The sequence below is a fragment of the Caedibacter taeniospiralis genome (genome assembly GCF_002803295.2).
Classification (GTDB): Bacteria; Pseudomonadota; Gammaproteobacteria; order Francisellales; family Francisellaceae; genus Caedibacter; species Caedibacter taeniospiralis.
In genome coordinates this window covers 1-89,413 of record NZ_PGGB02000007.1, presented here as the reverse complement: position 1 = coordinate 89,413, position 89,413 = coordinate 1, and the positions used below count along the sequence as shown (strand labels likewise).

Genomic DNA, 89,413 nt, shown 5'->3' with positions numbered 1-89,413 from the left:
ATTCGATTTTGTGTATGGATATACAAAATCTATCATGAGGCCCGAGGCACCCTATCAAAAATCAAAAATCAAAAATCAAAAATCTCAAATAACTATCATATCGCAGGATGTGAAAGAGCTTTTTTGTTCACTTCTGTGGTCTGTTCAATCCATGAAAAAGGAGTCCCAAAAATGAATCAAATTTATCACATGAAACAAACTCAAGTTTTAAACGATGAAGAAAAGGATATGGTAAAAATTCCGAAGTCATATTTTTTGTTAGAAGGTGTGTCTTTGATACAGGTTGGTCTATTTGTCTAAAATCAAAATGCTATCGAGTAATGACGAAGGGCTTAATATCTAGGTTATGATGGCGGTGAACATACCATCATTGGAGATAGTGTTGAGCTATCTTTCCCAAATGGGAAAGAGCAAGCATCAAAGCTCCCTTTAAATTTGCCATCTTTTTATGGTTATAATGGGCTTAGGCTTACTTATGGTGAATTTGTCGCAATGCCTGATTTTTTTGGTATTGTGGACGTCCCTATCTCTGATGGCAAAACAGAAAGTGAAAGGAAGCAACGTTTTATAAATGCTTTTAATACTTTGGCTCAGGAAAAGCGTGCACTAATCGAGGTGCCAAAGCTGTTGAGTATTATTGAACAAGAAAAAAACTTGATTAATGATGCTCTAAATCGTGGTGAAGAACCATCCAAAGCATATAAAGAAATCAACAGCACGCTTAATAAAGAGTACAATATTGCAACAGGCGGTGGCTCTGTAATCAGCGCATATATTCCAAAGGGAAGAATGCTGCAGCTAAGTGAAACTAACTGGGATCATTTTGCTTATGGAGGCTACGCTTTTAAAGCTTATGCAGCTGGGCATGCAGTTGCAATTGACACAGCCATTGCGGCGCATAACGAAACTAACAATACAAAGCAAAGAATGTTGCTAGAGTTAGCTTACGCTCAAGATGGTTTTGCTAATCATTTTTTAACAGATACATTTGCTGCAGGTCATTTGAGAGCACCCAGAAAAGAGCTTGCTTTGGAAATATTTTCTACGACAGTTGGCGGGTTACTGGCTGGAACAATGCACAATGAAGAAAATTTATATGGATTAGAGGTTACCAATAACATAAAAAAAGATGGTAAAAGCCAAACTTGGCTGGCATATGGCGATGCTAGAGCATATGATAAAGAAAATAAACAAAATCTGGAGATGATGATAGAGGCTGTTCAAGTGTCGGTTGACGAAGTTTATAAAGCTTTCCAAACTGGTGTCTTGCCTAAGGAATATCGTGTAATAGATTACCTTCCCCGACCTGTGGAAACGTCAAACTATACTCCAATGTTTGAGTATAAGAATGGCGTTTTATATCATAGAAAACATTTATTTAAGCGCGTGCAAAATGACAAATTAGTTAAACTGAATCACCCATTAATGACACTACTTATTTTACAAGCTAAGCCAGACACTCGTTTTTGGCTCGATAATGGCGCATTAACAATTAAAGATGTGTTGCAACAGGATCAGCTTACTATTGCCCCGTAATTTTACAAATTTCGGCATTGACAATATCCTTGCCCATAATGACGCATTGTGTGGGGGCGTATTGCATACGTCCTTGCATTTATTCAAATAAAAGTTTTATCCAAAGTCGAGATTTAAGCCCGATAAATAATCGTGTGTAGAGATTAATTTTAATTTTTTAGGCTGCATTTGGATATGCTGTGGTATTATGCCGAGGGATAGAAAAAATCGGGAAAAGTAATATATTATGTCGAGTAAAAAAGTGGCAACAATTGATCTAGGTTCTAATAGCTTCCATATGCTTATTTCAGAAGTAACCACTGAAGGTGATATTAAAGAGCTTTATCGTGGCAAAAGTAAAGTACAGCTTAGGGCTGGACTTACCGAGAATATGGCGTTGACAGATGACGCAAAAGCGCGTGCTTTGGAATGTTTACAGAATTTTGCCTTATCAATTCAACACTATCAAGTTGATGAAGTTAAAGTTGTTGGCACCTATACATTAAGAAAAGCGAAAGAAAATATCCAAGACTTCTTAAGCCAGGCTGAGGTCATTTTAAATACTAAAATTGAAGTTATCTCAGGTGAAGAAGAAGCCCGTCTTGTCTATGTTGGGGCATCATCAGTCACGCAAGCCAGGAAAAAACAAGCACTTATTATCGATATTGGTGGTGGCTCAACCGAGCTTGTTATTGGTAAAGGTCAAGATTTAAAAGCACTAGTAAGTCTTGAGATGGGTTGTGTCAGCATACAAAGTCAGTTTTTTAATGATGGCTTGTTAAGTTTGTCAAATATTGCCCAGGCCATTACTTATGCGCACGGCTTAATTGACCCTGTTGCTGCAGAATACGTTCAAAAAGGCTGGGAAGTTGTGCTTGGTTCATCGGGGACCATTCGCTCTATTTCGGATTTGGCTCTGGCTAATAACTGGTCGGATGGTAGCATTATGCGTGAAGTATTAGAGAATCTGGCAGCAGAATTATTGCAAAAGAAGGTGGTGGCTAATATTCACTTTAATGGTCTACGCGCTGATCGTGAGAACATCTTAGCAGGCGGCTTTTGTGTGTTATATGCGCTTTTTAATCGTCTAGGGATTAAGAAAATGCTAAAGTCAGATGGGGCATTACGTGAAGGCATGCTGTACGAGATTGTAAACAATTACCAACAAAATAAGGATGCCAATGAATAAACTTCACGTCCCGCTGGCGTATCGAATGCGACCCAAAAGCATCAAAGACTATGTTGGGCAAAAGCATTTATTGGCTGAGCAAAAAGTTCTTGCAAGGATGCTTGATAAATCGCACATTGTCTCAATGATTTTATACGGTGATCCAGGGGTTGGGAAAACGACATTAGCCAAAGTATTAGCACATGAGCTTTCATGTCAATTCATTGAATTATCAGCTGTCAGCGCAGGAGTGAAAGACATCAAGCTTGCCGTTGAATCGGCAAAAGCGCATTTTATAGAACATCAGCAATCCACGATTTTATTTTTAGATGAGATTCACCGCTTTAACAAAGCACAACAAGATGCCTTGTTGCCACACGTAGAAAGTGGAGATTTAATATTGATTGGGGCAACGACAGAAAATCCATTTTTCTCTGTCAATAATGCTTTGCTATCACGTCTGACTGTGCTGCGTCTAAAGCCGTTGTCACTTGAGGATATAAGGGAGCTATTACAATATGTGCTGATCCATGATGAAGTTCTCTCACAATATGACTTAAGCTTGCCTACAGCAGTGATTGAGAAGATTTACCACTACGCGAAAGGTGACTGTCGGCAGGCATTAAATGTGCTTGAAATGTTATTTTTAATGGCGGACTTGACGCAGCCCACACAGCCAGTTGAGCTTGGTGAGGAGCTCCTTACGATTGCGTTGACTGAAAATGCGCATAAGCTTGATAAAGAGGGCGATTATTTTTATGATCAGCTGTCTGCTTTTCATAAGTCAGTTCGAGGATCAGATCCTGATGCGGCTATTTTTTGGTTAGCTAATATGATCGAAAGTGGGGCAGATCCTTTGGTTATTGCAAGGCGCATGTTATGTATTGCTTCAGAGGATATTGGTAATGCGGATCCTAGAGCCTTGACATTAGCGCTGGATGCCTGGCAGTGTTATGAGCGTCTGGGATTACCAGAAGGTCGATTGCCTTTGATTCAGGCGGCTATTTATCTGGCTTGTGCTCCCAAAAGTAATGCTTCTTATATGGCATATAAAAACGTATTTAGCGATTTAAAACGCTATGTAGATGTTAGCGTTCCATTGCATCTAAGAAATATAAAACCCGCGGGTGAATTAACAGGACAAAGTTATCAATATCCGCATGATTTCGCTGAAGGCTATGTTAAGCAGCGTTACTTGCCAGTGGGGGTTGATCAGCAATATTACTACCCAACGGATAGGGGGCTTGAGGCAAAAATTGGACAAAAAATATCGTATCTCAAATCTATGAATGATACCCCGAGCCAAAAGCCTTTCAAATATTGAAAAATGGCAACTACCTTAATGATTTATCTGTGTCAAGACTACCCCGTCAGCCTCACGCGCAGAGCTTGTGGCGTTCAAAGCTAAAGAAGCAAAACTGTTTGCTTCTTTCGGGCGCTTTTCACCCCCTTCGCTAACGAAGGGGAATTAAGCTACGATGGCTTCCAAAATTCCCCTTCACTAGTGAAGGGGTGCCGAGCCTGCCTGACCACTTTAAAGTGGTCAGGCCTGCGAGGCGGGGTAGTTAAGCTTTTAAGGTAGTTGCCATTGATTTAAGATATTAATGGCATTACTTTAATGACTAAACTTTCTGCACATAAGAGAGGAAAATGAAAAAATGGAAAAAACCATTCTAATCACAGGGAGCACCAAAGGAATTGGGCTGGCGACAGCTATCCACCTTCATCGTATTGGTTATAACGTTGTAGGGGTTGCCAGAAACAAATTTCATGGTGTCTTTCCTGGAGAACTTTATTTAGCAGATTTAGGCAATGCTGAAGAGACAGACCTAATTTTTAACAAAATTCTCCACAACCACTGTATCAACGGGGTTATTAATAACGTTGGATTTGCAAAACCACAACTGCTGGAGGAACTTGAGCTTACTGATTTCTATTCTGTACTTGATATTAATTTACGACCTGTTATACAAGCAGCAAAGATATTCACCCCAGGAATGAAAGAAAGGCGCTGGGGACGCGTTCTCAATATCGCTAGCCGAGCGGCATTGGGGAAAGTTGGCTGTTCTAGTTATACTACAGCAAAAGCGGGTGTAATAGGATTGACTCGTACTTTAGCTCTAGAATTGGCCAAAGACGGGATTACCGTTAATGCAATTGCGCCTGGTCCTATCAATACTGATCAATTTTTCACAAACCATCCTAAGGGAGGTGAACGAGAAAAGCATGTGATGTCTGGGATTCCGCTTGGTCGTGTTGGGGAACCAGATGAAATTGCCTATGCCATTGAGTTTTTCCTTAATGAAAAATCTGGATTTATTACGGGTCAGACTTTATTCATTGATGGTGGTGGAAGCATCTGAAGCGTGTAGAGTATGCTGTGCGGTCACACTTTTGTCGAGGACTTTGCTGAAACCAAGCATTATAGAGATTGATATGCTATGAAAATTACTTTTACTCCCTTAGCTGAATCACATTTTCCACTACTTCTAAAGTGGCTAGAGACGCCTCACGTCAAAAAATGGTGGGATCAGGATGTGAGGTATACGATAGATTTGGTGAAAGAAAAATTTGGGAAACACATCCACAGTAAACCTCTTTTAAAAAGTTCAGATCACAAAACATACGCTTATATCATGTGCTCAGGCGAAGAAATGATAGGTTACATACAGTCTTATAATGCCCGTGATTTCGCTCAAGAAAATAACGTAGACTTAAGCGCTATTTCTGGATCTATATGCGGCATAGATTTATTCATTGGAGAGTCACCATTCCTACACAAAGGATGGGGAGCGAAAATTTTAAATGAATTTGGGAGACAGGTATTAACCTCCCATTTTGATTGGTGTCTTATTGATCCAGCGACAGATAACCTAAGCGCAATTAAAGCCTTTACAAAGGCGGGGTTTGAAGTATTTGAGCAATTTAAAACACAATCTACCACTTGGATGATTAAGCAATTACTTCCTCTTTATTTTACATACGATCCAAACCAAATTTTTGATGAAAAATCATCTAAAGCTTTGATAAACACATGCAAAGATTTAACCAGTATCGAAGAAGATTTTAAAAAACATAATATTTACACCAAACAAGATGACAAAATCGTCGCAGGTGCTATCGCTTATATTCATGGAAAAATATTATGGCTCGATTCTATTTATGTTGAAGAAAGATTGCAAAACAAAGGGCTGGGTAGAGAGCTCATAATCAAATTATTAGAGCTCGGTAAAGCGCATAATCTTCGTGAAATTCAGCTAAACACTTATTTCCCCAAAGCCTGTCAGTTTTTCAAAAAATGTGGGTTTGAAGAAGTGGCTGTTATTCCAAATTGGAAATACGATCTGACCTGCTATTTGATGAGGAAGGCGATATGAAAGGTGTTGTCATCAGGTCTTTTGAAGAAAAAGACGCCATCTCTGTTGAGAACCTTCTGAAAATCATCGGCTGGGCTGATCAGTATGTGCAGGGGCAATTAATAGGGATGCAAAAGCTTTTTCGCAGTCAAACAGGAGAAGTGTTTGTCGCCATTCACGAACAAGTTGTCGTTGGCTTTATTCAGGCTGAACATCATACTTGGAATACGTTGACACAATTACAGGGTCTTGTTGTGCGTCCTGATTCCAGAAGACTAGGGATTGCTAAAAACCTTGTTGAGCAAGTGAAGCTTTCTTCTAAAAACAGGCAACAACGGGGCATTTACGTTGACACCCCTGTTGATAATGTTGAGGGCAGAAAATTTTACACCTCAGTCGGTTTTACTGAAGCCTACATTATGCCTCAGTTTTATGAGTCTGATCTTAATGGAGTAACGTTTCAAAAGTTTTTTGATGAAGAGTTTACTTCTCATCATGGGGCGGTATTGGAAGAACTCAAATCAAGAGAACCGATTTTTCATCATCCTGAAAAACTTGGGAAGACAAAACAAGATATTGAAGCTCAAATGTGTGATGAATTTTGGGAGGTTGGTGCATCAGGTAATGTCTACACCAAAAAAGATGTCATAGATACTCTGCTTAAGCGTTATAGTGAACGAGAGTATCAAGATATTTGGGAAGCAAAAGACTTTACCCTCACCCAAATTGCCGCAGATAATTATTTGCTCACCTACGTTCTTATTCAAAACAAAACAAGAATGACCAGAAGATCAACGATTTGGCGAAGAGTAAATGGTGCTTGGAAAATTCTCTATCACCAAGGCACTGTAATCGATGGAGACAAGGAGTGACTAAAAACATTACCACCCAAGAATACAATACGTTTCTTGCCGATCTAAAAAATCGTGTTGCAGCGTCAAGATATAAAGCGGCGCTTAGCGTCAATAAAGAGCTTATTCTGCTTTATCATCACATAGGCACGCAAATACTTGAAGCCCAAGGCAGGCAAGGCTGGGGAACCAAGGTCATTGAGCAATTATCAAGAGATTTACGCTCTGAGTTTCCTGATATGAAAGGCTTTAGCCCCCAAAATCTGAAATATATGCGCAAATTCGCCGAGGAATATAAGGCAGAGGAAATTGGTCAACAGGCTGTTGACCAAATACCTTGGGGTCATATTGTAACCTTGATATACGCTATATCAGGCAAAACCGAGCGACATTTTTATATTAAAGGCACTCTGCAAAATGGGTGGTCTCGCAATGTGCTATCAATGCAAATTGAAACAAACTTATTTAAACGCCAAGGCAATGCGGTGACAAATTTTCAAGATAAATTGCCTATGCGGCAGTCTGATTTAGCACAAGCCACCTTAAAAAATCCATATCTCTTTGATTTCTTGAGCCTTGGAAAAAATGCCCACGAACGTGAGGTAGAAAAAGGATTAGTAGCCCATATTGAGAAATTCCTCCTTGAGCTTGGTGAAGGTTTTGCGTTTTTAGGCAGGCAATACCACCTTCAAATTGAAGATCAAGATTTTTACATTGACCTCCTGTTTTACCACATCAAGCTACGCTGTTTTGTGGTGATCGAGCTAAAATCTGGGAAGTTCAAGCCAGAATATGCAGGCAAAATGAATTTCTATCTTTCCGCTGTTGATGATCTTGTAAAGCACGAAACAGATCAACCCTCTATAGGGCTGATTCTGTGTAAAAGTAAAAATAATGTTCTTGCAGAATATGCCTTGCGTGACATGACAAAACCAATAGGTCTTGCTGAATATAGGCTTGAAGATGCACTACCAGAAAATCTCAAAACCGCATTACCAACAATCGAAGAACTTGAAGCTGAGCTTGCAAAAGACTTGGGTGGTGAGGATGAGTAAACTGCCTGAAATCCATTTTGAAAAAGCCAGCGTAAGTCACGTTGACATTATATTTGACTGGCTTTCTGAACCTTTTATTCAGGAATTTTGGGATAATACACAAGGTCATAAAGACGATATTTTAAGTTTTGTTAATGGTCGAAGAGAACCTTCAAATTATTGTGATGGCAAATATGTTTACTGGATAGCAAGCTGTAATGCTCATCCGTTTGCCATGCTAATGACGATCCAAGAAACAGCAGAAGATCATGAGGGTGGCATCAAATTAAACCACCTTTCAAAAACTGGTAATACGCATGGTATCGATTACATGATCGGGGATAAACACTATTTTGGCAGAGGCTATGGTGCCAAAACGTTATCAGAGTTTCTTGATTTCTTCAGAAGAGAATTCGACGTATCCGCAGATACATTCATCATAGACCCAGCAGCCGATAACCCAAGAGCAAGGCACGTTTACATGAAAGCAGGTTTTGAGTATATTGCTGACTTTGTGATGGATGGAGATTGTAGCGGGAGTGGCAAATTACATCACTTACTCATCAAAAAAATTGAACCAATCATCCTTGCGATAGGTGATCTCAATGGAGTACAGCTAACAGGAGAAAAATTGTTGCTAGAAACCCTGAGCATGGAATATGCCGAAGATATCTGTAAAAATTTTACAGCCAAAATCACAAGGTGGATGTGGTCAAGCGCTCCTAAAACGCAGGCGCAAATTAATCAACATATTTTAGAGCAGCAACAAGCGATGTCTAAGGGAGAGGAATTAGCATTGCTTGTTTTGAAAAAAGAGTCGCAAGAGTTTGTAGGCTACATTGCAATCCATGCGTTAAATACAGCCACTCCAGAAATGGGGATTTGGCTTAAAGAAGAAGCTCACGGTCAAGGTTATGGATTTGAAGCATTGTCATTATTAAAAGATTGGGCAGAGGAAAATCTATCATTTAATTACTTAAAATACCCCGTTGAAAAAAATAATTTTGCCAGCAGAGCGCTTGCAGAAAAATTGGGAGGGAAAGTAGAGGCTGAATATATTAAGAAAAGCGAATCTGGTCAGATCTTGGACGAAGTTGAATATCGGTTTTATAAAACAGGCACAGTCAAAATGGATAAATTAAAAGCTAATTCTATATAGGGTGATGAGGTTGGTTTATGAACTAGTTTAGACAGGACAATTCATGTGTTCTTACTTAGGGCAGTTTATTTACTCTCTACAATTATTTGATTCTGTATTGACAAAGTATTCCTAATATAATACAACCTCCTTATTCCTTTTTTATCTTCTCAAATGATCATAGGAGGTTTTATGAGAAAAAAAGTTTCGCTCGATGAATTTGAGCAAGAGATTGAAAATAATCTTGAATCTATGCAGCCAATTCCAGATATGGAAGCTGAGATAACGTTGTTGAAAAAAGCTGCCAAACGTTATATGAAAACTAAAAAATTGGTGACCATTAGAATTCATGAAGCCGATTTGGAAGCAATGCAAATTAAAGCTTCTAAGCTAGGTATACCGTATCAAACTTATATCAACATGGTGCTTCATAAAGACGCGATCACGGGATGGTAATCTGATGAAATTTAAGTATAGCGAGGAAAAAAATTCGTGGTTGCTTGAACAAAGAGGGATTGGATTTGCCGAGATGATTACTGAAATTGAAAAAGGTAACATCATTGATATTGTTATGCACACTAATCAAACACGATATCCACATCAGCGCGTTATGCGTATTTTGTGTTTGGGTACCGTTTATTGTGTTCCGTATGTTAAAGACACAGAGGATGTGTTTTTTCTAAAAACGCTTTACCCCAGTCGTAAAGCGACAAAAGAATATTTAAGGCAGTTGAAAGAGGAATAATGGAACGGATCACTATGATTACAAGAGTCCCCACCTGAAGCCATAAAAACTATCGAAGGTAAATTATGATCAAAATTGACATGATTAAAAAGCATACAGACGCTATCCCAGCACTCACTCATATTTGGCATGAAGTATTGGGTAAAATCTGGGTTCCTGAGGTACCCGTTGAACGTGTTATCACAAGGTTTGCAGATCACTTGAATGATCAAGCTTTACCAATCACTTTTATTGCATTAGGTGGCGATTTACCGGTTGGCATGTGCTCTTTGCGTGAAAATGATGGCATTCGTTCAGATCTTACTCCTTGGCTCGGTTCACTTGTCCTCGATCCAAAACATCAAAAGCAAGGCATTGGCAGGATGCTGATTGATGTGGCTGTGCAGAAAGCAAAAGAGCTTGGCTTTGAAAAACTGTACTTGTTTGCTTTTGATCTCACGATACCAGAGTACTACGAACGTCTTGGATGGAGGAAAATCGGTATGGATGAATTTAAATCTCATCCTGTGACGGTGATGGAGGTAGAGTTATGAACGACAAATCGATTATGCCAACTCTTGATCTTGCGCGCAAACTCATAAATTCAGCGACTTGCCTATCGTTGATGTTGAGAAACAAAGGCGTGCCTCGCTTTATCGTCATTCCCGCGCATGCGGGAATCCAGAACAATATGGAAAAGGTAGTAAATGAAACGCTGTTGGGTATATATTCTGGCTTCTAAAAGAAATGGTACTCTTTATATTTGGTGTGACAAGCAATTTATCTCGTCGTGTTTATGAGCATAAGGAAAAATTGATTGAATGACAAAAAATCTGAGCCTGGTCAGCATAACTGGTGGCGCGGTGATCATGTCAGCGTTTACGATAAAGGAGCGCGAGAACAGATCGCAGAGCTAGCTGAGATTATAGATGCAGGCAAAGCATTAGCTTTATGGGATCAGGCGTATGCGACGAGATGGAATAAGGCGCCCATATGGATTCATGGGGATTTTGCGATTGGCAATATACTGATGGATGGTGGAAAACTATCAGCAGTCATTGACTTTGGCGGCGCTGCCGTTGGCGATCCTGCCTGTGACTTAGTAATTGCCTGGACGTATTTGAGCGGTAAAGCACGTAAGATTTTTATTTCTGAAATGGATATGGATACTGATACATGGCTTCGTGCACGTGCCTGGGCACTTTGGAAAGCAACATTTGAGCTTTGTCAGATAACATATAAGAATAGCCCTGAAGCTGGCTTACAAAAACGAATTATTGATGAGGTTATGAATGGATAAAACTTTAGATACCTATCTTCAGTCTTTGCATGGAGGTTTACGATTTAAGCAATCCTAATCCATCCGAAGATGCTTATGCTTTTTTTCGCAAGTTACTTAACGTGAGTTCGACATAAAAATCTTGCCAAAGCATCGTCTTTTCAAGAGTTGCTGAGTTAGTGGGCACTTAAAAATGCTCGAATTAGCGCATCTTACGTGCAGAAACTTAGTAGGGTGGATAAGCCGCAGGCGCATCCACCAATACTTAACCTGTTTGCTTTTCCGCGTGGATGCGCCTGCGGCTTATCCACCCTACTACTATTGTTGGGCAAAAAAGATTGAGTGTTTTATGAACCGTAACTCCGAACTGAGGTTACTTACATTTTTACATATGGCAGTATAACTGAATGAAGATTAGCAATGGTGGTCAAGCATAAAAAACATAAACGTCGTATTTTTATCCATGTAGACGGTTACAACTGAAGTACAGGATATTATGAGTTACAAAGAACGAGTCGACAGAGTGATTGATTTCATAGGCAAGCATCTTGATGAAGAGCTTGAGCTGGATGAGCTTTGCCGTATCGCTTGCTTCTCAAAATATCACTTTCATCGGTTGTTTACAGTTTATACAGGGTTACCTCTCATGGGCTATATCAAGTGGCTAAGGCTTAAACGCGCGGCCCACCAATTGATTGTGCATAAAGAGGCAACAATTATTAACATTGCTGTAGATGCTGGATTTGAGTCCCATGAAGCATTTAGTCGTGCTTTTAAACAAGTTTGCGGGCAAAGCCCAAGCGAGTTTAGGTGTAAGGCTAATTGGGAAAGATTTGAAAATCCGCCACAGCCATTACATATCAAAGGTGAAAAAATTATGACAATAACGATTAAAAAACTACCAGCTAAAAGAGTTGCTGTGATGGAGCATCATGGAGATCCCGTGAGATTATCCGACACGCTTGATAAGCTCATGACGTGGGTAAAGGCACAGTCAATTAACCTAAAACCAAAACCAGGAGAAGCTTTTGGTTTTGGCTATCATGACCCAAAAGAAGTAAAACCAGAAGAGTTTCGTTTTGATTTGGCGCTTAGCGTCCCCCAAGAGTTTAAATTGAATAATCAGGTTATCGAAAAAACGCTACCTGCTGGGAGGTATGCTGTCACTACGCATAAAGGTTCTCGTGATAATATTGGAGATACGATTTATGGTCTCTATCGCGATTGGTTGCCGCAGTCAGGCGAAGAGTTAGGTGATCTACCTTGCATATTCTGTTATTACAATTTTGATCATGAGGTAGCTGAAACAGAACTTTTGACAGAAATTCGAGTGCTTCTTAAATAGGGTTTTATGCAACAAGTGATGCCTAAAGCAAAATAGTCACACTTGACTGAGTTATCTCCTCGTTCCCACGAATTATTTTTCGGTGGGGCATATTTTGTCCGAGGATGTTCTTAACCTCCCCAAAATATATCAATCCTTAAAATCCCCCACAGGATATAGTGATGGATATTATGATTCTTGGAAGGGATCATTTAGCTTCATGTTTGAGTTAGAGGTGCAAAAAGAGGCAAAATCCAGCGCTTATTTGTTGCACATGTTTCATATGCGGTCTTATATAGAGTTCGATATAAGACAAATAGTCGACACCTCTGAATCAGGATCTAGTGAGGCTTATCACGCTCCAAATGACGAGCTCTTTTCTAAAGAAGATATTCATTATTTTTGTAATTTTTTCACCGGTTTTTTATTGGGATATGCAGAGGCGATTACACAAGCAATACGTAAAGTATTTATGGAATAAGCTATATATGATGATAGTGGCAATAGCTATTTGGTCGAGTAAGAAAAAACGGAAAAGAACTTGCTGATTGGTCGCTTATCTTTACTAGGTTGCAGGGCTGTTTTGCTTTACTACACTCATTCTAACCCTTATGGCTACTGAATTCCATACCAACAAGAAACGCAGAAGAGCCCAGTCATTTTGATGACTTTAATTCAATGGTCTTGATCTTCAAACATATCTTATTTACACTGAATTCGCTAACATGACATCACAAACAAATAAGGAATAAAATAATGCCCCAAAAAAAACTGATAACATTTAATAACCGTGGAAAAGCATTTTTAGGTGCTCCTGTAGGTGGGAGGTGCTTTGGAGCTGTCGTTAACTTTTCACACAACCAGCTCGTAAAAAAAACAAAAGATGCTTATGTAAGTTCAACTATTGCTGATCTGATACAAACTAAAGTTAGTCTAATAAAAGAAGATGAAGATAAAATTTATGCTGAACAGTTTTTAGAAAGTAAAACTTTATTCAAATCAAATACCATGGAGACCTTAGCAAATTTAATTATCAATTCTCCTCCAGGGCTTTATAATATAGAGATGCGACACGATAAAAAAGAAACAGGTCATATAATAGCAGTTAATGTAATTAACAGCGAAAAATCGTTATACTTTGAACCTAATAAAGGAGTATATGAAATATCAACACATGAACTTTCAAAGTATTTCAAAACACATGATGAAAAGGGGAGGTATAACCATTTTACTTTAAACCAAATTAATGAAATTTCGTCTAAAAAGGCGTACGAAATAATGAATATGAAATCGAAAGACAAAAATTGGTCAAATAATATTGTAGAGGGATATTTTACGGAAACAAAAGAGCCTTTCAACACACCCTTCAAGACTATGTTTGAATCAAAACAAGACTTTGAAAACCGAATTAACCAAAATTACTCAATAAACAGGTAAGTTCTGTCGCAGAGTACCGTTCCAGCAAAATGATGCCTGATTACCCAAAGCTACTTTGCGCTTTCTTTAAACTTGCTAGACAGGCTGAGAAAACCTGGTCGAGATTAAGAGGCCATCAGCGACTGGCTGAGGTGATTAATATGGTTAAATTTATTGATGGGATCTCTGAGCATGAAGTAGACAAAATAAAACAGGATAAACAAAATGCCGCTTAAGCCATACACTAAATTTGACAATAACTCGTTAAATTGGAATAGATTGCATACTCGTCTGTATATACCTTGCTACCAGGCTGTATGCACGCTTCAATATGCGGTTTAATCGTCTTTTGTTTGACATCAGGAGGCATCTGAATAACCACTTCTCCTCCACGTTGAATCATCCCAAATATAGGAGGCTTTTCTTTCTCCAAAGTGCCTCGACCTCTTGCTCCTTTCAATCGGTTTCTCCTGCCTTTGCGACCTTTTTTAACCTGAGCTGGCTGACCTTTTGTGTCCGGCAACAACGTACACTTCATCGCATACATTATCACCTTTAAGTAAAACCAACTCGCTGATTTCAGCAATTCCTTCTCAGAGTTCAATCGTTTTGTGATAGATATATCAATTTGCAAGTTTTATGTTCGTTGAATATTATTACTTCTTCAATCGCTGCGAGCCATGGATAGCGGAACGCGAGGGCGAGTAGACCCGGGTAGCCTTGCGCTGTTGATCAGCAAGCGACGTGCCGAAGGCGCCAGAGCGAAGTCTGTGAAAAAGCTTTTACCCAAGGCGTAGAGTAGAATCGGAAACGTGTTGTCTGTTCGGAATGAGCGTAGCGAATTTGTGAGGACAAGCACCGTTGAGGCGGGCGGCCCGGGCAAAATTTATACCGCCGAGGATAGCCGATTCGATTTTGTGTATGGATATACAAAATCTATCATGAGGCCCGAGGCACCCTATTTATTTTCATTTGTTATACTTTAATACTTGTTGTATTATTAATTACTTTGAGACTAGCTACTAATGTGGAACCGACAGTTTTATAGTCTTTAACTAATTGCTTATTTCTGTTTAAAACGTAATTCTCACGCATTTAAATTTTTCTTCTCTTTACAATTTCTTCTGATGACGCCATACAATGTGGACAGCTCACTCCATCTGCCCAACGTAATGCGCGCACCTTTTCATAACATTACTGTTCATCTAGCAAATCTTGAATCTTAATCACTTCGTTATCCCTTTACCTGAGCTGTGCCAGGTTTGAATTAATTGTCATAAAACTACGATATTTATGGGAATTAAACAACACCGTCATCACTTTTTTTATACCTCCCTGAAACACCAAAAGAGCCAAGTCAAAATAACTTGAAGTGTAATAGGCATTATTTGCTCAGTGATCATATCTAATATCGACAATTTAGTTTAAAAAATGGTCTCGATAAAACTTCATTTCTTCGATTGATTCTTTTATATCATCCAATGCCAGGTGAGTATTTTTTTTGGTAAATTGTTCTAGAAGTTCGGGTTTCCATAATGATGCTGCGATTTTAAATGAGCTGACATCAAACAAACGATAGTGAAAGTAACCTTCAAGTGTCGGCATATATTTGGCTAAAAACTTGCGATCCTGCCAGATAGAATTGCCGCACAAGGGCGATTGACCTTTATTGACATGGGGTTTAATGAAATCAAGTATTTGCTTTTCAGCTTCGCTCGTACCCACCTTACTTTGACGCACGCGCGCAGTTAATCCAGATTCACCATGAGCCTTTATGCACCACGAGTTCATATTGGCTAAAACATCATCACTTTGGTGAATTGCAATGGCAGGCGATTCTGCCAGTACATTCAGGTTTGGATCGGTGATGATGGCAGCAATCTCAATAATATGACAACGCTCAATCTCAAGACCTGTCATCTCAAGATCAAGCCAAATGAGATTGCTTTTGGGCTCAGTCGTTTCACTCACGGGCTTACTCCCTTGCGCGAGAAACGTATTCACCTGTGCGCGTATCAACCTTGATCACTTCATTGATTTGGACAAATAACGGAACTTTCACTACAGCCCCTGTTTCTAGAGTTGCAGGTTTGCCACCAGAGCCTGCGGTGTCACCTTTTAGACCTGGATCAGTTTCAACAATTTTTAATTGGACAAAATTAGGCGGGGTGACGCTGATCGGCTCACCATTAAATAGTGTGATTGAGCAGGGATCCTGTTCTTTAATCCATTTTTTACTTTCGCCCAAAGCCGTCTCGTTAATATTATATTGTTCAAAGGTTTCATCCTGCATAAACACGTAATACTCACCATCAAAGTACGAGTAACTTGCGGCAACTTCAAGTACATCAGCACCGTCAACAGATTCCCCTGATTTGAATGTTTTCTCAATGACACGACCATTTTTTAAGTTACGCAATTTAACACGATTAAACGCCTGACCTTTACCTGGTTTGACAAATTCATTCTCAACAATTGCCATTGGGTTGCCATCGATTAATAATTTCAAGCCATTTTTAAATTCATTTGTACTAAAACTTGCCATCTCTATCCTCTCTAGTATATTAGCGCTACTTCATTTCAAAACGCCGAACATGATACACGAAAAACCAGAGGGGCAACAGGATAAAGCCAGCGCAGATTGGAAAATTGCCTTAAATCAAGGCTTTAAAGATTGGCAAACCTTAGCACGGTTTTTAGAATTAAACCCAAATAGCTACAGGGTCCCTGTCATCGAAAACTTTCCAATGCGTATACCGTATAGTTTTGCCTTGAGAATGAAAAAAGGGGATATTAATGATCCCTTATTAAAACAAGTGCTAGCGGATAAATTTGAGCTTGATCGAGCAGATAACTATGTGAGTGACCCACTCTCTGAACGTGAGTTTAATCCTGTGAAAGGGGCTTTGCGCAAATACCATAATCGGATTTTACTGATGTTGCATCCTGCCTGTGCGGTGCATTGTCGATATTGTTTTCGTCGGGAATATGATTACCAGGCTCAAACTCAATCCAAAGAAAGCTGGTCGCACGTATTTAACTATATTAGAGAACATGCAGAGCTTGATGAGGTGATTTTTTCGGGGGGAGATCCTTTGTTACACAATGATGAACGCTTAAGCTGGTTTGTAGCACAAACAGAATCAATTCCTCACATTAAGCGGTTGCGAATTCATACGAGAATCCCAATCGTATTACCCAAGAGGGTTACGAAAGAATTCTTAGCAGTATTTAACAAGACGCACTTACAAAAAATTATGGTAGTGCATGCCAATCATGGCAATGAAATTGCCGCGGATGTGATTGGCGCATTTAAGCAGTTAAAAGAAGCAGGATTTAGCATTTTAAATCAAGCAACGTTACTTAAAGGCGTTAATGATAATGCTGAAGTGTTGAAAGCGTTGTCAGAGCGTCTATTTGAAGCAGGTGTATTGCCTTATTACTTGCATGTACTAGACAAAGTAAAGGGGGTGCAGCATTTTGATGTTGATGAAGAAAAAGCCAAAGCAATTCATCATGAGTTAAAAGCGATTACCTCAGGCTATTTAGTGCCAAAACTGGTGCGTGAGATTGCCCATCAAAAATCAAAAACCTGGTTAAAATAAGGTAATCACTCAGGGTGTTTCCAACTTAATCACTAGAGTTATTGAGGATAGTTAAGATTCTCAGCTTGCAGCTTGTTCAAAACTTCGCCGATAAACTTTTTGGCTTCATATTGTGCCATGTCAAGGTTGTGATCCCTCCAGTTGCCACACTCAGCAGCAGAGCAACCAGGGACTTTACCGCGAAAATCAGCACAAAAATGAAATAATTTTTTTATCAGCGGAATAATGTCAGTGCTGGTAAGAGAGCCTGAAAACAGGGCATAAAACCCTGTGCGGCATCCCATAGGACCAAAGTAGCTGGTTTTCTCTTTCCATTGCGTATGGTTTCTTAGAAAAGAGGCCCCCAGATGCTCTAACGTGTGAAGGGCAGGAATATCAATCACAGGTTCGTTATTCGGTTCTTTCATGCGGATATCAAATGTTGTAATAACTGCCACATCAAAGCGATCAATGCGTGAAACGTATATCCCACGCTTTAATCTTAAGTGATCTATGTTAAAACTTGCAATATTTTCCATGGTCATCTCTCCACATTAAAATTTGATATACTGCCTGGTACAGCATAGCTTTGCAGTATACACAAAATTAAAAGCGGGGTTCTAAAATTCTGCTGGCTTTGCACCAGGAATGTAGATATATTTGGGAAAAAGGTGGCAAAAGGCGGGGATTACGAATGTGGGAAAAGTCACCTCACGCTGTTATTTGAATAAGCACAAGGGCGTATGCAATACGCCCTTACGCAACACGCGATTATGGGAGGAGGTATTGTTTCGTCAGAAAATATCTATACCCATCGTAAATCATTTTGCGGGATTTATGGGAAAGCAGTTTGTGAGGATTTTGAATGACTGGATTGCAGGTAATAGCAAGCTCTATTATCAAAATTCAGTCACTCAAAATCAGCCAAAATGCAATGTCAGAAAGTCTGTAAAATGGTTTGCGATGGGTATATTAAAGAGGGTTTGTTTCATGGCAGTAATATTGAGCAGCACAGCGCAAGCCACTGAGTGTGATAATACTAAATTAACCATGGCATTTGATCTGATTGCACAAAGGGCACAAGTGATGCAGTTGGTTGCTGCGGATAAGTTTATCAAAAAAAGTGGTATTTATGCTCCAGATCGTGAACTTCAAGTGTTGCAAAACGTTAAAATTATTGCAGATAAAGAAATGCTGCCAGCCTACCCAACGCTGGTTTTTACGCAGATACAGATGGATATGTCAAAGTTTATTGAGCAATATTGGTTGGCTAAGTGGTCGGCTGATGCAAAAAGCTTTAATCAGAAGGACGTCGATTTAACAAAATTAAGGGCAGTGATCTCACAGATCGACGATAAGCTATATCCTGCCATTAAAATGGCATTACCTTCATTGCAACGCTGTTCACTGACAATAAGCTCAAAATCCTTCCAGGAAGCTATGGCGCAAGTTGAAGGGGTGCCTAGTAATCCTGACTATGCGAGTATGATACTGGCAAGTTTGGTGGCAATTTCTCAAGCTCAGCAATAACCAGTTTAGGGGTGAGCTTATTCAGGCAATCCATGTGCCCTAAGGGGCATTCGCGCTTAAAGCAAGGGCGGCACGGAAGATTGTGAAGATAGATGCTTTTTGCTTTATTACTAAGTGGTGGGGTGAATTTATCTGAAGTTGAACCGTAAATGACAAGTGTTGGAATGTTAAGCGCACAGGCAATGTGCATGAGTCCTGAATCGTTACTGACGACTTTCTCACAGCTTGCTAACAAATAGACGACTTCTGAGAGTGATGTTTTTCCCGCAAGATTAAATAAATGGGCGTGATGGTTACAGCTTTTGCTAATGTCGGATGTGGTCTGTTGATCTTTGGCGCCTCCCAATAAGATCACTTGATAATTTCTATCTAGTAAATATTGAGCGAGCTCTGTGTAATGAGCAGTTGACCATTTTTTCGCAGGACCAAACTCAGCACCTGGGCAAAGAGCAACAATCTTATTGTTATTTATGAGACGATATTTAGCTAAAGTTATATCAATTTTTGAAGCCTCTAATTCAAATTTAGGAAAAGGGAGCTCATGGGATAAGTCTTCTGTTTTGGCAATTGCCAATGCGCAAAAGCGCTCAATCATTAAAGGATATTTGCTTTTATTTAAGCGTCTGCGATCATTTAACAAAAAAAATCGTGCCTCACCCTGCCAGCCTGTACGTTTTTTAATTTTGGCAAAAAAAGGAATAAGTGCAGATTTCCATGAATTGGGCAAGACAATAGCCGTGGTATATCCTTGATGACGAAAATCACACGCCTTTTGTTTACGAACATGAAATCCAAATTCGCCGTGCTTAAACTCAAGTGGGAAGGTCTGGTTAATCTCAGGCATAAATTGCGTAAGCTCACAGCAGTGCTTTGGTGCGGCAATATCGATAACACACTCAGGATCAAGCTGTTTAAGGTAGCGATAAAGAGACTGTGACATCACCATATCACCTACCCAGCTTGGTGCAATAATCAAGTATTTATTCATGTGATCCTGGGAAATTTTTTCTGCTAACAAAGCGTGTGCTGCAGTAAGGGCATACCCCTTCATCGTTGTCGTTTAGGTCTATATACACACGTGGATGCTGATTCCACGAGGCTTGTTCTGGAATAGGGCAGCAGATGCGCTGACCATGTGGTACTTGGATGATTTGGATGTTTTTTTGTATAGACATAAGGATCTCTTTAATGCAATTTTTTGCGTCCAAGTTTAGCATAGGAAAAGCCTGCTGTGGCAATAAAAATACGCACACAATTATCCCTGCGTCTTTAGCCGAGTCGCCTCCCCCGAGTCGATGTTAATCAGGACATTATTTTTTATGCTCAATATGCTTAGAGAGAAAAACACCTTGGGCAATTACAAACACCAGGGTGAGTCCAAGCATGCCAAAGAGTTTGAAGTCTACCCAGATATCCGTTGAGAAGGTGTAAGCCACAAAAAGATTGATCGCTCCTAAGATCAGAAAAAACACGCCCCAGATATTATTTAAACGTTTCCAGATTTTTTGGGGAAGCTCGATATTTTCTTCCATTAAGCGTTGAATAATCGGTTTTTGCATAAGATACGTAGAGAAGAGAAAAATCACCCCAAATAGCCAATTTACAATGGTAACCTTCCATTTAATTAGTGCTTCATCATGGAAATACACTGTTGCACCACCTAAGATAAGCACAAGTACAAACGTAATGACGTGCATCATTGAAACTTTTTTGTAGCGGATTACCTCGTAGGTCAACTGAATCGCTGTGGCGATAATCAAAGCAACCGTCGCCATATAGATGTCATACATTTTATAGATCACAAAAAAGATGATAATTGGGAAAAAGTCAAAAAGCAGTTTCTTCATGTTCTCTCCAGGGAGGGTTGGTGGTACACTTGGCACAAATTTTCGCAACAGTATAAAGTAAGAATGCGCCATGAGCCAATATATTGAAATAAATCCATACTCATCAAATAAGGCGCTATTAACTGAAATCGTCCAGGCATTAAAAGAGGGTAAGGTCATTGCCTATCCGACAGACTCAGGTTATGCCTTGGGATGCAAAATGGGTTTAAAAAAACCCTTGCAGCAAATCAAGAAAATTCGTGATCTGGACGATAAGCATAACTTTACCCTGATCTGTCGTGACTTATCAGAGATTGCCCATTATGCCAGGGTGGATAACACGGCATATCGCTTGTTAAAGCGAGCCACCCCAGGGGGCTATACCTTTATTTTATCTGCAACCAGCAAAGTGCCAGGACTCATGCTTAACAAAAGCAAAAAAACCATCGGCATCCGTGTGCCAGAGCATCCTGTGCCTCTCATGATTAGTGAGGCGCTGGGCGAACCATTGTTAAGTACCACCTTTATTTTGCCAGGTGAGGTCACGGCGCTGGTATATAGTGAGGACTTTGCCAATGAGCCTTGTGCTCAGATGATTGACTATATTTTGGAATCTGACTATTGCGGCTATGAACCAACAACCGTTGTCGATATGACAGAAACTCCCGCAACCGTGCTTCGCGTTGGCAGTGGGGATGTGAGTATTTTTGAATAACCTAGAGAATAAGATGCAAGATCAATATTACCGTATTATTAGTGAACATTTGTTACAGCCATTTAATCTGAGTCTGGAAAAATTAAAAGCGCAGCTAAATACATTTACACAAAAGCACATTGATTTTGGTGATTTGTATTTGCAAAAAATCATGGCAGAGAGTTGGGCTTTGGAGGACAACGTTGTCAAGCATGGCAGTTTTGGAATTGAGCAAGGCATTGGGGTCAGAGCGGTATTTGATGGCGAAACTGGTGTTGCCTATGCCGATGACTTGCAGATAGAGACGATTGAGAAATTGATTAAAACTTCTTTGTTTTTACTTAAAAACAGTAACAACTCGCATAAGATTGAAAGGCTGATAACGCCCAATACCATCAGACACTACCTGTCAAACTCCCCGCTAAGCAGTATGCCTGCAGAAGATAAAATTGCACTGTTGCATCAAGTCAACCATTACGCAAAATCGTTGGACTCAAAGATAGAGCAAGTCAGCGTGGCGCTTGCCTCAAATATTGAGATGATTTTGATCTTAAATACCGATGGGCTTTGTGTGATGGATGTGCGCCCATTAGTGAGAATGAATGTGAGTCTTATCATGTGTGAAGAGGGTAAGCGTGAGAGCTTTTCCGCGGGTGGTGGAGGACGTTATGATTATCACTATTTTACCGAGCAGGATTTATGGCGAAGTTATGTCGATGAAGCCTATCAAGGGGCAAAAACAAATTTAATCGCGAAGCCCGCGCCTAGCGGAAAAATGCCAGTGGTACTTGGTTCTGGCTGGCCCGCAGTTTTACTGCATGAAGCGGTAGGACACGGCTTGGAAGGAGATTTTAACCGCAAACAAAGTTCACATTTTTCGGGAAAAATTGGGCAAAAAGTGGCTTCAGAAAAGTGTACAGTGATGGATGAAGGCTGTATTGCCAATCGTCGTGGTTCACTTAATTTTGATGATGAAGGCACGCCAACACAAAAAACAGTGTTGATCGAAAAGGGCATTTTAAAAGGCTATATTCATGATCGAATTTCAGCTAAAGCATTTGGAGTTACTCCCACAGGCAATGGCAGAAGACAATCCTATGCGCACCTGCCTCTGCCAAGAATGACAAACACGTATATGTTAGGAGGTGAGGATGCGCTTGAAGACATGATCAGGAGCATTGATCATGGCATTTATGCAACCCACTTCAATGGGGGGCAGGTTGATATCACCTCAGGGCAATTTGTATTTGTCATGGATCAGGCTTATTTAATTAAAAACGGTAAAATTGTGCATCCCGTTAAGGGTGCCTCTTTGATTGGTCATGGTCCTGAGATCATGCAAAAAATTTCAATGATCGGCAGCGACTTTGCCTTGGATAAAGGCGTTGGCGTGTGTGGCAAGGAGGGACAATCTGTCCCTGTAGGTGTGGGGCAAGCCAGTTTAAAAATCGATGAAATTACGGTAGGAGGATGTGAGTAAAATGGGCTTGTGCAAATAATTTGCCCAAGTGTGTCGGTGTGAGTAATCAGTGTCCGTCACACTGACAACTCACACTTAGGTAATGTGCGGAAATATAGTCACTGCCGTAAAATGAAACTGTAAAAAAATTATTTTTTTGTTATATTTACCATCCTCAAAAGAACAAAGCTGACTATTTGGATCTGCCTATGACCCCCGAATCTTATCAAACGAAACTCGCGCAAATGTCCTTGGCAAAATCCTGGGCAGTGGTGATTTTAATTTCCTTCTTCTTTTTCTTTGAATTTGGTTTAGGCAATGCCTTTAATACGTTAACACCAGCAATTTTAGTAGCATATCCTGATTTGACACACGTTGGTGTGAGCTTTATTGCAAGCCTATATTTTTACACGAATATTGCCTGTTTAACTCCTGCTGCTTATATTTTAGATCGTTTCTCACCGCGGCTAGCCATCTCTATTGCATTACTGGTGTGTGCGCTAAGTATTTTCGTCATGACCTTAACAGCAAATATTTATGTGATGGGCGCGTCGCGCTTATTAATGGGCGTTGGTGCCAGCTTTAGCTTGATTGGTTGTGTGCGCATTGCCACAAACTGGTTTCCCTCTTATCGCTTGGGTTTCGTGATTGGCATTATTATTGCGATCGGAATGTTGGGGGGGTATGTGGCTCAGGCGCCCGTTGGCTACTTGCTTGATCTTTTAGGCTTAAAGTATGCTTTGGACGTAATTGCCTTGTTTGGTGCTTGCCTTGCGGTGCTTATTTTTCTTTTGGTACAGGATACCCCAAAAGAGTTAATAGCGTTTCGTCAAGTGCAAACAGAGGCATTAAAAGCTGAATCGGTTATACAGACATTAAAACTGGTATTAACCAAACCGCAAAACTGGTGTGCGGGGATTTACGTTGGCTTAATCAATATTGGTACATGGATGTTAGGAGGAATGTGGTCAAATGCGTATTTAATAAAAACGCATGGCGTAAGTATACTTGAAGCTCGCTCTATCACAGGGTACATTTTCTTAGGGATGATTTTTGCTTATCCATTTTGGGGCTGGTTCACAGAACGAATGTGTCGGCGTAAACAACCGTTGATTTTGGGTGGGATTGGCTCGGTGGTCATTATCTCTGCGATTATGTTTTGCACGGTGAGTGTTACTCAATTATCAGTCCTCTTCTTCCTGCTTGGTTTTGTTACAAGCGCGCAAGCCATAGCTTACCCATTTGTCGGCGAGACTAATCCGATGAAAAACAATGCCGTTGCAACGAGCATTGTATCGATGAACTCACTGTTGTGGGGTGGTGTTATTGCTATGCCTCTGTTTGGTATGCTTACCAGCTGGTTTAATCAGTCAAAAGGTTTGGAGGACATGGCTGCACCTGGGCTTGATTTTGGTATGGGCATTTTGCTAATTGGCTTTATCATTAGTATTATGTTTGCATTCTTGATTAAAGAAACGTATTGTAAGCGTCAAATTGACTAGGATAGGAAAGTATATGCAATTTCTTGAATTTGAAAAACCCATTGCTGAGTTAGAAGCAAAGATAGAAGCACTGGCTAAGTCAAATGCACATAGTGAAGAAGTCCAGCATGAAATCCAAAAGTTGCAGCTAAAGACTGCTGATTTAATGAAGAAAATCTATAGTTCATTAACTGATTGGCAGATTATTCAGCTGGCTCGCCATCCTGAGCGACCCTATTTTTTGGATTTGTTAAAAAAGATATTTACCGACTTTCAAGCTTTGCATGGGGACCGTGCCTTTGCTGATGATAAAGCGGTGATCGGTGGTTTGGCTAAGCTTGGTGAGCAGCCTGTTATGGTTATTGGGCAGGAGAAGGGGCGAAAAACCAAAGATAAGTTGAGGCATAACTTTGGCATGATGCACCCTGAAGGGTATCGTAAGGCACTTCGACTCATGAAGCTGGCGGAGAAGTTTAATGTGCCAGTGATCACATTTATTGATACCCCAGGAGCGTATCCTGGGATTAAGGCTGAAGAGCGTGGGCAAAGTGAAGCAATCGCCAGGAATTTGCTGGAAATGTCCAAATTAAATGTGCCGATTATCTGTGTGGTCATCGGTGAAGGCTGCTCTGGAGGGGCTCTGGGTATTGGGGTTGGCGATAAGCTAGTGATGCTGGAGTACAGCTATTTTGCGACTATTTCACCTGAAGGCTGTGCGTCTATTTTGTGGAAAACAGCCGAAAAAGCGGCTGATGCCGCTGAAATTATGGGGATTACTGCCAAAAGACTCAAGGAACACAATATTATTGACGAAGTAATAAAAGAGCCATTAGGTGGCGCGCATCGCAATATCAATGAAGCCGCCAAGGAAATCAAGTTAGCTTTGCAGCGCTTATTAGCTGAGCTAAGTGCCTTGTCAAATGAAGAGCGTTTAGCCAGGCGTTACGAGAAACTTATGTCTTTTGGTGCATTCGAAGGTTAGATGTGTAAGCCAGTAAGGAATTCCTTGCTCTCTCCTAAAGGAGGTTTGAGATTACAAAATTTAAAGTTCTCTCTGAGTTTGTACGTTCTTATATACCTTGTTGCGCAGGTTTTATTTGTCCATCACACGTGCTGTCATTGATACGACAAACCTGAATAATAGCAGATGCAACACCGTCAAGCTTGATCGGGCATGTCACAGGCATAGCAGCGTTTAAGTTTAACCAGTCAGCATTGCACTTTAGATACAGCTTATAATCAAGTGTGTCCTCACTTAAAGTAAAGCCCATATCTTTTCCTCCATTAACAATCGTCCCGTCAACGCTTAAGTGCATCTTATCTTTAACAATACTAGCTTTAAGGGGAAACTGATCTGCTCCTACAGTAACGCTAGATGAATGTCGAGCACCTACTGCCATAGGTGGAGATGACCTGGAATAACCTTTAACCGTAAAAGAATATAGTACATCTCCAGGTACACTGATTCCTACTTGCATTCTTGGGATCGTTTGGTTCTCTATAGCAAACGCGGCGGTGCTTAAGCTCATAGCAATGAGCATCATTAGTGATCTAGTTTTCATTATTTAAATCCTTCTATATGGTTACGATGAACGTCCAAAACACAACAACCTTCAATGTATAATTGCCAGCTTCAAGCGTAAACATAACGCAAAGCTGAGTTTCGGACAACTGACGAGGTCATATACTTTAACCTCTGGCGTTGAGTGTAGTGACTAGGTATTAAGGATGTCAAGCGCAGCAGCACATACCATAATTTTTAATTGAATGGTTTTCCAGATTTTTGTCTAAGCACTATCTTAATCCTTATGATGGTAATTATTACCACTGTAGATCAAAATATATACTTTTTTAACGGTTTATCTGTACGTATTATGTGCTTGTGACAAAAAACGATCAATAAAAGAGTGTAATTTAAATTGTCACCCCAGATAAACCAAAAAGGAGAAAACCATGAAAAAACGTAAACTTATTTCCCTATTAACTAGTGCAAGTCTCTTGGGATTACTCGCAGGTTGTGGAGGTAGCTCCAGCAGCTCCTCAGACTCAAGCAGTTCCGAGCCAATCAACCTAAGTACTTTCAGCAGCCTGCCTGAAACAATGGTTACTAATCAAGCAGGTGTTTTTGAGGCTGTCGTGAATACAGGCAGTCAAGCCGCCGCATTGGCACTTGGCGCGGGAGAAACAGGCAGCACAATCAGTGCCATTGATTTTCCAGCCGCAAGCGGCGTTTTGTGGACACAAATTGAGAACACCACAGGCTTACCAGACTGTAAAGCAGGACTGGCTTTATCATCAGCACAACCAAGTTGCGCGATTAAGGCTTTGGTTGAAAGTAACAGCGATGGTGCGAAGGTGGATGGTAATATTCAAGTTAAAACCAACTCACAAACCATCAGTCTACCAGTTAAAATCCAATTTGTTGGTGCTGGAAACACTGCCTTACCATTGGCTGAAGTCACAAACGTCACTGCAATTGCTCCTGACAGCACGACGACGATCACCCTGTTAAACCCAGCGGAAAACACTGTTGCTTTAAATAACGTGAGCATCAGAGTGCCTGATTGGCTGGCCGATAGTATGCAAAATCTAAAAAGTGCCGTGCTTACACACAATTTAGATGGCTCAAGAAGCATTCTTTACAGTAAAGACGGTCGTGCTGAAAACTTATCTCCTGGACAATCAGCGGTCATAAGCTTTGATCTTCCAGGAGGCAGTAATATCAGTGATGCCATCTTAGCGCATTATGCTGAGCTGACCAATAACCCGATTTCTAAGACAGTAAGCGTCACTGCTGCGAACTTAAGAAATAAAATTTCTCCAGCGATTGAGATTTCAGCCGTACCAGGAAAACTAGATAGCAGTGCCACTTTAACTGATCCTGCTGGTTTTGAAACGCTTACCTTCACGAATCTTGCCAATACTGTACTGACTATTGAAACCCCAGGCATTCAGCTTGATTTGCCTAGTGACGTTCATCAGCTAGGTGGCACATGTGTCGATGGTCATCAATTGGCTGCAAGTGGTGAGACCAACGATAGCTGCACGATTATATTACACGTCGATGCCACCGCCCAACCTCAAAGCAATAAGTCGCTTAGCATTCATTACAGCGACAGTGCTGGCAATAGCTTTATCAGTCAGGCGAGTGTAAATGTAGCTCCTGCCGAAATAAGCATTGGCACTGTTGGTACGAGTGATGCCTTACGTGTTCCTGAATCAGGTCAAGAGGTGATCCATGTGAGCATTAGTAATACCGGTAAATTCAACTGGGTACCTTCCAACCTCCCTGAAAATTATCTCATAAGCCCAGAGGACCAAACGCTAGCGGCAGAAAATATCGAAGTGCTTGGCGCAAGCTTAGGCAGTAGCTGTTTATCTGGTACTCCTGTCGTCCCTGGGGCAAGCTGTGATTTAGCGATCGAAACCAATATCAATACAGCACCTGGTGACTACACACTAACGCTTACCCCTGCGCAAAATCTTACGACTCAGCAGACTAAAAGCTTTTCTGTCAAAGGTGCTGTCGGGAAATTTCAGTTTAGTGATGGGAGTACCCAAATTGCAAGCACCAGCCTCCAAATTGGTGGCAGTCAAGCCATCACGCTTAACAATATTGGGCAGACGCCTATTAGTGGCGTGGCTGTTAATATCCCATCGCCACTGACAAAAACAGACGACAGCTGTACGGGTAGCACCTTAGTCCCAGATGCCAGTTGCAGCTTTAGCGTGAATGCGCCTGATGGCATGGGTGCTGGCAATTTCATCATCAGTGCTGATGGAACCTCGGGTGCACAAGCCGTCTCTCATACCATCCCCGTCATTGTGACAGGTGTCAATCTTTCAATTGCGCCAGTAGCTGCCATTTCCGTGCCTATGAGTGGGAATAGTATTACCGAAGTATTGATTACCAATAACTCAGGCTTCGACTGGCACCCATCTACCAATGTCGAGGATTATCAACTGACAGGTACTGATACCACAGGAATCTCCATGGTTGGTACGGGATTGTCACAAGCTTATTGCTTAGCAGGTGGGGTTGTTTCCGCGGGTGGTACATGCGCCTTAGGATTACAGGTAGAATCTTCTGCTAATGTCGGCAGTTACGCTTTAAATATCCGCCAGGCAACCAACCTCGCTTCTGCCCAATCTGTCATTTTTGATGTAATCGATAATATGGGCTTTGTGAGCTTTGCGCCGCAAATCGCCAATATTGGTAAGGGCTCGAATCCTATAGTACAAACGGTCACGGTAAATAACTCAGGAAACACCGATATTACTAACTTCTATCTTACTGAACCTGCTGAACTAACTACAGCTAACAACAATTGTGGTAGTCAAAGCTCACCAACAACGCTTGCCTCAGGGAGCAGTTGCAGCTTTGAGGTTTCTGCTGATAATTCAGTTACCGATGGCGCTTATCATTATGCGGCATTTGGGGATGCTGAAAACTGTGCCAACTGTGATGGCAACACACAAATGCAGGTTAATGTCGCGGGGGTGACAGTGACGCCTGGCGCTATCGGTGATGCTGGTAGCATCAGACGTCCTGCGACAGGCAATCAGGTTACCGATGTGAGTATTACCAACACCAACACCCAAACCGCATGGGAGCCTTCAACTACCTCCTCTGATTATGTGATCAGCTGTGTGGCAAATGGACTGGATACCTGCGATACGGCAAACGTGACCATTGTTGCACCGAGCTCAGGCGTAAGTTGTCTCACAGGGACTTCGGTAGCCGCTAATGCAAGCTGTACTATTGGGATTCAAACTAATGAAACAAGCATGCGAGCAAGCTATGCGCTAACTTTAAGAGCACACAAGAACCTTTCTGCCGATAGTTTACCTGTAGACTTTAGTGTCGACTCTTCTTTAGGCTATCTTGCCTATTCAGCTGCAAGCACAGGCTCTGGTTTGAATACAACAAGTAGCCCCTTGAATTTACCCAAGCGTACCACCGCTTTAAACCCCGATGCGGTTGTCAACAGCATTACCTTGGAGAATAAAGGGGATACTGACGTCACGGGACTGACGCTTAATACTTCAGGACAAAGTAGTGATTTGACCGTCAGTAATGACACCTGCGGCACCACAATCGCGGCACACTCAAGCTGTAGCTTTGACCTGGATGTTGCTAACGTCGATGGAAACTATACCTTTACGAGCTCTGCAGACGTGTCAAGTTTAAGCAATAATAACGCGAGCTTCAAAGCTGCTGTCGGTTGCGCGTATAGTTGAGTGTGTCGTGTGTTTACGTCTTATAGCGTTGTCAGTGGGGATAACAATGCCTGGATGTTAAACAAAGGCGCAACTGCGGCTACGGGGACGACTCCTGTGGCAAAAGCCAATAGTATTTGTGCCAACGATCAAAATAATCCAAACGACGGTGGCATATTTAAAGCCTGGTTAAGTGATTCTGGAATGAATGCCAGGGATAATATCGGTTACAATAATCTACTATCCTACACCGCAAACTGGAATTACAACTTGCCGATTGCTCCCACTGGAACTTTGTTAAGTGGCAATCTCGTGAATGCAATCAATGATCCACGCTCAGGTTCTCCTGGTGCGGGGGTTAAAGCGGCTACAAATGTAGATGGTACCTTTACCGGTCTTGATAACTTTGCCTCTTGTAACAACTGGACATCACTTTCTAACACCACACCAAGTAGTGGTGCGGGAGCAAAGGCAAACTGGGGACGACAAGCCTTCACTAATGGCAACTGGACTGCTTACATTTACGGTGACGGTGGCAGCTTCAACTCCTCTTGTGGCGCTACCTACGCAAGACCTGTCTACTGCTTTGAATCACAAAGCTAATAATCAATGCCCAGGGATGGGGTAGTTTATTACAACCTGCTTAATCGATCCATCAACCAGGGGAAAAATTTCCTTCAAAGGTCAAATATTCCTCTTAATTAGATTATCTTTTAAACCATATAATGAGATGGTCAAAAAAACAGCACCAGTGGAGACAACAAAATGAATATTAAAAACAACTTACTTTCAATCTTGCTGGCATTGACCTTAAGTGGCAGCGTCTTTGCAGAATGTATCTTAGATATACAAAGTACAGATTGGAAGGAAGCAACTAAGGTTGCTCATATTCGTACATGCAATATCAGCCGGGGTACGCATCAATTTTTTATGTTCAACCCTTACACTGAAAAGCCAGCAACATTTAGAAAACGCAACGACAATGATTCTTATCACGCTAAAATGATGAAGCTTAGCAAAATTGCCCAACAAAGAGGACTTGTTTTGGGCAATGATCAAACCATTTGCGAAGAATTTTGATTGATGGGGTGGTCTAAGCTCGACCTGAAGCATTCAATGTTGAGCGTTTTGGGCTAGAGTAAAAACTCAGTCTTGGTTTAATTGGCTCACCGCTTCAACCGACAAACCAGTCATGGCAGAAATCTCCGCATTACCCATACCCGCTGCTTTAAGTTGTTTGGCAATGTCAATTTGTACTTGTGCCTTTCCTTCTTTTACCCCTTCTTTACGCTCTTTTCTTGCTTTCTCCTCCGCTTTTCTTGCTTTCTCCTCCGCTTTTCTTGCTTTTTTTTCTGCTTCTATTGCTTTAGCCTCTGCTTTTCTCGCTTTTTCCTCTGCCTGACTTGCCTTTTTTTCAGCCTTTTCCCTCTCCTCGGCAATTTCCTTTTGCACGATAATAAACTCTTTTTTCTTGTACTGAACTTCAAGTTCTTCCTCAGTCATAGCTGCGGTATTGCTGATATCAAATGCCGAGATAACCTCGGTGCTCAGGTTGTGCGGAATATGCGCAAGACTCCCTGCATTTTTAATAAAATAGAGCCATTGATCCTGGATGTTTTTTAGCTCTTCCAATGTTTTAGTAAATTTTGGCAATTCAATAAAAATAAGCTCAAGATCATCGTTGTAGGTGATAAACTCTTCCTTTTCCAGAAGCTTAAAGTTTGAAATGAGTCTGGTATTGTCTTCGAACATCATAAAATCAACGATGGTCAGCGCAATAATGGGATTTAACAAATGATACTTTTCCCCTTCCAAAAGCTGTGTCGAGTAATTCTTTGCTGCGTTATAGAGAATCCTTTTTTCCAGCCCCGCATGTGACAAAACCTGCATTTCAATGATTACTTTGCAGCCATTATCAAGTACGGCTTTGACATCTACAAAGCTGTCCTTCATTCCCTTTAGCAGTGGGATGTTATAAGGATCAACGATCGTTAAATCGGTTATCTTAGCATCACCCTCAAATTGAATCACCGAATTTAAAAATGAAATAAGACGCGGTTTACTGCCTTCGCTGCCGAACACTTTTTTGAACGCAAAATCGGTGCGAATATCTAAAAATCTCATCTTTTCACCTCGCATGACTGAATCTATTGGCATTTTATCATTAAGCTGCAATAAGCAACAGTTCAACTTTTAAGGTTGTTGAGAATAAATAACTGGAGTTCGGACAGAAAGCTAAATTTTCCGATGATCACAGTAGCATATTTTAATTTTATGGCTTATATCTGTTAGCACGTCAGGAGACGAAACTAAATAGCATTGATCGTGTAAGGAGCCCTACTATGAAAAAGACAATTAGATCACTCTTTTGCTTATCTTTATTGAGCTTAAGCATGCAAATAACCCATGCCCAGGATTGTAATGTCTGGGATGAAGCAGGAGATTCCAAAGACAGTTTTGCCTGTTTGGCAGGAAAGGGGCTCGCGGATCGATTTGTAAAAAATGAAGCCTCAACTATCCTCGATGCGTTTGACCCCCTTGCCGCCTTGGCTAATTTTGGCGCAGGTAAACTCTGGAGTCTGATCTGGCCACAGCCTGACCCGCAAATGGAAATGTTAGAGCAGATTCTTCAAGGTATTAATGATATTGAAACCATGCAGCAAACGACAATGCAGGTGATGACTGAGGATTTCGCTGCCACTGATGCCTTGATTGAAGATATTATTAAAAGTATTGCAGGAACCCTTGGGTTTAAATTAGATGAAGCAGCTAATACGCTTTATACCGAGATTAATTCCACCACAAATGGTATTTTGGCTTTTGCCGACAATCCACAAAGTCAGTTTTTTACCGAGACTATTTCAAGCTGGATCTTCCCGCCCATAGCCCCATACCTTATTATTTTTCCTAGTATTGAAGAAGACGAAACACCAGGGAGTAATCCACAGGATGGCGCATATCTGGTGATTAACAATGGTGAAGCTATGCCTGCTTCAGGCTGGAATGTTGGAGGCAGTAAACCATTTAGTTTTGTGATCTACGATGGAGATGCGATCATCAAACAAGGCAATACCACAGTGTGGTCTTTTAGTAGCGTCTACTTTCAGCTTTATCCTTTGGATGAAGCACAAATTGCAAATGGGGCAATTAGCGTCACGGGGGTGAAGTTTGAAAATGGTCAGCTTTTATTTAGCCTAAGTGGTGGCACTCGCGCTCAAGTGGTGCTTGGTATGGATAACAATCAATATCCCGATGACACAAGAAATAAGTTTACTTCGGCTATTTTTCAATCTGATGGCAGTTTTTCCGCCTTTGTTCCCTACACATATAAGGACCTTAACGGAAATACACGCCAGGGAATTCCGTGGACGAATCAGCAAATGTCTTTATTCACTCAGGAAGTTTTCAATGTGCTTTCCATAACTACAGAGGGAAAGCAGACCGCAGATGCACTGACTAAAACACTAGACTACCTTGGTGTTCTAAGCACTGGGGATAAGACGAATATTAACATTCAGGATTTAGGCGATTTGATCAATCAGTGGCTTAGTAAATACGCCCAACAGGTGCAGGCCATTATCAATAGCACAGGAGGCTTATACTTAAATAAATCGCAACCTGGGTATGCACTGTTAAATCTGGGTGAAACAACACAGATGATTGATCTTGGCAATACGTCATTGCAATTTTATCAGCTCTACGCGCAAGCTGTGACCATTTTATCCAGTGCATCACAGGCGATTGTATATGCCTACTACTTTAAACCCGATTTGCTTAAGGCGTATGGCATTGATATTTCCAGTCTTTCAGAGGATTTTACGAATGCACTGCAAACACTAAATAATACTTTTACTCAGGGATTAACTAGTTTTCAGGTCAATAGTTATGTTGGTGGCATCCCCGCGACCTCTGCCTCAGTGGGAAAAATTTCATTTAATACTATTCCTGGAACAACGCAGCGGATTCAAGCCTTCACCAATAGCGATACTGTACCGATGATTTATGTTCCTTTCACAATGAAACATCAGCTCAGCCAAACAGATATTGAAAATTATATTAAACTCGTAAAAAGTCGTAATTTAGCCGCTTTAACACAAAATGCCGATCCTGCTTTTGTTTGTGCACTTACAGGGAATTTTTACGAAGCTAATGGACAGCTCTTTGACTGTAAAAGCCAATTTCCCAGTAGCGACTATCCTTATCAAACCGTAGGAGTCATGGCGCAATACAGCGTCGTCTCCAGTGCTTTTTCGCTTTTACCCCCAAGTTCAGCCGATGGAGAATTTGGCAGTAATTTTGCCAATATCGCCCCTCAATTTACCCGCCAGGATGGAAGTGGCAACACCCAATATGTCTACGCTATTGTCAGTCGTTTTGAGGCAAACACAGCAGTGCCCTCTGAAAATAATAAAACCTACTGGGATGCAATTGTTACCGATAATTTTGTCGTTAATGACAATTTATTTAATGGTTATCTTCAAGATGTCAGTCCCATTAATACGGATTTACCACGCGGTAATTGGTCACAGTTTTGCAAAATACCCGAGGTTTTTAACCCTCAAACAGGAAGTGGCTGCACAAAACAACCCGATAATTCCTACGTGTGCAATGCCTCAGCATACTCCAGCGTTACCTCTCCACTAGAGTTGCAATGTTCAGTCAATCCAAGCGCAAGCCTACCTGCTTTTCAGAAATATACGATTTATCCTGCTTCTTGTGTATCCACCAATTTTAGCAATGTCTCCTTGCATGATATTTTCATCAATTTTAACCCTACAACAGCGATGCTCGCCTGTAGTGTCAATAGCTTTGACTACCAAAGCATCCTTGATAATGGCTTAAAGTTTTCACCTGCCTCTTCTATTGATCCCAAAACGGTTGTCATCAGTAATGATGGTCAATTCATCGGTGCCACAGCAATGAAGGGCAACGATGATATTGTCCAAACCTGGCCCTTATATCGATTAGATGTTATTCATAACTATGGCATTGATTTTAATGGCATGTATCGCAATGCCTCAGAAGTTACCGTAAACAATGGCAATAGTGGAAACACGCTAAGCTCAAGTGCTTTTAGCATCAATAAAGCTGGCTACTTATGGTCGCCCTCGCCAAGTGACTTATGGCCTGATTCGATGAAAGATAATTTACCTAAGGGTAACTGGAGAGATTATTGCTCCCAACCAATTGTGTACAAAGATCGCCTTGTTACGCGCTGCAACAATGTTACTTATTACCTTGATTATTTAAAACCTGACGGCAGCTTGTTTTGTAGCCAATACAACCTCAGTAACGGAAAATCATACAAAGACGTTTTGCCCAAAGGTTTCCTGTATTGTGCAGATAAAGATGGCAAACCCTTAGCGTCAGCTTTGGCGGATTACTTGCTGCAACGTGGGCAAATCACGCCAGATATCCAATCTCATTGTGCGCTTTCCAGTCTTGGGATCGCCAAAGACAGTGATCACCTTGAGTTCTATTGCCATCCAAGCTCAGGTTCTGCCACTGAAAACACTCAATGGATAAAAACCGTTCTTTCTGCCGCATCTCCTATCGAGCATAATCATCAAGTCTACGTTTATAACAGCGATGGTAAAGTCAGTATTCCTCAATGGTCAGGGGTATGTGGTGCCTATATCTATGAAACAACGACTACTCCAGATATGCAAAGTGTGCACTGCGCCTTCTGGGATAAAAAGACCAGCTCGTTAAAATCAAACACTTCCCCAGATGCCAGATCATGGGAAAAATCACATTATCTTGATTCAAGCGTTGAAGCTTTGTGTGACCTATCCTATTTAGGCAATTTACATAAGGCACTGGGGACCTCTCAGGATAATGCCAATAATGCCCCGTTCCCAGAACCCGTGTTTTATTGTCAAAGTTTAAGTAGTGGTCAACCATCGGGTTCATGGGTAAGTACAGATCTCTCAGTGAATCCCATTTGGCCAAAACCGTCGAATGATCAGACTTTTGTGGTGGATAAAACAGGTGTAGTCAGTACAGGACACACCCCTGCGCCTGGCACCTATACGCAACAGTGTATAATTTACAATGCTGCCTTTGGCAACTTGGGTAATGCTTATCCTCAAACGATTTCAGCGACTTGTGGTGATGCAAAAACCTTTAATGACAGCTGGAGTTATGCAACGATATGTACGCCAGGCTCCAGCGTGTTTGCCGATGATACAGGCAAGTTGCAATGCCAGATTGAAGCAGGCGCTCCAAATATCACCGGGGCATGCACCCTGGTCAGCTATCAAGGTGGTAAAGCCTATATCGTGTGCCCGACATATAATCCTTCCTCATCAGCAGCCTATGCTTTAGATGAGATAGTCATGACTCTGGAGCAATATGAAAAATTTCAAGGGGATTGTGATCCCAACTATGGAATTCGTTTCAATGAAGATGGCTCCCAAACGTGTATCGTAAACAAAGGCGCTCCCGAACCTCCAGCTGTGCCAGATGGTTGTATGATAACCGATTATAATGTTGGTCAAAACCAGATCTCGGTCATTTGTCATGGAAAAGCGTCTACTTTGGATTACAGTACCTGCCCTAGAGGACAAGAGTTGCGCATTGTTGATGATATACTTTCGTGTGGTGGGCGATTTATTCCATACCCCATCGATCCCGAAAATTGTATGTTAGATACTGAAACTAATTTACTATGGGCAAGATCAGGGAGTCTAGCCAAACAATTGATGACCGAGGCACAACAAGACCCTGCTAAAGCCAACACCAATAAAGTCTGTGGGCTTAGCAACTGGCGGTTACCCAGTATGGAGGAGCTTGGTTGCCAAGACCTCTGGAATGGAAGCTCCTGCTATTCAAACATTTTATCAACAGGTCTTTTTTACAATTGGAATCAGACAAATATTTGTGGGGCTCAAAAGAATCAACCTTGCGGAACGATTGCAAACTATCTCAATGCCGTTGGTTTTTTGAACCTACAGCAAGACAGTTATTGGACCAGTACGGAACTAGAGGCAGGGGACTGGTGGATCCTTAATTTTAATAGTGCTGGAATTAGCCTGGGCTTTGATGACTACTATCAACATGACGCATTTTTTGTTCTACCCGTTAGTGCAAGCCAATCAAGTACACCACTAAAAACAAAAAATCAACTTACACCTAAGGAAAATGAAAAATGAAAGCATTTATTTCGACTACCAGCATTAACCTAAGCTGGATGTTACTGCTTGGAGTAAACCTAACTTTTGCCAAAGATGACACCAAGTATTACAACACCTCTTCTTTTACCGACAGCCATGATGTCCGAGCAGGGCACCTTCAGTTTATCAATCAAAGCCCCTTTCAGGTGGAGATTACCAGTATTACCGATGCCTTGGGAAATTATCCTCCTAAATGCAATGCCTTTTCAGGAGCAAGCACGGGGGATGTCATCAATCCAGGCAAAAGCACGCAAACCATACAAATGATTGGTAATTACAACTATGGGGATGCGCATGGCAAATATCTCTCGGGCTGTTTAATCACCTTCACTGTTAAGAATGTAAACTTTAATGGTGGAGATTTAACTTTTTATATCAATGTTGCGCGTGATCAATATGATCCTGGCTGGTATGGGAAATACCCCAAAGAAACCTGGGTTACCTATGTCAGCGCGTTCTCTCGAGGCTGCATTTCCTCAGGATGTAACGGAGTCAATAGCGACAGTAATACAGGTCTTTATTTAGTCGGAGGATTTAAGGACTGGAAACGCCCTGATGATACCAAATATGAGGATAGCTATTATGTTACCCTTTCTCAATTTCCCGTGAGTTGCGATGCAGCCCCCAACCAACCCATCTATAGTCCAGATGGAAGCTTCGATAACTCCATGTCTAGTCCAGGTAGTCCATCAAGTTCACCTACGCCTCTTAGCGTCAACAGCTGCAGTGACTTTAATGGTAAATATGGACAGGTTTATAACAATACAAATTATTTATAATGAGTGATTATTTTTATTACAATAAACAACCAAATTCAAATCAGACATTCTGAATTAGAATTGGCGAAGTTGCACGGTAGCAAGCATGAGTAGTAGAGATGCTCCGGCAAGGCCGCGTTCCGTTAAAGCATGCTTCACAACCACCCGCTTGTGGTTAAACGCCAGTCCTAGTTTTAAAATACGCTTGACCTGCGATTGCGCTTTAAGTTCTGCCACATAATTTTTCGTATCAATCTGGCTTAGGGCTTTCTCTGCCAGGAGTTCCTGATTTTCGCTATCGTCTTCCTTCCCATGCTTAAATTCCATTACAATTCCCAAATCATGCTTTTGATTATCTGCCAATGGATAAATCAGCACATCAGGATATCCCTCGCCTGATTCACGATTTGAATGGATGAGATGAGTCTCTCTTAATGACGCGATTAAACCGAGCACCAAACCATGATAAAACTTCTCGGCGGTATAGCCTGTGTCTCTGACACTTAAGGCTTCAGTGAGATAAGTGTTTAATTGTTCACTGAACTTCTCCACCTTGCCTTCAACCAGATTATTTAAAAACGATTGATACTGTACGCCTAAACGTGTGCTAAACCACATATCGAAGTAATAATTAAGTAAATGAACAATTTCGATATTTGGGAGCTTAACCTGGCAACGATACAGGAGTTTACCAGTAGCTTCACAGCTTTCGGTAGTGAGATAGCCTGCAAACAGCAACAAACTCCATAAACTGCTCGATTGAATATCCAGCGTGTCATAGGTCACATGGCGATCGATAATGACTTCTGCCGTCTTATATTCCATCAATTGCGTCACCGCAGGATGCACATCTTCACGGAATTTCAGCAGCAGGGTTTCAATCATTTTGTTATTGGAGGTATGCACCCAATAGTCATCAAATTTTCCATCTTTATGCAGACAATTTAAAATCGACCAGGGGTTGTAAATCTGAAGTCCTGCAAAGTTATAACCGTTATACCATTTTTTGGCATTTTCTCTATCCGCAATCAAACCCTGATCCTGATATAATTCATCAAGCTCTTTGTTGCTAAAGCCAAAATATTCGCGATATTCTTTATCCAAAATTGTATAGACTTCAAGGTTATTTAAGCCTGAGAGCATACTGTCTTTGGAGACGCGTAAAATGCCTGTCATAACACCTTTGTGAAGTGCGTCATTGTCCTTAAAGGTATTGCTCATTAGATTACGCATCAAAGGGGTTAATGCTTCAATATAATTCTCCACATAAGCGGCATTGAGAGGGGTGTCATATTCGTCGATTAAGATGACTACTTTCTGCTGGTAGTGTTTATAGAAAAGTTCGCTCAATCTTTTTAATGAGACATCTATTTCTGACGCACTGAGTATTTCAAATCTTAAGTAATTGCGAAATATTTCTTTGTCAATGGAGCTTAATTGTTCAGACTCTAATAGATAGTAATGTGCTCTAAAGAGATCTCTGCACAAAAGTGACAGGTGTTCCAATGCCGTTTGATAATCCCGTGCCTTAATGTCTTTAAAGCTCACAAAGATCACGGGATATTTGCCCTGATACTCCTTAAGGTAAAAACCATTATCTTCCCTGGCAATAGCGAGATGATCAAACAAGCCCTGGGTTTCAATAAAACCAATTTTAGCGGCAAAGAAATGATGCAGCATGGACATGTTTAGGGTCTTGCCAAAGCGTCTGGGGCGCGTGATCAGGATCACATCACTAGTATCCTCAATGATTTCTTTAATAAACAGACTCTTATCGACAAATAAGCCATTGCCTGTAATGATTTTCTCAAAATTAGAAGAACCGATATAAATTTTCTTAGGCATAAGCTACTTTGTTTTTACAGTAAAGTCTGGTGCCTATGGTAGCAATATCGTTGCAAAGTTACCATCAAATGCGTAATAACTTCAGTCATTGAGTTTCGAACTCCTATTTCTTTATATTTCCTCACCGTTGTTTCAAATCTTGCCTTCAGAAGCGAAGGGAGAGTAAGCCCATTAGCTTTGCTTAATGTCTTAATTAACTGAAGTTACGGACTTTTACTGAGTTTGAAGACTACCCCGTCTGCTTCGCATATCCTCCAGCTGTGCGCGGAGCTTACAGCGCTCAGCCTTGAGAGCATAAAGCAGTTTATGCTCTCCAAGACAGGCTTCACCCCCTTCGCTAACGAAGGGGAATTTTAGGGCAGGCTCATCAAAAATTCCCCTTCACAAGTGAAGGGGTGCCGAGCCTGCGAGGCGGGGTAGTGCAGCAAAAGTGCGTAACTTCAGTGAATAATTTACTCTATGGTGGTAAATTCTGCCACCGTGGATCAAAAAATATCCTTTTATGCGATTTTCTCAAATCGTATCATTCTTGTGACTAAAAATCATACCGTTATCATAAGAATGCGTAAAGGAGAAAAAGCGTGAAAAAATATAAGCTGATTGCACTATTGGCAAGCATTATCCTATCTGGGGCAATGACAGGATGTAATACAGCTGATCAATCTAGTCCCACATCTGACTCAGATGCATTCAAATCTATTCAAATAAACGCATCAACCTTGCTGGCTGAACGTATGGCAACGAATCGAGAAGGTGTTTTTGAAGCCATCATCAATGCAGGTTCCCAGGCTGCTGCCTTGGCGCTTGGTGCTGGTGCTGAAGAAACAGGGGTTGCCATTACTGCCATTAACTTTCCAGTAGCCGATGGCGTGACATGGAATCAAGTACCTAATAGCAGTGGGCTGCCTGATTGTAAAATAGGATTGGTTTTGTCTGTGAGCAACCCAAGCTGTGCAATTAAGGCTTTGCTTGAAAGTCGTACAGATGGTGCCACAGTCAGTGGTGATATTGAGGTTAAAACTAATTCACAAACGCTTAAACTACCTGTTAAAACAGAGTTTGTGGGCACGGGCAACACGCTTCTACCCATGGCTAAATTGACACATACTACCGTCATCTCACCTGATAGTACCGCCGTTATTACTGTGTTAAATCCTTCTGATAATACAGTGGCTTTAAACAATATCAGCATCAATATTCCGACGTGGTTATCCACCAAGATCAAAAAGATCGCAGGTGGGGTGTTAAGCCAAAATCAGGATGGTTCAAGCAGCATTTTGTATACCCAAAATGGGCGTGCTGCCAACTTAACCCCAGGGCAATCTGCTCAAATCAGCTTTGATTTACGTGCAGGATCTGATGTCAGTGACGCCATTTTAGCGCATTATAGCGAGCTTGCAGACAATCCCACATCTCAAATTTTAGTCGTGAATGCCGCTAATTTAAGAAATAAACTCGCGCCCACCTTAGACATTTCAGCAGCACCAGGAAAACTCAACAGTAGCGTTATACTGTCAGATCCTAGTCAGTATCAAACGATTACTCTTAAAAATCTGGCGAATACCGCCCTCATGATTAGTGATATTCAATTAAATTTACCCACGGGAGTTACGCGCAAGGGTGGCAGCTGCAAAATGGGTAGTATGCTTGCCGAGAATGGTGATGAGGCTAGAAATAATTGCACTATTATTTTAAATGCTGAACGCGCGGCTCGATCACAAAACAATAAATCACTGAGAATTCGCTATAGAGATCTCTCGGGTAATAGCTTTGTCAGTCAAACTACTGTTGAGGTGGCATCTGCCGATATCAGCATCGAAAATATTGCAACAGACAACGCTGTAAGTATCCCAACAACCGCTGAAGAAGTCGTGAATATCAGCATTACCAATACAGGGAAACTCAACTGGATACCTTCAAATTTGAGAGCAAACTATATGATCACGCCAGAAGGTCAAAGTCTGGCTGCAGAGAATATCGAAATCCTCGATGAAGGTTTGAATAACAGTGATTATCTTACAGGTAATCCCGTTCTTCCTGCTGAAAGCTGTACCTTAGCGGTTAAACTTAATCCTAATACCCAGCCAGGCAATTATATTCTCACTGTATTACCCTCAGGAAATCTCAGTAGTCAACAAACCAAAACTTTTTCGATAAGAGGCAGGCTTGGCATGTTTCAATTGAGAGATGATCGTAATAGTCAGCTCGATACTATCCATCTTAAAATTGGTCAGAGCCAAACCGTGACAGTTCACAATATCGGTCAGACCGCGATTAGTAATGTGCTTCTGACTACCCCTACACCATTAACACTCTCCAGCAATACGTGTAACAGGGTAACACTTGCGGCAAATGCAAGTTGCCAATTTACTTTCATTGCGCCCGATGGCACGGGAGAAGGTGATTTTACCATCAAGGTTATGGGCGTATCTAATACCGAAGTGGTATCACACTCCATAGTCATCAGTACTGAAGGTATCACGCTTTCTGTTACGCCATTATCGGCCATCGAAATACCCAATAGCGGTCAAAGTATTAGTGAGATAGTTCTTACCAATCTCTCTGATTTTGATTGGCACCCCTCAAGCAACCAAGCCAATTATGAAATCACAGGGGAAGACACCAGTAGCATTTCTCTGGTGGGAACAGGATTATCACACCCCTATTGTTTGTCAGGTGCTCCAATCCCTCCAGGTGGCAGCTATGCTGTTGGACTACAGGTTGCTTCAGCTGTTAAAGTTGGCAGTTACGCTTTGGATATTAAGCAAGCCGCTAACCTGGCTAAAGCATATGCGATTGAGTTTGATTTAATTAATGCCTTAGGTTTTGTGCGTTTTGAGCCACAGACGCTCAGCATTGGCAAAGGCATCAACCCCATGCCGCAAATGGTCACACTCCGCAACGTTGGCAATACCGATATCACTCATTTTTACATTGCTTCTTCTGATGAGCTGACAACAACCAACAACGGCTGCGGAAGCTTGAGCGCACCCATAACTCTTGCAACCAATAACAGCTGCAGCTTTGAGGTTTCCGCGGATACTTCTGTCGTAAACAATACTTACCACTATAGCGCTTTTGGAGATGCTCAAAGTTGTATTAATTGCTCTGGAAATACAACGATGCCAGTGACTGTTGGCGGTGTTACGGTATCACTTGGGGTCATTGGAGATAACGACAATATCAGGCATCCAGCAGTGGGGAGTGAGGTTACGAATCTTACCACTATCAATGAGAATGAGGAAGAACCTTGGAATCCGTCGACTAAAACAAGTGACTATGTGATCAGCTGCGCACAGGGTAATACCAGCGCCTGCAATACCACCAATATCAGAATTGTAGCACCGATCTCTGGAGTCAACTGTCTAAGTGGCAGCCCTGTAGCACCAGGCAACATTTGTCATGTTGGCATTCAAACCAACATGAGCACATTGCCAGGCAATTACACGATCAGCTTATTGCCTGCAAAAAATTTAACCAGCCAGCAAACCAGGGCTTTCACGGTTAAGGGATTATTGGGGATATTTCAATTTACCGATGAAACGAATAATCCAATCAATAGCACGAGAATTAAGCTCGGTGATACGCAAACCTTCAAACTTACAAATATTGGGGAAACTGCAATTAGTGAGCTTAGCCTCAATATTCCTAGCGCATTGATAGTCTCAAGCAATAGCTGCACTGGCACAACTTTACAGCCTGGCACAAGTTGCTCATTTACCGTCAATGCTTCTTATGGCATGGGTGCTAACAATTTCACCATTTCAGCCCATGGTCTTAGCGACAACGAAAGTATATCGCATGTGCTAAATCTGAGCGTTGAAGGAGTGACACTCGCCATTGACCCGTTATCTGCGATTCCCATTCCCAATAGCGGCAGTCGTATTGCTGAAGTGGTGATCACCAACACCTCAAGCTTTGACTGGCATCCATCTACTAACCTTAGTGACTATGAAATTACAGGAGTCGATCCCACTGCCTTGTCCCTTGTGGGCACAGGATTATCGCATCCTTATTGTTTGTCTGGGGTTATTGTCTCTGCAGGTGGGGTATGTGCGATTGGCATACAAGTTGAAGATTCTGCTATGGTGGGCAGTTATAGTTTAACGCTAAGACAAGCCACTGATCTTGCCAGCTCTTACGGCGTAGATTTTGATATCATCGCTAAATTGGGATGGGTGAGCTTTAATCCTGCGTCATTGAATATAGGCAAGGGCTCAAATCCCACGATCAAAACTGTGAGCGTCCAAAATACAGGCGATACGGCTATCAGTAGTTTTTACATTGTGGCACCCATAGAGTTAGCAACAACAAGTAATACTTGTGGCACAGAAGGGGCACCAATAACACTTGCAACAAATAGCAGTTGCAGTTTTGATGTTTCTGCTGATAACTCAGTTTTAGAGGATACTTACGACTATATCGCTTATGGAAATGCTGAAAATTGTGCTAACTGTGATGGCACTGCTCGCGCACAAGTTATGGTTACAGGGGTTACGATTGCCATTGGTGTCATTGGGGACAATAACAGCATAAGACGTCCTCAAACAGGCAATGCAATAACCAATGTAAGCATCACCAATACCAATAGAGAAATGCCCTGGAGACCGTCACATCAGTTAAGCGATTATTTTATTAGCTGTGCGTCGGGAGGTCCTGCCACGTGTAATCCAGCAAATATCATGATTGTGGCGCCAACTGCAGGGATAAGCTGTTTGACTACAAGTGCCGTGAGTCCCAACACAAGTTGCAATATCGGTATTCAAACTAATGAAAATACACAAGCAGATGCTTATGTTCTGACACTACTGCCTGTGGAGAATTTAACAGATCGACATAGTAAAAATTTTATCGTCAAAGACCTGCTTGGGATGTTTCAATTTCAAGATGATCGTGGAAACCAAATCGATAGCATGAGTCTCAATATCGGGGATATAGAAACGATTACCCTGCACAATACAGGGGAAACGCCTGTGAGTAATGTGGCACTCACTATTCCTTCGCCGCTTGTAGCCTCCAATAATAGCTGCGATGGGACGACGTTAGCCCCTGATGTAAGCTGCAGCTTTAGTGTGAACGCGCCTGATGGCATGGGGGAAAGCGATCTTACGATCGCGGTCAACGGTACATCAGACGGGCAGACAGTGTCGCATTCGATGCCTGTAAACGTTCTGGGAATTCATCTTACCATGTCGACTCTTTCAGCTATCCCAGTTCCACATACAGGTAAGAGTGTCACTGAAGTGATACTCACTAATAGTTCCAGCTTTGACTGGCATCCCTCCACCAATATCGCTGACTACATCATCACGGGGGTCAACACCAGTGGAATGTCTATCGTAGCAACTGGATTGACACAGCCTTACTGTCTATCGGGTGCTGCTGTTGCCCCTGGAAGTAGCTGCAGTCTTGGTCTAGCGATTGAAAGTAGTGCACAGGCAGGCAACTATAACTTACGTCTCCAAAAAGCAACTAATCTTGCGACAACACAAAGCTTTGCCTTCAATGTTATCGACAAACTGGGACTGGTGAGTTTTGATCCACAAACGCTTAGCCTGGGCAAAGCTTCCAATCCCACGTCACAGACGATCACTGTTAATAATCTTGGCAACACGGATATTGATAATTTCTACATTGCAGAACCCGTGGCACTTCCTGCAACGAACAGCAGCTGTGGTACACAAAGTACCCCAGTCACCTTAGCTAAAAACGCAAGCTGCAGCTTCGAGGTAGCCGCTGATAATGCAGTGCCAGATGGCAGCTACAGCTATAGTGCTTATGGTGATGCTGCCAATTGCGCTAATTGTGATGGCAGTGCACAAGCGCTTGTTAGCGTTTTGGGTGTTACGGTGTCCATTGGCGTGATTGGGAATAATGACAGCATTAGACATCCAGCATCAGGTAGTGAAATAATAAATGTCGCCATCACCAATACACACTCGTCAATCCCTTGGGAGCCTTCCACAAACATACGCAACTATGCAATTAGCTGTGCCCCTGGTGTTACACAAACTTGTAGCCTAGACAATATCACAACCACCGCCCCAACTTCAGGCATAAACTGTCTTAAAGCAGATGAGGTGGCGCCGGGAGCCAGTTGTAATATTGGCATTCAAACCAATGAAAACACAGAAGCATTGTCGTATGTTTTAGTTCTCTCTCCAGCTAAAAATCTGACAACCAAAGCAAGTCGATCTTTTGTGACGAAAGATTTACTGGGTATGTTTCAATTTGCCGATGAAGCAGGAACTACTACCATCAACAGCATCTCCATAAAAATTATGAATAATCAAACGATCACGCTTCAAAATACAGGGAAAACACCCATAAGTAATATCGTGCTTACTGTGCCCACACCATTAACAAGTTCCAATGACACCTGTAATGCTGCGACACTCGCTGCTGGGGCAAGCTGCAGTTTTACGCTTGGGGCGCCTGAAGGCATGGGAGAAGATGCGCTTACGATCACCGTCGCAGGTACATCAGATGGGCAGGCTGTGTCTCATTCAATCCCTGTGAGTGTTGAAGGTGTTACTCTTGCAGCATCTACTTTAGCTCCTGTTCCTGTTCCTAATAGTGGCAGTCGTGTCAGTGAAATAATCCTCACCAATAACTCAAGCTTTGACTGGCATCCATCCACCAATATCGCTGACTACGTAATTGCCGAAGGGGATATCAGTGGACTATCTATTGTAGGCACAGGACTTACTGAGCCTTATTGCCTCTTGGGTCAGGATGTCGCACCTCTTAGCAGTTGTAGTCTGGGGTTACAACTAACCAGTAATGCACATGCTGGTAGCCACAAGCTTCATGTGCGTCAGTCTACCAACCTTGCCAAGACGCAAAGTTTTGCTTTTACTGTCATCGATAAACTTGGGCTTGTGAGGTTTGATCCGCAAACACTGGATATTGGCAAGAGCTCGAATCCTGTGGCACAGACAGTAACGGTTCATAATGAAGGTGATACGAATATCAATGACTTCTTTATTATTGCCCCCAATGAGCTTCCCCCAATAAGTAGCAGCTGTGGCACGCAAAGCACTCCTATAACCCTTGCAAGAAATGCTACTTGCAGCTTCGAGATTGCTGCTGATAATGCTGTCAGTGATGGCACCTACAGCTACACCGCTTTTGGCAACGCGCAAAACTGCGTCAACTGCGATGGTAACACCTATATGAGTGTGAATGTCGCGGGTGTAACCGTGGCAATAGATGATATTGGAGATAGTGGCAATATCAACCGTCCTGCTACAGGGGGTAAAATAACCGATGTTACGATTACTAACACAAGTGAAACCACTGCATGGGACCCATCCAACAGTACAGCTGACTATGTGATTGCCTGCACGGCAGATGGTGTAGATACATGTAATACCACGAACGTCACTATTGTAGCGCCCACAGCGGGTGCAAGCTGTTTAAGTGGTGATCCTGTGGCAGCTCACGCCAGTTGCGCGATTGGCATTCAAACCAATGCCAATAGCACGCGAGCAAGCTACAGCTTAATGCTTAGAGCGCATAATAATCTTTCACTTGACAGTGAGTTGCAAGACTTTAATGTGGAGGTTTCTTTGGGCTATCTATCCTACGCTTATAAGGAAAATAATCCTCTTTACACGAGTTACAGAGTGATCAATAACACGAATCGCCCCTTGAACCTTCCCTCTCCTACGGTAAAACATGGGCAGGATAAGGCGACGATTAAACTGGAAAACATAGGAGACACTGAGATTACAGGGCTTTCCTTTAATATGACGGTGAGTAATAATACCTGTGGCACAAGTCTTGCAGGGCATTCAAGCTGTACGGTAGATTGGGAAGTGCCAGCTACGCCAGGAGACTACACCTTTACCACCTCTGCCAATGCACAAACACTAAGCAATAATAATCTAAGCTTTAATGCGGCAGTGGGCTGTGCTTACAGTGAAATTTGTCGCCTGTTTACCTCTTATAGCATAGTCAATGGAGACAATACCTCTTGGAAATTAAATCAAGGCAGCACATTGGTCACTGGAGCTAGTCCCATTGAAAAAGCCAATAATATCTGTGCCCTGGATCAGAACAACCCTGAGGATGGTCGTACCTTTAAAGCGTGGTTTAGTACCTCCACGACAAATGCCAAAGATAATATTAACTACAATAGCTCGTTATCCTACACAGGCAGCTGGAGTTACAACCTTGAGATTTTCAGAACAGGAGCGTTATTTGATGGAACACCAATCAATGGAATATACGATTCTCATGGTGCCAGTAGTAATTATGCCAGAACAGGTACGAGAAAAGATGGAACTTTTATTGACTCCACTGAGCTTGGCTCTTGTTCCAACTGGACACTCGGAAAGTGGTATTATAATATGAAAGGGCTGACTAACTATGGGTATATAGGCAATAAAAACCCAGGGTTCTGGACTACTTACGACACTGCTTACACTGGACCTTCCGCTACCTCAGTTCCTCAGTGCCAGGAAGCTTACCCAATCTATTGCTTTGAAACGCCTTAATAAGCTTTGAACTAATGGGCTTGTGCAACGTGTCGGCGTGAGTAATCAGTGTCACAATCACAACTCGCTACCCCATTTGCAAATGGTGTTTGACAATGACTCGCTTATGATTAAACGCAAAACCCAGTTTTAAAATGCGCTTTACCTGTGATTGGGTTTTTAGTTCAGCCRCATAATTTTTTTGCTCAATCTGGCTTAACGCTTGCTTGGCGAGTTTCTCCAGGTTTTCGCTGCCATCTTCCCTGGCATGCTTAAATTCCATCACAATGCCTAAATCGTGCTTTTGATTATTTGCCAAAGGATAAATAAGCACATCGGGATAACCATCCCCTGATTCACGATTGGAGTGGATAAGATGCGTCGCTCTTAATGAGGCAATCAAACCCAAAACTAATCCGTGATAAAACTTCTCGGCGGTGTAACCCGTGTCTCTGACACTTAAGGCTTCGGTGAGATAAGTATTTAATTGCTCACTGAACTTCTCTACCTTGCCTTCGACCAGATTATTTAAAAACGATTGATATTGCACACCTAAGCGCGTGTTAAACCAGATTTTGAAGTAGTAATTTAGCAGATGCACAATTTCGATATTAGGCAGTTTCACCCGGCATTCATATAATAACTCATCCGTCCTTTATAAATTTTCTTAGCCATAGGTGATGCCACGTAAAATAGAAGCTTTGGGACATGGTAGCGATCTTGGGAGGAAATTGCCAGTGCATCTGTGCGCCATTTTGATAAAAGAGCTTCTTATAACATTTACCAAATTTTTGCTAATAAACGACCATTTTGTAATGGAAGATTTCGGTGATGACTATATTGACGCCCATCACTAATTGTGAGTTGTCAGTGTGACGGACACTGATTACTCACACCGACACGCTTGGGCGAATTATTTGCACAAGCCAAGATTTCTCTGAAATGCGCCCTATTATGCTTTGACTTGACTTGTAAATCTTAAAGCTTTGAGCTATATCTCTCACTGTTATGATTCACAACAGGGAAAATTTGGCAATGAGCGCATCCAAAATTGATATTTTTCGCTACTCTCGCGAGCTGGTTTACTTTTCTGAACTTGTTAAACTTGGAACGCGTAAGAGTGCAGCGGAAAAGCTCAATGTAAATATCAAAACAGCCAGGGAGTATATTCGTACGCTAGAGTCTGCCTTTAATCAAAAAATCATTTCAGACGACAGTGGTATCAAAGGAATTGTATTAACAGAGTTTGGGCAACGCCTATATGCAACCATTTATCCTAAAATTGAACAACTGGATATAGACGTCGATACCCTATACAATTTTGGAGATAAAATCACCTACAAAATGGGCGTGTTTCCTTTGTCTTACCATTACTTTGTGAAGTACATGCTCGCTCCGTTGCGTACTCAGTTCCCCAACATTATTTTTGACATTACAATGATCACACCTGCGATGTTTGAACGCTTTGGTTCACATATCAGGGGTCTGGCACAAAGCTTTGATTTATTAATGATGCCTAGAAAAAATCTCCACTTAATTGATCAAGACAAATGGAAAGTAGTGATTACTTTGCAGGGAAAGTTTGGTCTATATTGCAGTCAAAGCTTTTTAGACACCTTAGGTCACCCGATTGAACAGCCAGAAGATCTGCGCCATTTAGATTATATTGCGACTCCTTTTGAAACTGGGATGATTACCTTTTCACAAGACAATCAACATAAAACGGTACAGCTGAATTTGATAGCACGGGTGTCAATGCACTTATCGGTGAGTGAGCTTATAAGGCAGCATTTAGGGTTTGCCATGTTAGATAACGGACTTGTTAGTTTGACCGATATGCAGACAGTCCCCCTGGTACAAGTCCTCAAAAATTGGGAAATAGAGCGGAATTTGGATACCTTTGTCATATCACAAGGGCGCTATTTAGACGTAGAAAAATTCATGCTCAGCTGTTGGCGACAGGATGTGAGCAATGGAACAATAATTGTTTAAGGTTAAAAATAAGCAATGGTAATTTTTATCACAATTGACCAAATTTTGCTCTTATGTGATCGTTTTGAAGGCATTATCATCCACACAACTAAACGTTAATTATCAATCAAACCCAGGAGAAAATTATGAGTGCGCCAAGCAAAGCTAAGGCAATCAAGCTGGACAATCCAGCCCAGATAAAGGTTAGCCACCGGTCTGGAACCGAACTACACATAGGTCCATGGCTCGCAGCGTATGAAGCTGTAGCAAGGGCGGTCTATCAGCCACAACGCAAGTGAAGGTATTGAGCCCCGTAATAAATCAACGTCACACCTGATCAGGGTTTTCATTTGCCTGAAATCAGAACTGCTGTATACGAAACTAGAGCATGTGTTTTTTTTTTTTTTTTAAAAAAGTTTGGCACAACCCAAAGTAAACAGGCGAGTATGCGCGGAGGTGTCGGGGTCTGAGTCCGTAGCGGGTAGATGAACTGATTGTTTTGGAACTTGGGAGAACCTTGCTATTTCTGAATGCTGTCATGCAAGTTGAAGAAACGAGGTGATGGTTTAGCAAGGTAGTCGGACTGGTTCGTAGTAGAGGAGTAGGTAGGGTAATGCCTATCGAGGATAGATTGAAGCTCTGAGAAGGGTCAGAGGCTAATCCACTCGAAGGGGCTGGCAATTTAACGCAAGAGGATAGTTTGAGTGATGTCAAACGCAGAGTTGAATAAAACATTGTTGAAGTTGTCTTCTATAGCAGAGTGCGCGCGAGGGAATCGAAGTTTTGAGTTTACGAGCCTGGCTCATTTACTTGACGCGGAGTTTCTCAGCTATTGCTACTATGGACTTGATAGAAACAAGGCGGTAGGAATAGACAAAGTAAGTTGGCAAGAATATGGCGTGGACGTAGCGGATAAGATAGAGAATCTGGTCATGCGATTAAAGCGCAAGACATTTAAGCCAATGCCAAGTAGAAGGGTATATATCCCTAAAGGAAATGGTGAAAGCCGCCCGTTAGGTATCTCTGCAATTGAGAACAAGATTGTTGAGAGCGGTATAATGCTGATTCTGCAAAGCATATATGAACAGGACTTTCTGGAATGCTCGTATGGGTTTAGACCAGGAAGGAATACTCATCAGGCGTTAAATGAAGTCGATAAGGCGATCATGACCCAACCTGTGAACCATTTGGTGGAAGCGGATATAAAGGGGTTCTTCGATAACGTATCGCACGAGAAACTGAAGGACTTTGTGAAGATACGGGTGAAGGATACGAGTTTGCTACATCTGATAGACTGCTTTTTAAGGGCGGGGTACATAGATAAAGGGGTATTGATCGACACGGAGAAAGGTACGCCACAAGGGAGTATATTAAGTCCGATGTTGGCGAATATATTTTTGCATTATGTATTAGATAAATGGTTTGAAGATACGGTAAAGCAGCACGTTGAAGGATTTTGCAGGCTGGTGAGGTATGCAGATGACTTTGTGTGCTTGATACAGTATCAGGAAGATGCCCGCAAGATTGAGCGGGCATTGGCGAATAGATTTAACAAGCATGAACTACAGCTTCATCCAGAGAAGAGTCGGAACATAAGCTTTGGACGGTTTGAGAAGCTGAATGCTTTGAATGCTGGACGCAAGGCGAATACGTTTGATTTTCTAGGATTTACCCATTTTTGTGATAAGACAAGAAAGGGGTATTTCAAACTGGGTCGGAAAACGAGCGCTAAGAAGTTTCGAGCCAAGTGCAAAGATTTGAACTTGTGGCTGAAATCGATTAGGAATGTACTCCCGACAAAAGAGTGGTGGAAAATACTGAAAGCGAAGCTAAGAGGGCATTTTGAATATTACGGAGTGAGTGGAAACTACCCCTCGATAGCGAAGTATTATTCGATAGCCATGAGACAGACGCTGAAGTGGTTAAATCGAAGAAGCCAGAAGCGGAAAATGAACTGGTGGGACTTTAATAAATATGTAGAGCGCCATCCGTTACCGCGACCACGAATCAATCACATATTTTACACGTTGGTAGCGCTGTGAGTTAAGTTGAAGAGCCGTATGTGGGAAATCTACAAGTACGGTTCTGTGAGGGGCATTGTGCGTCTTCACATTGTATTGAATATAAACAAATATAAATAGGAGAAACAGAAATGTCTACTCGACAAAAAGGAGCAATCGCATGAAAGCTACAATAGAAAAAACAGGTAAAATAGGAAAAATAAACAAAATGACTCATGATGCTTATCTTGCACATGAGGCGTTGTCAGCTTCACAGGTTAAGTTATTGTTAGATAATCCGCATTTGTTCTTGCGTAAGGAACCGATGGTACAAACGCCTGATATGTTGTTAGGTTCAGTGATTCATTCGTTGGTACTTGAGCCTGAGAGTTTTGATATATCATTCTGCCATTGACTGGCAGGTGAGCTTAGCGCTTGATAATAGTCGCGCCATTCACGTAACAGCGATGGCAATCAAAGACCATACAATTTATCTTGCAGGCTATTTTACAGGCACACTGCACGAGGCATTTGGCGGAATCAAGCCCAAAGGGAAAACCGCAGGATTTGTCGTCGCTGTAGATGCAAAAAATGGCAAAACGTTATTGTGGCGCAAAAACCTGGAAGTGGCTCGTCGCAATTCACAAGCGACTATCATCCCTGATCATATTGCATTTAATGACGATATGATTACTGTTTCTGGAACAACCACAGCAGGGCTTGAAATCTATGGTCAGTTAGCTCAACCTCAATCGGCCAAGGATCAATTTAGCGTGAGTTTTTCCTTAGATGGGCGATTGCAAGCTACGGATCTTAAACAGTTAAGTAAATTGTCACCTTTGTCAGCTGAAAAGACAACAACTCCACCAAACGGTCCTGTCGTTGATGGTCTTGTGGATTGGGCGGTGGGCAAGACTATGGATTGGGCAACTTCTGAAATAGCTAAGAAGTTTGGCATTAATCCCAGCTCCCCTAGTGCAGCAATTGAAAGCGACTTAAATCAGCTCAATAGTGAGATGAACGAGGCGCTGGCTGATCTTGCCACCATTCAAAACGATCTCAATGAATTACTTGGTGGATTTGCAGCACTTTACAATCAGGTTCTTGCTGATCAATCGACAAATTACGCGGTAGAGGCAAAGATGCTAGCTACTGGGATTCAAACCCAGTGGGATCAGTTTACTAACGCCACAGTAAATATTCATAGCTTGTCTGATTTAAGTACGAATACAGAGGCACAGGCTCAACTGCAAGCCTTGCTGACAAACAGCTATTTGGCAAGTCTAGCCGATAATATTCGTGACTTAACCAGCACAGATTCAAAAGATGGCTTTTATTACACATTTGTCAATTCATTAAATGAACAAATGAAAGCGCAATTTGTTGCCAGTAATTACGGCATGGGCACAGACCCTGTTCAATTTATTAATGGCTACAATGAGAGCCTGATGAATATTTATATGAGCTCTTTGGTTTCAATCCAGCAAACCTATAACATCCTTCTTACAGCGGCTTATCTGCAAGCCAATGTCGCAGGTTTTGAGGATTTGGTCTCGCCCATTGAAGGGGCGACTGGTTCTTTTGCCAACCAGCAGGCGGTCATTAATCAATATTTTGAGAATCTTATCATGGGATCCAGAGATTCAAACAATAACCTAACAGGGGCTCCTGGTATTTTCGATGTTACTTCGTCTTATCTTATCAGTGATGATTTTAATGCTACGGCAAGCTACCCAAGCGATTGGTCAGACACTGGTTTGCCACAATACTCTTATGCCTATGCTGCTAACTATCAGCCACAATATGCCAAGGTACAAGCTAATATGCCTCCAGCACAAACCGACAATTTATGCGTAAATGGAGCCACGACTTGTAACGCATATCCATGGACGCAAAAATGTAATGTCTTTACTTGGCAGGGGGTAGTCAGTAATCCTTTTACAGGACAATATGGCAACGGCACGCTCAAGGCTTCATGTGATTCGTTCGACTTAAATTTAAGGGCTGCACAAGATACCGCTCTGTCATACTACATGACTTACAACGGCATGACCAGCCAGTTACAACCCTATGACTACAATCAACACTATGGATACTCACCCGTTGGTTCGCCACAATATGTCAAATATTTTGAGATCAGCTTCAAGGGCAGTGATAATGATTTCACGCTTAATCAACAAGGCTTTGGAGGATGGTCATCTTCCCCATGGATTGCAGCCCTTGATTCAGGACTCTGTCAAAGTGGTGGCGGTTGTGGCTATCCCATGACCGTTGACTCCAATGCCTTTGTCCATTCGCATAGCGGAGCGTATCAATACAGCACCTATCAGTCTATTGCCTTTCCCGATGGATATCTGGGCGTATTTAACCTCGCATCTCAAGCGCATGACGTCGATGGACACGATCAGATTACCTGGGATTTTGCCTTGCAATGCGTCTCACAAATGGGTGGTAACTGCCAATACAATAATTATCAATCGTTGCAATTTGGTGATAATTCAGCAAATACTATCCAATTTAACTCTACAGGCAACCCTAATCCCTACTTCAGCCTGCCAAATAATTGATTGACAAAACGGCAATAACAATAAACATTTTGGGCTTACTCTACCAGAGCGAAACATTGTGTGTCTTAGTTGAGATCTTTTAAACTTCAGCATCAATAGAAACGCCCTTGTCAACTCTAGTCGTGTATGCAGCAAGTCCAGCATAGACCTGCAATAACAACTATGCTATAGTTCGCGCTCAAATCGTCATTGAAGGATTTGAGCAATATGCAGCTTTCTTTTTCTAAATCCCATCACCCTGTTACAGAGAAATTACACCATATCGTTACCAGTAAAAAAACCAATCTGGCCTTGTCAGCTGATGTGACCGATAGTGAGGCGTTAATTCGCCTTGTTGAGCAAACGGCGGATCATATCGCTGTTTTGAAAACCCACATTGATATTGTTACTGATTTTACTTCACTATTAACACAGCGTTTACGCAAACTTGCTGATGAGGCGGGATTTTTGATTTTTGAAGATCGTAAGTTTGCCGACATCGGTAATACCGTTTGTCACCAGGTCAGAGATGGCATTTATCATATTGCTGAATGGGCAGACATTATCAATGCCCATCTTTTGCCTGGTGTGGGCATTATTGATGGCTTAAAAGAAGGGTGTAAGGGACGCGATATCGGACTATTGCTGTTGGCGCAAATGAGTAGTAAAGGCAATTTATTTAGCCCTGAATATACCGCAAAAACAGTAAGTGAAGCTGAAAAAAATAAGGATTTTATCATCGGCTTTATCGCTCAGGAAAAATTAACTCAGGATAATGATCTCATTACGATGACGCCAGGGGTGAATTTTGATGCTAAAGGGGATGGGCTAGGACAAAATTATAATACCCCTGAGTATGTTATTGGTGAGAAAAAGTCAGATATTATTATTGTAGGACGTGGGATTTATGCCGCATACAAACCAGCTGAAGCAGCCTTGTCGTACAAAGAACAAGCCTGGAAGTTAGTTGAAAGGCATTGATTGCGTAACTTCAGTGTTTAAGCAACTTACTCTGCCTGCTCAATCGTTTTTGACGAAGTCATGGTGTTTATTTTAATTTTCTTTGGCTGCATTGCCTCGGGGATTTCTTTGACTAAGCCTATGTTTAAAATACCATTTTCAAAGTGTGCACTTTTGACTTCAATGTGATCAGCAAGCTCGAAAGTATGGGTAAATGAGCGCTCAGCAATGCCACGATGGATAAACTTACGTTCTTTGTTATCATCCGCTTTGTTGCCAGTAACTGTGAGTTTCCCCTGGTGCACGGTAATGTCAATCTCAGATTCTTTAAATCCAGCAATCGCCATGCTGATCAGGTAATCGTGCTCACTTAAAACCTCAATGTTATAAGGGGGATAGCTTGTTGGCTTGCCTGTCTCAGCCAAAGCGAATAAGCGATCAAAGCCGATGGCATTTCTTACGAGTGCGTCTAATGTGTTCATAATTTTTACTCCTAATTTAGCAAGTTTTATGTGAAGAACTAAGCCGATAAGTCTGCGACTTAGCACGTTGCGTAATACCCTCTTGGCGTATTACGTGGAGATAAATAAGGCTTGAGAAATAGATTTCAAGAAAAAAATGATCTTGCGTGGGGCGCATTCAATAGGTGGAGGGTCTGAATATTTACACTTTTGTTACTTTGAGTGATTTTTCAGAAGACTTGGAGTTGCTATAGATAACCCCAAAATTCTCTTGAAAAAAACTTTCTTATCCGCACTTGTTAGGCATTAAATTCACCGTACCGTTTGGTATATATTTCAATATAAATGGATAGAAAAAATGAAAGCAGAAAAATTTACTCATAAATTACAGGAGGCGCTTAGCGAAGCGCAGAGTTTAGCGATCAGCAAAAGCCATACCATGCTTGAACCCGTGCATATATTAAAAGCATTGCTGGATCAGGAAGGGGGAATGATTGCCTCAATTATTACTCAGGCAGGTGGTAATTTAGGTGCGCTGAATATGGAGTTAAACAGCACCCTTAATAATCTTGCCAGAAGTACTGCTGTGAGTCAGATTGGCGCATCAAACAATCTCATTAAAATACTTCAACAAATGGAAAAACTATCACTTGAGAAAAAGGATGAATTTATTTCAAGCGATCTGTTTTTGATTGCAGGATTTACTGATGGGGCAATAAGCGGAATATTTAAAGCAGCAAATCTCACAAAAGAAGTGCTCGAAAGGGCGGTAGATAAGGTCAGAGGAGGTGCGCGTGTTGAGAGTCAAAATGCTGAGGACATGCAAGGCGCTTTGAAGAAATACACCATTGACCTGACTGAACGTGCGCGTCTTGGTAAGATTGATCCTGTGATTGGGCGCGATGATGAGATTCGCCGCACAATCCAGGTTTTACAAAGGCGAACCAAAAACAACCCCGTGCTCATTGGGCGTCCGGGTGTTGGTAAAACGGCTATTGTTGAAGGCTTGGCGCAACGCATTGTGAATAATGAGGTGCCAGAGGGTGTGCGTAACAAACGTATTTTGTCATTGGATTTAGGTGCATTGTTAGCAGGGGCAAAGTTTAGAGGGGATTTTGAGGAGCGCTTAAAATCAGTGCTTAAAGAGCTTTCTAAGCAGGAAGGCAGTGTGATTCTGTTTATTGATGAGCTTCACACGATGGTGGGTGCTGGAAAAGCCGAGGGTTCAATGGATGCGGGGAACATGCTTAAACCTGCCTTGGCGCGTGGCGAGTTAAGATGCGTTGGGGCTACCACACTGGATGAGTATCGCGAACATGTGGAGAAAGATCCCGCATTGGAGCGCAGATTTCAAAAAGTGCTTGTTGATGAACCCACGGTTGAAGATACGATTGCGATTTTACGTGGGCTTAAAGAGCGCTATGAAGTGCATCATGGAGTAGATATTACTGACCCTGCAATTGTCGCTGCGGCGACTTTATCGCATCGTTATATTACCGACAGGCAACTGCCTGATAAGGCAATTGATTTAATGGATGAAGCCGCAAGCCAAATCAGGATGGAGATAGATTCTCGCCCTGAGGAAATGGAAAAATTATATCGCAAAATCATTCAATTAAAAATGCAGCGTGAGCAGCTAAAAAAAGAAAAAGATGAGGCAACCAAAAAACGCTTAGATGTATTGGAAGATGAAATCAAAGCGCTTGAGAAAGAGTATTCAGGCTTTGAGGAAATCTGGAAATCTGAAAAGGCACAGATGCAAGGCTCTCAAAAGCTCAAGGAGCAGCTTGACCAGGCAAAAATTGACCTTGATGCGGCTAAACGTGTTGGTGATTTATCAAAAATGGCGGAGTTACAATATGGGCTTATCCCGCAACTGGAAGAGCAGATTAAGTCGATAGCAAAAGCAGATCCTGTTAAGACCAAACTGGTACGCACACAAGTCACTGAAAATGAAATTGCTGAAGTGGTATCTAAATCGACTGGGATTCCTGTCAATAAAATGATGGAAGGTGAACGTGAGAAACTTTTACATATGGAAGATTTTTTGGCTAAGCGTGTCATTGGGCAAAAAGAAGCAATTCTTGCGGTATCCAATGCGGTAAGGCGTGCCCGCTCTGGTTTATCCGATCCTAATCGCCCAACGGGTTCCTTTTTATTTCTGGGACCAACAGGAGTCGGTAAAACTGAGCTTACTAAAGCATTAGCCGAGTTTATGTTTGACAGTGAAGATGCGATGCTAAGAGTGGACATGTCCGAGTTTATGGAGAAACATTCAGTTGCGCGCCTGATTGGTGCACCTCCAGGCTACGTGGGTTACGAGCAGGGAGGTTATTTAACGGAGCATGTCAGACGTAAGCCTTATTCAGTTATTTTGCTTGATGAAGTAGAAAAAGCACACCCTGATGTGTTTAATATTCTGTTGCAAATACTGGATGATGGACGCTTAACCGATAGCCAGGGGCGTACAGTAGATTTTAAAAATACGCTACTTATTATGACCTCAAACTTGGGTTCACATTTAATTCAGGAAAAACTCCACCGTGAAGGTTATGATAAAGTTAAACAAGCCGTTTTACAGATTGTGCTGCAGCACTTTAGACCAGAGTTTGTTAATCGTATTGATGAAACGGTTGTGTTTGAACCATTGAGTAAGGAAATGATCAAACAAATCGCCGAGATTCAGATTAATCGCGTGCGTAAACGTTTGCATGAACGTGATTTAAAACTGGAGGTTTCTGCCGTTGCCATGGACGAACTGGCTGATCATGGTTTCGATCCTGTGTTTGGTGCAAGACCGCTTAAACGCGCGATTCAGCATTACATAGAAAACCCCTTAGCAACTTATTTGCTCGAAGGGCGTTATGTCCCAGGTGATGTCATCCAGGTGACCAGTGAGAGCGACGGTTTTGTTTTCTCGAAACAAACGGGTAATACTGGTACGGAAAACTGATGAGTAATCGATTATGCACAGAATACCTTAGCAGCAAGAAACCTGTTTAATCTGATTGGCATGAGTTCTGGCACACAAGCACGCAATGTGAGTCAGAATGTTTTAGCGGTTAGTTTGAAAGCTTATGAAATTAAAACAATGTCTTCTGGCAATGTTGGTAAGCACTCTTTTGTTCACGGTTGTTTTTTCCTGGCAATTGCAAATGGTTAATATAAACGCTATCGCAAAGGGGAATCCCACTTTCTATCAGTTTACGCCAAATTTGGTAAGATTTGCTGTTTGAAAATTGCAAACAATACCTGCTTAGGTATAATAGCCTTCCATAAAAATCAAGCGAAAAAGGTCTGATGTAATCTCTTATATCAGGCGTTTTTATTGCTGTCATTCCCGCGAAGGCGGGAATCCAGCCAGGGACGAAAAATATTTCGCCCCTAGCGCAGGATGACAGAGGGCAGAAAAATAGTCAGAGCCAATAAACGCTGGCGCGTATTCAGTATGCTTTTGTGGGCAGAAATGTGATCAACGCCATTTAGCAAGAATATAAAATAGACCAGAAGGTGAATAATGGCAGTAAGAATTCCAATGACAGTAAGTGGTGAGGCGGCATTAAGAGCAGAATTGCAAGATCTAAAAAGTGTGCAAAGACCTAAAGTAATAGCAGCTATTGCTGAGGCGCGTGAGCATGGTGATTTAAAAGAAAATGCAGAGTACCACGCCGCACGTGAGCAGCAAAGTTTTATTGAAGGGCGTATTCAAGAGCTGGAAGCCAAGCTTGGTAATGCGCAGGTTATTGATGTTACCAGCATAACCAATACAGGCAAAGTCATCTTTGGTGCCACGGTTAGGCTGCTTAATACAGAAACTGAAACTGAAATGACGTATCAGATTGTTGGCGAGGATGAAGCTGATATTAAAGAAAATAAGATTTCACTAAGTTCCCCTCTGGCAAGAGGACTTATTGGCAAAGAAGAGGGTGATGAGACCAGGATCGCTACCCCAGCTGGAATTGTTGATTATGAAATCATTTCGGTAGAATACCGATAAATTCAAAATAGCGCAATGAACTACCTGCTATTACTCATTATCGGACTGATTTGGGGCGGGCAATTTATTCTGATTGATTTATCTTTGTCTACATACACACCTGAGCAGTTATCTTTTCTTAGAACCTTCTATGCCGCAGTTTTCTTGATTATATTTTGTCTTATAACCAGAAGAAAATATGCAAAAAGAGATCTCCTGAGCTGGTTAAAAGTAATTATCATTGGACTGCTTGAGGTTGTTATCCCGTTTGTTTTGATAATGTGGGGGCAGCAATTTGTTTCAGGGAGTATGGCATCGATTTTAATGGGAACTATTCCATTTTTCACGATTGTTCTGATGCTTTTAACGGGAGTTGAGCGTGCAACAGGTGTTAAATTTCTTAGTGTACTTGTGGGATTTGCAGGTCTTATCGTTTTATTTCTTCCAGATTTACGCAACGGATTATCCATGTCATACATGCCACAAATAGCCATTTTGATGGGAGCTTTGTCATTTGCCTTAGCCCTTATTGTGATTCGTAGTTTGCCGCAGGAGGATTCTTTTGTACTATCACGCGATGCGTTTATTGTGGGCAGTATTGTCATGTGCGTTATTAACTCAAGCAACGGTTCGCTATCAAATATTCACTTTTCAATATCTCCATTTCTTGCTTCATTGTCGCTTGGGGTATTCTGCTCAGGTCTGGTTTATGTGCTATATGTCAGTTTAATCAAGCGTGCGGGGGCAGGATTTTGCTCATTATCTAATTATTTGGTGCCATTATTTGGGAGTCTATTTGGTGTCATCATTATGGGAGATCATATCAGCATAAATATGATTTTTGCATGTGTATTGATTCTATCATCAATTGCGATTGAGCCTATTTTGCGTTACGTTAAGCGAAGAAAAGTTTCAATACTAAGTGGGAGAGTTTGATGAGTTATAAAGAAAATATACGTTGGCAACAGCGTTTTTCTAATTATCGAAAAGCGTTAGCGCAGTTACGCCAAGCAATACAAGATTATGATGATAGCGCTCCAGATATAGTTAAAGAAGGGGTGCTTCAGCGCTTTGAGTTCACACATGAGCTGGCTTGGAAAGTACTTAAAGATTTTTTGGAATTTGAAGGTCATCAGAATATTACTGGTTCACGAAGTGCAACTCGACTGGCATTTAATCTTGGCTTAATTAAAGAAGGGCAGATATGGATGGATATGATAGAAAGTCGCAATCGAACTGTACATACTTATGATATAAATTTATTACAGCAAGAATTCACTAAAGTTCATGATATTTATCTCCTTTGTTTTGAGCAATTGGCGCAAACGATGAGTTTAAAGTTATGACAGAACCAGTAAAGTTTGGTCTGGCGCAGAGCCTGATAAATATTTTTGCTAATGTCTTTACCCAGTTTCCTGAAGTAGAGCAAGTAATTATCTACGGATCACGTGCAATGAATAAAGAAAGAGCAGGATCAGATATTGATCTGGTGTTAAAAGGACAAAATATCAATCAAGAAATACTGGATAGAGTCTCTCAAGAATTGGATTCGTTAAACACCCCTTATTTAATCGATTTATGTAACTATCATACGATTAGTAATCTGGCGCTTTTAGAGCATATTGATCAGTGTGGTCAGCTTTTTTATTGGAATCAAAGCAAGTGCTAAGTTGGTATTTATAAAATCATATGATATTATTTTGATATATCATATGATTGTGGAGTTTATAATGATAGCAACATCAGTAAAGCAAGGCGATTTTTGGGCATTTGTCGGCATGCCTTCCCGTGGTCAGGATTTATATCAAGCGATACACAATGGCTTTAGCTGCGATGTTTTTAGCAAGCTTGCGGTCATTTCTGGTCTTGAGAAGAAACAACTGGCAGAAATCACCACCATTCCATCAGCATCTCTTAATAGAAGATTTAAATCTGGGTTCTTCACAGAAGCAGAAAGTGATAGGTTATATCGCTACGCTGAAGTATACAAAGCGACGCTGGACTTATTTGAAGGTCATAATGAAAAAGCAAAAAGTTGGCTGCAAACCTCTGTTGCTGGCTTAGGCGGAAAACGCCCTGTGGAGATGTTAAGGACATCAGCGGAAACCGAAGCTGTTTTAGATTTAATTGGGCGCCTTGAGCATGGTGTTTTTGCGTGAGTACTGTTTATGCGTATAGGTTAGTTAAAACCAAATGGCTGAGTAATGCTTTTACTGGCGATGGTGCAAAACTATATGGAGGCAGATGGAATAGTAAAGGCATGCCATGTGTATATGTAGCAAGCTCTGAATCACTTGCTATTTTAGAAATTTTCGTCCATCTAGAAGATTATTCCTTACTGCAAAATTACACACTATTGCAAGTTAAATTGCCACAATCAGAAATTCAGTATGTTGATCGAGAACATCTACCCAAATGCTGGCAAGATCAGCCTGCTCCACCTGAAACCGCTGCTTTGGGTGATGACTGGCTTAGATCCTGTCAAAGCATGGTGCTTGCAGTGCCAAGTGCGGTTGTCCCCAGGGAATGGAATTACTTACTAAATCCTGAACATGAGAAATTTAGTCAGGTTGTGAAGAGCGTTGAACAGCTTCCCTTTTTAGTCGATGCAAGGTTATGGCGTAAATAAATAGTATTGTCAATCCTCTATAAAAATGTAATACACTGATGCACAGCAAAAAATGCTGCAATTTGTAGGCGATATTTTTTTAGAGTCAGAATGAAAAGAGTGAAAAAAATGAAAAAAATTAGAGTAATGTTTGTCTGTATGGGAAATATTTGCCGCTCGCCAACGGCACATGGGATTTTTCGCCAGTTAGTAGAAGAGGCAGATTTAGCGGATTATTTTGAAATAGAGTCTGCAGGAACGCACTCAGATGGATGGCATAAAGGGGATGCAGCTGATCCAAGAACGATTGCAACTGCCTTGAAATTTGATTGCGATATTGGTGATTTACGCTCAAGACAGCTGGTTACATCAGATTTTGAGCACTATGATTATTTGATTGCAATGGATGATAAAAATATCCGTGACATGCTGTCTATAGCTCCAAAGTCTGGCATGGTGAAAATTGTCAAGCTTTTGGATTACGCTCCTGAGTTATCTATTGATGATGTGCCTGACCCTTACTATAACGATGGCTTTGATCAAGTGTATCTAATGATCGATACAGCATGCAGACATCTACTGGATCAGTTAAAAGCAAATTTAAATAAGTCAAATAATTGAGAGCAATAATGAATTATCGTAATGCAAAATATTTAATGGGCGCATCTTTAGTGGAGCAGTTGCCTGATGATTATGGGATTGAGGTAGCATTTGCAGGGCGATCAAATGCAGGGAAATCAAGTGCATTAAACGCGCTGACTGAACAAAAGAAACTGGCACGAGTCAGTAAAACCCCAGGTAGAACGCAGTTGATTAACCTGTTTACTTTGGAAGAGCACAAACGCCTGGTCGACTTGCCAGGTTATGGATATGCCAAAGTATCAGAAAAAATCAAAGCCAGTTGGCAAAAAACACTTGAGATGTACCTCACCACAAGGCAATGCTTAAAGGGAATTGTATTACTGGTTGATTCACGCCATCCCATTAAAGACTTCGATTGTATGATGATCGAAGCTGCTGTTGGGCGTGACCTGAATCTACATGTTCTATTAACGAAAGCCGACAAGCTTAAGAATGCTGAGAAGGCTAAAGCTGAACGCTTGATGCGTGATTATCTAAAACAGCTAAGGGTACGGGATAATATCAGTTTTCAATTGTTTTCAGCGCAAACAGGTACAGGCTTAGAGAAATTTAAGCAAAAACTGGATGCGTGGTATGAATTACCATTTATTGAACTTAATGATGGGATAGAGGAAAACTAGCGATGGGAAAAGGTAGGGTTGTTTTACATGTTGTTGTCTTTTCACCTGACAACACAATCTAACGCTTAATCTGCTAGGCATTTAGGGTAAATATTGGTATCCTTATGCCAGTTTTTAACAACGAAATCAGTAAACAAAGGTAATACAATGAACGCAAAAATCAGCAATGTTGTTGCAAGACAAATTTTAGACTCTCGTGGGAATCCAACCATTGAAGCGGATGTAATTTTGGAGTCAGGTGCCTTTGGGCGCGCAGCGGTGCCTTCTGGTGCTTCAACTGGCGCAAGAGAAGCACTTGAGCTTCGCGATGGTGACAAAAAGAAATACCATGGTAAAGGGGTGCAGAAAGCCATTAATAATGTCAATAGAACCATTAAAAAAGCCGTTGTTGGATTGGATGCGTTAGATCAGCGTCTAGTGGATCAAACGATGATTGACTTAGATGGTACCAAGAACAAAGAAAAGCTCGGGGCTAACGCCATTTTGGCAGTATCGTTGGCATGTGCGAAGGCGGCTGCATCACACCTAAGAAAACCGTTTTATCGCTACTTGATGAATTCAAAAGAATATATCATGCCTGTTCCCATGATGAATGTGATCAATGGCGGGGTACATGCTGATAATAATGTTGATATGCAAGAATTTATGATCATGCCTGTGGGTTTTGAGAAATTTTCAGATGCACTTCGTTGTGGAGTAGAAATTTTCCATACGCTTAAGAAAGTCCTGGTGAAAGCAGGTTACAGTGTCACCGGTGTTGGTGATGAGGGCGGGTATGCGCCCAACTTGCCTTCAAATGCCATGGCAATAGAGATGATTTTAAAAGCCATTGAAGAATCAGGCTACAAGGCTGGTGAAGAAGTTTACATTGCGCTAGATCCTTCTAGTAGTCAGTTCTACAAAGAAGGAAAGTACGTCTTAGCCTCAGAAAACAAGGTGTTAACATCGGCAGAATTTGTGGATTACTTAGAGGACTGGGTTAATCGTTATCCGATTATTTCGCTTGAAGATGCCATGGCTGAAAACGATTGGGAAGGTTGGAAATTACTGACTGAACGTTTAGGTAAAAAAGTACAACTCGTTGGTGATGATTTATTTGTGACTAATGGCAAAATTCTACGCGAAGGTATAGATAAAGGCATCGCTAATTCTATTTTGATTAAACTTAATCAAATCGGTACTTTAAGCGAAACTTTTGAAACGATGGCAATGGCAGCTGAGGCAGGATATACCTGTGTGATTTCTCATCGCTCGGGAGAAACGTCTGATACAACTATTGCTGATTTAGCCGTGGCAACAGGAGCGGGTCAAATTAAAACGGGTTCATTATGCCGCTCTGATCGCGTCTCCAAGTACAATCAATTATTGCGTATTGAGGAAGAGCTAGCCGATAATGCCATTTATCCAGGGGTTAAGACTTTTAATTTTAGCGATGATTTTAATGCTGCTGAAGAAACAGTCATCATCGTTGAAGATGAAAAAAACCACACGACTGAAGTTAAGGGGCATATTGCCAGGGTTGAACATGCTGTATCAACGCACGTGCCAGAGGAAAAAGCGATTGATCTTTTGATAGAAGAAACCAGGGACAATCAAGAAAAAGAATCTGTAGGCTCTCAAGAAGATCAACCTAAAGCATAATGATTTCGCGTTATACTCTGTTTATTGCAATTCTGCTTATTGGTATAGCAACCTTACAGTATGACTTTTGGTGGAGTAAAACGGGTTTTTTTGCAACGCGGTCCCTAACAGAAGCTGTTAATATCAAGCAGGCGGACAATGGCGTCTTAGAAGTGCGCAATAAGCACTGGTATGCTGAAATTCTTTCTTTGCGCCAGAATAATTCAGTTTTGGAAGGTATGGCACGAGAAAACCTGGGGTTTATCAAGGAAGGTGAAGTTTTTTATCAAATTGTAATGGTTCAAAATAAAAAAGTTTCACTACAGGAAGATAATTGATGAGGCGAATCCTGATTATTCCAGCAAGTGGTATTGGAAGTAGAATGCAGCAAGAGTTGCCTAAGCAGTACATTAAGCTGGATAATGGCTTATCCATTCTGGACACGGCAATTTTTCGTTTATTAAATGAGCCTTTTTTTGATTTAGTGGTGGTTGTGCTTAATTCAAGAGATCGTCATTGGAAAAACTCCATTCACATTAGTAATGCACGCGTTAGGATATGCGCAGGAGGCAAGGAACGCGGTGATAGCGTGCGTAATGCACTGATGTCGTTAAAAAATGTGGCTGAAGATGATGACTGGATATTTGTCCACGATGCTGTAAGACCCTGCGTGAATTTAGACGATGTGAGAAGACTGTATGCAGCAATCCGTATAGAGAACACCATAGGTGGGATATTGGCAACTGCGGTATCTGATACGGTAAAATTAGTTGATGAACAACAGAATATTGTCAAAACCCTGGATCGCAGGTGTATTTACCTTGCGCAAACTCCACAGGCTTTTCGCTATCGCACCTTGCTTATGGGATATTATTTCTGTCTACATAACAACATCATGGTAACCGACGAAGCTTCAGCCATTGAGGCGTTGGATCATCAGCCACTTATTGTCAATGGTGATAAGAGAAATATAAAAATCACAATGCCCATAGATTTAGTATTGGCAAATTATTTCTTATCAACGCTATAGCTTATGCCTTCGGCTTGATTGGCTTTAATATCCAGTGTTCTTTGTGGGAAAGGGATTTCGATATTGTTTTCATCAAAACAGAGTTTGACTTGTTCTGTTAGCGCCCATTTGGTTTCAAAGAAGTCAGCGCGTTTAGTCCAATAGCGCACAAGTAAATTCACACTGCTATCGGCAAGCACATCAACACGAACAATGGGGGCTTTGCTGTCGTCTTTGATGATTTTATCATGGCGTTCGAGAAGTGATTGCAATAGCGCTTTTGCCATTTTCAAGTCACTATCATAGCTAATACCAACAGTAAAATCGTTCCGTCTGAATTCATTGTTGGAGAAATTAGTGATAATGCGTGCAGTCACCAAGCTATTAGGAACTTTAACTTCCAGTCCATCGGTAGTGCGCAAAGTACAAAATACAAAGCTGATACTTTCCACAGTACCAGTGACACCCCCAAGATCAACAAACTCGCCAATTTTGAATGGGCGTGTGGAAACAAGCATAATGCCAGATACAACGATATTGGCTGAGTTTCTTAACGACATGCCAATCCCAACGATTAAAGCAGTAATTGCCGCGGTTAGCGGAGTTGTTGATATGCCTAGCTCACTAATAGCAATTAAGATAACAAAGATAATCAAAAAAATATGCAGAATCTGCATCAAAAACATAGTTACGGCTTTGTCTAACTTGGTTTTAAGCAGCAGCTTTTGGGTGCTATTCTTAACGATTTTGGCGATGATGAAGCCCGCAATAAAAATAATGATTGCCAGTACCACATTAGGTAAATGCTCCAAGATTAAAGAAATAATCCACTGAAGGTATTGATTGAGATTTTGCATATGAAGTTCCACGTGTTTGCTCCAGTTTTTGTTCATTTCAAGTTTAATGGCACTTTGGATCGTTAGTGTGCCAAATTTTTTAGAAACTAAGCTCTCCTGAGTTCTGATTGTTTATTTTAACAACCTCGATGACTTGCCCATAGTATTTCGGGATGGTGATCGTTAAGGTTAATAAAGCGTGCTAATACAAACAAATAATCTGATAGTCGATTAAGGAAACTTAGAATCAATGGATTATTAGGCTGCGTTTTATCTTGTATCAAAGCCACGTAGCTTCTTTCGGTTTTGCGCGCTATGGTGCGAGCCTGATGGCACAGTGCCGAGCATTGCGAGCCCCCTGGTAAGATAAACTCTTTCAAGGGAGCAAGACTTTCATTCCAATCATCTATTTGTTTTTCAAGCATTGTAATCGAGTCAGTATTCAATTGACTAAATTCAGGAAAAGACAGCTCACCGCCAATATTAAATAAATGCTGCTGAATGTATTGAAGCTGTTCATTAATGACAGTGTCATGAGAAAAAGCGACGATCACACCAATGGCAGCATTAAGCTCATCAATTTGCCCAATGGTTTCAATAATGGGTGCGCATTTTTCAATACGGATGTTATTAGATAATGCTGTTGTTCCCTGATCACCAGTTCTTGTGTAAATTTTTGATAATCGATAGCCCATAGTTGTTCCATTAACGTTTATTAAAACCAATAACATACACCTCGCGCGAACGGGCACGTGAAGCATCAGGTTTGCGAATTACCACTTTCTGAAATTGTTGTTGTATTTTCTTAACAAAAGCATCAAAGCCCTCGCCCTGGAAAACTTTTGCCAAAAAATTGCCATGAGATTTTAACACGCTATCAGCAAAATCAAGAGCAAGCTCCACCAGATACATGGAGCCTGCCTGATCGGTATTGCGATTACCGCTCATATTAGGTGACATATCCGAAATAACCCAGTCAATCGATTCACCTGCGGTAAGCTGCATCAATGCCTGATAGGATTCATCTTCAGTGAAATCACCCTGGATAAAAGTAACTTCAGGCAAGGGATCCATTTCAAGAATATCCAGCGCAAACACCTTGCCCTGGCTGCCTACACATTCAGTTAAGACTTGTGACCAGCCACCAGGCGCAGCTCCAAGATCAACCACCGTCATACCCTGATTAAATAGCCTGTCTTTCTCCTGGAGCTCAAGAAGCTTGTATGCGGCTCTAGAGCGAAAGCCATCTTTTTTCGCCTTCGCAACATAATGGTCGCTATGATGTTCATCTAACCAGCGTTTACTGCTTTTACTGTGTTTGTTTTTCGACATTGAAGAATTTTTAAGGAATCGTCCTACACTTTTGCGCCTTAGTATAACGTGAGTTCGATGCAAGAAACATTGAAACACACGCTCAAAGCAAGTATTTTTAAGCAGTTCAGGGCTTTTGCACTTTCCCCCGGGCGTATTTCCTCCTTTTTATGATGGTTATTTGTGGATATGGATCGATAGGGCGTGAATACTATTGTGCATGAGATCTTCTAAACAGGCGTAGATTTCCTGGTGTGCTTCGAGTGTACTAAGGGTTGCAAATCTGACACTAGCAATGTGTAATTTAAAGTGTGATTTCCCAGTTTGAAATTGTTTGTGCTGCTTATGTTTATCTGTCTCATCTATTAGTTCAATAAAGGTCGGAGCGAATTTTTTATCAAGCCTTTCAATAATTGTGTCATAGAGTGTCATATTCAATTTAGCGAATGATTCGTGTTGGGGTAATAATGGCGTCCATTTTAATGTCCCATTCATTCATTGCAAGAGGATGATGCTGTGATTGCTCAAATTGCTGTTCATCAAAAGCGATACCAACAAACTCCGTGTTGTTGAAAGCTTTACAAAGCGTAAGTGAGCTGTCATAAAAACCACCCCCCATGCCGATGCGATTTTTTGCCAAATCAAAACCGACTAATGGCACAATGATCATATCAAGCTCCCATGGTGATATCGTTTTATCAGCAATAAACAAAGGCTCTTCTAAGCCATATCTGTTATGGCAATGCCTTATAGATTCTCTCACAAATAAAAGCTTGCGCTTTTTAAAAGGATGCAGCATAGGGTAGTAAATTTCATGTTGCATTTTGAGCTCCTGGTCAATCAAATGGGGTGAAATTTCTTCGCTGGAAGCATAGTAACTGGCAATTTTTTTAGCCTTGGATTTTAAAAGGTCAGCATAACAGCGGGAAAATTGTGCGCATAGATCTTTCGCATATTGCTGTTTCTGTGCTAAAGAAATGGCTTGCCTTTTATGGCACAACTGCCTGCGGATAGTAGCTTGCATGATTGAGTACTTATTAGCAACATGGGGCGTTAAATATCTGTTACCCAACCCACTTGCGTGCATTCATAAATAAACGCATCCATGGTGAGTATTCGATATCTTTATTTTTCCAGTCCGCAGGATACCATGACATTTGTACTAATCTAAAGACACGTTCAGGATGTGGCATCATGATTGTGGCGCGCCCGTCAGTAGAGGTGAAACTCGTGAAACCGTCTTTAGAGCCATTAGGATTAAGTGGATAATACTCGGTGGGATTGCTGTGGCTGTCGATAAAACGCATCACGGTTTGCTTATTGGCAATTAAAGTGTTTAAGTCATTGGCATCGCGATACTGCGTTCGCCCCTCAGCATGTGAAACAACGATGGGCATTTTTAAGCCATCCATGCCTGCAAAGACAATTGAAGGGCTTTTAAGCACTTCGACCATTGATAAGCGTCCTTCAAATTGCTCAGAGAGGTTTCTGACAAAGCGAGGCCAGTGTGTTGCCCCTGGAATAATGTCTTTTAATTGCGATAACATCTGACAGCCATTACACATACCAACACTGAAGGTATCAGGACGAGCAAAAAATGCAGCAAATTGATCTAAAAGCTTAGGATTAAATAAAATCGATTTTGCCCAGCCGCCTCCCGCACCAAGTACGTCACCATAAGAAAATCCGCCACAGGCAGCAAGGCCCTTGAAATCGTTCAGGTTAATACGATTGTTTTGTAAATCAGTCATATGTACATCAATGGCATCAAAACCGCTTAGGGTAAACGCAGCTGCCATTTCGTTATTGCTGTTGACCCCTTGTTCGCGCAAAATAGCAACTTTGGGTTTAATACCAAAATTAAGGTAAGCTGCTGCAATATTTTCTTTGCAGTCATATGCAACCTGGGCAAATAAACCGTGATCATTAAGCCGATTGATCAGCTCATGTTCCTCATCGGCACACCTCGCATTATCACGCATTCTCTGGATTTGATAGGAGGTTTGTGACCAAAGTGTCTGCAGTTCGGCGCGCGTCATGGAAAATAGCTCATCAATATCCTGGCTGATGATCAATTTGGCATCGGCTGTTGAAGCATTGGGTCTACCAATGTGATGTGCTTTGAGTTGAAAGCTTGCAAGCATCTGCATCACGATGTCGCAATCGGTATTTCTTACTTGAATCACAGCCCCCAGCTCTTCGTTAAAAAGCACAGCATGAGGATCGTCACCCAAGGCATCGATATCGACGTCAAGTCCGCATTTTGCCGCAAACATCATTTCACACAGGGTGGTAAATAGACCACCATCGGAGCGATCGTGATAGGCTAAAATTTTATCTTCTTTAACCAGTTTGTGAATGGCGGCAAAGAAGCTCTGCAATAGTACGGGTTCAATATCTGGTGTTTCATTGCCAAACTCGTTATAAACTTGAGCAAATGAAGAGCCACCTAAACGGTTTTTGCCTAAACCAAGATCAATGAAAATAAGATCAGTTTCAAATGCCAGACGCAATTGTGGGGTCAGTGTACGACGAATATCCTGCACAGGGGCGAAGGCCGTGACAATTAAAGAGACAGGAGAGGTAACCGCCTTTTCGCCGTCTTCGTCACGCCATGTGGTTTTCATCGATAAGGAATCTTTACCAACAGGGATGGTGAGATCCAGTGCTGGACAAAATTCCAACCCAGCCGTTTTAACCATTTCATAAAGTCTTGCATCCTCGCCTGGATGTGAAGAGGCTGCCATCCAGTTGGCTGAAAGCTTAACATCAGATAAATGGTAGATATAGGCCGCGGCAATATTGGTAATCGCTTCACCTATAGTGATTCTTGCAGCGGCTTGAGGGTTCATCATCGCCAAAATTGGGCGCTCGCCCATTGCCATGGCTTCGCCGTGATAGTCGGTAAAGCTTGATGCTGTTACGGCAACATCAGCCACAGGAATTTGCCATGGTCCCACCATCTGATCGCGTTGGGTCATCCCACCAACGCTGCGATCGCCTATGGTAATTAAAAACTTCTTACTGCCAACAGCAGGTAAACGCAAGATGCGTTTTGCTGCATCAGTCAAATTGATTTTACTGTAGTCCCAATTGCTATAAGCATGGGCGGTTGTTGTGACATTTTTTACTGTTTTAGGCGCCTTGCCCAGTAACAAAGATAAAGGCATATGGATTAGATCAACGGTGGAGTTTGAATCTTTAAGAATAAGCATCTGTTCTGTGGTTGCTTCACCAACGATGCTGTATGGGCAACGCTCACGCCGAGCAATCTGGTCAAACGTAGCCAAATCATCCGCTGAAATAGCGAGAACATAACGCTCTTGAGATTCATTACACCATATTTCTAAAGGGGATAAGCCTTTTTCGGCAACTCCAATTTTGTTAAGATCAAAAATGGCACCGCGCTCACAATCAACAACAAGCTCGGGTAGCGCATTGGATAAACCACCAGCACCCACATCGTGAATGCTGATGATCGGGTTATCCAGTCCCATTGACCAGCAACTATCGATGACTTCTTGTGCGCGACGCTCGATCTCAGCGTTATCGCGTTGAACTGAGGCAAAATCAAGTGTTTCGTGTAAGTCCCCTGCATTCACGGAAGAAGCAGCTCCGCCACCTAAGCCAATTAACATGCCTGGTCCGCCCAGGACAATAATTTTGGCACCCGCGGGAATTTTACGTTTTTCAATATGTTCTTCTTTGATATTGCCATAACCTCCAGCAATCATAATAGGTTTATGGTAGCCCCAAACTTCGCCGTTATAGTATCGCTCAAACGTGCGGAAATAGCCGCACAAATTGGGGCGCCCAAATTCGTTGTTGAAAGCAGCTCCTCCCAAAGGTGCTTCAATCATAATATCAAGCGCTGAACGAATGCGATCAGGTTTGCCATAAGGGAGTTCCCAGGCTTGTATATCATCAGGAATGTTTAAGTTTGATACGGTGTAGCCTGTGAGTCCAGCCTTTGGCTTAGCGCCAAGTCCAGTAGCGCCCTCATCACGGATCTCGCCTCCTGCTCCCGTTGCTGCCCCTGGGTATGGTGCAATCGCCGTGGGGTGATTATGTGTTTCCACTTTGATTTGAATATGAATAGGCTCACGCTTAAAGTGATAGAGTCCATCTTTATGGCGCTGCAAACGCTCAGCGGCATAACCTGCAATAACCGCAGCATTGTCATGATAGGCGGACAGGATATTTTCTTTATGGTGTTCATAGGTATTTTTAATCATTGCAAACAATCCGTGTGTCTGTGCTTGAGCATCGATAATCCAATCGGCTCTAAAGATTTTATGGCGACAATGTTCAGAATTAGCTTGTGCAAACATCATCAGTTCAACATCGGTGGGATCGCGATTAAGCTCAAGAAATCCAGTCTGCAAATAATCAATTTCATCGTTGGATAAAGCAAGACCAAGCTCATCATTGATTTTCTCTAAGGCTATGCGCCCTTGGGCTAACAAGGGAACAATGCGTAGTTTTCCTTCTGCATGTGTGTTTGTGAAGGGATTGGTTTCAGCCAGAGAAAAGGTAACGCTTTGCATCATGCGATCGTGCAACGTTGCCGTAAGTTGCGTTAAAGTATTCTGCTCCAAAGAGTGTTTGCTTTGGAGGTAATAAACGATGCCACGCTCGATACGTATAATCTCTTTAAGTCCACAGTTATGCGCGATATCGGTAGCTTTCGATGACCAGGGTGAAATCGTTCCTAAGCGCGGTGTGACAATAATTGCCTGTCCTGTTTTCTCGGTCAGTACACCCTTGTCACCGTAAGTTAAAAGTGCCTTGAGTTTGCCCATGGCATCTTCTGTGAGTGTCTCTTTAGACTCAATAAAGTGAATATATTCCGCCTGAACCTGTTCAATACCAGGGATGATGCCTTGCAATTTAGATAATATTCTTTGTTGATCAAACGAAGATAGTGCGTTATTGCCAAAAATTTGTAACATCTTTCTACTCATACAGAAGGTTTGAATGTCAATATTCTGATAGATTTAAATGGATTTATAAAGGGTAAAATGCGAGTTTATTTTTGAGGTAAAAAATTCTCCCTCATCCGCCAAAACACGTTTTGGCGACTTCTCCCATCAAGGGAGAAGTAAAGACCTGGAACCACTTGAAAATACTTGCTTTGAACTTACGCTAAAATAGATTGCTCCATATTTCCTGTACTTCTAACATTCTCTGTTTACAAGTATCTAAGGGAACAACGGCTTCTTGTTTGCGAAGGTAGCATTTAAACCCTAAATCACGGTAATAGCAATAGTTATCAATCAGCACGTTTGCCGTTTTAGTATCAAGTAACTGTGCAGATTCGATGGTTTGGATAATGCGAATACTGTCGCTGTAGTAACCTATTGCAGGAACTTTATGGCTATAATAAAGCGCAAAAAACTGGGCAATAAACTCAATATCCACCATAGCACCTGGGCTTTGTTTTAAATCAAATAGATGCGAAGGAGCTTTAAGTAGATGAGTGCGCATTTTTTGGCGCATCTCACGAATATCTTTTTTGAGCGCGGGAAGCGCACGAGATTGACACAAAACTTGAGTACGCAGTTGATCAAATTTCTGTTGAATACGGGAGGCTCCACAAATGAAGCGTGCGCGTGTTAATGCCTGGTGCTCCCAAGTCCAGGCAGAGTGATAAAGATATTCCTCATAGCGATCAAAACCTGGGGCAATAAAACCATTATCTCCCTCAGGACGCAGGCGTAAATCAATATCGTACAGGGCGCCGTGATAGGTTTTAATTTGCATAAAATGGACAAATTTTTGCACAGCGCGCACAAAAAAGCGTGAGGATAATTCCGTATGGGTTTTATCATGAATAAACACCAGATCCAAGTCAGAGGCAACACTGAGCTCAAGCCCGCCAAGTTTGCCATAGGCAATGACCGCTAGAGAGTCTCGATAAGCTTGCTGTAGATCGGATGTTATATCGACATATCGAAAAATCTCACGCCATGCTCCATCAAGGGCAATTTCAATTAAAACGGTTGCCAGATGACTGAATAAATCACTGGCTTCCATTAAGGATATGTGCCCTTGTGATTCACTGACGATAATGTTAAATATCTGTTCAAGCTTAAATCGACGCAAACATTCTAAGAAAGCCTCGACATCCTCAAGGTTAATAGCTTGGAGGTGTCTGTACAGTTTGCTGCGAAGATAAGCAATATCGATATAGACTTCGTCATGGTGTTTGTATATGAATGCGCGCTCAAGTAAAAACGGGTGTTCCGTTAGTATTTCTACGATTCGTGCGCCTTGATTGAGTAAGGTCAAAAAATCCAGATGATGTGAGCGATATTCAAGGAACAAAAATAAATAAGTTTGTCGTTTGCTCAAGTTATGCAGCAGCTTTAGTAGATTGGTTAAAAGCTGTGGATAGCGCTCTACACACAGGTTAATTAAGTCTTCAATAGCGGGTAGAACTTCTTGAGCAAGGATATGTTCAGCAAAGAAGTTGTTAATTTCGGCAGTGACTATATTTCCGCCAATTGCTAAGTGTGAGTTGTGAGTGTGAGTGTGAGTGTGACACTGATTACTCACACCGATACGCTTGGGCGAATTATTTGTACAAGCCTTAATTTCCGTATGATTATAAGCGCAGGCGGGGAGAGTGTTGTCCGTCATCAAGGTGGCAGAGATTGCTGAGTCTTGCATTTGCTCAACGTTATGGAGGTTAAAGCGGGTGAGTTTGTCAAAAAGCCCTGCCACTTTTTCCCTTGTCTGGGTGATTTGTGTGATAAGCATTTGCCAGTCATCAAAACCGCATAAGCAGGCGATGGCGTTCTGTGTGTGCTTGCTGCTTGGCAGCTGATGCGTTTGTTGATCATCAAACATTTGCAGGGCATTTTCAACGTTGCGCAAAAAAACATAGTGCTGATAGAGATATTTTTGAGTATCGACAGAAATAACCTCAGCATGGGTTAATGAACGCAGTGCTTGTTTTAGCTTACGATGTTGCAAAGTGATATTTTGACCGCCATAAATCAACTGATAGCATTGACAGATAAACTCGATTTCACGAATGCCACCACGACCTAATTTTATGTTGTCTGTTAAGTTTACCTGTTTCATTTCGGATAAGATTTTTTGTTTCATCTCACGAATAGCATTCAGCATGCGATAGTCATGGTAATGGCGATAAACAAACTGCTTGATCATGTGATCTAATATCTCTTTAACCTGATGAGATGGATGTAAAATGTCGCCTTTAATATAAGCATAGCGCTCCCAAGCTCGCGCATGATTCATAAGATAATGTTTAAAGCTTTCTATATCGATGACTAAAGGTGCGCCCTCACCAAAGGGACGCAAACGCATATCAACTCGATAAACAAATCCATCGATTGTCGTTTCATTAAGTAAGGCAATAAGCTTTTGACCAAGCTCAGTATAAAAACGCATGGCGCTATAGGTTTTACCAAGGTGGTCTGTCAATGGGTCGTTATTTACCTGGATGAACACAAGGTCAATATCAGAAGAGAAGTTAAGCTCATTTCCACCGAGCTTTCCCATGGTGATGATACCGAGATCTTGCGGGAGTTTATGGAGGGTTTTAGTTTCACTTAGTTTTTTTAATAAATATTGTTGTGCGTAAAATAAAATATGCTTTGCTATAGCAGAAATAGTCTCGGCAATAGTCTCAAAGTTGGCAATCTTATGATGCTGTTGGAACACAAGTTTGGCATGCACTTGTTGGCGATAGTTGCGTAAAGTCTTTGCAAGCTCATCATAACTTTTGCTCTGTGCAAAAAGAGCTTTAATTTCTTGTTGCAAAACACTGATGTCATCAATGAGAAACCAATCGGTATGCTTGAGAAGCTGGGGATGTTGTTGGATAAAACGAGCAAAAAAGCAGCTGGTGTTAAAAGTATTCAATAATTTTGCTGAAACTTTTATATCTAAGTGTGTCAACTCAAAGCTTTGGCAAAATTCATCAAACTGCATATTAACTTCATCAGTTAGATCTCAATCAGTGGCTTTATTGTAAGCGGAAGCAGCTGACTGAAACAATTAAAATCTCTGGCAAAAACATGGATTTAATTCCCCTTCGCAAGCGAAGGGGTGGCGACCGCAGGTCGACGGGGTAGTGTCTTAGCGTAGGTGACACTGATTTAATGATCCATGCTAAGCCCTGTACTTGTGGGTTTTTTAAGCATAAAGATAAATGGAATGGAAAGGGTGAGTAACAAATAAGACAAATAAGCGACATCATCAAAAGCGATGATATTGGCTTGTGTGCTGATGCTTTGGGCGATTACGCTAAGTGTTGTGGGATCCTGAGCTTGCCAGTTAATGTGTTGTAACCAGAGTTGGTAGTTTGGATTGCTGGGATTAATGTATTTAATCATGCTGTGCCAGGCGACTTGTGCTTGTTGAGTTAATACCGTAATCATCACCGATGTGCCTACTGAGGTCCCTAAGTTTCTAAAAAAGCTAAACATTCCGCTACCCTCAGCAAGATCATGTGGTTTTAAGGTTTGCAGTGCCATGGTTGAAACAGGAACAAAGAAAAAACCCATGCCAATGCCTTGAATAATCCCAGGATACATTAAGTTCCAGGTGTCGCTCATCAGTGGGATTTGAGCGTAAAGATAATTGCCATAGGCGGTAATCACGATGCCTAAGAAAATAATAATTCGTAGATCAATCCGCTTAGCAAGTGGTGCGATCGTCATCATTGCAATTGCTGCGGCGATACCCCGAGGCATCATAAGCTCACCAGATAAAGCCGCAGAGTAATTCATAATCCCTTGCATAATAAGAGGTTGAACCGTCATTAATCCAAAGATCCCTGTGGTGTAAAAGACCAGAAGAACGCAAGAGGCTGCATAGTTTCTATCTTTGAATAAATGTAAATTAAGAATATTTTTAGGATTAAACCAGCCACGGAAAATAAAGATGAGACCTGTAACCACCCAAAACATCAGCATGGCAACAATAAACTGTGAAGACAGCCAGCCGTCATTGTTACCTCGATCAAGAAAAATTTGTAAGGTGGCAATAGTTAATGTCATCAGTCCCAAACCAATCCAATCTATATTGAGTCTTTCACGATTGGTTTCACTAATAAACATGATGACCATAATGATTGCAATAATACAGACTGGGATATTGATATAAAAGATCCAACGCCAGTTCATCCAATCAGTAATGTAGCCACCCAGTGTTGGACCAAGTACAGGTGCTGCCATAATGCCTACTCCCCAAACAGCCATGGCTTTTACTTGTTCGTTAGGAGGAAAGGTATCTCTTAGCACATATTGAGACAGAGGGACTAAAGAGGAGCCAAAAATTCCCTGCATAATTCTAAAGAAAACCATTTCGTTCAAAGAGCTTGCTAAGCCACAGAGCATTGAAAAAATTAAAAACCCAACAATGTTAATGAGTAGCAAGCGTCGTCGACCCATGGTGCGGACAAAGAAACCTGTCAATGGCATGCAAATGGCAGCAGATACGATGTAAGAAGTTACTACCCATGATATCTCTTCCGTACTTGCACCAAGAGAGCCAGCCATATCCTGTAAGGCAACATTGACGATGGTGGTATCAATAATCTCGATCATTGCAGCAAGCATCACCGTGACAGTAATAAGCCATTTCATCGTTGATGAGAGAGGGTGTTGTTGTGTCATTAAAGTAAAAGCACCTAAAGCTAAAACACCAGATTGTAAAAGTAATTTTGTGGGTTGTATAGCCAGTTACAAACAGTAAAGGCATTTACTGATTTATGTGTCAATCAACGCACAATAGACCGTCAACTTAATGACGCACTTCGTGTAGGGTGGTCAAGCCGAAGGCGCATCCACGCGAGAAAGCAAACAGGTTGGGTATTGGCAGATGCGCCTTCGGCTTATCCATCCTATGAGCTGTGTTATCCCCCAGACATTATGTGTAAAAGCTTTAGAATGGAGTGATGTCTTATAGAAAAATAAGTTATACTGCCAGCCAACAGGAGGAAAATCAGTAAAAAATGAAATATAAGGCAATAGGTTTTTGGGCAATGTTTTTGCTAAGTGGTTGTGCAACCCAGCAGGATAGAGACCCGTGGGAAGGGTACAATCGGGTTATATTTAAATTTAATCAGGTGACTTATGATTATGCGCTTATCCCTGTGGCTAAGGGTTACGATTATATGGTGCCAGATCAGGTGCAGCAAGGGGTTAATAACACCTATAATAACATTCTGGAACCTGGGCGAGTTGCCAACGATTTATTGCAGTGGAATTTTGACTATCTCTGGCGAGATACCGCAAGACTTCTAGCCAATAGTGTTTTTGGAGTGTTTGGTTTGTTTGATGTGGCTAAAAACATGGGACTGCCCAGAAGAACGCAAAACTTTGGGTTTACGCTTGCAAAATGGGGTTATCGTTATTCGCCTTATTTTGTTGTGCCCATTTTGGGACCCTATACGTTTTCTGCCGCAACAGGTGATTTGATAGATGGCGTGTTTAATCCATTGAATTATGTTGGGCATCTTCCAGAAGCAGTTATCTGGGGGGCTTGGGGTATTTATAAGGTGAATGAAGGCGTTCAATATCTTGGTGGCTATGAAAAATTGGTGAATAGTGCCATTGATCCGTATGTTGCCATACGTAATGTGTATTTGCAAAATTATGATTATGAGCTGGAGAAAACCTTACAGGTAAAACCTAAGAAAGTACCAGAAGGTGGTTTTGATAGTGATGCTGCGGTTCTTGATATTCTTGATGGACAAGAGAATTAAGGCAGTGCCATTTTGGCAATGACTACATTTCTGCCCATCACTAAGTGTGAGTTGTCGCTGTGAGTGTGACACTGATTACTCACACTGGCACACTTGGGCGAATTATTTGCCTAAGCCAGCATTTTCGCTTACGAGGTGGTTTGTTACAATGACGCTTAGTTTAAATTTGAGGTTGAACACTTAGATGGGAGTAAATAATTTTTTCGCATCGACCACATATATCCCAGTTGTATTTATGGTGATCTTATTGCTGGGCTTTATTTGTCAATGGCTGGCATGGCGGATGAAATTGCCAGCAATCCTGTTTTTATTGGTCGTTGGAATTGTATTGGGTCCTGTGAGCCAGCTTGTTTTGGGTGAGCATTACCAATTTTTACGTCCAACTTTCCTCTTTAAAGACACACTCTATCCGATTGTTTCTATTTGCGTGGCAGTCATCCTGTTTGAAGGCTGCATGAGCTTGAAGTTTAAAGAAATTAAAGGCTTAGGCGGAACAGTGAGAAATATTGTAACCATTGGACTCCTGGTCACAGCGATTTTAACTACGCTTCTGGTGCATTTTATTTTCAATATTTCCTGGCAGGTCTCGGCTCTTATTGGTGCAATCTCTTCGGTGAGTGGTCCCACAGTAGTTGTACCGATTTTGCGCAGTGTAAGACCAACAGAAAAGCTTGCGAATGTCATTCGCTGGGAAGGGATGCTGGTTGATCCAATTGGTGCACTTTTGGCAGTGATTGTTTTTACGGCGATTACTGCGTCCCAATACAATGCGCTTTGGAATATTATCACACATATCTTGCTGGTGTTTATTGTGGGAGGAATTGGCGGACTGATCGCGGGTTTCCTGCTGGGAACTATTTTGAAAAGGCAATGGGTTCCTGGATATCTGAATAACATGTTCGTGCTGTCCTTTGTGATCACAAGCTTTGTGGTTGCTGAGCGCATTGTTGAAGGTGGAGGACTTTTAATCGTAACAGTTATGGGCGTGATTGTTGGCAATATGCCCAATGCACATATTGAAGAGATTCTCGATTTTAAAGAATCACTGAGCCTTATTTTAATCTCAAACTTATTTATTATTCTGGGTGCTAATATAAGCTTTGAACACCTTGAAGCGGTTTGGTGGAAAGCCATTATTCTGGTGCTTTTGTTACAGATCATCGTGCGCCCCATTGCTGCAGGGATCTCAACCTTAGGCAGTGAACTCAACTGGTCAGAACGGGTGATGGTAAGCTGGATCGCGCCGCGCGGAATCGTTGCCGCTGCCGTAGCAGCACTGCTTTCCATCAAGGTGATTGAGAATTTGCATTTTTCAGAAGAAGGTGAGCTTCTTGTCCTGATCGTGTTTATGGTTATTTTGGGTACGGTAATCATTCAAAGTCTAACCGCTCCATATTTTGGCAAGGCTTTTGCATGCCTCGGTGCCTGAGCCACGAGGTTTCTTGATAATTGGTGGCAATACCTTAGCAAGAGCGATCGCCCAGGAATTGAAAAATAATGATGTGCATGTAGTTATGGCGGATACGAGCTGGCGCAGTGTGCAGGGTTGTCGTCTTCAGGGCTTAAATTGCTATTACGGGAGCTCTGTATCGGAGCATGCGGACTGGCATTTAAACCTGGTGGGTATTGGGCGTATGCTTGGTTGCTCTAGTAGCGAGCAGATGAATACCCTAGCTGCGGTGAAGTATTATCGGGAGTTTGATGGGCGTGTCTCTGTGTTTGTTTTGCCAACCGCACAAAATAAAGCAAACTCTAAGTTAAACTATTTAACGAAAAAGTATGCTCAACGTTTATTTAGCAAAGATCTATCCTATCAAATCTTAAGAAGCATTGTTAAACAAGGAGGGCAAATTAAGACAACAGCGCTTAGTAATGGATTTACTTGGGAACAGTTTGCATCGCTTAACCAAAGAGCCATCCCGCTTTTTTATATCAATAAAAAAAACCAGATTCATGTGACTTCACCCGATAGCCAGTACTCGCCTGAAACGGGCTGGAAAGTAATTTATCTCATGCCGCCTGAGAATTGGGTGGTGGAAACTGAGGATGAGTAAATAGATTTACGATTGAGTGAGTTTTAAGTAGTTCCAGTAAGTAAATGCGTGAGCAAAGTAGGAAAAAATATGGATAAAGATTATTACAGTGTTTTGGGTATAGCAAAAGCAGCAACTGACGCCGAAATCAAAAAAGCCTATCGTCGGTTAGCAAAAAAATATCACCCTGATGTGAGTACAGAAGCAAATGCCGAGGAGAAATTCAAGGAGGTGCAGGATGCGTACGAGGTGTTAAAAGATGACAAAAAACGCAAATTATATGACCAATATGGCAGAAACTGGCAACATGCTGGGCAAAACGGCTTTCAACAGGAAACGCACCATAGAGGATCTGGCAGTTCTCAGCAATATCGTTACCAAAGCGGTGATTTTGGTGATTATGAAGATGTTTTTGGTGAATTTTTTCGCCAGCAACGTGCACGTCAGCGTCAACAAAAGCAAGGCTTTTCAATCAATGGGCAGGATTTGCATACGAAAGTCGACATTTCAGTGACTGATGCTTTAACAGGCGTGGAGCGTGAGCTGCATTTTACCTATCAGACTCTTAATCAAGAAGGTCATATTATGGAAAAAACCAAGCGACTTAAAGTTAAGATTCCCAAAGCTGTTGGCAATCACCAGCAAATTCGTTTGAAAGGGCAGGGGGAAGCTGGCGTTGGCGGCGGGCAAGATGGTAACCTGTATTTAGAAGTATGCGTTCAATCCGATAAACAGTATAAAGTAGTAAATAACGACATTTATAGTCATATTCCCGTCGCTCCATGGGAGGCAGCGCTAGGTGCCGACATTATGGTGCCTACTCCACATGGTTCTATGAAGCTTAACATTCCAGAACACACACAAAGTGGTAAAAAAATGCGCTTAAAAGGTAAGGGCTTAGCCGATGGTGATTTTTATATTGTTTTAGAGGTCATTTTGCCACCTGCTGTCTCTGATGCACAAAAAGCCTTTTATCAGAAGATGGCACAGGAAATGGCATTTGATCCGCGTAAAGACTTATTGGGAGTGTAGTGATGACTAGAATAAGAGCGCAAGGGGACTATATCAGCATCATTGAACTATCGCAGATGTTGTGCGTGCCACAAACGATTATTGTGGAGTGGATAGAGCATGAGGTGATTTATGCACAACTAGAAAACAATATCTACTACGTGGTCGCAGACGATATTGCACGGGCTAAATCAGCCAGGCGTTTAATGAGCGATTTAGGGGTCAATTCTTCAGGAGTTTCAATTATTTTAAATTTGAGAGAAAAAATTAACCACCTTGAGGCACTCTTAAATCAACAGCATCACCATGGCGTATAAATCATGTCTGTTATTATTGAAAATATTGAATCTCTAAATGCAGCACAGCAGGAAGCGGTGTTGTTAAATAATGAAAATGCGCTCATCTTAGCGGGTGCTGGAAGTGGTAAAACACGGGTGCTAACCCATAGAATTGCTTACTTGTGTCAGGAAAAAAACGTTTCACCACTGAATATTTTAGCGGTGACTTTTACTAATAAAGCCGCAAGAGAAATGCGCGGTAGAGTTGAAGAGTTACTTGGATTTTCAACCGTTGGCATGTGGATTGGCACCTTTCATGGCATCGCACACAGGCTTTTGCGTCAGCATGCGCAAGAAATGGGTTTTAATCGTAACTTTAAGGTGCTTGATCAAGATGATCAGCTACAAGTGATTAGAAAAGTCATTCAAAGCCTGAATTTAGATGAAAAATACTACCCGCCAAAGTATTCTCAAGCCTTCATCAATGGCAAGAAAGATGAAGGTATTCGTGCTATTGATTTGCCTAAAGCCCATTTTGATGGCGAGGTGATTAAAATTTACCAGGCATATGAGGCGCGATTAAAAGCCGATAATGCCCTGGATTTTGCTGATCTACTGTTATATGCCTATGAGCTTTTTAAGCAGAATGAAGTCCTAAGGAGTTACTATCAGAAACGTTTTCACTATGTGCTTGTCGATGAGTTTCAGGATACTAATACAGTACAGTACAAGTGGCTGATGTGCTTAAAGTCTGACTCCAATAGCTTTATGGCGGTTGGTGATGATGATCAGTCAATTTATGGCTGGCGCGGGGCTAAAATTGAAAATATTGAACACTTTCTATCTGATCTAAATCCTGTGAAAATCGTGCGTTTAGAGCAAAATTACCGCTCAACACAAATCATTCTTGATGCTGCTAATGCCATCATTGCAAACAATAGTAAACGCATGGGCAAGGTGCTGTGGTCAAAAGAGGAAAAAGGCGAGAAAATTGCCGTATATGAAGCCTTTAACGAGCGCGATGAAGCGGATTATATCGTGCAAAAAATACAGGATCTTAGCAAGAATCAAAGGATCAACTTATCACACATTGCGATATTGTACAGATCTAACGCACAATCACGCGTCATTGAGGAAGCGCTGTTAAAACTCGGTATTTCCTATCGAATCTATGGTGGCTTGCGCTTTTTTGATCGTGCTGAAATTAAAGATGCTTTGGCCTACATGCGCCTCATTGCGTTAAGAGCAGATAATCTGGCGTTTGAGCGCGTGGTCAACCTGCCTGTGCGTGGGATTGGTTTGAAAACCCTGGATAATATTCGTGACTATGCAAGTTTGCACGGTTTATCGCTTTGGCAGGCAACGGTACAAATGATAGATACAAACCAGTTACCCAGTCGCTCAGCACAGGCGCTAGGGCGTTTTATCAGCTTAATTGAAGACATGGCAGCATTAAAAGATACGTTAAGTTTGGGACAGCTGATGCGTCATGTGATTGATGCCAGTGGCTTGAGCCTGATGTATGAAGCCTCTAAATCAGAAAAATCACAGCAAAAATGTGAAAACCTAAAGGAACTTGTCAATGCCGCTAGTGAATTTGTTCCTCCTATTGAAGCGGTTGATGAGGAGGATTTACTGCTTGAATTTTTAAGTTTTGCTGTTTTAGAGTCGGGAGAAATGCAAGCCGATGATCATAGTGAGGCGGTGCAGCTTATGACCTTGCACACTGCAAAGGGACTTGAGTTTCCTTATATTTTTATCGGTGGACTTGAAGATGGTTTATTTCCATCCTCGCGTTCACTAGAACATGCGGATAAACTTGCCGAAGAACGTAGACTTTGCTATGTAGGCATTACGCGTGCGATGCGCCATTTAACACTGAGTTTCAGTAAAGTTCGCCATCAATATGGCAATGTCAATTATCAGGTTAAGTCGCGCTTTTTGAGTGAGATCCCCAAAGCGTATTTACACGAAATCAGACAGCGAGCCGCCCCAACAGCAGCTGGCTTTGGCATATCACCGTTTGAGTTTGTCAACATGCAGCAAAAAGAGAGTCAGTCACAATTTAAAACAGGAAGTTTTGTGACCCACCCCAAATTTGGCATAGGCGTGATATTAAAGACGGAGGGGCTGGGGGATGATTTATGCTATCACATTGACTTTAAGGCAGGGGGAGGCAGAAAAGTATTGCTGGCTAAAATGGCGAAACTATCAAAGTTATGAAAAATTATGACTGTAAGTACGCATTTTTGCTGAACTACCCCGCCTCGCAAGCTCGGCACCCCTTCACCAAGTGAAGGGGAATTTTCGGAAAGCTTATCACTTATTCCCCTTCACTGGTGAAGGGGTGGCAGCCGCAGGCTGACGGGGTAGTTTAAAAACCAGCAAAAGTGCGTAATCGAGTTATAAGGGTTTCAGTTGATTGCCTAGCCATGTTTTAATTTTCTCATTGCTGATCATTGGCATGATTTCCTTTTCAACACGCAGGTGGTAGCTATTGATTTGTCTGATCTCATTATGGGTTAATAACTCAATAGCAATTAAATTTCGGGCATATGGCACTAAGGTGAGATCCTCAAAGGCGTAAAACTCGCCACACTCATGGTGAGCCTGCTCTTTTAGTTTTTTGACAAAACACAGGTTCTCGATGCGTATGCCAAATCGATTTGGGAAATAAATGCCAGGCTCATTGCTGACAATCATGCCAGGCTCAAGGGACTGATTACTAAAAGCGGGAGAAATGCGTTGTGGGCCCTCGTGGACACATAAAAAGCTGCCAACTCCGTGACCCGTGCCATGCCCGTAGTTTAACTGTTCTTGCCATAATGGCTGGCGTGCCAAGCTATCTAATTGCTCGCCTTTAGTGCCTTTTGGGAAGCTCATATTTTGAAGGGCTAAATGTCCTTTGAGCACCAAGGTGTAATAGTGTTTGTGTAGGGGCATAGGGATGCCTAAGTGAAATACTCGGGTTATATCTGTTGTGCCTTCTAAGTATTGTCCCCCTGAATCCAGAAGATAGAGGTTGCTATCATCGATTATCTTTGAGGTTTTCTTGCTTGAGCGATAATGAATGATTGCCCCGTTACTGGCAAAACCACTGATGGTGTCAAAACTAGCACCTTTAAAATGAGGTTGTTTTTGGCGAAACTCAAGCAGCTTCTGCTGTGCGCTAAGCTCATCAACACCTTGTTGCCAATTATTCTCAAGCCAATAAATAAACTCAATCATGGCAATAGCGTCTTTCTTGTGAGCAAGTTTACTGCCATCGATTTCGACGATATTTTTGCATGCTTTCATTAAAACGATGGGAGATTGAGCAAAATAGGGACTGGCTTCACGGTTTAAGCATTGCAATATGGCATAATTAGCGGTGTTAGCATCAATCCATACTCTAACATTAAGATGCTTAAGCGCATCATAAAAGTCCTCATACGGCAGAATCTCAACGCCATGAGATATAAGATTTTGTTTGATATGATCATCAAGCTTTGTTTCATCGACAAAAAACTGGCAATGCGCTTCGCTGACAATGACATAGCTTATAAGTAGTGGGTTAAATTCAATATCATGTCCACGAATATTTAGCAGCCAGGCAATTTCATCCAGTACGCTGATCACAAGCGCATCAACACGATGTTCATTGAGTTTATTTCGAATTTCGCGAAGCTTAACCTGCGTTTCTTTGCCACTGAATTGTAGCGTTTGTAAAAACGCTTTGCCATGAGGTAAGTCGGTGCTTTCGTTGCATAACCTGCGCACCTCATCGATCAAATTGCTTTTATCAAAAACGCACTTTCCACGAAGCTTGTGCATCAGTGCATTTATGGTCTGTCCGCGTTTAATGGAAAGTGTGGTTGGATCAATAGCAAGGGTTTTACCATAAGCATGGATTTCAAGCCAGTTTTCAAACTCAGAAATGTAGCCTTGTTGCTTTTGTAGTTGATAAATGGAGCTATCGAGTTCCGTTTCGGCTTGAAGAAAGTAGCGTCCATCTGTCCAAAGGTGCGCCTCCTTGTGACCAACAAGTGCCTCACCTGCGCTGCCAGTAAAGTCACTAATCCATGGTCTTCGCTGCCAGGCTTTGGGGAGATATTCATTATTGTGCGCATCGGTTGAGGGAGTCAGGTAAAAGTCATATTGTTTTTGATCCATCAATTGACGCAGTATTTTGATCTTATGTTGAATGTCAGACATTATAATGCCTTTGTTTTAAAGTGCCTTAAGTGGGCATTTAAACGCAGATGGCTGCTGGAGACAATAAAATTCAGATTTTTTCATTGAAAATGCGTAACAACACTCCAACTCTGCTAAAAAGTTAATTATACTGGGCGCGGTTTAGACTTCATTCCCAGTTGCTTACAGCTTGGATGTTTCAGCATTTCTATGAAATTGCTTGATGACGAGGTCACGAACGAAGAATTATGTGTTTTATTTACAATCAAAACCAATGAAGAGGAAAAATCATGAAGAAGAAAATCATTGCCAGTCTGTTAGTCACAGGATTATGCTCCACAGCCTTCGCCGCAAATGATCATAGTAAACAGTTATATGGTCAATTTGGCTTGGGTGGTTACTTTAACCATAGCTATTCTGAAAGCGGACCTGCTATTGTGGGCACTGTGGGTTATGGGTTTAATAACAACCTTGCCGCACAAGCCAGCATTAATTATATGGGCAATAACCAGAAAGCCGTCCTGGCAGAGGGGATTTGGAACTTTGCTAATAACACAAATCTCATTCCATATGTCGCTGTTGGTGGTGGCTATATGGATATGACAACCAATTCATTTGGTGTTGATGCAGGCGTAGGCGTTAAGTATGATTTTGCGCCGAATGCTTTTGTTTCTGCAGATTACCGCTATCTTCAGTCATTTGGTTCAAAAACACCAGATGGCAGTATGTTTACTGTGGGTATTGGTCTGTACTTTGGTGGTGCAAATAATGTGGCATCATATGGCGCAGTGGGTTCAACTTCAGCTAGCCAGCAGGCGCGTGAAGAAGAGTATCATGCTGCTTACGCGCTGCCAAAAAATGTGATGGAATGCCAGGCAGGTACTTCTGAGATAACGCGTGAGTCAATTGGCTGCTACACGGTGGATGGTGATAAGGTCACTATGCACTTGGATGCTAAGTTTTCCTATAGCAGCTATGCCCTAAATGCAAAAGCAAAAGCAGCGATCAATAACTTGATTAATTTCATAAAGGAATATGACATCAATAAAGTTGTGTTGCAAGGCTTTGCTTCACAAGGTAAAACAGGTGCTAAATTTGCACAATATAATCAACAGCTATCTGTTAATCGCGCGCAAGCGGTCAAAACTTATATGATTGCACAAGGCGTTGACGCGAGCAATATTGAAGTCGTTGGATATGGTTATAGTCGTCCGCTGGTACCAAATACAACCAAGGCGAATCAATCGATCAACCAACGTGTTGAAACGAGCATTCCTGTCCCATTAAAAGCATAATAATTTCTCTGTTTTTCCCCTCTTTTTAAGAGACTCAAGGCTTTTTAAAAGCGTGTCAGTGCTCAGCACTAAGAGTGGACGGGAATAATGGTCACGGTCATGGTTCATTGTTTTAATAAATGAGTGCCCGCAGACTCTGCCAGGGGCTGCCATAGCAGGCAATTTCTTGCCCTTCTTAATGTAACTCTTAATTTTGTACCGTTATTTTATATCTCATGCTTATCGAAATTTTGGGTGCATGTCTTCTCTCCAGCTTCTGGTGGTACTATGATCAAAACAATCATATGCTATAACGTTAGCAACATCCCAGGCTGAAAGATCCTGACAAAAACCAACATCACCATGAAACATATAGCTCATATCGGTGACCTTACTGGTATCCCATTTATAAAGCGGTTGGTTAAAGCGTGACTCCGCAAACATATAGCGCATATTGGTGACATTACCTGTATTCCAGTCATTAAGCGGCCAGTTAAAGTATGAATCGTCAAACATGTAGCTCATATCGGTAACATTACCTGTATTCCAGTCATTAAGCGGCTGGTTAAATTCTGAATCATAAAACATATCGCTCATATTGGTGACATTACTGGTATTCCAGTCATTAAGGGGCTGGTTAAATACTGAAGCACCTGAAAACATAGCGCTCATATTGGTGACATTACTGGTATCCCAATCATTAATATTACGATTAAATGCACTGCCATGAAATAGATCACTCATATCCGTCACATGAGTCGTACATACTTTATTCATGTCGCTATTAATATAATTGCCATATATATTATCGTTTTTAATACCACTTGGACCAGTTCCGTCTTCAACAACAAGAAAATAGTGTGTGGTGGTATCACCATCAAGTGTGAATATCTCACCCACTGGTACCTCACTACAAATCACCGTGCCTTCTGGGATAATTTTGACATCACTAAGTATTTTATCCTCAGGATTTGCAATATCTGCATCCGCTGTGGTAAGTTGAAGTATTATGCTGGTCGAAGTCTGTGAGGAAGCCGTTATGTCAAATGAGCAGTTTGCACCTTTTGCAAGGCTTGCATTTTTACAGTTATTATTACCAATAGTGATATCGGAGCTAGTTACGGTAACGGCGTTTTTGTCGAAAGTAAGTGGTCTCTCACCAATATTTTTAATGCGGTAAGTGTAAGTCTTATTTGCCATTAACCGATCAGTAAGTCCAGGATCAGAAATCACATAGCTGGGGTGTTTAACTTCAGTCGTCCCTCCTGGAGCAAGTGTTGTCATCGGCAAAGTTTTGGACCACTCAATGACCGCTTTTGAAAAATGCGGTTTCATCTCTGCGGTCCAGCTTGAGCTGGTAACTTCATCAAAATGAAGATCTGAGGTAACCTTAGCAACATTCCAGGCAGAAATATTCTGGGTAAATGCTGAAGCACCTGAAAACATGGCGCTCATGTCGGTGACATGACTGGTATCCCAGTTATTA

General features: G+C 41.7%; 77 protein-coding genes and 3 pseudogenes. 57 read left to right on the top strand and 23 right to left on the bottom strand.

The window, feature by feature from the left end; translation table 11 throughout:
• The 18 genes and pseudogenes from CU053_RS06510 to CU053_RS04045 all read left to right on the top strand — a co-directional run.
• The coding region (locus tag CU053_RS06510; protein ID WP_233263334.1) for a hypothetical protein at window positions 1-300 on the top strand (300 nt) is incomplete at its 5' end.
• A gap of 192 nt (window positions 301-492) precedes the next feature.
• The gene (locus CU053_RS04125) at window positions 493-1,536 is read left to right on the top strand and encodes a phospholipase (protein WP_158106993.1); all 1,044 of its coding nucleotides are present in this window, start codon (window positions 493-495) and stop codon (window positions 1,534-1,536) included.
• Between the two features lie 226 nt (window positions 1,537-1,762).
• The gene (locus tag CU053_RS04120) at window positions 1,763-2,704 is read left to right on the top strand and encodes a Ppx/GppA family phosphatase (protein ID WP_100551488.1); all 942 of its coding nucleotides are present in this window, start codon (window positions 1,763-1,765) and stop codon (window positions 2,702-2,704) included.
• Window positions 2,697-4,007 (top strand): replication-associated recombination protein A, encoded by a 1,311-nt coding sequence (locus CU053_RS04115; RefSeq protein WP_100551487.1) that lies wholly within the window; start codon window positions 2,697-2,699, stop codon window positions 4,005-4,007. Before CU053_RS04120 ends, CU053_RS04115 begins: the two co-directional genes overlap by 8 nt.
• 334 nt (window positions 4,008-4,341) lie before the next feature.
• On the top strand, window positions 4,342-5,046 hold the full coding sequence (locus CU053_RS04110; RefSeq protein WP_100551486.1) for an SDR family oxidoreductase: 705 nt from the start codon (window positions 4,342-4,344) through the stop codon (window positions 5,044-5,046).
• Between the two features lie 78 nt (window positions 5,047-5,124).
• Window positions 5,125-6,060 carry a GNAT family N-acetyltransferase gene (locus CU053_RS04105; protein ID WP_100551485.1) on the top strand — a complete coding sequence of 312 codons (936 nt, stop codon included), beginning with the start codon at window positions 5,125-5,127 and terminating at the stop codon, window positions 6,058-6,060.
• Window positions 6,057-6,911: a GNAT family N-acetyltransferase gene (locus CU053_RS04100; RefSeq protein WP_100551484.1), complete on the top strand. Its 855-nt coding sequence runs from the start codon at window positions 6,057-6,059 to the stop codon at window positions 6,909-6,911. The genes CU053_RS04105 and CU053_RS04100 overlap by 4 nt, the downstream gene beginning before the upstream one ends.
• Entirely contained in the window at window positions 6,908-7,945 is a 1,038-nt protein-coding gene (locus CU053_RS04095; RefSeq protein ID WP_100551483.1) for a PDDEXK nuclease domain-containing protein, read from the top strand. Before CU053_RS04100 ends, CU053_RS04095 begins: the two co-directional genes overlap by 4 nt.
• Window positions 7,938-9,083: a GNAT family N-acetyltransferase gene (locus CU053_RS06470; protein WP_199244207.1), complete on the top strand. Its 1,146-nt coding sequence runs from the start codon at window positions 7,938-7,940 to the stop codon at window positions 9,081-9,083. Before CU053_RS04095 ends, CU053_RS06470 begins: the two co-directional genes overlap by 8 nt.
• A 171-nt stretch (window positions 9,084-9,254) precedes the next feature.
• Window positions 9,255-9,518 (top strand): CopG family antitoxin, encoded by a 264-nt coding sequence (locus tag CU053_RS04085; protein WP_100551482.1) that lies wholly within the window; start codon window positions 9,255-9,257, stop codon window positions 9,516-9,518.
• A 4-nt stretch (window positions 9,519-9,522) separates the two neighbouring features.
• A complete protein-coding gene (locus tag CU053_RS04080) occupies window positions 9,523-9,807 on the top strand; it encodes a toxin (protein ID WP_199244206.1) in 285 nt (94 codons plus the stop codon).
• A gap of 65 nt (window positions 9,808-9,872) precedes the next feature.
• Window positions 9,873-10,340, top strand: a complete 468-nt coding sequence (locus CU053_RS04075; protein WP_100551480.1) for a GNAT family N-acetyltransferase — start codon at window positions 9,873-9,875, stop codon at window positions 10,338-10,340.
• The gene (locus tag CU053_RS04070) at window positions 10,337-10,528 is read left to right on the top strand and encodes a hypothetical protein (RefSeq protein ID WP_100551479.1); all 192 of its coding nucleotides are present in this window, start codon (window positions 10,337-10,339) and stop codon (window positions 10,526-10,528) included. The genes CU053_RS04075 and CU053_RS04070 overlap by 4 nt, the downstream gene beginning before the upstream one ends.
• A 75-nt stretch (window positions 10,529-10,603) precedes the next feature.
• Window positions 10,604-11,086 (top strand): phosphotransferase, encoded by a 483-nt coding sequence (locus CU053_RS04065; protein ID WP_199244205.1) that lies wholly within the window; start codon window positions 10,604-10,606, stop codon window positions 11,084-11,086.
• Between the two features lie 475 nt (window positions 11,087-11,561).
• Complete coding sequence (locus CU053_RS04060) at window positions 11,562-12,410, top strand: AraC family transcriptional regulator (protein ID WP_100551478.1); 849 nt, start codon at window positions 11,562-11,564, stop codon at window positions 12,408-12,410.
• Window positions 12,411-12,609: 199 nt separating this feature from the next.
• Window positions 12,610-12,870 (top strand): hypothetical protein, encoded by a 261-nt coding sequence (locus tag CU053_RS04055; protein WP_100551477.1) that lies wholly within the window; start codon window positions 12,610-12,612, stop codon window positions 12,868-12,870.
• A 275-nt stretch (window positions 12,871-13,145) separates the two neighbouring features.
• Entirely contained in the window at window positions 13,146-13,826 is a 681-nt protein-coding gene (locus CU053_RS04050) for a hypothetical protein (RefSeq protein ID WP_100551476.1), read from the top strand.
• Window positions 13,827-13,876: 50 nt separating this feature from the next.
• Window positions 13,877-14,041: pseudogene (locus CU053_RS04045) on the top strand (IS256-like element IS4502 family transposase); the annotation flags it as partial.
• A gap of 8 nt (window positions 14,042-14,049) precedes the next feature.
• Here the strand turns inward: CU053_RS04045 and CU053_RS04040 are convergent.
• The 4 genes and pseudogenes from CU053_RS04040 to efp form a co-directional block, all read right to left on the bottom strand.
• Window positions 14,050-14,343: a transposase gene (locus tag CU053_RS04040; protein ID WP_158106992.1), complete on the bottom strand. Its 294-nt coding sequence runs from the start codon at window positions 14,341-14,343 to the stop codon at window positions 14,050-14,052.
• 557 nt (window positions 14,344-14,900) lie between these two features.
• A pseudogene (locus CU053_RS06650) lies at window positions 14,901-14,993 on the bottom strand (hypothetical protein); the annotation flags it as partial.
• Window positions 14,994-15,224: 231 nt separating this feature from the next.
• Window positions 15,225-15,776 (bottom strand): oligoribonuclease, encoded by a 552-nt coding sequence (gene orn / locus CU053_RS04035; protein ID WP_267901802.1) that lies wholly within the window; start codon window positions 15,774-15,776, stop codon window positions 15,225-15,227.
• Window positions 15,777-15,780: 4 nt separating this feature from the next.
• Window positions 15,781-16,350, bottom strand: a complete 570-nt coding sequence (gene efp / locus CU053_RS04030) for an elongation factor P (protein WP_100551473.1) — start codon at window positions 16,348-16,350, stop codon at window positions 15,781-15,783.
• A gap of 49 nt (window positions 16,351-16,399) precedes the next feature.
• Here efp and epmB point away from each other — a divergent pair, with 49 nt between their 5' ends.
• On the top strand, window positions 16,400-17,410 hold the full coding sequence (gene epmB, locus CU053_RS04025; protein ID WP_100551472.1) for an EF-P beta-lysylation protein EpmB: 1,011 nt from the start codon (window positions 16,400-16,402) through the stop codon (window positions 17,408-17,410).
• Window positions 17,411-17,448: 38 nt separating this feature from the next.
• On the opposite strand, the gene CU053_RS04020 is transcribed toward epmB, so the two are convergent.
• Entirely contained in the window at window positions 17,449-17,928 is a 480-nt protein-coding gene (locus CU053_RS04020; protein WP_100551471.1) for an S-ribosylhomocysteine lyase, read from the bottom strand.
• A 157-nt stretch (window positions 17,929-18,085) separates the two neighbouring features.
• On the opposite strand from CU053_RS04020, the gene CU053_RS04015 reads away from it, so the two are divergent.
• The gene (locus CU053_RS04015; RefSeq protein ID WP_158106991.1) at window positions 18,086-18,919 is read left to right on the top strand and encodes a chorismate mutase family protein; all 834 of its coding nucleotides are present in this window, start codon (window positions 18,086-18,088) and stop codon (window positions 18,917-18,919) included.
• On the opposite strand, the gene waaF is transcribed toward CU053_RS04015, so the two are convergent.
• The 3 genes from waaF to CU053_RS04000 all read right to left on the bottom strand — a co-directional run bounded on the left by waaF (window position 18,852) and on the right by CU053_RS04000 (window position 20,766).
• Window positions 18,852-19,907, bottom strand: a complete 1,056-nt coding sequence (gene waaF / locus CU053_RS04010) for a lipopolysaccharide heptosyltransferase II (RefSeq protein WP_100551469.1) — start codon at window positions 19,905-19,907, stop codon at window positions 18,852-18,854. The genes CU053_RS04015 and waaF overlap by 68 nt on opposite strands.
• A complete protein-coding gene (locus tag CU053_RS04005) occupies window positions 19,900-20,094 on the bottom strand; it encodes a zinc-finger domain-containing protein (RefSeq protein WP_233263333.1) in 195 nt (64 codons plus the stop codon). The genes waaF and CU053_RS04005 overlap by 8 nt, the downstream gene beginning before the upstream one ends.
• Before the next feature lie 135 nt (window positions 20,095-20,229).
• The gene (locus tag CU053_RS04000; RefSeq protein ID WP_100551468.1) at window positions 20,230-20,766 is read right to left on the bottom strand and encodes a septation protein A; all 537 of its coding nucleotides are present in this window, start codon (window positions 20,764-20,766) and stop codon (window positions 20,230-20,232) included.
• A 70-nt stretch (window positions 20,767-20,836) separates the two neighbouring features.
• Between CU053_RS04000 and CU053_RS03995 the strand changes: the two genes are divergently transcribed.
• The 4 genes from CU053_RS03995 (at window position 20,837) to CU053_RS03980 (ending at window position 25,361) form a co-directional block, all read left to right on the top strand.
• On the top strand, window positions 20,837-21,460 hold the full coding sequence (locus CU053_RS03995) for an L-threonylcarbamoyladenylate synthase (protein WP_100551467.1): 624 nt from the start codon (window positions 20,837-20,839) through the stop codon (window positions 21,458-21,460).
• Window positions 21,461-21,473: 13 nt separating this feature from the next.
• Entirely contained in the window at window positions 21,474-22,919 is a 1,446-nt protein-coding gene (gene tldD, locus CU053_RS03990; protein WP_100551466.1) for a metalloprotease TldD, read from the top strand.
• 188 nt (window positions 22,920-23,107) lie between these two features.
• Window positions 23,108-24,400: an MFS transporter gene (locus CU053_RS03985; protein WP_100551465.1), complete on the top strand. Its 1,293-nt coding sequence runs from the start codon at window positions 23,108-23,110 to the stop codon at window positions 24,398-24,400.
• A 13-nt stretch (window positions 24,401-24,413) separates the two neighbouring features.
• Window positions 24,414-25,361, top strand: a complete 948-nt coding sequence (locus CU053_RS03980; RefSeq protein ID WP_100551464.1) for an acetyl-CoA carboxylase carboxyltransferase subunit alpha — start codon at window positions 24,414-24,416, stop codon at window positions 25,359-25,361.
• An 88-nt stretch (window positions 25,362-25,449) separates the two neighbouring features.
• On the opposite strand, the gene CU053_RS03975 is transcribed toward CU053_RS03980, so the two are convergent.
• A complete protein-coding gene (locus CU053_RS03975) occupies window positions 25,450-25,941 on the bottom strand; it encodes a hypothetical protein (protein WP_100551463.1) in 492 nt (163 codons plus the stop codon).
• Between the two features lie 391 nt (window positions 25,942-26,332).
• Between CU053_RS03975 and CU053_RS03970 the strand changes: the two genes are divergently transcribed.
• The 3 genes from CU053_RS03970 (at window position 26,333) to CU053_RS03960 (ending at window position 30,679) form a co-directional block, all read left to right on the top strand.
• Complete coding sequence (locus tag CU053_RS03970; protein ID WP_100551462.1) at window positions 26,333-29,620, top strand: hypothetical protein; 3,288 nt, start codon at window positions 26,333-26,335, stop codon at window positions 29,618-29,620.
• 9 nt (window positions 29,621-29,629) lie between these two features.
• Window positions 29,630-30,202, top strand: a complete 573-nt coding sequence (locus CU053_RS03965; protein WP_158106990.1) for a hypothetical protein — start codon at window positions 29,630-29,632, stop codon at window positions 30,200-30,202.
• Between the two features lie 162 nt (window positions 30,203-30,364).
• Entirely contained in the window at window positions 30,365-30,679 is a 315-nt protein-coding gene (locus CU053_RS03960; protein WP_100551460.1) for a hypothetical protein, read from the top strand.
• A 66-nt stretch (window positions 30,680-30,745) separates the two neighbouring features.
• Here CU053_RS03960 and CU053_RS03955 read toward each other — a convergent pair whose 3' ends face one another.
• Window positions 30,746-31,723: an Rpn family recombination-promoting nuclease/putative transposase gene (locus CU053_RS03955; RefSeq protein WP_100551459.1), complete on the bottom strand. Its 978-nt coding sequence runs from the start codon at window positions 31,721-31,723 to the stop codon at window positions 30,746-30,748.
• Between the two features lie 218 nt (window positions 31,724-31,941).
• Between CU053_RS03955 and CU053_RS03950 the strand changes: the two genes are divergently transcribed.
• Together CU053_RS03950 and CU053_RS03945 are read left to right on the top strand one after the other, a co-directional pair.
• Complete coding sequence (locus CU053_RS03950; protein ID WP_100551458.1) at window positions 31,942-36,753, top strand: Lcl domain-containing protein; 4,812 nt, start codon at window positions 31,942-31,944, stop codon at window positions 36,751-36,753.
• A complete protein-coding gene (locus tag CU053_RS03945) occupies window positions 36,750-37,553 on the top strand; it encodes a hypothetical protein (RefSeq protein WP_100551457.1) in 804 nt (267 codons plus the stop codon). Before CU053_RS03950 ends, CU053_RS03945 begins: the two co-directional genes overlap by 4 nt.
• A gap of 54 nt (window positions 37,554-37,607) precedes the next feature.
• Here CU053_RS03945 and CU053_RS03940 read toward each other — a convergent pair whose 3' ends face one another.
• Complete coding sequence (locus CU053_RS03940; RefSeq protein ID WP_158106989.1) at window positions 37,608-39,377, bottom strand: AAA family ATPase; 1,770 nt, start codon at window positions 39,375-39,377, stop codon at window positions 37,608-37,610.
• Between the two features lie 581 nt (window positions 39,378-39,958).
• Here CU053_RS03940 and CU053_RS03935 point away from each other — a divergent pair.
• A complete protein-coding gene (locus CU053_RS03935) occupies window positions 39,959-47,878 on the top strand; it encodes a COG1361 family protein (RefSeq protein WP_158106988.1) in 7,920 nt (2,639 codons plus the stop codon).
• 67 nt (window positions 47,879-47,945) lie between these two features.
• On the opposite strand, the gene CU053_RS03930 is transcribed toward CU053_RS03935, so the two are convergent.
• A complete protein-coding gene (locus CU053_RS03930; protein ID WP_158106987.1) occupies window positions 47,946-48,482 on the bottom strand; it encodes a PD-(D/E)XK nuclease domain-containing protein in 537 nt (178 codons plus the stop codon).
• A 410-nt stretch (window positions 48,483-48,892) separates the two neighbouring features.
• Here CU053_RS03930 and CU053_RS03925 point away from each other — a divergent pair, with 410 nt between their 5' ends.
• The 6 genes from CU053_RS03925 (at window position 48,893) to pyrF (ending at window position 55,355) form a co-directional block, all read left to right on the top strand.
• Window positions 48,893-49,849 carry a LysR family transcriptional regulator gene (locus CU053_RS03925; RefSeq protein WP_158106986.1) on the top strand — a complete coding sequence of 319 codons (957 nt, stop codon included), beginning with the start codon at window positions 48,893-48,895 and terminating at the stop codon, window positions 49,847-49,849.
• A 125-nt stretch (window positions 49,850-49,974) separates the two neighbouring features.
• Window positions 49,975-50,127: a hypothetical protein gene (locus CU053_RS03920; protein WP_158106985.1), complete on the top strand. Its 153-nt coding sequence runs from the start codon at window positions 49,975-49,977 to the stop codon at window positions 50,125-50,127.
• Between the two features lie 408 nt (window positions 50,128-50,535).
• On the top strand, window positions 50,536-51,870 hold the full coding sequence (gene ltrA / locus CU053_RS03915; RefSeq protein ID WP_100550353.1) for a group II intron reverse transcriptase/maturase: 1,335 nt from the start codon (window positions 50,536-50,538) through the stop codon (window positions 51,868-51,870).
• 139 nt (window positions 51,871-52,009) lie between these two features.
• Window positions 52,010-52,243, top strand: coding sequence for a hypothetical protein (locus CU053_RS03910; protein WP_158106984.1), 234 nt, complete (start codon window positions 52,010-52,012; stop codon window positions 52,241-52,243).
• The gene (locus CU053_RS03905) at window positions 52,221-54,395 is read left to right on the top strand and encodes a hypothetical protein (protein ID WP_158106983.1); all 2,175 of its coding nucleotides are present in this window, start codon (window positions 52,221-52,223) and stop codon (window positions 54,393-54,395) included. Before CU053_RS03910 ends, CU053_RS03905 begins: the two co-directional genes overlap by 23 nt.
• Before the next feature lie 207 nt (window positions 54,396-54,602).
• Window positions 54,603-55,355, top strand: a complete 753-nt coding sequence (pyrF, locus tag CU053_RS03900) for an orotidine-5'-phosphate decarboxylase (protein WP_100551014.1) — start codon at window positions 54,603-54,605, stop codon at window positions 55,353-55,355.
• Between the two features lie 26 nt (window positions 55,356-55,381).
• On the opposite strand, the gene CU053_RS03895 is transcribed toward pyrF, so the two are convergent.
• Window positions 55,382-55,816, bottom strand: a complete 435-nt coding sequence (locus tag CU053_RS03895; protein ID WP_100551013.1) for an Hsp20 family protein — start codon at window positions 55,814-55,816, stop codon at window positions 55,382-55,384.
• A gap of 337 nt (window positions 55,817-56,153) precedes the next feature.
• Here CU053_RS03895 and clpB point away from each other — a divergent pair, with 337 nt between their 5' ends.
• From clpB to ispD, 13 genes and pseudogenes are all read left to right on the top strand, one after another.
• Entirely contained in the window at window positions 56,154-58,748 is a 2,595-nt protein-coding gene (gene clpB / locus CU053_RS03890) for an ATP-dependent chaperone ClpB (protein ID WP_100551012.1), read from the top strand.
• 60 nt (window positions 58,749-58,808) lie between these two features.
• Entirely contained in the window at window positions 58,809-58,958 is a 150-nt protein-coding gene (locus tag CU053_RS03885; RefSeq protein WP_158106982.1) for a hypothetical protein, read from the top strand.
• Window positions 58,959-59,312: 354 nt separating this feature from the next.
• Complete coding sequence (gene greA / locus CU053_RS03880) at window positions 59,313-59,792, top strand: transcription elongation factor GreA (RefSeq protein WP_407643792.1); 480 nt, start codon at window positions 59,313-59,315, stop codon at window positions 59,790-59,792.
• A gap of 15 nt (window positions 59,793-59,807) precedes the next feature.
• Entirely contained in the window at window positions 59,808-60,707 is a 900-nt protein-coding gene (locus tag CU053_RS03875; protein ID WP_100551011.1) for a DMT family transporter, read from the top strand.
• Entirely contained in the window at window positions 60,707-61,117 is a 411-nt protein-coding gene (locus tag CU053_RS03870) for a nucleotidyltransferase substrate binding protein (protein WP_100551010.1), read from the top strand. Before CU053_RS03875 ends, CU053_RS03870 begins: the two co-directional genes overlap by 1 nt.
• Complete coding sequence (locus CU053_RS03865) at window positions 61,114-61,440, top strand: nucleotidyltransferase domain-containing protein (protein ID WP_100551009.1); 327 nt, start codon at window positions 61,114-61,116, stop codon at window positions 61,438-61,440. Before CU053_RS03870 ends, CU053_RS03865 begins: the two co-directional genes overlap by 4 nt.
• Before the next feature lie 61 nt (window positions 61,441-61,501).
• Window positions 61,502-61,930 (top strand): type II RES/Xre toxin-antitoxin system antitoxin, encoded by a 429-nt coding sequence (gene parS / locus CU053_RS03860; RefSeq protein ID WP_100551017.1) that lies wholly within the window; start codon window positions 61,502-61,504, stop codon window positions 61,928-61,930.
• Window positions 61,927-62,400 carry an RES family NAD+ phosphorylase gene (locus CU053_RS03855; RefSeq protein WP_100551008.1) on the top strand — a complete coding sequence of 158 codons (474 nt, stop codon included), beginning with the start codon at window positions 61,927-61,929 and terminating at the stop codon, window positions 62,398-62,400. The genes parS and CU053_RS03855 overlap by 4 nt, the downstream gene beginning before the upstream one ends.
• A 108-nt stretch (window positions 62,401-62,508) precedes the next feature.
• On the top strand, window positions 62,509-63,000 hold the full coding sequence (locus tag CU053_RS03850) for a low molecular weight protein-tyrosine-phosphatase (RefSeq protein WP_233263332.1): 492 nt from the start codon (window positions 62,509-62,511) through the stop codon (window positions 62,998-63,000).
• Window positions 63,001-63,008: 8 nt separating this feature from the next.
• Window positions 63,009-63,641 carry a ribosome biogenesis GTP-binding protein YihA/YsxC gene (gene yihA / locus CU053_RS03845; protein ID WP_100551006.1) on the top strand — a complete coding sequence of 211 codons (633 nt, stop codon included), beginning with the start codon at window positions 63,009-63,011 and terminating at the stop codon, window positions 63,639-63,641.
• A 147-nt stretch (window positions 63,642-63,788) separates the two neighbouring features.
• A pseudogene (gene eno / locus CU053_RS03840) lies at window positions 63,789-65,168 on the top strand (phosphopyruvate hydratase); the annotation flags it as partial.
• 113 nt (window positions 65,169-65,281) lie between these two features.
• Window positions 65,282-65,599 carry a septum formation initiator family protein gene (locus CU053_RS03835; RefSeq protein ID WP_100551004.1) on the top strand — a complete coding sequence of 106 codons (318 nt, stop codon included), beginning with the start codon at window positions 65,282-65,284 and terminating at the stop codon, window positions 65,597-65,599.
• Window positions 65,599-66,291 (top strand): 2-C-methyl-D-erythritol 4-phosphate cytidylyltransferase, encoded by a 693-nt coding sequence (ispD, locus tag CU053_RS03830; RefSeq protein WP_100551003.1) that lies wholly within the window; start codon window positions 65,599-65,601, stop codon window positions 66,289-66,291. Before CU053_RS03835 ends, ispD begins: the two co-directional genes overlap by 1 nt.
• Here the strand turns inward: ispD and CU053_RS03825 are convergent.
• The 8 genes from CU053_RS03825 to CU053_RS03790 all read right to left on the bottom strand — a co-directional run bounded on the left by CU053_RS03825 (window position 66,270) and on the right by CU053_RS03790 (window position 78,067).
• Window positions 66,270-67,127, bottom strand: coding sequence for a mechanosensitive ion channel family protein (locus CU053_RS03825; protein WP_158106981.1), 858 nt, complete (start codon window positions 67,125-67,127; stop codon window positions 66,270-66,272). The two genes, ispD and CU053_RS03825, sit on opposite strands and share 22 nt — an antisense overlap.
• A 116-nt stretch (window positions 67,128-67,243) precedes the next feature.
• On the bottom strand, window positions 67,244-67,801 hold the full coding sequence (locus CU053_RS03820) for a cob(I)yrinic acid a,c-diamide adenosyltransferase (RefSeq protein ID WP_100551001.1): 558 nt from the start codon (window positions 67,799-67,801) through the stop codon (window positions 67,244-67,246).
• A 10-nt stretch (window positions 67,802-67,811) separates the two neighbouring features.
• Window positions 67,812-68,438: a 23S rRNA (uridine(2552)-2'-O)-methyltransferase RlmE gene (gene rlmE / locus CU053_RS03815; RefSeq protein ID WP_100551000.1), complete on the bottom strand. Its 627-nt coding sequence runs from the start codon at window positions 68,436-68,438 to the stop codon at window positions 67,812-67,814.
• A gap of 156 nt (window positions 68,439-68,594) precedes the next feature.
• A complete protein-coding gene (locus tag CU053_RS03810) occupies window positions 68,595-68,849 on the bottom strand; it encodes a BolA family protein (protein WP_199244204.1) in 255 nt (84 codons plus the stop codon).
• Between the two features lie 7 nt (window positions 68,850-68,856).
• Window positions 68,857-69,441 carry a 5-formyltetrahydrofolate cyclo-ligase gene (locus CU053_RS03805; RefSeq protein ID WP_158106980.1) on the bottom strand — a complete coding sequence of 195 codons (585 nt, stop codon included), beginning with the start codon at window positions 69,439-69,441 and terminating at the stop codon, window positions 68,857-68,859.
• 40 nt (window positions 69,442-69,481) lie between these two features.
• The gene (gene purL, locus CU053_RS03800; protein ID WP_100550997.1) at window positions 69,482-73,369 is read right to left on the bottom strand and encodes a phosphoribosylformylglycinamidine synthase; all 3,888 of its coding nucleotides are present in this window, start codon (window positions 73,367-73,369) and stop codon (window positions 69,482-69,484) included.
• A 193-nt stretch (window positions 73,370-73,562) separates the two neighbouring features.
• Complete coding sequence (gene glnE, locus CU053_RS03795; RefSeq protein WP_100550996.1) at window positions 73,563-76,379, bottom strand: bifunctional [glutamate--ammonia ligase]-adenylyl-L-tyrosine phosphorylase/[glutamate--ammonia-ligase] adenylyltransferase; 2,817 nt, start codon at window positions 76,377-76,379, stop codon at window positions 73,563-73,565.
• A 167-nt stretch (window positions 76,380-76,546) separates the two neighbouring features.
• A complete protein-coding gene (locus CU053_RS03790) occupies window positions 76,547-78,067 on the bottom strand; it encodes a DHA2 family efflux MFS transporter permease subunit (RefSeq protein WP_100550995.1) in 1,521 nt (506 codons plus the stop codon).
• 54 nt (window positions 78,068-78,121) lie between these two features.
• Between CU053_RS03790 and CU053_RS03785 the strand changes: the two genes are divergently transcribed.
• From CU053_RS03785 to uvrD, 7 genes are all read left to right on the top strand, one after another.
• On the top strand, window positions 78,122-78,349 hold the full coding sequence (locus CU053_RS03785) for a hypothetical protein (protein WP_158106979.1): 228 nt from the start codon (window positions 78,122-78,124) through the stop codon (window positions 78,347-78,349).
• Between the two features lie 56 nt (window positions 78,350-78,405).
• Window positions 78,406-79,158: an MlaA family lipoprotein gene (locus CU053_RS03780; protein ID WP_100550994.1), complete on the top strand. Its 753-nt coding sequence runs from the start codon at window positions 78,406-78,408 to the stop codon at window positions 79,156-79,158.
• Between the two features lie 184 nt (window positions 79,159-79,342).
• A complete protein-coding gene (locus tag CU053_RS03775; protein WP_100550993.1) occupies window positions 79,343-80,587 on the top strand; it encodes a cation:proton antiporter in 1,245 nt (414 codons plus the stop codon).
• The gene (locus CU053_RS03770; RefSeq protein WP_100550992.1) at window positions 80,580-81,212 is read left to right on the top strand and encodes a hypothetical protein; all 633 of its coding nucleotides are present in this window, start codon (window positions 80,580-80,582) and stop codon (window positions 81,210-81,212) included. The genes CU053_RS03775 and CU053_RS03770 overlap by 8 nt, the downstream gene beginning before the upstream one ends.
• Window positions 81,213-81,281: 69 nt before the next feature.
• Window positions 81,282-82,223 (top strand): DnaJ C-terminal domain-containing protein, encoded by a 942-nt coding sequence (locus CU053_RS03765; protein ID WP_100550991.1) that lies wholly within the window; start codon window positions 81,282-81,284, stop codon window positions 82,221-82,223.
• Window positions 82,224-82,225: 2 nt separating this feature from the next.
• Entirely contained in the window at window positions 82,226-82,519 is a 294-nt protein-coding gene (locus CU053_RS03760) for a chaperone modulator CbpM (protein WP_100550990.1), read from the top strand.
• Between the two features lie 3 nt (window positions 82,520-82,522).
• Entirely contained in the window at window positions 82,523-84,703 is a 2,181-nt protein-coding gene (gene uvrD / locus CU053_RS03755; protein WP_100550989.1) for a DNA helicase II, read from the top strand.
• A gap of 180 nt (window positions 84,704-84,883) precedes the next feature.
• Here the strand turns inward: uvrD and CU053_RS03750 are convergent, their stop codons facing one another.
• A complete protein-coding gene (locus tag CU053_RS03750) occupies window positions 84,884-86,674 on the bottom strand; it encodes an aminopeptidase P family protein (RefSeq protein ID WP_100550988.1) in 1,791 nt (596 codons plus the stop codon).
• Between the two features lie 269 nt (window positions 86,675-86,943).
• Between CU053_RS03750 and CU053_RS03745 the strand changes: the two genes are divergently transcribed.
• On the top strand, window positions 86,944-87,948 hold the full coding sequence (locus CU053_RS03745; RefSeq protein WP_100550987.1) for an OmpA family protein: 1,005 nt from the start codon (window positions 86,944-86,946) through the stop codon (window positions 87,946-87,948).
• A gap of 219 nt (window positions 87,949-88,167) precedes the next feature.
• Here CU053_RS03745 and CU053_RS03740 read toward each other — a convergent pair.
• On the bottom strand, window positions 88,168-89,413 hold a 1,246-nt coding region (locus CU053_RS03740), incomplete at its 5' end, for a BspA family leucine-rich repeat surface protein (RefSeq protein WP_158106994.1).

Excerpts from the sequence above, each read along its gene's own strand:
- CU053_RS04000 (WP_100551468.1), bottom strand. The coding sequence starts at position 20,766 with ATGAAGAAACTGCTTTTTGACTTTTTCCCAATTATCATCTTTTTTGTG.
- pyrF (WP_100551014.1), top strand. The coding sequence starts at position 54,603 with ATGCAGCTTTCTTTTTCTAAATCCCATCACCCTGTTACAGAGAAATTA.
- CU053_RS03980 (WP_100551464.1), top strand. The coding sequence starts at position 24,414 with ATGCAATTTCTTGAATTTGAAAAACCCATTGCTGAGTTAGAAGCAAAG.
- CU053_RS04100 (WP_100551484.1), top strand. The coding sequence starts at position 6,057 with ATGAAAGGTGTTGTCATCAGGTCTTTTGAAGAAAAAGACGCCATCTCT.
- CU053_RS03950 (WP_100551458.1), top strand. The coding sequence starts at position 31,942 with ATGAAAAAGACAATTAGATCACTCTTTTGCTTATCTTTATTGAGCTTA.
- CU053_RS03885 (WP_158106982.1), top strand. The coding sequence starts at position 58,809 with ATGAGTTCTGGCACACAAGCACGCAATGTGAGTCAGAATGTTTTAGCG.
- greA (WP_407643792.1), top strand. The coding sequence starts at position 59,313 with ATGGCAGTAAGAATTCCAATGACAGTAAGTGGTGAGGCGGCATTAAGA.
- uvrD (WP_100550989.1), top strand. The coding sequence starts at position 82,523 with ATGTCTGTTATTATTGAAAATATTGAATCTCTAAATGCAGCACAGCAG.
- clpB (WP_100551012.1), top strand. The coding sequence starts at position 56,154 with ATGAAAGCAGAAAAATTTACTCATAAATTACAGGAGGCGCTTAGCGAA.
- CU053_RS03825 (WP_158106981.1), bottom strand. The coding sequence starts at position 67,127 with ATGCAAAATCTCAATCAATACCTTCAGTGGATTATTTCTTTAATCTTG.
- CU053_RS04040 (WP_158106992.1), bottom strand. The coding sequence starts at position 14,343 with ATGAAGTGTACGTTGTTGCCGGACACAAAAGGTCAGCCAGCTCAGGTT.
- CU053_RS03865 (WP_100551009.1), top strand. The coding sequence starts at position 61,114 with ATGACAGAACCAGTAAAGTTTGGTCTGGCGCAGAGCCTGATAAATATT.
- CU053_RS04080 (WP_199244206.1), top strand. The coding sequence starts at position 9,523 with ATGAAATTTAAGTATAGCGAGGAAAAAAATTCGTGGTTGCTTGAACAA.
- CU053_RS04060 (WP_100551478.1), top strand. The coding sequence starts at position 11,562 with ATGAGTTACAAAGAACGAGTCGACAGAGTGATTGATTTCATAGGCAAG.
- CU053_RS03940 (WP_158106989.1), bottom strand. The coding sequence starts at position 39,377 with ATGCCTAAGAAAATTTATATCGGTTCTTCTAATTTTGAGAAAATCATT.
- CU053_RS06470 (WP_199244207.1), top strand. The coding sequence starts at position 7,938 with ATGAGTAAACTGCCTGAAATCCATTTTGAAAAAGCCAGCGTAAGTCAC.
- CU053_RS04050 (WP_100551476.1), top strand. The coding sequence starts at position 13,146 with ATGCCCCAAAAAAAACTGATAACATTTAATAACCGTGGAAAAGCATTT.
- CU053_RS03955 (WP_100551459.1), bottom strand. The coding sequence starts at position 31,723 with ATGAGATTTTTAGATATTCGCACCGATTTTGCGTTCAAAAAAGTGTTC.
- CU053_RS03995 (WP_100551467.1), top strand. The coding sequence starts at position 20,837 with ATGAGCCAATATATTGAAATAAATCCATACTCATCAAATAAGGCGCTA.
- CU053_RS03920 (WP_158106985.1), top strand. The coding sequence starts at position 49,975 with ATGAGTGCGCCAAGCAAAGCTAAGGCAATCAAGCTGGACAATCCAGCC.
- CU053_RS03805 (WP_158106980.1), bottom strand. The coding sequence starts at position 69,441 with ATGCAAGCTACTATCCGCAGGCAGTTGTGCCATAAAAGGCAAGCCATT.
- CU053_RS03895 (WP_100551013.1), bottom strand. The coding sequence starts at position 55,816 with ATGAACACATTAGACGCACTCGTAAGAAATGCCATCGGCTTTGATCGC.
- CU053_RS03870 (WP_100551010.1), top strand. The coding sequence starts at position 60,707 with ATGAGTTATAAAGAAAATATACGTTGGCAACAGCGTTTTTCTAATTAT.
- CU053_RS03960 (WP_100551460.1), top strand. The coding sequence starts at position 30,365 with ATGAATATTAAAAACAACTTACTTTCAATCTTGCTGGCATTGACCTTA.
- CU053_RS04005 (WP_233263333.1), bottom strand. The coding sequence starts at position 20,094 with ATGTCTATACAAAAAAACATCCAAATCATCCAAGTACCACATGGTCAG.
- CU053_RS04110 (WP_100551486.1), top strand. The coding sequence starts at position 4,342 with ATGGAAAAAACCATTCTAATCACAGGGAGCACCAAAGGAATTGGGCTG.
- glnE (WP_100550996.1), bottom strand. The coding sequence starts at position 76,379 with ATGCAGTTTGATGAATTTTGCCAAAGCTTTGAGTTGACACACTTAGAT.
- CU053_RS03765 (WP_100550991.1), top strand. The coding sequence starts at position 81,282 with ATGGATAAAGATTATTACAGTGTTTTGGGTATAGCAAAAGCAGCAACT.
- epmB (WP_100551472.1), top strand. The coding sequence starts at position 16,400 with ATGATACACGAAAAACCAGAGGGGCAACAGGATAAAGCCAGCGCAGAT.
- CU053_RS04055 (WP_100551477.1), top strand. The coding sequence starts at position 12,610 with ATGTTTGAGTTAGAGGTGCAAAAAGAGGCAAAATCCAGCGCTTATTTG.
- rlmE (WP_100551000.1), bottom strand. The coding sequence starts at position 68,438 with ATGTCGAAAAACAAACACAGTAAAAGCAGTAAACGCTGGTTAGATGAA.
- CU053_RS03835 (WP_100551004.1), top strand. The coding sequence starts at position 65,282 with ATGATTTCGCGTTATACTCTGTTTATTGCAATTCTGCTTATTGGTATA.
- CU053_RS04075 (WP_100551480.1), top strand. The coding sequence starts at position 9,873 with ATGATCAAAATTGACATGATTAAAAAGCATACAGACGCTATCCCAGCA.
- CU053_RS04120 (WP_100551488.1), top strand. The coding sequence starts at position 1,763 with ATGTCGAGTAAAAAAGTGGCAACAATTGATCTAGGTTCTAATAGCTTC.
- CU053_RS03850 (WP_233263332.1), top strand. The coding sequence starts at position 62,509 with ATGAAAAAAATTAGAGTAATGTTTGTCTGTATGGGAAATATTTGCCGC.
- CU053_RS04125 (WP_158106993.1), top strand. The coding sequence starts at position 493 with ATGCCTGATTTTTTTGGTATTGTGGACGTCCCTATCTCTGATGGCAAA.
- CU053_RS03975 (WP_100551463.1), bottom strand. The coding sequence starts at position 25,941 with ATGAAAACTAGATCACTAATGATGCTCATTGCTATGAGCTTAAGCACC.
- ltrA (WP_100550353.1), top strand. The coding sequence starts at position 50,536 with ATGTCAAACGCAGAGTTGAATAAAACATTGTTGAAGTTGTCTTCTATA.
- CU053_RS03910 (WP_158106984.1), top strand. The coding sequence starts at position 52,010 with ATGAAAGCTACAATAGAAAAAACAGGTAAAATAGGAAAAATAAACAAA.
- yihA (WP_100551006.1), top strand. The coding sequence starts at position 63,009 with ATGAATTATCGTAATGCAAAATATTTAATGGGCGCATCTTTAGTGGAG.
- tldD (WP_100551466.1), top strand. The coding sequence starts at position 21,474 with ATGCAAGATCAATATTACCGTATTATTAGTGAACATTTGTTACAGCCA.
- waaF (WP_100551469.1), bottom strand. The coding sequence starts at position 19,907 with ATGAATAAATACTTGATTATTGCACCAAGCTGGGTAGGTGATATGGTG.
- CU053_RS04020 (WP_100551471.1), bottom strand. The coding sequence starts at position 17,928 with ATGGAAAATATTGCAAGTTTTAACATAGATCACTTAAGATTAAAGCGT.
- purL (WP_100550997.1), bottom strand. The coding sequence starts at position 73,369 with ATGTTACAAATTTTTGGCAATAACGCACTATCTTCGTTTGATCAACAA.
- CU053_RS03760 (WP_100550990.1), top strand. The coding sequence starts at position 82,226 with ATGACTAGAATAAGAGCGCAAGGGGACTATATCAGCATCATTGAACTA.
- CU053_RS03925 (WP_158106986.1), top strand. The coding sequence starts at position 48,893 with ATGAGCGCATCCAAAATTGATATTTTTCGCTACTCTCGCGAGCTGGTT.
- CU053_RS03775 (WP_100550993.1), top strand. The coding sequence starts at position 79,343 with ATGGGAGTAAATAATTTTTTCGCATCGACCACATATATCCCAGTTGTA.
- CU053_RS03875 (WP_100551011.1), top strand. The coding sequence starts at position 59,808 with ATGAACTACCTGCTATTACTCATTATCGGACTGATTTGGGGCGGGCAA.
- ispD (WP_100551003.1), top strand. The coding sequence starts at position 65,599 with ATGAGGCGAATCCTGATTATTCCAGCAAGTGGTATTGGAAGTAGAATG.
- CU053_RS04085 (WP_100551482.1), top strand. The coding sequence starts at position 9,255 with ATGAGAAAAAAAGTTTCGCTCGATGAATTTGAGCAAGAGATTGAAAAT.
- CU053_RS03780 (WP_100550994.1), top strand. The coding sequence starts at position 78,406 with ATGAAATATAAGGCAATAGGTTTTTGGGCAATGTTTTTGCTAAGTGGT.
- parS (WP_100551017.1), top strand. The coding sequence starts at position 61,502 with ATGATAGCAACATCAGTAAAGCAAGGCGATTTTTGGGCATTTGTCGGC.
- CU053_RS03745 (WP_100550987.1), top strand. The coding sequence starts at position 86,944 with ATGAAGAAGAAAATCATTGCCAGTCTGTTAGTCACAGGATTATGCTCC.
- CU053_RS03820 (WP_100551001.1), bottom strand. The coding sequence starts at position 67,801 with ATGGGCTATCGATTATCAAAAATTTACACAAGAACTGGTGATCAGGGA.
- CU053_RS03790 (WP_100550995.1), bottom strand. The coding sequence starts at position 78,067 with ATGACACAACAACACCCTCTCTCATCAACGATGAAATGGCTTATTACT.
- CU053_RS04115 (WP_100551487.1), top strand. The coding sequence starts at position 2,697 with ATGAATAAACTTCACGTCCCGCTGGCGTATCGAATGCGACCCAAAAGC.
- CU053_RS03945 (WP_100551457.1), top strand. The coding sequence starts at position 36,750 with ATGAAAGCATTTATTTCGACTACCAGCATTAACCTAAGCTGGATGTTA.
- efp (WP_100551473.1), bottom strand. The coding sequence starts at position 16,350 with ATGGCAAGTTTTAGTACAAATGAATTTAAAAATGGCTTGAAATTATTA.
- CU053_RS03810 (WP_199244204.1), bottom strand. The coding sequence starts at position 68,849 with ATGACACTCTATGACACAATTATTGAAAGGCTTGATAAAAAATTCGCT.
- CU053_RS03750 (WP_100550988.1), bottom strand. The coding sequence starts at position 86,674 with ATGTCTGACATTCAACATAAGATCAAAATACTGCGTCAATTGATGGAT.
- CU053_RS04070 (WP_100551479.1), top strand. The coding sequence starts at position 10,337 with ATGAACGACAAATCGATTATGCCAACTCTTGATCTTGCGCGCAAACTC.
- CU053_RS04105 (WP_100551485.1), top strand. The coding sequence starts at position 5,125 with ATGAAAATTACTTTTACTCCCTTAGCTGAATCACATTTTCCACTACTT.
- CU053_RS03970 (WP_100551462.1), top strand. The coding sequence starts at position 26,333 with ATGAAAAAACGTAAACTTATTTCCCTATTAACTAGTGCAAGTCTCTTG.
- CU053_RS03985 (WP_100551465.1), top strand. The coding sequence starts at position 23,108 with ATGACCCCCGAATCTTATCAAACGAAACTCGCGCAAATGTCCTTGGCA.